This is a genomic window from Pedobacter sp. Leaf176, assembly GCF_001424305.1.
Taxonomy (GTDB): domain Bacteria; phylum Bacteroidota; class Bacteroidia; order Sphingobacteriales; family Sphingobacteriaceae; genus Pedobacter.
Genome location: NZ_LMPD01000007.1, coordinates 1 through 115,343 on the forward strand (window position 1 = coordinate 1; position 115,343 = coordinate 115,343).

The 115,343-nt window shown below is 39.1% G+C and carries 82 protein-coding genes (1 of these 82 running past the window's edge); 56 read left to right on the plus strand and 26 right to left on the minus strand.

Annotated elements, in window-relative coordinates; translation table 11 throughout:
- From ASF92_RS21300 to ASF92_RS18970, 3 genes are all read left to right on the plus strand, one after another.
- Nucleotides 1-424: NADPH-dependent F420 reductase (locus ASF92_RS21300; protein WP_369817119.1), on the plus strand; the 424-nt coding region annotated here is incomplete at its 5' end.
- Between the two features lie 119 nt (nt 425-543).
- A complete protein-coding gene (locus tag ASF92_RS18965) occupies nt 544-1,218 on the plus strand; it encodes an NADPH-dependent F420 reductase (protein ID WP_056097166.1) in 675 nt (224 codons plus the stop codon).
- 449 nt (nt 1,219-1,667) lie between these two features.
- Entirely contained in the window at nt 1,668-3,641 is a 1,974-nt protein-coding gene (locus ASF92_RS18970) for an ATP-binding protein (RefSeq protein ID WP_056097168.1), read from the plus strand.
- Between the two features lie 212 nt (nt 3,642-3,853).
- Here ASF92_RS18970 and ASF92_RS18975 read toward each other — a convergent pair whose 3' ends face one another.
- Entirely contained in the window at nt 3,854-4,879 is a 1,026-nt protein-coding gene (locus ASF92_RS18975) for a LacI family DNA-binding transcriptional regulator (protein ID WP_056097170.1), read from the minus strand.
- Between the two features lie 1,615 nt (nt 4,880-6,494).
- On the opposite strand from ASF92_RS18975, the gene ASF92_RS18980 reads away from it, so the two are divergent.
- Both ASF92_RS18980 and ASF92_RS18985 read left to right on the plus strand, forming a co-directional pair.
- Nucleotides 6,495-9,650 carry a SusC/RagA family TonB-linked outer membrane protein gene (locus ASF92_RS18980; protein WP_056097171.1) on the plus strand — a complete coding sequence of 1,052 codons (3,156 nt, stop codon included), beginning with the start codon at nt 6,495-6,497 and terminating at the stop codon, nt 9,648-9,650.
- A gap of 11 nt (nt 9,651-9,661) precedes the next feature.
- Nucleotides 9,662-11,239: a SusD/RagB family nutrient-binding outer membrane lipoprotein gene (locus ASF92_RS18985; protein WP_056097173.1), complete on the plus strand. Its 1,578-nt coding sequence runs from the start codon at nt 9,662-9,664 to the stop codon at nt 11,237-11,239.
- A 483-nt stretch (nt 11,240-11,722) separates the two neighbouring features.
- On the opposite strand, the gene ASF92_RS18990 is transcribed toward ASF92_RS18985, so the two are convergent.
- Genes ASF92_RS18990 through ASF92_RS19010 form a run of 5 tightly spaced genes read right to left on the minus strand, consistent with a single transcriptional unit; the run spans nt 11,723 to nt 19,978 of the window.
- Nucleotides 11,723-12,934 (minus strand): ROK family protein, encoded by a 1,212-nt coding sequence (locus ASF92_RS18990; protein WP_056097175.1) that lies wholly within the window; start codon nt 12,932-12,934, stop codon nt 11,723-11,725.
- A 36-nt stretch (nt 12,935-12,970) separates the two neighbouring features.
- Entirely contained in the window at nt 12,971-14,284 is a 1,314-nt protein-coding gene (locus tag ASF92_RS18995) for a calcium-binding protein (protein ID WP_056097177.1), read from the minus strand.
- Nucleotide 14,285: 1 nt separating this feature from the next.
- On the minus strand, nt 14,286-14,864 hold the full coding sequence (locus ASF92_RS19000; protein WP_056097179.1) for a redoxin domain-containing protein: 579 nt from the start codon (nt 14,862-14,864) through the stop codon (nt 14,286-14,288).
- Between the two features lie 56 nt (nt 14,865-14,920).
- Complete coding sequence (locus tag ASF92_RS19005) at nt 14,921-16,639, minus strand: SusD/RagB family nutrient-binding outer membrane lipoprotein (protein WP_056097181.1); 1,719 nt, start codon at nt 16,637-16,639, stop codon at nt 14,921-14,923.
- A gap of 24 nt (nt 16,640-16,663) precedes the next feature.
- Nucleotides 16,664-19,978, minus strand: a complete 3,315-nt coding sequence (locus ASF92_RS19010; protein ID WP_197413335.1) for a SusC/RagA family TonB-linked outer membrane protein — start codon at nt 19,976-19,978, stop codon at nt 16,664-16,666.
- Between the two features lie 1,187 nt (nt 19,979-21,165).
- Between ASF92_RS19010 and ASF92_RS19015 the strand changes: the two genes are divergently transcribed.
- From ASF92_RS19015 to ASF92_RS19025, 3 genes are all read left to right on the plus strand, one after another.
- Nucleotides 21,166-23,265, plus strand: a complete 2,100-nt coding sequence (locus ASF92_RS19015; protein WP_082489635.1) for an alpha-L-fucosidase — start codon at nt 21,166-21,168, stop codon at nt 23,263-23,265.
- Between the two features lie 406 nt (nt 23,266-23,671).
- Nucleotides 23,672-26,857 (plus strand): TonB-dependent receptor, encoded by a 3,186-nt coding sequence (locus ASF92_RS19020; RefSeq protein WP_056097184.1) that lies wholly within the window; start codon nt 23,672-23,674, stop codon nt 26,855-26,857.
- Between the two features lie 17 nt (nt 26,858-26,874).
- Entirely contained in the window at nt 26,875-28,530 is a 1,656-nt protein-coding gene (locus ASF92_RS19025) for a RagB/SusD family nutrient uptake outer membrane protein (RefSeq protein ID WP_056097187.1), read from the plus strand.
- 182 nt (nt 28,531-28,712) lie between these two features.
- Here ASF92_RS19025 and ASF92_RS19030 read toward each other — a convergent pair whose 3' ends face one another.
- The gene (locus ASF92_RS19030) at nt 28,713-29,591 is read right to left on the minus strand and encodes an AraC family transcriptional regulator (RefSeq protein ID WP_056097189.1); all 879 of its coding nucleotides are present in this window, start codon (nt 29,589-29,591) and stop codon (nt 28,713-28,715) included.
- A gap of 425 nt (nt 29,592-30,016) precedes the next feature.
- Between ASF92_RS19030 and ASF92_RS19035 the strand changes: the two genes are divergently transcribed.
- The 5 genes from ASF92_RS19035 (at nt 30,017) to ASF92_RS19060 (ending at nt 38,021) form a co-directional block, all read left to right on the plus strand.
- Entirely contained in the window at nt 30,017-30,880 is an 864-nt protein-coding gene (locus tag ASF92_RS19035) for an AraC family transcriptional regulator (RefSeq protein ID WP_056097191.1), read from the plus strand.
- Nucleotides 30,881-31,343: 463 nt separating this feature from the next.
- On the plus strand, nt 31,344-32,990 hold the full coding sequence (locus tag ASF92_RS19045) for a UxaA family hydrolase (protein WP_056097196.1): 1,647 nt from the start codon (nt 31,344-31,346) through the stop codon (nt 32,988-32,990).
- A gap of 11 nt (nt 32,991-33,001) precedes the next feature.
- Nucleotides 33,002-33,781, plus strand: a complete 780-nt coding sequence (locus tag ASF92_RS19050) for an SDR family oxidoreductase (RefSeq protein WP_056097199.1) — start codon at nt 33,002-33,004, stop codon at nt 33,779-33,781.
- A gap of 52 nt (nt 33,782-33,833) precedes the next feature.
- Nucleotides 33,834-35,711 carry a beta-galactosidase family protein gene (locus ASF92_RS19055; protein ID WP_056097201.1) on the plus strand — a complete coding sequence of 626 codons (1,878 nt, stop codon included), beginning with the start codon at nt 33,834-33,836 and terminating at the stop codon, nt 35,709-35,711.
- 27 nt (nt 35,712-35,738) lie between these two features.
- Entirely contained in the window at nt 35,739-38,021 is a 2,283-nt protein-coding gene (locus ASF92_RS19060) for a family 20 glycosylhydrolase (protein ID WP_056097203.1), read from the plus strand.
- Between the two features lie 345 nt (nt 38,022-38,366).
- Here the strand turns inward: ASF92_RS19060 and ASF92_RS19065 are convergent, their stop codons facing one another.
- Nucleotides 38,367-39,260, minus strand: a complete 894-nt coding sequence (locus ASF92_RS19065; RefSeq protein ID WP_056097205.1) for a helix-turn-helix domain-containing protein — start codon at nt 39,258-39,260, stop codon at nt 38,367-38,369.
- 513 nt (nt 39,261-39,773) lie between these two features.
- On the opposite strand from ASF92_RS19065, the gene ASF92_RS19070 reads away from it, so the two are divergent.
- The 15 genes from ASF92_RS19070 to ASF92_RS19140 all read left to right on the plus strand — a co-directional run bounded on the left by ASF92_RS19070 (nt 39,774) and on the right by ASF92_RS19140 (nt 54,298).
- A complete protein-coding gene (locus tag ASF92_RS19070; protein ID WP_056097208.1) occupies nt 39,774-40,979 on the plus strand; it encodes a pyridoxal phosphate-dependent aminotransferase family protein in 1,206 nt (401 codons plus the stop codon).
- Nucleotides 40,976-42,097, plus strand: a complete 1,122-nt coding sequence (locus tag ASF92_RS19075; protein ID WP_056097209.1) for a hypothetical protein — start codon at nt 40,976-40,978, stop codon at nt 42,095-42,097. Before ASF92_RS19070 ends, ASF92_RS19075 begins: the two co-directional genes overlap by 4 nt.
- Nucleotides 42,094-43,083, plus strand: a complete 990-nt coding sequence (locus ASF92_RS19080; protein ID WP_056097211.1) for an NAD(P)-dependent oxidoreductase — start codon at nt 42,094-42,096, stop codon at nt 43,081-43,083. Before ASF92_RS19075 ends, ASF92_RS19080 begins: the two co-directional genes overlap by 4 nt.
- Nucleotides 43,084-43,100: 17 nt before the next feature.
- Complete coding sequence (locus tag ASF92_RS19085; RefSeq protein WP_056097472.1) at nt 43,101-44,426, plus strand: inositol-3-phosphate synthase; 1,326 nt, start codon at nt 43,101-43,103, stop codon at nt 44,424-44,426.
- A complete protein-coding gene (locus tag ASF92_RS19090; protein ID WP_197413336.1) occupies nt 44,426-44,881 on the plus strand; it encodes a phosphatidylglycerophosphatase A in 456 nt (151 codons plus the stop codon). The genes ASF92_RS19085 and ASF92_RS19090 overlap by 1 nt, the downstream gene beginning before the upstream one ends.
- A gap of 1 nt (nt 44,882) precedes the next feature.
- Nucleotides 44,883-45,266, plus strand: coding sequence for a GtrA family protein (locus tag ASF92_RS19095; protein ID WP_056097215.1), 384 nt, complete (start codon nt 44,883-44,885; stop codon nt 45,264-45,266).
- On the plus strand, nt 45,256-47,796 hold the full coding sequence (locus tag ASF92_RS19100; protein WP_056097217.1) for a DUF5686 and carboxypeptidase-like regulatory domain-containing protein: 2,541 nt from the start codon (nt 45,256-45,258) through the stop codon (nt 47,794-47,796). The genes ASF92_RS19095 and ASF92_RS19100 overlap by 11 nt, the downstream gene beginning before the upstream one ends.
- 10 nt (nt 47,797-47,806) lie before the next feature.
- Nucleotides 47,807-49,099, plus strand: a complete 1,293-nt coding sequence (locus tag ASF92_RS19105) for a DUF4833 domain-containing protein (RefSeq protein ID WP_056097219.1) — start codon at nt 47,807-47,809, stop codon at nt 49,097-49,099.
- 5 nt (nt 49,100-49,104) lie between these two features.
- Nucleotides 49,105-49,725 (plus strand): sterol desaturase family protein, encoded by a 621-nt coding sequence (locus ASF92_RS19110; protein ID WP_056097221.1) that lies wholly within the window; start codon nt 49,105-49,107, stop codon nt 49,723-49,725.
- Nucleotides 49,712-50,674: a phosphatase PAP2 family protein gene (locus ASF92_RS19115; protein WP_231729869.1), complete on the plus strand. Its 963-nt coding sequence runs from the start codon at nt 49,712-49,714 to the stop codon at nt 50,672-50,674. Before ASF92_RS19110 ends, ASF92_RS19115 begins: the two co-directional genes overlap by 14 nt.
- Before the next feature lie 517 nt (nt 50,675-51,191).
- Entirely contained in the window at nt 51,192-51,881 is a 690-nt protein-coding gene (locus tag ASF92_RS19120) for an AraC family transcriptional regulator (protein ID WP_197413337.1), read from the plus strand.
- Between the two features lie 71 nt (nt 51,882-51,952).
- Nucleotides 51,953-52,822, plus strand: a complete 870-nt coding sequence (locus ASF92_RS19125; RefSeq protein ID WP_056097228.1) for an SDR family NAD(P)-dependent oxidoreductase — start codon at nt 51,953-51,955, stop codon at nt 52,820-52,822.
- 59 nt (nt 52,823-52,881) lie between these two features.
- Nucleotides 52,882-53,436, plus strand: a complete 555-nt coding sequence (locus tag ASF92_RS19130) for a DUF6268 family outer membrane beta-barrel protein (RefSeq protein ID WP_056097230.1) — start codon at nt 52,882-52,884, stop codon at nt 53,434-53,436.
- 126 nt (nt 53,437-53,562) lie between these two features.
- Complete coding sequence (locus ASF92_RS19135; RefSeq protein ID WP_056097233.1) at nt 53,563-53,817, plus strand: hypothetical protein; 255 nt, start codon at nt 53,563-53,565, stop codon at nt 53,815-53,817.
- Nucleotides 53,818-53,947: 130 nt separating this feature from the next.
- Entirely contained in the window at nt 53,948-54,298 is a 351-nt protein-coding gene (locus ASF92_RS19140; protein ID WP_056097235.1) for a DUF4288 domain-containing protein, read from the plus strand.
- A 168-nt stretch (nt 54,299-54,466) separates the two neighbouring features.
- Here the strand turns inward: ASF92_RS19140 and ASF92_RS19145 are convergent, their stop codons facing one another.
- From ASF92_RS19145 to ASF92_RS19155, 3 genes are all read right to left on the minus strand, one after another.
- The gene (locus ASF92_RS19145) at nt 54,467-55,366 is read right to left on the minus strand and encodes an NmrA family NAD(P)-binding protein (protein ID WP_056097237.1); all 900 of its coding nucleotides are present in this window, start codon (nt 55,364-55,366) and stop codon (nt 54,467-54,469) included.
- A gap of 18 nt (nt 55,367-55,384) precedes the next feature.
- Nucleotides 55,385-56,311, minus strand: a complete 927-nt coding sequence (locus ASF92_RS19150) for an alpha/beta fold hydrolase (RefSeq protein WP_056097239.1) — start codon at nt 56,309-56,311, stop codon at nt 55,385-55,387.
- Between the two features lie 82 nt (nt 56,312-56,393).
- A complete protein-coding gene (locus ASF92_RS19155) occupies nt 56,394-56,957 on the minus strand; it encodes a Crp/Fnr family transcriptional regulator (RefSeq protein WP_056097241.1) in 564 nt (187 codons plus the stop codon).
- A 624-nt stretch (nt 56,958-57,581) separates the two neighbouring features.
- Here ASF92_RS19155 and ASF92_RS19160 point away from each other — a divergent pair.
- Complete coding sequence (locus ASF92_RS19160) at nt 57,582-58,466, plus strand: polysaccharide lyase (RefSeq protein WP_082489646.1); 885 nt, start codon at nt 57,582-57,584, stop codon at nt 58,464-58,466.
- 369 nt (nt 58,467-58,835) lie between these two features.
- Nucleotides 58,836-60,011, plus strand: a complete 1,176-nt coding sequence (locus tag ASF92_RS19165; protein ID WP_056097245.1) for a chondroitinase-B domain-containing protein — start codon at nt 58,836-58,838, stop codon at nt 60,009-60,011.
- Nucleotides 60,012-60,337: 326 nt separating this feature from the next.
- On the opposite strand, the gene ASF92_RS19170 is transcribed toward ASF92_RS19165, so the two are convergent.
- On the minus strand, nt 60,338-63,007 hold the full coding sequence (locus ASF92_RS19170) for an alpha-L-rhamnosidase (RefSeq protein ID WP_056097247.1): 2,670 nt from the start codon (nt 63,005-63,007) through the stop codon (nt 60,338-60,340).
- A 522-nt stretch (nt 63,008-63,529) separates the two neighbouring features.
- Complete coding sequence (locus ASF92_RS19175; RefSeq protein ID WP_056097249.1) at nt 63,530-64,156, minus strand: carbonic anhydrase; 627 nt, start codon at nt 64,154-64,156, stop codon at nt 63,530-63,532.
- A 483-nt stretch (nt 64,157-64,639) separates the two neighbouring features.
- Here ASF92_RS19175 and ASF92_RS19180 point away from each other — a divergent pair, with 483 nt between their 5' ends.
- From ASF92_RS19180 to ASF92_RS19215, 8 genes are all read left to right on the plus strand, one after another.
- The gene (locus ASF92_RS19180; protein WP_056097251.1) at nt 64,640-64,873 is read left to right on the plus strand and encodes a hypothetical protein; all 234 of its coding nucleotides are present in this window, start codon (nt 64,640-64,642) and stop codon (nt 64,871-64,873) included.
- 111 nt (nt 64,874-64,984) lie between these two features.
- Nucleotides 64,985-65,539, plus strand: coding sequence for a hypothetical protein (locus tag ASF92_RS19185; protein ID WP_056097253.1), 555 nt, complete (start codon nt 64,985-64,987; stop codon nt 65,537-65,539).
- 72 nt (nt 65,540-65,611) lie between these two features.
- A complete protein-coding gene (locus ASF92_RS19190; RefSeq protein WP_056097255.1) occupies nt 65,612-66,109 on the plus strand; it encodes a phosphoheptose isomerase in 498 nt (165 codons plus the stop codon).
- 135 nt (nt 66,110-66,244) lie between these two features.
- Entirely contained in the window at nt 66,245-66,973 is a 729-nt protein-coding gene (locus tag ASF92_RS19195) for an acyl-CoA desaturase (RefSeq protein WP_056097257.1), read from the plus strand.
- Between the two features lie 392 nt (nt 66,974-67,365).
- Nucleotides 67,366-69,795, plus strand: a complete 2,430-nt coding sequence (locus ASF92_RS19200) for a TonB-dependent receptor domain-containing protein (RefSeq protein ID WP_056097259.1) — start codon at nt 67,366-67,368, stop codon at nt 69,793-69,795.
- A 301-nt stretch (nt 69,796-70,096) separates the two neighbouring features.
- Complete coding sequence (locus ASF92_RS19205) at nt 70,097-73,228, plus strand: SusC/RagA family TonB-linked outer membrane protein (RefSeq protein WP_056097261.1); 3,132 nt, start codon at nt 70,097-70,099, stop codon at nt 73,226-73,228.
- 10 nt (nt 73,229-73,238) lie between these two features.
- On the plus strand, nt 73,239-74,672 hold the full coding sequence (locus tag ASF92_RS19210) for a SusD/RagB family nutrient-binding outer membrane lipoprotein (RefSeq protein ID WP_056097263.1): 1,434 nt from the start codon (nt 73,239-73,241) through the stop codon (nt 74,670-74,672).
- Nucleotides 74,673-74,754: 82 nt separating this feature from the next.
- Complete coding sequence (locus ASF92_RS19215) at nt 74,755-76,836, plus strand: prolyl oligopeptidase family serine peptidase (RefSeq protein ID WP_056097266.1); 2,082 nt, start codon at nt 74,755-74,757, stop codon at nt 76,834-76,836.
- Nucleotides 76,837-76,844: 8 nt separating this feature from the next.
- Here the strand turns inward: ASF92_RS19215 and ASF92_RS19220 are convergent, their stop codons facing one another.
- Nucleotides 76,845-78,314, minus strand: a complete 1,470-nt coding sequence (locus ASF92_RS19220; protein ID WP_231729870.1) for an ABC transporter substrate-binding protein — start codon at nt 78,312-78,314, stop codon at nt 76,845-76,847.
- A gap of 211 nt (nt 78,315-78,525) precedes the next feature.
- Here ASF92_RS19220 and ASF92_RS19225 point away from each other — a divergent pair, with 211 nt between their 5' ends.
- Entirely contained in the window at nt 78,526-78,978 is a 453-nt protein-coding gene (locus tag ASF92_RS19225; protein ID WP_157263986.1) for a hypothetical protein, read from the plus strand.
- A gap of 489 nt (nt 78,979-79,467) precedes the next feature.
- Here ASF92_RS19225 and ASF92_RS19230 read toward each other — a convergent pair whose 3' ends face one another.
- A complete protein-coding gene (locus tag ASF92_RS19230) occupies nt 79,468-79,989 on the minus strand; it encodes an NADPH-dependent FMN reductase (protein WP_056097272.1) in 522 nt (173 codons plus the stop codon).
- Nucleotides 79,990-80,168: 179 nt separating this feature from the next.
- Here ASF92_RS19230 and ASF92_RS19235 point away from each other — a divergent pair, with 179 nt between their 5' ends.
- The 7 genes from ASF92_RS19235 (at nt 80,169) to ASF92_RS19265 (ending at nt 89,014) form a co-directional block, all read left to right on the plus strand.
- Nucleotides 80,169-80,972 carry a ParA family protein gene (locus ASF92_RS19235; protein ID WP_056097274.1) on the plus strand — a complete coding sequence of 268 codons (804 nt, stop codon included), beginning with the start codon at nt 80,169-80,171 and terminating at the stop codon, nt 80,970-80,972.
- 7 nt (nt 80,973-80,979) lie between these two features.
- On the plus strand, nt 80,980-81,888 hold the full coding sequence (locus tag ASF92_RS19240; protein ID WP_056097276.1) for a ParB/RepB/Spo0J family partition protein: 909 nt from the start codon (nt 80,980-80,982) through the stop codon (nt 81,886-81,888).
- Nucleotides 81,888-82,607 carry a DUF5683 domain-containing protein gene (locus ASF92_RS19245; RefSeq protein WP_056097279.1) on the plus strand — a complete coding sequence of 240 codons (720 nt, stop codon included), beginning with the start codon at nt 81,888-81,890 and terminating at the stop codon, nt 82,605-82,607. Before ASF92_RS19240 ends, ASF92_RS19245 begins: the two co-directional genes overlap by 1 nt.
- Before the next feature lie 25 nt (nt 82,608-82,632).
- Nucleotides 82,633-83,367, plus strand: coding sequence for a 4-hydroxy-tetrahydrodipicolinate reductase (dapB, locus tag ASF92_RS19250; protein ID WP_056097281.1), 735 nt, complete (start codon nt 82,633-82,635; stop codon nt 83,365-83,367).
- 162 nt (nt 83,368-83,529) lie between these two features.
- Complete coding sequence (lepB, locus tag ASF92_RS19255; RefSeq protein WP_056097283.1) at nt 83,530-84,726, plus strand: signal peptidase I; 1,197 nt, start codon at nt 83,530-83,532, stop codon at nt 84,724-84,726.
- 160 nt (nt 84,727-84,886) lie between these two features.
- Nucleotides 84,887-86,317 carry an alpha-L-fucosidase gene (locus tag ASF92_RS19260; RefSeq protein WP_056097286.1) on the plus strand — a complete coding sequence of 477 codons (1,431 nt, stop codon included), beginning with the start codon at nt 84,887-84,889 and terminating at the stop codon, nt 86,315-86,317.
- Nucleotides 86,318-86,332: 15 nt separating this feature from the next.
- Nucleotides 86,333-89,014 (plus strand): glycoside hydrolase family 3 N-terminal domain-containing protein, encoded by a 2,682-nt coding sequence (locus ASF92_RS19265; protein WP_056097288.1) that lies wholly within the window; start codon nt 86,333-86,335, stop codon nt 89,012-89,014.
- A 6-nt stretch (nt 89,015-89,020) separates the two neighbouring features.
- Here the strand turns inward: ASF92_RS19265 and ASF92_RS19270 are convergent, their stop codons facing one another.
- From ASF92_RS19270 to ASF92_RS19310, 9 genes are all read right to left on the minus strand, one after another.
- Nucleotides 89,021-90,106 (minus strand): Ldh family oxidoreductase, encoded by a 1,086-nt coding sequence (locus tag ASF92_RS19270; RefSeq protein ID WP_056097290.1) that lies wholly within the window; start codon nt 90,104-90,106, stop codon nt 89,021-89,023.
- An 86-nt stretch (nt 90,107-90,192) separates the two neighbouring features.
- Nucleotides 90,193-91,779 (minus strand): bacillithiol biosynthesis cysteine-adding enzyme BshC, encoded by a 1,587-nt coding sequence (bshC, locus tag ASF92_RS19275; protein ID WP_056097292.1) that lies wholly within the window; start codon nt 91,777-91,779, stop codon nt 90,193-90,195.
- A 69-nt stretch (nt 91,780-91,848) separates the two neighbouring features.
- A complete protein-coding gene (locus tag ASF92_RS19280; protein ID WP_056097294.1) occupies nt 91,849-93,690 on the minus strand; it encodes an alpha-L-fucosidase in 1,842 nt (613 codons plus the stop codon).
- A gap of 207 nt (nt 93,691-93,897) precedes the next feature.
- A complete protein-coding gene (locus ASF92_RS19285) occupies nt 93,898-95,817 on the minus strand; it encodes a DEAD/DEAH box helicase (RefSeq protein ID WP_056097297.1) in 1,920 nt (639 codons plus the stop codon).
- Nucleotides 95,818-96,096: 279 nt separating this feature from the next.
- A complete protein-coding gene (locus ASF92_RS19290; protein WP_056097300.1) occupies nt 96,097-96,462 on the minus strand; it encodes a DUF2200 domain-containing protein in 366 nt (121 codons plus the stop codon).
- Nucleotides 96,459-96,851: a DUF1801 domain-containing protein gene (locus tag ASF92_RS19295; protein ID WP_056097301.1), complete on the minus strand. Its 393-nt coding sequence runs from the start codon at nt 96,849-96,851 to the stop codon at nt 96,459-96,461. Before ASF92_RS19295 ends, ASF92_RS19290 begins: the two co-directional genes overlap by 4 nt.
- Before the next feature lie 30 nt (nt 96,852-96,881).
- Nucleotides 96,882-97,343, minus strand: coding sequence for a hypothetical protein (locus ASF92_RS19300; RefSeq protein WP_056097303.1), 462 nt, complete (start codon nt 97,341-97,343; stop codon nt 96,882-96,884).
- Between the two features lie 11 nt (nt 97,344-97,354).
- On the minus strand, nt 97,355-97,915 hold the full coding sequence (locus ASF92_RS19305) for a DUF4256 domain-containing protein (protein WP_056097305.1): 561 nt from the start codon (nt 97,913-97,915) through the stop codon (nt 97,355-97,357).
- Nucleotides 97,916-97,930: 15 nt separating this feature from the next.
- Complete coding sequence (locus ASF92_RS19310) at nt 97,931-98,398, minus strand: DUF4293 domain-containing protein (protein WP_056097307.1); 468 nt, start codon at nt 98,396-98,398, stop codon at nt 97,931-97,933.
- A 223-nt stretch (nt 98,399-98,621) separates the two neighbouring features.
- On the opposite strand from ASF92_RS19310, the gene ASF92_RS19315 reads away from it, so the two are divergent.
- The 10 genes from ASF92_RS19315 to ASF92_RS19360 all read left to right on the plus strand — a co-directional run bounded on the left by ASF92_RS19315 (nt 98,622) and on the right by ASF92_RS19360 (nt 113,690).
- The gene (locus ASF92_RS19315) at nt 98,622-101,111 is read left to right on the plus strand and encodes a prolyl oligopeptidase family serine peptidase (RefSeq protein WP_056097310.1); all 2,490 of its coding nucleotides are present in this window, start codon (nt 98,622-98,624) and stop codon (nt 101,109-101,111) included.
- Between the two features lie 67 nt (nt 101,112-101,178).
- Nucleotides 101,179-101,931, plus strand: a complete 753-nt coding sequence (gene truA / locus ASF92_RS19320; protein ID WP_157263988.1) for a tRNA pseudouridine(38-40) synthase TruA — start codon at nt 101,179-101,181, stop codon at nt 101,929-101,931.
- Between the two features lie 136 nt (nt 101,932-102,067).
- On the plus strand, nt 102,068-103,840 hold the full coding sequence (locus ASF92_RS19325; protein WP_056097315.1) for an ABC transporter ATP-binding protein: 1,773 nt from the start codon (nt 102,068-102,070) through the stop codon (nt 103,838-103,840).
- Nucleotides 103,841-103,873: 33 nt separating this feature from the next.
- Nucleotides 103,874-104,461, plus strand: a complete 588-nt coding sequence (locus ASF92_RS19330) for an RNA polymerase sigma factor (protein WP_056097319.1) — start codon at nt 103,874-103,876, stop codon at nt 104,459-104,461.
- Between the two features lie 83 nt (nt 104,462-104,544).
- Nucleotides 104,545-105,729: a FecR family protein gene (locus tag ASF92_RS19335; protein ID WP_056097321.1), complete on the plus strand. Its 1,185-nt coding sequence runs from the start codon at nt 104,545-104,547 to the stop codon at nt 105,727-105,729.
- A 52-nt stretch (nt 105,730-105,781) separates the two neighbouring features.
- Nucleotides 105,782-109,180 (plus strand): TonB-dependent receptor, encoded by a 3,399-nt coding sequence (locus ASF92_RS19340; RefSeq protein WP_082489636.1) that lies wholly within the window; start codon nt 105,782-105,784, stop codon nt 109,178-109,180.
- A 12-nt stretch (nt 109,181-109,192) separates the two neighbouring features.
- On the plus strand, nt 109,193-110,584 hold the full coding sequence (locus tag ASF92_RS19345; RefSeq protein ID WP_056097326.1) for a RagB/SusD family nutrient uptake outer membrane protein: 1,392 nt from the start codon (nt 109,193-109,195) through the stop codon (nt 110,582-110,584).
- A 66-nt stretch (nt 110,585-110,650) separates the two neighbouring features.
- Entirely contained in the window at nt 110,651-111,742 is a 1,092-nt protein-coding gene (locus ASF92_RS19350; RefSeq protein ID WP_056097327.1) for a cyanophycinase, read from the plus strand.
- Nucleotides 111,743-111,749: 7 nt separating this feature from the next.
- Nucleotides 111,750-112,775, plus strand: coding sequence for an isoaspartyl peptidase/L-asparaginase family protein (locus ASF92_RS19355; protein WP_056097329.1), 1,026 nt, complete (start codon nt 111,750-111,752; stop codon nt 112,773-112,775).
- An 81-nt stretch (nt 112,776-112,856) separates the two neighbouring features.
- Nucleotides 112,857-113,690, plus strand: a complete 834-nt coding sequence (locus ASF92_RS19360) for a cyanophycinase (RefSeq protein WP_082489637.1) — start codon at nt 112,857-112,859, stop codon at nt 113,688-113,690.
- A gap of 84 nt (nt 113,691-113,774) precedes the next feature.
- Here ASF92_RS19360 and ASF92_RS19365 read toward each other — a convergent pair whose 3' ends face one another.
- A complete protein-coding gene (locus ASF92_RS19365; protein WP_056097333.1) occupies nt 113,775-115,007 on the minus strand; it encodes a M14 family metallopeptidase in 1,233 nt (410 codons plus the stop codon).
- 72 nt (nt 115,008-115,079) lie between these two features.
- A protein-coding gene (locus ASF92_RS19370) for a RagB/SusD family nutrient uptake outer membrane protein (protein ID WP_056097335.1) crosses the window boundary here: on the minus strand, nt 115,080-115,343 show its 3' end. The gene runs 1,284 nt beyond the window's last position; only the last 264 of its 1,548 coding nucleotides appear in the window; its start codon lies off the right edge, out of view — the gene reads right to left on this strand; its stop codon occupies nt 115,080-115,082.

The following is a 115,343-nucleotide window of genomic DNA, read 5'->3' on the forward strand; positions in this document are numbered from 1 at the left end:
GGAAAGTGAATATATTTCCGAGTTATTGGGAAGGCCGGTTGTGAAAGTTTTTAATATGTTACTGGGATACACGCTCAAGCATAACGGTAAAGCTGCCGGGGAAAAAGGGAGGATAGCTGTATCTATAGCCGGCGATAATGATGAACATAAGAAAATAGCGGCTGAACTGGTTGATCAAATGGGCTTTGATACTGTAGATGGCGGAAGTCTGGCCTTATCGTGGAGGCAGGAACCGGGAACTCCAGCTTTTTGTACGGAACTAAATGCAGCAGAACTCGAACTGGCACTTCCCAAAGCTGAAAAAGGAAAAGCTCCCGCCAGAAGGGATTATATTATAGACAAATTAATGAAGTTTGAACGACCACCTGCTCACGAAGAAGTCGTAAGCCTGATGCGATCAGGATCAGCGGGAAATTTGATGTAGCTACTTCGAATAGATTCGGGAACCACTTATTGAGTTGCGGCAGATAAAGTGGCAATGGTTTATCCTTAGCATTGAGAACACAGTAAGAACAACTAACATTTAAACTAATATATATTGAAATGGAAATAGGAATAATCGGATCCGGCATGGTTGGAAGTACATTAGCCGGACATTTAACCGCCTTAGGGCATAAGGTGAAAATCGCGAACTCGCGCGGACCGGAATCTTTGGGAGAGCTCGCCGATAAAACTGGTGCGATGCCAGTTACAACTGCAGAGGCGGCAGGCGCGAAAGACATCATCATTGTGGCTGTGCCTCCTACGGCGATGGAAAAACTTCCGGTTGCTATCTTGTCTGCCTCACAGGCAATCATTATAGATACCGGTAACTACTATCCATGCCGCGATGGAGAGAATGTTAAAGATGGATTAACGGATAGTGAATGGGCGGCAAAAGTAATAGGCCACCCTGTTATTAAAGCTTTCAACAATATTTTTTCTACAAGTTTGGATTCAAAATCAAAACCTGAAGGAAATCCTGAGCGTATCGCTATATCTGTTGCAGGCGATCAAGAAGAACATAAACAGGCCGTTCAAGCGCTTATAAACGAAATGGGTTTTGATGCTATTGATGGTGGATTGCTTTCAGAATCCTGGAGACAGCAACCGGGTACTCCCGCCTATTGTCGGGATCTGGATAAGGAAACTTTAGCAGCCGCATTAAAAGAAGCTGATGAAAGCAAGCGTGCTCAATATCTTGAAACGGCTGATGAAGCGATTCGTCCTTTTCTATAGAATTTTGGTACAGAAGCATTAAGTACGATATAAATTTCTATTATTATACATACCTGGAATTCAAAATACGGGTATGTATAATTATTTGTTTAGCGCTGAGCTAAACAGAATATTTCTAAGGGCTTTTTTTATTTTTGGTGGTGCAATTAGTGGTACATACAATATTTAGCGAGTACCACTTACAAACTGTTTTCACCTGGCAAGTAGCATTACCCTTATGTCGGATCAAGAGATTATTGAGTACCAGAATTTTACTAAAGAAATAATAAATGGACTGCTGATAGCGCCTGATTACGCCCTTGGATTCGTCAAAACGAAAGCTGAGAGCAAATGCTCCAACAAATTCCTTAAATCGTCTATCGGAATGGAAAATTGAATCACAAAGTGTATATTTTACAACATCAGCGAGTCTTTCTGATAAAGGCAATTTTTATATCTTTGGTGTTTCCATGAATATCGAAGAACAATCATACCGGGAGGATTTTAGTGGAGAGCTGATTATCCAGGCACTTAAATGCTCGCCGGAGGCAACTGCCATATACACGAATGAAAATATGATCATTCGTTTTGCAAACCAAGGAATGCTGGAGGTTTGGGGCAAGAACCCCACCGTAATCGGGATGTCGCTGATGCAGGCCCTTCCTGAATTGGAAGGACAGCCGTTCCTGGGCCTCCTCCAGGAGGTATGGCGATCTGGCCAGACTTATTCTGTAAGCGATGCGCCGGTCCATGTAAATAAAAACGGGGTCATGATAACTGATTATTATGATTATGAATATAAGGCACTCCTGAACAAGGAAGGCAAAACATGGTGTATCCTGAATACCGCACGCAAGGTTAGCTCGCGACGTGAATATCTGGCTCGGATCCAGCGAAAGGAAGAAAAAGAACAATCTCTACTCGAGGAGATGGCCGCAACAATGGAAGAGCTGAGTTCTACCAACGAAGACCTGAACAGCTCGCTGAAGCTTCTTGAGGAAAGCCGTGAGTACATCAGGACAATCATCGAGCAGGCGCCGGTGGGGATTGCTATGCTACAGGGCCCAGAACATATCATTGAGATTGCCAATCCTGCGATTTTAAAGATTTGGGGACGTACACTTTCAGAGGTCGAAGGACTTCCACATGAATATGCCCGTCCTGAACTTATTGGACAACCCGTAAACAAATGGCTTAACGAGGTTTTTAGAACAGGGAAGCGGCGAACGAATAATGAGTTTTCCGTTAAGCTATTGGACAAGAACGGCTTGCGGGAAGCCATCGTCAATTCGGTTTATCAACCTGTTTTCTCTTCTACGGGATCAGTCAGCGGTGTATTGATTATCCTGGAAGAGATTACCAGACAGGTACTTGAAAGGCGCTCAAATGAGAAAGATCAGCATATGCTTTTGATGGCCGTAGAGGCAGGGGAGCTTGCAACATTTTTTTATGAGCCTAAGACAAACCTTTTCTCCGGCAATGCATTGCTTAAATCATGGTTTGGACTTTCCGATGACCATGAAATCGATTTAAATATTGCATTCTCCAGTATTCTTGAGCGGGACAGGGCTAGGGTAGAGGAGGCCATCACGCAGTCATTGAGCAATTCGTCAGACGGAAATTATTTCATTGAGTACCGCATCCATCATCCCGGGGATCCAAACGGAAGACTTGTACAAGCCCGTGGTAAGGTTTTTTATGACATGGAGGGAACTGCGACAAGTTTAAACGGAACGTTAAGGGACATCACTGAGCAAAAAAAGGATGAGCAAAGAAAAGATGACTTTATGGCCATGGTTAGCCATGAGCTCAAGACGCCACTTACCTCTCTCAATGCATATCTACAGGTTATGCAGAGAAACGCCATACTTTCCGGAGATCAGAAGCTACAGAACACACTTGAAAAATCTGTTAAGCAGGTACGCAATATGACTTCCATGATTAATGGTTTTCTAAATATCTCCCGCCTGGATTCCGGTAAGATGCTGTTAACACAAACCAATTTTGATCTTAAGGCACTGTTTTCTGAACTTGAGGATGAAGTCCTTTCAACGGTGCATACGCATGAAGTTGTTTTCGAGCAACCAGAAACCATTGAGCTCTATGCCGACAGGGAGAAGATATCTCAAGTCATTCATAACCTAATTGGCAACGCAGTTAAATACTCGCCAATGGGCAGCGCTATAATTGTCTCTTATTTGAAACTCGAAGAAGGAAAAATAGGGATCATGGTAAAGGACAATGGGATTGGTATTGAAAAGCAGGACCAGGAGCAAATTTTTGAACGCTATTACCGGATAAAAAACCCTAGCCTGGGATCGATTGCGGGTTTTGGGATCGGGCTTTACCTATGCAAGGAAATTGTTGAGCTTCACAAAGGACAAATAAGGGTTGAAAGTGTGGAGGGAGCAGGATCGACATTTCTATTTGAGCTTCCATTATAGGTGAAGATATCATGGGTGAATTGTCATCACAGATTTACCAGTTACACCTATAGATAAAAAGTCGACTATCAGGGTTTTAATGGAAATAGTCCCGTATATAAGGTTCCTGAGCAGGCCTCTTCTTTATTATAGTATAAATGGCTGTTAGTCTTCAGTTTAATGAAGTCAACTAACCTGGCAAGTGCGACAATTCCCGGACGTATTCTCCCAACCTAATTTTTAGCACCTCCGGCGGTAGATTGCCTGATATTTAATTTGGCTTTAATGTTAAACACTGTATTTGACTGCGCGGTAGTGCCGTTTTCCAGTTTTTTTAGTAGTTCTTGAATAATTTTGGTTCCAATCTCCTCAATTGATTGTTCAATTGCAGTAATCGAAGGTTTAATAAATTCAAGTAACTCAAAATCATCAAAAGAGATAACTGCTTTAGATGTGAGCAATTCCAGGTTGTTTTTTCTTGCTAGCTTTAACCCGTCCATCGTTAAGTAATTCGTGGCAAAAATAACAGCATCGACCTCTTCATGATGTGCCAAAAATTCTCTAATCATCTCTGTGGAATGGTTCGAGTCGAGGTAATCAATTTTTAAAACAAAATGCTCATACTTAGCCCTCCGTAAAGCATTTGTGTAACCATTAAGACGGTCGTGCATTTGGAATTGGGTGGTATTAACCGTTATGAATGCGATTTTTTTGTAACCCTGGTTAATTAAGTGTTCGGTGGCATTTGATGTTGCATCATAGTTATCCGTCAATACATAATCTACTTTTAGTTCTGGTAAATATCTATCAAATAACACAACTGGAATATGAAGGTTTATCAGTTCGCCAATTTCTTCTTCAATGCCCTCAGCAACAGCAATGATATAGCCGTCAACATTGCGTTCTTTATACATGTTTAATATTTCTCGAATCCTTTTATTATGATTTCCTGTGCTGCTGAAAATAATTTTATAACCATAGTCAGCTGCCTTTAGATCAATTACCCGAGCAATTGCGGAGAAGAAGGGTGTGGATATATCATCCACCAGAAAACCAATTGTTTTTGACTTACCAGTTCTTAAACTTCTCGCAAAGGAATTTGGATGGTAATCAAGCTCTTTAACGATATCCAATATTTTTTCTGATAATTTCGTACTAATGTGTTTTTCTTTAGTTTTTCCATTTAAAACAAAGGAGACTGTTGTAATTGACGTGCCACTCAGTTGGGCGATATCTTTGATCGATACTTTTTTTTTCATCTACTTCATTTAATTTTAGTTAATCATTGCTTTATTGTGAACAGACTGGCGCTGGCGATTTGTTGCTGATTGTCAGTTTTGGTTAAAATGCCATTCTCAATTGTGTGACTCATTTTTGATATGAGCATCTGTATTGTGCAGAAACCAGTTGTTTCGATAATCGCTGATAAACCATATAGTATCTAAGTTTTTTTATTTGAGACGTCGAATAACACATCAAATAAATTCAATTCATCAATACCCGAAGATCCATCAGCTTTGATCATATATCGAAATGTTCACATAAGCCATTTTGTGTTTTGTATATCATTTAACTGCATTATGTCGCACGTCTTCAAAATTCCAAAAAGCGTGTTTGATAGCATTCTAGGTGTCTTTTTTTGAAAGAGGTCTTATCTGCTGCATATAAATTAGAGGCAGCCTAATATATAAATTAAACTCAATTTGCCCTCAATTTTTGAAATGGTATATATCATCTGCACGATTAAATCGAAGCTTATTGTTTAAAGTTAACCGCCTTTTTCCTGCAATTTCAATGGTTCTTCACATCTTTAAGTATTGATTATTAATAACATATAAATGCCCTTTCATTTGCTTGTGGACATGAACAGAGAAATTTATTCTTATTGATATTGCTTATATAGTATACTATTTTGCCAATCAGGTTAAATTACGACACCTGTAATTCACAAGAGTTAATTAACAATTAAAACTTTCGAAATCAAATTGCCAATAATATGCTCAACACAGTTATGTTCATACGACTTGGAACTGTGCTGAGTTTTGGAGTGACAATGCGGATGCTTAAGTGGGTTGTTAAATGGTACCATGCGGATAAATCGTCTGGACTTATAAATTTTTTGAATTTAGCAGGCATAGTCTAAGCTTTATACAGAAATCAAGAGCTGTGGTCTATATAAGGATTCAGGAAAAAGCTCTAAGCGGATAGGGTGTTCCCGCAACACCATAAAGAAAACAGGACTATTTAACTGGTAACCATTGCTTGCGGTGAGTCGACAAAGGGTCTTTTAAATAGATTTAGGTTTAATAAAGCAATGTAAAATTTGTTATGAATACACACGTGGGCCTAACACCATCAATCTATGTTTTTAATCTGCCAAAAATGTTTAATGTTTTGCTAATATCAGACAATTATAGTAGTCCCATATCCTCTAAATTAGGTACAAGTAATAAAGGCGTATAAAGAATTGCAGTTAAGAAAAGTAAAATCACCCGGCATAATTTTAAATCATATTGAAAATTAGTGTTCTATTCAGGTTATTTTTTTCAAAACCAATCCATTTTTTCGGTAGCTAATCGCATTTAAGTTCGGTGGTTACCGCATTGAAATTAAGATATGAAGTATTGTCGTAGTAAAATATTAAAATAATTACATTGTATCATTTTTTTTACTAGATTAGGGCGACCAAACACTTAATAGCTGGACCAATATAAAATCTTGAACCAAAATCAGCGAAGGATATGCATCATCTATGAACAGATTGATTTGCGATTCATAAAACGTTTTAGTAAATTTTAACCGGTGGCTATTAAATTATTAACCCGAAAACCATATAACCAAACTAACATTAACAACTAAACCAAACTTATTAAAATGGAAAACATTTCTTCCTATTTTAGTGCCCTGCAGAGAAAAAAACTCGGCACTACCAGTAGCGCTCTCAAAATAGCGTTGTTGAGTATCTCGATCCTAAGCTTGCAGAATACGGCAAAAGCTATAGACGGTGGAAAAAAGAAAATAACCGCCACAGCCATTAAAACCGAAAATACCGGGATAATGGAACATCAACGTTTATTTAAACCCATAACAGGTGTTGTAACAGATGAAACAGGTACACCGCTTCCTGGAGCTACCGTAGTGGCCAAAGGTAGCATTGCCAAAACAGTAACCGATAAAGATGGTAAGTTTTCATTAAATGTTCCAGATAATGTCACCACACTAGTGGTTTCTTACATTGGTATGGAAGCACAGGAGGTTAATGTCCGAGACTTAACTAATGTTACAATAAAATTAATGCCTTCTGGTAGTGCGAACTTATTCGAGGTTGTAGTGACAGCTTTAGGTGTTAAAAGGGAAAAAAAGGCATTAACTTACGCTACGCAACAACTTAGTGCCGTGGAGCTTACTAAGGCTGGTGCTCCGAACTTTATGGAAGCGCTAAGCGGTAAAGCCGCTGGTGTTGATGTGGGTATAAGCAATTCAGGAGTTGGCGGCTCAACAAAAACAGTTTTAAGAGGTTCCAAGTCAATAGCGGGCAGTAGTGAAGCTCTTTTTGTAATTGATGGTGTTCCTGTAGTAAACAACAAAGGTGGCCAGCCCGGCTCTTACGGTGGAACAGATGGAGGTGATGGTTTATCAGCACTTAACCAGGACGATTTTGAATCTGTAACAGTTTTAAGAGGCGCAAATGGTTCCATTTTATATGGTAGCCAAGGCGCTAATGGTGTGATCTTAATAAATACCAAAAAAGGACAAGCCGGAAAAATTGCCATTGCATTAAGTTCTACGACCAACCTCAGTAGTGTAGCTACACTCCCAGAATTCCAGTTTAATTACGGAGCGGTGGGTGGTAATGACAGAAGCTGGTCGAAAACAAAGGGTAATTACCAGACGAATTATATCGATGATTTTTTCCAGACAGGTGTAAATACAATTAATACAGTATCCGTTTCCGGTGGTAATGAGCGTACAACAAATTACTTTTCATATGGAAATAATTATGCCACTGGTGTTGTACCCACAAGTACATATAACAAACACAACGTAACTTTAAGCCAGGAAACAAAATTATTTGATGATAAATTGATTCTTAGTGGAAATGTAAGATTCTCCCATGAAAAATCGAAAAATCGTCCTGGTGCAGGTTATTATAATAACCCATTAACCGGTTTATATTTATTTGCTCGCGAGAGGGATTTCGAAAATTACAAAACAAATTATCAGATATTCGATGCTACCAGGAATTTATTCAGACAAAACTGGTATTCTACAGAGGAAAAACAGAATAATCCATATTGGGAATTATATAATGACCCGAAACTTACCACAAGTAACCGTGTAATTGCGACGGCAAAAGCTTCTTATGCTTTTCTACCGCACTTCAAGTTTGATGTTCGTGGGAATATTGATTACAATGACAGGCTATTGGATTATCGTTACGCTGCAGGCGGTAACTCCGTAAGCGTAAGTACTAACGGAAGCTGGAATCACACGAAGTATAATGACAAAGCCCTTTATGGTGATGCAATATTGAGTTATGATAATAGCTTTGGTAAATTCAGTTTGAACAGTGTTTTAGGCGCTAGTATTCAAGATTATACCTTCAATGATGGCCTATCTTTTGGCAATGGAACGATTCCACTGCAATATCCTAATTTTTTTAGTTATGCAAATCTCCCATACAATCTGGTCATCAATCAGACTTACAGCAGGGTTCAAAAACAAGGTTTGTTTGCCAATGCTTCTCTTGGATTTAAAGATATGCTTTATTTGGACTTGGCTGGCCGTAACGACTATGCTTCTACATTAGCGACGACGGGTAATGATTCTTATTTTTATTATTCAGCGGGTTTATCAGCAATTGTTAGCCAGATGATCAAAATGCCCGAAGCAATTAGTTTCTTAAAGTTAAGAGCATCAACATCAAAAGTAGGTAACGAAGTGCCATACAATATCGTAAACCCTGGTAATACTATAGGCGGTGCGGGTGGTCCGGACGGCATTGGAGGTATTAACAGGAATACCCAGACACCATTTTCTACACTCGTTCCTGAGAAAGTAATAAGTAATGAGATTGGTTTGGAAGCCCGATTCCTGAACGATAGGCTTAATCTCGATTTCACATATTATAAAAATACAAGTACAAACCAGTTCCTATCTTTAACCGCTCCTTCAGGTTCAGGTTATACCTTTTATTATATTAATGCAGGTAAAGTAACCAATCAAGGTTTCGAGTTAACATTTGGCGGAGACCCTATAAAAAATGAGAATTTCAGGTGGAATTCTACACTCAATCTGTCTCAGAATAGAAATAAAATTGTACAATTGATTGCTGAAAATCCTGAATATCAGGTAGGTAGCAATGATGAAGGATTTAATTCAATTATTAAATCAGGGGGATCTTTTAACGATTTATATATTTATAAGCTTGCACGTAACGCAGCCGGACAAATCATATTAGATAATGATGGTAAGCCCACCAGAACAGCTAATCAGGAATATGTAGGGAATTTAAATCCAAATTTCATTACCGGATGGAATAACACATTTACCTACAAGGATTTCAGTCTGAGCGCTTTGGTGACAGCGAAGTTCGGCGGTGTTGCCTTTTCTAAAACGGAGGCCTTTCTGGATGCTTATGGAGTAAGCAAGAGAACAGGAGACCTACGTGATGCGGGAGCAACTATGCCGATAAATGCGATTCGTGGTAATACACCAGTGACATCAATTGATCCTGAAGTGTACTATAGCGTTATTGGTGACAGGAATGGAATTATGGAACCTTATGTGTTTTCCAGAACTAATATTCGTTTAGCGCAGGTTTCACTGGCTTACAATATTCCTATCAAAGGCTCTGCTATTAAATCTGCATCCGTTTCGTTAGTGGGCCGTAACCTATTCTTTTTCTATAAAAAGGCACCATTTGACCCAGAGCAGGCCATGAGTACAAGCAATAGTAATCAAGCAAATGATGTTTTTGCAGTTCCTGCAACCCGTTCGTACGGTTTTAACCTTAAGTTGAACTTTTAATATTTGAAGTAATGAAAAAAATATGTTTAGTGGTGCTTGCCTTGATTTTATTCAATTCCTGCACCAAAAATTTTGAAGAGATAAATACCAATCCAAACCAGATTACAGATAAACTATTAGAACAGGATTTCAATCTGGTAGGTTCTTCCTTCTCAGTGATGTTATTTAATTTAATGGGTCATCAGATTGAAGAAGATTTATGCTATGATAATTGGATGGGTTATATGGGGGCTCCGACACCTTATGTAGGCGGTGTAAATAATACAACATACTATTTGCGTTGGATTGACGCCTATTGGAATCGTGTATATAGCAGTGTGATGTCTCCTTCAAAACAAGTAATTCAGCTTGCACAGGAGAAAAACTTACCATTATTTGCTGATTGGGCGAAATTTGTTAGAATTCTGGCCATATCGAAATTAACAGCTCTGCACGGACCGGTTATTTACTCTAATTATGGCACAGCCGGTTTGGGCTCTATCAAGTATGACAAAGAATCAGATCTTTACAACAGCATGTTCACTCAATTGGACCAGATTGAAGCAAACTTCAAAACCAATCCAACCTACACCGGATTTACGAGGTTTGATCCAAGCTATAAGGGCAATATGGCGGCCTGGCTAAAACTAATTAACTCGGTACGTCTTCGTTTAGCGATGCGTTTGGTAAAAGTAAGCCCGGCTGTTGCAAAAACACAAGGTGAAAAAGCGCTGGCGGATCCTGCGGGCTTGATTAGCACCAATGCCGAAAATTTCTTGATTCCTTTAAACGGTAACGTGATGCCAGTTTCGATGATTAGCTTTGACTGGGGAGACACTCGAATGGGTGCAACTATGGAGTCGTTTATGGTTGGCTTAAAAGACGGACGTATTTCGAAATACTTTAACGAAGTGAGTGATGCAACCTTAGTTACTGACCATCCTGCTTACAAATATAAGGGCATACGAAGCGGCGCATTTATAAATGCCAAAGATGATAGGATTTCTTTCTCAACGGTGAGTAGCGATTTCAAATCGGTGCAAAATAGAAGAGGTTTTACGGCAGCAGAAATCGCCTTTTTAAAAGCGGAGGCTGCTTTAAGAGGTTGGGCTAATGCGGGTGATGCAAAAACGAACTATGAGAATGGCGTTCGCCTGTCTTTTGCCGATTGGGGAGCAGCTGGCGTTGATGCCTATCTTGCAGATGCAACAAGTAAACCAATTAATTATGTAGATCCGAAAGATGCCAGAAATAGTTTTACGGCACTTTCATCCATTACGGTCGCCTGGAATGCTGGTGATTCAAATGAGTTAAAATTGGAAAAAATTATCACCCAAAAATACTTATCTACCTTCACGAATACGTTAGAAGCCTGGGTAGACTTCAGAAGAACCGGGTATCCAAAAATTCCTCATGTCGCGAAAAATGATAGTAGTCCGGACTGGGGAGTAATCACTTCTGATCAGTGGATCAAGCGGCTGGTGTTTGTTCCGGGAGAGCGTACCGGAAATACCGCCGCGGTCGCAGAAGCCTCAACTTTCTTAACTTCCGGTAAAGACGATATCGCCTCAAGATTGTGGTGGGATACAAACACGACAAGTAATTTTTAAGTTATATCGATTTAATATTTTGAAGTGGCCGCCAAATTGGCGGCCACTTCTTTTTTGGCGCTGTGTACGTAATTCTTTGAACAAATTAATTTCAGGCCAACGGTAAAGAAAGTTTATTAAATTGAAAGGATTAGAAAGTGAATTTCCTGATGTTAATGATATAGTGGAACAATAAAATCAATTCAGCAGTTTAAGAACGTGAGCGTATTGAGTTCTGGAAAAAAAGGGGATATGTTATGACTGTGTGTTATTAATAGGCTTGAGGAGCTTATTCTGCAACGGATGATCTTTTATTCTTGTTATAGCTTCCGGACAATAGAACGTGTGGGTAGTAGATGCCAAGTGGTAAATTGAGTATTAACCTTATTTTTTGGTATTACTTACTCTTAATAGCAATGATTAGCTATAGCGACGTCAATAAAATGGGGTATTGATTGAATCGGAATGAAAAAAATCTGGAAAAATTTCATTCCAAGTTGTGATTTACTGCTGGCTAATATTATTTGTTTCAAATAAGCTATTTTCAATCACCAAACTACCGGCAGCAAGCAGTTCTGCTTCATAGCTTAGCGTAGATAATTCAATACTTGTTGAATCTGATATCCGGGGTATACAGAATTCATTGATTGCCTGTTGTATCGAAGGCAAAAGCATCTTTCCAGCCTTGGCACCTCTACCACTCAATACAATGCATTCAGGATTTAAGATATGGATTAACGTCGATAGCCCTTTACCTAATTGAAATGCTGCATGCGATAAAATAGAAATTGCTAGTGGGTCCTGTGCCACAACTGCTTCCAGGAAGTGATCAATTTGCGATGTGCTTTTATCTTTGAAGAGTTGGCTCATGCTCGACTCGGCACCTTCTTCGATTGCTTTTTCAGCTTTCCGGGCCATCACTTTCAGTGATGTATCCACTTCCAGGCATCCTCTTTTGCCACATGAGCATAAGTTATTGGTGTCCGATAAAGGCACATGGCTAAATTCCCCTGCATATCCCCGGCTTCCCCGGTACAAACTGCCATTTATTATGATTCCAAGTCCCGTTCCGGATCCAATATTTACAACCATAACATCACTTAGTTCCCTAGCCTTTCCAAAATTCAGCTCTGCAAGCGCAATAAGACTAGAATCATTTTCTATCATCACTGGAAGCCTAAGGTTTTTCCTGAGGTAGTCTTGAAGCGATGTGCCTTCTTTAACTGGAAGATAGGACGAATTTATTCCCTGTTCAGGATTCACAAAACCAGGCATGCCTATTCCAATACCTAGAATATCTGATCTGTTTAGCTTGGATTTGTCAATACTCTTTCTGATAAACTTAATCAGTATTTCTACATCTTCCGTAGATTTCGAAAGCTCCAAATCCAGGTATTGAACCGGGATCATTGTCTTTCTTGATAAGTTATAAATGGTTAACCTTGTGGTTAACTGTTCCATCGCAACTGCAACCAGATATTTCTGTTGTTTAGGATTTAATACATATATAGATGGCCTTCGTCCGCCCGTGGAAGGAGCAAGTCCTTTTTCCAGGATATATCCCTCCGAAACTAAATTTGATACAACAGTGCGTACCACGGGTAGGCTTTTTTGGGTAAGCGAACTTAAATCTGCAAGTGAAAGGGTTGTTTTATAATAAAAATGTTTGATTATATCGCTTCGTAACCGCTGAGCTTTTTCAAAAATAACTGACATTTAATGGTATTTAGATAAAGTTAGTAAAAAAATTGTCTAGGGATCAAAAACCTTAACCTCATCTCCTTCATTATAGGTTAGAAAAACCAGGAGCATGGTCATCATTTCATCAGTGGATTTCATGTCGTTTGCAGAAAAGACCATTTTTGGCGGGTTGTTGGGATTATTTGGGTTATTCTTTGTATTGTCATAAATTCCCTCAATTGTTAAGATGGAGCCTTTTGGTACTTTTACTAAATTCCTGAATTTATAAATCTCCTGCCATCTGAAGTCCCAGGATGGAATAGATATCAGTTTAATGGTGTCGCCGGCGGCAGTAACAGCATAGGCCTTAAAACTCTTACCCAGGAGATGCATGTGAGGCCATATGTACAGCAGTGACTGGTCCTGGGGCGTTAAGATTTTCAGGTTAAATTTTTTTATGGAATCAGCCTGGATCATAAAATAAGGGTCTATAGATTGCTCACCAACTCCGCCAGAGCCTAAACTAACTACGTTGACCACACGCTTGATGGGGGTTTCCTTAAAAAAGAAATTAATCCCTGAAATGATGTTTTCAGGTTTTGCGATCGGCGCATAATGCACGGTTAGGAGAATCACGCCTCGCTTAGGCATAATCCAGCCCAAATCAGCCGGATAAGATTCAAATGACGTCCCGGGGATCCAACCACCATAATAGGTCATCGTCTTTTTAAAAGGTAAGTATTGATCGTAATTGGTCCTGGATTCATCCGTCAGGTTCACGTAATCGGCACCCGTTTGAATGTCAATGCTATCGGGTACAGGGTGTATGGCAAAATTAGCATGATGTATGATTTTTTTGTTATCAGAAATGAATTCCATAGCCTCAACATTTCTTGAGGAGCCCATTTCGAACGGTATCTTGAATACAATAAACCTTTCCTCATTATCACCTTTAACCATAAAGGCATTTTTCATACTCAGCGTCAAATCCGGTTTCCGGGTATATTGTGTGCCAGATACAAATTGAGGGGATGATTGAATACTCTTTTTCGGTGATCCCTCAGGTGCTTTATTATCAATCCAGTTTAAGATGGTCGTCTTTTCTTTGCTCGTCAACGAACGGTCGTTGGCAAACAGCCTATAATGGTTGTCTGGTTTCCAGGGAGGCATATAGCCCGATTCCACAACTTCTCTTATAAACGAAACCCGCTTAGCTACATCCTGATAAGTTAGTAAAGAAAATGGTCCCGCTTCACCCGGACGATGACAAGGCGAACATTTATTTCGAATTATTGGTGCAACGTGCTCGTGATAAGTGATTTTTTGCCCATAGCCTAATTTTAAAAGTAAGGTAAATAGAAATATTAAAAACGTTTCCTTGCGCATATTATAAATCGTTGATTAGACAACCTACAGGTTTTGTGTCAATGTATTTAAAATTCTCCACGTTAATGTCCTTTAATGCGTCTTCGAGATAATGAAAAGTAATCACCTTTCGTTTTACACCCAAAGAAGCAGGCCAGTTGTCTATAAGGCCGCGATACCTGATTTTACCTTTAGCATCAATCAAAACAGCTTCTGGTGTTACACTTGCCTTCAAAAGCTTCGTTAGTGATTTCTTTTTATCTGAATATATTTCGAAGCCAACATTATTGCTTTGAGCAAAATCCTTAATTTCTTTATCGCTATAGCTTCTTCCCGGTACAACTCCAACGATGTTAACGTTGGGATATTTCTGGCTTAGCTCGTTCAATACCAAAACGTAATTTCTGCTAAGCGGACACTCTGGAGAAATAAATATAAATGCCGTATTTGCCTGTTTGGACAGCATCATTTCATTCTTGATATTGACGATAGCAGATGCCTTAATCTGCTGCCATAAAAAGCTTTTAGGCGCTGGACTTTGACCCAGAACTTTTGTTAAATAGAATAATAAACCTATAAAAATATTCACGTAAATTTTCATAATAAAAAAGAACTCCTAATAAAATTAGGAGTTCTGCTAATGTAAGTAGTATATCTCTATTTTTTATCCCACCAAACTCTTCCGGTGATATCACTTGGACCTTGCCCAAAATCTGGATCAGCCTGCATTATTTTGTAGGCAGCAACGATGTTCTGATAATTCAAGTTCGTTACAGAAGGGAAGGCTAAGCTTGCTCTTCTTGGAATAGCTTGCTCTGTTCCACTGGCTATAATTTTTTCAAGTTTGAGCACTGTAGTTGAGTTAGGCATTCCGGTTCTTTTATATAATGCCCATGCTTCATTTGGCTGCTTAAAGAAGTTCAAATAAGCTTGGCCGATAATTTGATCCAAAGCCCTGGTTGCATCAAATTTTATATCCGGTTTGGCCATGTAGCTGTTTACCTCTGCAGAAGTTGATGCAACATAGCTCAACGCGCCCGTTCTATCTATAATTTGTGCTTTATTGGCCAAATCATCATAAAAGGAGATGGAAGCTGTTACACCCTTGTTGTACCATTCTTCCGCTGATTCAGTTGTTACCGATCGTGCAGCAAGTTCAGAGCGCATAAAACAAACATCTGCGTAAGTTATGAGCGGAAATGCATTAATCCCCTTACCGCCATTTTCTCCTGCTGCAAATAAGCGCGGCTGAAGCATTGATAAAGAATCCATCGCCTGGTTAACTGTTTGTCCGTTAGCGTTTACAACTGATATTGTGATGTTGTTGAAGAAGTTTGCAAAGCCAGGCGCGGCAGAGGCATCCGGGCTCGTTGGAACTCCATAAAACCTTCTGGCATCATAAACAGATGAAGCCGGGATTTTACCCTGAGTTTTTGCGGCGTTAAAGTTAGCCTGCGAAAAAGTGTTCTCCTGATAGAAATACCTCATCCTCGGATCTCCGTTTGTATACATAAAGTCTACAACAGGTTTTGGTGCCCGCAAATTGGCTGCAGACCAGTCGCCGCCATCGGCATATGTAGCATTCGCTCTGAAGACCCAACTTTCCGTAGCAGCATTGATCAATCCCCCAGGTGCAGCCAGAATTTCTAAAACTTTCGTCCTCATCTTAGCAGGATCGCGTTTCATTAACCTCATAGCAATTCGAAGACGAGTTGAGTTAGCAACTTTAATCCAGTTCGCAACATTGCCCTGGTAAAACAAATCACTTGTTCCCAAAGATGTCTGTGCAACTGACGGTGTGCTACTCAAAATGCTAACAGCTGATTTCAATTGAGAATCTAATAATTCAAATAGTGCCTCTTGTGTATCGTATTTAGGGGTTTCCGTACCACCATATCTTACCCGGAAGGCTTCAGTGTAAGGTAAACTTCCACTTACATCTGAAACATAAAAAGCATAATAAGCCTTCACAATATGAGCAATTTCCACTTGAAAAGCCCTTTTAGCCTGTTCGTCGGCTGGTAACTTTTTAATAAGTTCTTCCATGTCCGTCAAGTTGCCTCCAACCTTTGGAAAGAAATTATTATACCTGATGTTTCTGAAACTAGCTGCATCAGAAATGAAAGTTACACTGTTTCCATTCAGTGTAGTTAACATTTGCATCCATGGCATGATCGCTCGGAAATTATCATAATAGGCTTCAAAACGGTCTGCCTGCATGTTAATTACCGAATTCATAAACTGCTGTTCTGGTGTTATTTTGTCTATGATCGATGGATCTGTATTGAGTTCTACGAACTTCTCCTTCTTGCAAGATGCTATAGATATCCCTATCAATGCGGTTAGCATCAGGGTAAGTTTTGTGTTTATTTTCATTTTTAATTCCTTTAACTGTTAAAATTATAGTGCTGCTCTTAAAGAAAGTGCGAAAGTCCGAACATAAGGCATCCCTCCATATTCAGCAAAGGCACCGGCACTATTGTTAAATAATCCCTCTGGATTTAAATGGTCTGGCAAGCTATTATAAATGTACATCAAATTCCGCGCTGTTATGCCTACATTAACCTGTTTGAAGTTAATTTTATCTGTCACTTTCTTTGGCAGCGTGTAGCCAACAGAAACCTCTCTTAAAGCAACCCAACTGTTTTCAAATGTCGAGTATTCTCTAATGCCTGTTGACCATTGCGTTAGCCTTGCATAGTGAATTCTTGCACTAACAGGCTGTATAATACCCCTCGCATTGGCTTCCTGGAATGTAAGTCCACCAACATTAACGTTGTTTATTATTGTTCCTTTCGCGAAGACTCCATCCGGAATTATACCATCGTTTGCTATCACATTGCCGGTGGCATCTTTTCTTGGTAAACCACCTAAATCTGCTGAACGTCCAAACAGAGTGCTTTCGAATGCACCGAAATTTGTTCCGTATTGATGAGTACCTGAAGCCATCAATCCGCCTATTTTAGCATCAACCTGGAAACCAAGATTAAAGTTTTTATATCTGATGTTGTTAATGGAACTGGCATTGAATTTCTCCATCATCGTTCCCAAAATTTTATTACCCTGACCAGCGTCACCACTTCTGAAATAGCTTCCATTGGCTTTCAATAATTTTTTTCCGTTGTTAGGGCTATCAACATTATTTCCTGCAGCATCAGTTGCCTGGTAAGTAGCATAACCATAACCTGTGTAAATACTGCCATACTCTTCTCCCGCAATCGCAACAGATGTCATATCTGCTCCGAAAGCATAGCCTAAGGTATAAGAATCAACACCTGGAGCTAGTTCTATAATCTTGTTTCTGTTTCTGGCAAAATTGATTGTACTGTTCCACTCCAGGTTACGCGTTTTTATCGGTGTTCCGGTAAGCAATATTTCTATACCTTGATTTTGAATGTTTCCAGCGTTAAACAGTTTTCTGGTTACACCCGATTCTGAAGGAAGGGCCAACGATAAGATCTGATTTTTTGTATTCTTTTTATAATAAGAGAAATCAATTCCCAGGCGGTCCTTGAAGAAACGCAACTCTGTTCCTAATTCCAATTCTTTTGTTAACTCATTTTTTAGAGCACTATTTCCTAAGGTATATTCAGGATAACCATATCTTGGTAATTGCCTTCCGGTCTCATCCGTGTATGTGCCTAGAAACTGGTATTTTCCGGCACTAGTCAGAAACGGACTGGTACCTAATCCAGTATAACCAAAATTGGCCCTCAATTTACCATATGAAAGGAAATCAAAAGCGGGTTTATTTTTAAGTGATTCCGAGAAAACATACGAGATACCAGCAGCAGGGTATATATAGCCATAGTCTCCCGTACCATCAGGATATGTCAGCGTGGATGACCAGTCATTTCTTACACTAAAATTCAGGGTAAGCATATTGTTGTAAGTTAAGTCTCCAAACGCATATAATGCGTCTGTTCTCTGGCTTCCATCCAACCTGGTATCGGTTACTGGTGCATTTACAGAATTACCCATAAAAAATTTCCCAGGGTCTTTTAAGCCACCATCTGTTCTTGTTCTGGTGTAATTATTCCCGAAATCTTTGGTTGTTTCAGCACCTAAACTCATGTTGAAATCAAAGCTTTCGCTCAATTTTTTACTTCCGTTTAGTAAGAATTGTAGTCTGCTACTTTTTTGATTAGACTGACTTAGTGCAAATTCCCCACCTGCAAAGCCTACCCCGGTTCCTATGTTTTTGGTCTCTCCGGTGATGTTGATTTGGTTGAGGGTACCACGAACTAATGCATTTAACCAAGGTGTAATATTGGCTTTTACATCGATATTACCTCTGAAGTTGGCCTCACGTTGTTTTACCTTTGATTCGTTGATGCCAAACCAAAGTCCCGAAAGTCCGTAAGCGTCGTCATTTCCAGTTAATACACCTCCTAATCCAGTATTTATATACCTGTCCTTCCAGTAATTGGTATCGTAACTTCTTGGATTAGCATAAACAAGCGCAAAAAGCGGATTATTATTATTGGATTGATTGATTGGATTGAAACTGTTGCTGATTGTATAGTTTACACCGGCATTAATCTCAAATACTTTTCCAATCTTTTGAGATCCCCTGAAATCAAGTGCATCACGATCAAATTTGTTATTTGGTAAAATACCTGTACTGAACAGTTTGGAATATGAAAGTCTGAAGGTTCCTGTTTCACTACCACCCTGGAATGCCAGGTTTGAATTGCTGTAATTACCAAGTTTATAAGCGTCAAGCAAGTTGTTTGGTTGCGCATTCCAACTGATCATTCTTCCGTCGATGTCTTTGACCATGCTTCCGTCAAAACGGGGACCAAAGCTCCAGAAATAGTTAGCTGCATCCACAACAGGTGTACCACTCGCGTCTTTTGTAAATGTAGGATTAATACCCGCACCAAATTCGTTCTGTAAATCCATTGTTCTGTAAGCTTCCTCAATGGTTTGGGTATGTGAAAACGAAATACCTAAGCCCTGACCACTCCGGCCCTTTTTCGAAGTAATTAACAAAACACCATTCTGCGCACGTGAGCCATATAATGAACTCGCTGCGGCACCTTTTAATACCGTAATGCTTTCGTAGTCATCTGCATTCAGGTTTTTCATGATATTTCCAAAATCCTGAGGACTATTACCATATGAATCCGCGCCACTTACGCCTGGCTGTATCAAAACCCCATCAATTACGACTAAAGGTTGTGTATTTGGACTTAACGAAGAGTTACCCCTGATTCTAATTCTTGAAGAGGACTGTGGACCGCCAGAGCCTTGATTTATCATCACCCCGGCAACTTTACCCTGTAAGGCGTTTACAATGTTTTGTTCATTTGCTCGGACTAAATCTTCTCCTTTAACTTCTTGAATTGAGTAACTAAGCTTTCTCGTTTGTTGTTTTACCCCAAAACCGGTTGTAACAGTAACCTCATCCAAAGATTTGGTGTCTTCTTTCAAAACAATATCGAAAGTCTTTCTGTTACCTACTGCAATTTCCTGGCGAACGTAGCCTACAGCAGAAAAAACTAAGGTTTCGCTGGAGGCGGCATTGATGGCAAACTTACCATTTGCATCGGCTTGTGTGCCTTTTTGAGTCCCTTTCACCAATACATTGGCGCCTGGCAAAGGACCGGATGAATCTTTTATCGATCCGGTGATGACGGTTTGAGCTTTTACCGCAATTGCAAAAAAGGAAAGCAATAGCATGGCCAAACATTTAAAGTACATTTTCTTCATTTTAATGTTTTTTGGTTTTAATGAAATGTTAGTTAGTTTATTAGTTACGCGCTGCCCCATTTTAACTGATAGATTAAACAGATTAGTCTATTTGTTAATTATTTGATGAATCTATTAAATACCCCGCAATAGGACAGCAGGATATCATGAAGATTCTCTCAAAGTAGAGGTTCGGTCAGCAATTTAGCTGCGATAAGTAGTTTGTTAGTTTCTAATTGGTTAAGACAAACTTATAAAAAAAAAATAAAAGATATTTACACTTTAGAAAAAAAATAAAAAGTTCACTACATATTAAGCGTTAAGCTTACAAGCTTTGGAAATTAGTCAATTGCAGGCCAATGGAACATATGTGAGTAGCAATAAATGCCCGCAGGCAGCTGATAATAATACTGAAACTGTGAAAATGTATGGGCATGGAAGCTAGAATGTAATTCGGAACTGGATATTACATCAATTTTAAGAGTAAGGCAGCTGACATCCCGAGACCTTATTACGGTTTGTACAGGTGATTGTTGTTATCATGAAGCTCAGAAGGGATGATGTATTTTTTATAGCCTAAGTATTTTAAACAAAGTTAATAAGCGACTAATTATCGTTTATTTATCCAAGTAGCAGTTCTGATGTAGCATGGTTAAGAGAGCCACGGTCACTTAGGTTATTTTTTCAAATTTTTGCGCACGAGTTTGATTATAAGAAAGAAAAATGCTCCAAGAGCAATAGCAGACAAAGCGGTCTGAATAATTAAGCCGGTTGATGGATCCATAAATGCCAGAATAAATTAATTGTTTGGTGAAAAATTTGACGAATAAATGTAGTGAATAAAACTGCCACTCAATGATAATTCTTACTGCTTTTTATTCTTGCCCAACATTCAATCTCCGGACAAGCATTACATGAGACTGTAAATGAACAAATTTTCCAGAAATAAAGTTGTTGTTTACTACTCCGCTACTTAAAGATTTCCCTTTCAATTGAGAATTAATGTTCATATCATACAACATTTTGCCAATAGAGGTTTTAAGTTCAATTGTTTAATTTCTTAAAATTGATTTCAGGAAAATTGGATGAACGGAGGTAGTTAATTGGTTGTTATCAAATGCTTTAAAATAAAGCGGACTATCGACAATAACCAAGCATTGTTTTATGATTCGTTGGCTCGCATTCAAGGTTAAAGGAAAGAAGATTTTATGAAAAAAATACTGTTACTTATTCAATTAGTATACGCTGCTACATGTTTATTTGCTCAGGCGCCAATACCTTACGGTCCGGTTCCCACAAAAGCTCAATTGAATTGGCACGAAATAGAGATGTATTGCATTATCCATTATGGGGTAGATACCTATACCGATAAAGAATGGGGTTTTGGTGATGAATCTCCAAAGCTCATTAACCCGTCAGATTTTAATGCAATGCAGATTGTAAATGCAGCAAAAACTGGAGGTTTTAAAGGGGTGGTGGTAGTTGCTAAACATCATGATGGTCTTTGTCTATGGCCTACAAAGACTACCTTACACAATATTAGTCAAAGCCCATGGAAGAATGGAAAGGGAGATATGGTAAGGGATTATCAAATGGCCTGTAGTAAATCAAATGTTCAGCTTGGGCTTTATTGCTCTCCATGGGATAGGAACAATTTACTGTATGGAAAACCGGGATATCTGGACATCTACCAAAAGCAGTTAAAAGAATTGAATGGTAATTACGGACCGGTATTTATTTCGTGGCATGATGGGGCCAACGGGGGGACAGGATATTATGGTGGCGAAAAAGGTGAGAGAAAAATAGATAGGTCGACTTATTATAACTGGTCAGAGACTTGGGGTATTGTGCGGGCTTTACAACCCGGTGCTGCTATATTTGGTGATGTTGGTCCTGATGTACGCTGGGTAGGAAACGAAGAGGGTGTTGCAGGTGAAACCTGTTGGGCGACATACACGCCGGAAGCACCGACGCCCGGCGCAATAGCCTCAAATGGTTTTAGTCAGTACTGGAAAGCGGTTGAGGGAACACAGAATGGCAAATTCTGGATGCCTGCTGAATGCGATGTTTCCTTGCGACCAGGGTGGTTTTATCATGCCAGCGAAAATAATCGGGTTAAGACGGCCTCCGAACTTGTCAGGTTGTATTACAACAGCGTAGGCAGAGGTGCAAATCTCAACTTGGGTTTGTCGCCTAATCCACAGGGGCAGCTCGACCTGCGCGATGTGCAGGAGCTCGAGCAGTTCGGGGTTTACATTAAGAAAACTTTCAAAAATAATTTACTTAAAAAGGCAATTCTTAATCCAAGTAATATAAGGAATGGACAGACCGCTTTATATGGTTCCCGTTTTCTAACAGACAGTTCCAGATACACTTATTGGGCAACGGACGATAAAATAACTACCCCGTTTATTACTGCAGAGTTTGCAGAACAACAGCAGTTTGATGTAATTCAGCTTCGGGAGAATATTAAGCTTGGCCAACGGATAAGGTCATTTAGTATTGACATACTTAAAGGTAACGACTGGATGGAAATTGCTAAAGGCACAAGCATTGGCGCTAACCGTTTGATTAGACTAAACTCAAAAATTTGGGCCAGCAAGATTCGTTTGCGAATCACTGAATCGGATGCTTGCGTGGCAGTAAGTCATTTCGGAATTTATAATCAGCCTCTGCAACCCAAAACGCCTACCATCAGAAGAGATAAGCAGGGATTTGCTACCATCTTGGCCGATAAGGGGCAAGCCATTTATTACACCCTGAATGGCGATACGCCAAACAAAAATTCAAAAAGATATCTTAATAAATTCGAATTTAAATCCGGTGGAAGCATCAGGGCTGTTGCCGTGGACCAAAAAGGAAGACAAAGCGATATAGTTAACCACGACTTTGGACATTCAAAGTTGGGATGGGCAGCATCGGTATCTGTTAAGAAAGCGCAAACAGATCCTGGTTTGATGATTGATGAGCAATCAAAGTCGATATGGAATTTGAGCTTCAGCGAAGCTGATTCAATTCTTCCTCTGGAAATTACCGTTGATATGAGGACAGCAGCAACAGTAAGGGCTTTTACTTTTTTGCCTAATTCCACTGGCAACGCTTTTGTTGATGGTTACCAAATTGAGGGAAGTATGGATGGAAAGAAATGGGAAAAACTAGCTGCTGGTGAATTTGGTAACATCAGGTCAAATCCTGTTGAACAAATAGTTAGCATGCGCAAACCAAGAGAAATCAGATTTTTTAAATTCATCATCACTCACTTAACCGGTACAACCAGCTTTGGTATTTGCGAGTTAGGTATAAAGTAGCGAGAGGGCTAATCCTGACTTTAATTTTCATTTTCAAACGGTATAAAAATTCGGTAGGATCACCCGACGCACGCGAACCTCAGCAAATTGTGAAAGAAGTTTTTGAAAGGCAGTTTAGTATCATCCTCAATGCAGGGTCTTGATATTGGTTTATTAACATTCTAAACCTTCAGGTATGTGTAGCAGCATACCTGTACCAATTTCTAACAATTAGTTTGGAGTAAGATTATCTAAAAGTCCTTGCGCTATGTACTGACAATATTGTTTAATCAATCGCCAAAAGGTAACATTTTTTATACAATTTCTCACTGTAACTTGCCTCACTAATAATAACATAATAAGTATGTACGGCTTGACTCGCTGTACACATTAGCTAACAAAATTATAAACATTTAACCAAATCAACATGAAAGAAACAATACCTTTTTACAGGCGACTTAGAAAAGTTGTCAGCCTTTTAATCATTTCATTTTTTATTGCCTTCCTTGGCAATGTCGAAATGTCTTACGCTCAATCAACAGTTAATGGAACAGTAACCAGTAGCAATGGTACGGAAGTTCTGCCTGGCGTTACCGTAAGGGTTAAGGGATCAAATGTTGCAACAACAACAAATAATGAAGGAAAGTATTCGATAATTGTTCCTCAATCAGCTGTTTTGCAGTTCAGCCTTATAGGCTATACAACATTCGAAGTGTCGGTACAGTCCAGAACTGTGGTTAATGCCCAGCTGACCAGTTCAGAAAATTCTCTAAAAGATGTGGTAATTGTGGGTTACGGAACTCAAAAGAAAATCAATCTAACCGGAGCGGTGTCTACAATCAGCAGTGAAAAGCTCGAGAACAGGCCAATGGTAAATCTTGCAGATGGTTTGCAAGGTCTTATTCCCGGTCTTAATCTGAACTTAAACAATGGACAACCAGGCCAGGCAGCATCTTTTAATGTTCGCGGAAATGTGACCATTGGTGCGGGTTCAAATTCTGCGCCACTTATATTAGTTGATGGAGTAGTGAGAGATCCGAACCTCATCGACCCGAATGATGTAGAAAGCGTAACCGTATTAAAAGACGCGGCCTCATCTGCCATTTATGGAAGCCGGGCGGCAAACGGGGTTGTAATTATCACAACCAAAACAGGTAAACGCGGTCGTACTCAATTGAGCTATTCTGGCGCATATACAATATCGAGGCCTACCTTGCTTCCAGACTACGTAAACTCAGGCGATTATATTACCATGTTTAATAGTGCCCAGCGTACAGGCCAGGCATCAGGAGGATACACTTCAGGAGACCCGTTTACTGCTCAAGATTCGACAAGGGCGGCAGCTTTTCGTGCTGATCCGATAAACAACCCCTCTGCATACGTCGACCCTGGCAATCCCAGAAGATACCGGTATGTCGGTAATACGGATTGGATTGATGTCTTATACCCTGGATGGGCGCCGCAACAGCAACATAACGTATCGCTTTCGGGCGGGGAAGGCAAAACAACTTTTGTAGCGAGTTTGGGTTATTTTCGTCAGGAAGGTTTGCAAAAACCCGCTGATCAGGTTTTTCAGCGTTTTACACCAAATTTAAAAATTACCACAGATGTGACCAGCTGGCTAACCATCAGCTTAAACACATCGCTCACTCATACGGACAATGATCAGGGTGCTTTTACCAGAATAAACCAGGGTGGATCGTGGATTAGCGGCGATTTAAGACCTTTGATGCCCGTGTATCATCCAGATGGAAATTTTTCTGGGCAGGGCAACTACACCAACCCTATTGCAGTACTAACGAATTCAGGACGTGACATAGATGCCAAAAATGATTTCTTTGCTACCGGCAGGGTAATCATTAGGCCTGCAAAGAATATCACCATTAATTCAGATTACACCTGGAATAGTTTTACCTCTTTCAGAAGAGCGAACCTGATTCCTTACAATGAGTTTGGTGTTAATGGCGCGTTTTTAAATATTTTCCCCTGGACTAATCCATCTCAGGTGTCTGAAAACCGTCAGAATAATAATTATAATGCGCTAAACGCTTATGCAACTTATGAGAATACATTTGCATCCAAGCATTATTTCAAGGCTACCGCTGGATTTAATCAGGAATATCAGCATTATCAGTTAAGCAATTCTTTGGCCAGAAACTTAATTGACCCAACACTTCCCGCGATTGGTTTAAACAACGATACCAGGCCCGTTGTAGGCGGCACTGAAACACAATTTGCCCTGATTGGAACTTTCTTCAGGTTGAATTACATATTCAATGACCGTTATTTGTTCGAAGTAAATGGGCGATATGATGGAACTTCACGTTTTCAGCCAACCAGCCGCTATACTTTCTCTCCTTCGGTTTCCGCCGGTTGGAATATCTCGCAAGAGGGTTTTATGTCTGAAATTAAAAAAACAGTCAATTTATTGAAGTTGAGGGTGTCTTACGGGCAATTACCTAACCAGTTGACTTCAGGCGGGATTTCATCCGCAGCTCAATATCCATACATCGCTACCCAAACTACAGGAACTGTAGGTTATCTTTTTGGTGGACAACCTGGTATTGTTGTCAATACGCCGGGACTGATTAGTCCAAATTTCACATGGGAAAAAGTACGAAGCCAGAATATCGGATTGGATTTTGGTTTGTTGAACAACAGGCTGACCGGCAGTTTTGATTATTTTATCAATAATACAAAAGACATGCTTGTCCCAGGACTACAACTTCCAGCGGTATTAGGAACTTCTGCGCCCGCTTCAAACTCAGCGGATTTAAGAACAAAAGGCTGGGAGGCTGCAATCACCTGGGCAGATAAAGCCATCAATAAAGAACTGTCATATAGTGTAGGCTTCAATATTTCTGATAGCTATAGCAGAATCACTAAATTTAAAAACAATCCAACAAATAACTTAGGGAACTTCATTGAAGGAGAGTTAATTAACGACATTTATGGTTTCGAAACCCTTGGTTTTTACCAGACAGATGCAGAAGCAGCTTCAGTGGATAACTCTCAGCTTGCAGGTTACCGCTGGTTAGCAGGTGATGTGAAATATGCAGATTTAAATGGTGATGGAAAAATCGATTACGGAAACCAGACCATTTCAAATTCTGGCGATTATAAAAAAATAGGGAATTCTACCCCAAGATACCGTTTTGGTCTAAATTTAAACCTGGCTTATAAAAACTTTGATCTAACCACTTTTGTACAAGGGGTTATGAAACGTGACTTTATGCCAAATGATTATGTTTTCCATGCATTCAGGGACGATGAATATAGTATTCCATTCCAATATGCGACGGACTATTGGACACCGCAGAATAGAGATGCTTATTTTGCAAGACCTAGATTCGCAGGAGGAGGTAATACCCAAAGCCAGACGAAATATATGCAAAGTGCAGCATATGCGAGGTTAAAACAATTAACAATAGGTTATACTTTCCCAAAACTGATGACTGATAAGATTAAATTGCAACGCTTGAGAGTGTATGCTACAGGTGCGAATTTATTTACAATCACTTCACTTTATAAAGGATATGATCCAGAAGCTTTAAGTTTCACCACCTATCCCTTAAACAGGTCACTATCTTTTGGGCTTCAAGTTACTTTGTAAACGATAAGAATATTAACATGAAAACGTATAAATATATTTATTTGATGATGGCAGTGCTGTTTATCCTGTCATCTTGTAAGAAAGAGGAATTCTTAAATCGTATCCCACTGAGCGACATCAGTCCGGAAAACTTTTTTAAGAATGAAAATGACCTGCAGTTGTATTGCAATCAATACTATTCTTCACTGCCCATTCAGAATTTTATCCGTGCAGACAATAATTCGGATGACAAAGCAAACAGTTCAATAAACGCCCTGCTCAATGGAACATTCAATGTTAACGGAGCAGCTTCATTATGGGACTTTTCACTTAACAGAAGGTGCAACTTCTTTTTGGCCAACTATGGAAAGGCTACTTTACCCGAGGCTACCAAAAACATCTACGTTGGTGAAACACTCTTTTTCAGGTCTAACGATTTTTTTAATAAAATAAAAGATTTCGGTGATGTACCCTATATCAGCAAATACATTACTGATACGACCACCTCGTTATTATTTGGTAATCGCATGCCGCATAAGCAAATCATGGATTCGGTATTAAGAGATATCAATTTTGCAGTGGCCAGCTTACCTGTTGCCCCATCCAATGGACGTATTGGGAAATATGCTGCTCTCGCGCTTAAGGCTAGAATTTGCCTCTGGGAAGGAACATATCGTAAATATGCTGGAGCAGGCGATCACGAAATCTATTTGCGTCAGGCCGTTAGTGCTGCCGAAGAAATAATGAACTCAGGTCTTTTCAGGTTATATAGTACCGGAAATCCGAGGAGTGATTATTACAATCTTTTTATTCAGGAAGAACTGCAAGGTAACCCTGAGGCAATATTGCCAATGCGTTACCTTCCTGCCATTTTAATGAACGATGTGAGTAGACAAGTTGGTCAGGTTAGTGACGGTTATTCAAAAGCCTTTGTCAGATCGTTTTTATGTACAGATGGTCTGCCTTATTCGCTTAGTCCACTTTACAGGGGTGATAATACCCCGGATGATGAGGTCCAAAATCGTGATCCAAGGTATGCTCAACAAATTGCAACCCGGGGATTTGATTTTCTTGCAGGGGATATCATTACTTTGCCGCGGATCGGGACATCTGTTACCTCAACAGGATATCAGCCAATAAAAGGCCGGTCTTCAAGTCTGGCGGCATGGAATTCAAATCAGTCATCTTTAGATTTATTTGTTTTCCGCTATGCAGAAATACTATTAATAGAAGCTGAAGCGAAGGCTGAATTAGGTGAGGCCACTCAGTCTGTAATCGATAACACCATCAACAGATTGCGCACCCGCGTAGGTATGCCAAATATGGTTATCACAGCATTGATTAAAGATCCTCAGTCTATATTTCCAAATCTTCCGGTACTATTAGATGAAATTCGCAGGGAAAGAAGAATTGAGTTGGGTTCTTCAGGACTTCGACTTGATGATATCCGTCGCTGGAGGGCAGGTACCCTAGTGAATAATCCTGAAACTATTCTAGGCATGAAATTGCTTCCAGCACTTCGGGCGCAGTATCCCGCTAACCAGGTGAACGGTATCGTTGTAGATGCAAATTCGTATATCCGCGTCTATCCCAATGTTACAGCAAGGACCTGGAATGATAAAAATTATTTGTATCCGTTGCCACAGGTGCAACTTAATTTGAATCCGAATTTGAAACAAAATCCGGGATGGTAGTTATTGGAATATTAAAAATTTAATAGCCTCCGGGAAATACGAAAATCTCATAGCACACACCCGGAGGTTAGTAGTGGATTAGTTTGACGCCATTCCCGTAAGGGGTGGCGTTTTTTTGTTAAAAATCTGTCTGTCAATCTAGATTTTCTTAACTCCAGCAAGAATGCAGATTCAACTAACTCTTAACCCGAAACATAGATCTGTTTTTTGTACGCACCAGGCGATAATCCAGTCATTTTTTTAAAGTTTTTGGAAAAATAAGACAAATTATCATATCCTAGCACTGCTGCGATTTCCGAATAATTTAATGCGCTGGTCGCAAGTAAATACTGAGCCCTTTCAATTCTTTTTTGGTTGATGAAATGATTAGGACGCATTCCCGTATGACTTTTAAATCGCCGGGAGAAATAGTCTACATTTTGGCTTACTTTGTTGGCGAGTTTAGCAACAGACAAATCGCTTTCCAAATTACTTAAAATGTAATGAACCACATCAGTCATTTTTTTTGCATGAAGATTCTGTTTAACGAAAGCCCTACCCTTATTATTCAAAAATCTCGAACAAAGTTGTTGTAAAATTCCTTGCGTTTCGTGAAACGAGGCGGTGCTCTGTTCAGCATTTGCATGTAGACAGTTGTTGTAGAAAGTTTCATTCTCATACCGTTTGGGATCGTAAGATTTTTTTATGCCCCGGTATGGATGAATCTTAAGCAGGCGTATGAAAAGCTGGATATCTAATTCACTTGCGGGAATCTTTTGAATGGTTCTGATATCGTCAAAGATTGATAATCCAGTGCCAGAGTCGTCAAAAAATTGAACATAGTACTGTGTTAGCTTGCCTCCACACGACATATCACACATGGTAAAACCCGGAATCAAATATAAAAATCCACTTTCAAGTGTCGTATTTCCTGTGGAATCAGTCAACTGTCCATCGCCTTCACTAATATAGTAAATCCTGGAATAGGGGCTTATAATTCCCGAATATCGCCACTTTGCTGTTAACTCTACCCGGTCAATATTTAACAACGAATAAGTATGCGAATTAAATCGTCCAGCCATTGCAAATCATTTAAACTTAAAAATAGTGCAAATAGTCGGATTTTTACAATTAAAAGTCTTTAAAATACAAAATGAGCTACGTTTTTCAATTTATGTTTGATTCACCAATATAAACCTAGTTATCGTTGCATTTCAATCATTAGAAGCTGCCCAATTATTCCAATATTAAGACAAACAGGCATAACCCTTACGTCTAGATTTCGGTTTAAGATATGCAGTGATCGTTGTCAATATCCCGTTTAGAATAAAAATTGGTGTATAAGAGAGATTTGATATGTGTTCCAGCTTAGAACAGTAAAAATTCTCTGAAAATTATATTGTTTCAGCAAGGCTAACATTGTTCAGTAGAGGATGTAATTCATATTCTGCTCGCTATAGAAGCTAAAGTTGAAACAAAGGCATGAAAAATACTAACCAAATTGTTTATGAAACCACAAGTGTTAAATGTATCGGGAGATTCTTTTCATTCCTTTGGAGCCAGGATAGATACTATGCCGGATATTAATAGTCGTTGGCATTGTCATTCTGCCCTTGAGTTAATTTATTTCAAGAAAGGCAGTGGAACTCAATTTATCGGAGACAGTGTAAAACCGTTCGTGAACGGTGATATTGTGCTGGTCGGAAAAAATCTTCCCCACTACTGGCGGTTTTCACAAATTTCCCATGTCAACCCCTCTGATAGTCCGGTGGAAATTTATGTAATACATTTCAATGAAGATTTCTGGGGGAAAGACTTGCTAGGCCTTCCGGAATTTGCAGAAGTACGTAAAATGTTTGAATTATCTAAACAAGGACTTCAGATTCAAGGTAAAGATAGTGAGAAAATCAGTTCATTTATTAAGCAGATTGTGAACTCAACCGGTCCAAAAAAGATTTCACTTTTAATAGATTGTCTCGCCGAAATATCCCGGTGTAAAGAAGCTAAGAATTTAGCCACGCTGGGCTTTCTTTTCGAACTTCCTGAAACAGAAAAAGAAAGACTGCAATCCATACATAACTATACCGTAAAAAATTTTAGAAAGAAAATCGATTTGAAAGAAATCGCAAATGTGGCCAGGGTGAGCCCCAATTCTTTTTGTCGTTTCTTTAAATCAACAAGCAGGAAAACCTTTACCCAGTTTTTGAGTGAAATTAGAGTTGGTCAGGCTTGTAAGATGCTGATAGAAAATAAACTTAGCGTAAAAGAGATTTGCTTTGAGAGTGGGTTTTGTAATTTTACCAGCTTCCACAGGACGTTCAGGAAAATAACCGGCAAATCTCCGCTGGCTTATCAAAAATCATTTGAATAACAGAAATGGTGTGCTTGTATCATATCGGCAGATTGACAGCGCCAATTTTGATTAATATTCTGACAGTAAAGTTTAATAATACCTCTAAAAAGAATTCTAATTTGCAACTCATGCTGCTTGATGGAAATTATCATTTTACATTTATGGATGAGACAATTTTAACGCAACATCGGCAGAGGATAGCCATCAAAAGTAATAGATTGTCGTTTTTTCCGTCCGCAAAGTTTCCGACTATTTTTTCATTGGTTACTTCGGGGTCGGCAAACGAATCGAAAATAGCTTTACCATTGATTGTTATGCCTGTTGTCGGCGGTGCCTTGCTTATATTATCGTTCCCGTACCTATCCGATTTAACACAAAGCATGCATTGTGCGCTGGCAGTTCCGGCTTTCTGCTTTTTATTGTATTGCTTTTTGGGCCGAAGTTCATGTACTAAAGTTTTGAACTAATCAACAAATAAATTATGGTCACGGATAAATCGGTTTTACAGATAAATAAAGAAGATAATGTACTCATTGCACTAAGAAACTTATCAATGGGAACCCACATCTATCATCATTCTTGCAGGTATATTCTTCTGGAAGATATCCCTGCAAAACATAAGTTTTTTACCGCTGATCTGAAAGCTGGCGAACCAGTTTACATGTATGGTACGGTGGTGGGAAAGGTAAATAAAAATGTTAAAACAGGCGCGTTGATGAGTGTTGATAATACGTTCCACGCCACAGACGAGTTCAGGATTGGATCATTTGCTTTTAATTGGCAGAAACCCGATGTCGGGAGATTCAAACAAAAGTGCTTCAAAGGCTTTCACCGTAGTGATGGCAAGGTTGGAACAGCAAATTACTGGCTTTTTATACCCACGGTTTTTTGCGAAAACAGAAACCTGGATGTGATCAAAGATGCCTTACACCAAAGTCTTGGTTATAGTAACGATAATAAATATCGGAATTTTACGCGCCATCTCATCGAAGCCTTCCAAGCTGGTACCGATCCGGAGAATGTGGTTTTGGATCCTCAGCCTTTTAGTCCAGTAAAGAAGACCTTCGCCAATCTTGATGGCATTAAATTTCTTAATCATACCGGTGGCTGCGGGGGAACCAGGCAGGACGCACAAACCCTTAGCAGATTACTCGCCGCTTATGCCGATCATCCAAATGTGGCCGGAATTACTTTGCTTAGTTTAGGTTGTCAGCACCTGCAGGTAGCCGATTTTAAAAACGATTTGTATCAATTGAACCAAAAATTTGATAAACCTCTGCTTATATTCGAACAGCAATTGGCTTTAAGTGAGGAAGCTCTAATCAAAGAGGCCATATTTGAGACTTTTAAGCAACTCATTGAAACGAATAAACAGCAGCGTGAAGATGCACCCCTTGATAAATTATGTATTGGCGTAAAATGTGGCGGCAGTGATGGTTTTAGTGGCATATCAGCTAACCCTGCTGTTGGGCATTGCGCTGATCTTTTGGTTGCCCTGGGGGGGCGTGTTCTATTGGCGGAGTTTCCTGAACTCTTCGGTGCGGAGCAGCAAATTATCGACAGGTCAGCTAATGAATTTGTTGCAGAAAAATTTATCCGTTTGATGACTGAGTACAATGACCTGGCCCATAACGCCGGTTCTGGTTTTCACATAAATCCATCTCCCGGAAACATTAAAGACGGCCTGATTACTGATGCAATGAAATCAACAGGGGCAGTCAAAAAAGCGGGCACCTCACCGGTTGTAGACGTTCTTGATTATGGAGAAGTCGCCACAAAAACGGGACTAAATTTAGTTTGCACCCCGGAGAATGATGTGGAAGCGACCACCGGGCAAGTTGCCGCTGGGGCTACGATAATTCTCTTTACAACAGGACTAGGAACTCCAACTGGTAATCCTATTTGTCCTACCGTAAAAATATCCTCTAATTCTGCTTTGGCGTCAAAAATGAATGACGTTATAGATATCGACACTGGAGGAATTATTTCAGGTGAGCACTCTATTGAAGAGATGGGGGAGGAGATTTTAGAGTATTGCATCCGTGTTGCAAGCGGCGAAGAGGTTCCAAAAGCCGTATCCCTAAATCAGGATGATTTTATCCCTTGGAAAAGAGGTGTTTCGCTATAGCAATATAACTTATGGATTTAAATTTAAGAGATAAGATAATTTTAGTAAGCGGTGGCGCAAAAGGTATTGGAAAGGCAATTGTTGAAGGTCTTGCCACTGAAAACGCTTTTCCAATCATAATAGGCAGAAACCAGGAGGAAAACCTCAAGTGTCAAAGTGCTATCCGGCAGACCGGATTAAATTGCGACTTCATAACGGCAGAACTTTCTCATCCCGACGGTTGTGAACAAGCTATCGCATCGGTACTTCAACGATATGACAGAATTGATGGACTTGTAAATAATGCAGGCGTCAATGATGGAGTAGGTCTGGAGACGGGCGACTACCTTCGTTTTATCGAATCTATACATAAAAATGTTATGCATTATTATATGTTGGCTCACTTGTGTTTGCCTGCCTTAAAGCAAAGTGCAGGCGTTATAGTGAATATTGGTAGTAAAACGGCTCAAACCGGCCAGGGCGGAACATCAGGCTATGCTGCCTCTAATGGAGCAAGAAATGCATTAACCAGAGAATGGGCCGTCGAGTTATTGCCTTTTGGTATCCGGGTAAATTCAGTTATTGTAGCAGAAGCTTATACGCCATTATATGAATCATGGCTTGCCACTTTTGCAAATCCTGCAGAGAAATTACGTAATATCACAAGCAAAATCCCCCTTCAAAACAGGATGACCCGTGTTGAGGAGATTGCCAATATGGTTTTGTTCCTCCTCTCCGAGAAATCCAGCCATACCACCGGGCAATTGATAAATGTAGATGGGGGATATGTTCATTTGGATAGGGCGCTATAAGCTCATTCTGATATTAAACTGAATAATAATACGAATTCATAAATAATAATTTATGCCAGCAATTAAAAACCGAATCCAGCTGATGTTAATCTTAACATTCTGCTTGTCTTTTAGTCTTTCCGCTCAGCAGGTAGCAACTAAAATCAACCATAAATTCGCTATTTTGGACGGGCAATTCTTGCTCGATGGAAAATCAATTCAGATCCATAGCGGTGAAATGCATTATTCCCGTATTCCAAAACCATACTGGCGTCACCGCCTGCGCATGATGAAAGCCATGGGGCTCAATGCAGTTGCCACTTATGTTTTCTGGAATTATCACGAAACCTCGCCCGGTAAGTGGGATTTTAAAAGCGGAAACCGTGATGTTGCTGAATACATCAGGATTGCACAGCAAGAAGGGCTGTTTGTAATACTTCGTCCAGGTCCATATGTATGTGCAGAGTGGGAATTTGGTGGTTATCCATGGTTTTTGCAAAAGATTCCGGGAATGGTAATTCGTGGGTATAATGAATCGTATTTGTCGGCAACAAAAGCCTATTTTAACCAGCTTTATAGTCAGTTAAAGGATTTGCAGGTTACCCGGGGCGGGCCAATCATAATGGTTCAGGGGGAAAATGAATTCGGTTCCTATGTAGAACAGCGTAAAGATATTCCTTTAGCGGAGCATAAAAAATACAGTGCTGCAGTTTTTAAACAATTAAAGGAAGTGGGCTTCAATGTTCCTTTCTTTACTTCTGATGGCAGCTGGTTATTTGAGGGAGGCGCATTACCCGGGGCGCTGCCAACAGCCAATGGTGAAGACGATATTTCAAGGCTTAAAGACCAGGTTAATAAATATAATGGCGGAAAGGGGCCATATATGGTTGCTGAGTTTTATCCCGGATGGTTGAGCCATTGGGCAGAACCCTTCCCTAAGGTTTCCACTGAAAGTATTGTTAAACAAACGCAGAAATATCTGGATGCAGGCGTGTCTTTCAACTTTTATATGGTGCATGGCGGAACAAATTTTGGATTTACCTCAGGGGCAAACTATGATGTGAAACACGATATTCAGCCTGATTTGACCAGCTATGATTATGATGCACCGATAAGCGAGCCGGGATGGGCGACAGAAAAATACAAAGCGCTGAGAACATTGCTTAAAAATAATGAGACCCCTCCTATACCAGCTCAAATTCCCGTGATCAGAATACCTGATATCAAACTAAGTAAAGCTGTGGATCTGGAGGATTTCAAAAACAAAATAGAGCCGGTTAGCGCTGATAAGCTTTTTTCATTTGAAGAACTAAACCAGGGAGATGGCTATGTGTGGTATAGTAAGCGGTTCAGACAACCCATTAGCGGTAAATTAAGGATTGATGGTTTGAGGGATTATGCATTAGTATATGTTAATGGTGTCAAGGTCGCTGAACTCAACAGCTATTATAAAAAATATGATTGTGAAATTGAGATACCTTTTAACGCTGTTCTTGACATAATGGTTGAGAATATGGGTAGGATTAACTATGGGGCAAAGATTACAAACAGTACAAAAGGGATAATATCTCCCATAACTATTAACGGAGAGGTTATAACAGGTAGTTGGGATATGTACAAGCTGCCAATGGATAAAGTTCCTGAGCTTAATAACATGAAAAATTCTGCAATTGCCGGAAAGCCTGCAATTTATCAAGGGAGTTTTTCTTTATCTAAAACAGGCGATACTTTTCTCAACATGAGCAGTTGGGGTAAAGGAATTGTTTTTGTGAATGGAATTAACATCGGGCGATATTGGAACGTGGGACCCCAGCAAACGCTTTATTTACCCGGATGTTGGTTAAAGATTGGGAAAAATGATATTGTAATTTTTGAACAAAAAAATGATAAACTCCAGAGTAAGATTAATAGCGTTGCCCAACCTGTTCTTTCAAGTTTGACCACACAATAATTTGAAATTTAAAATATACATCACGCAATGAAAAAGCTACACATACTGTTATTTTTTATTTTTTTCCTGAATACGATGGTATGGTGCCGGCAGAAACCCGCTATTGATGTTATTCCTTATCCAAGTTCTGTAACCTTAATGAACGGAACTTTTATAATCTCTTCTGGTACTGCGCTCAATGTACCCCAGGATTTAGTTGGAGAGGCCGATTTCTTGAATGAATTAATAAAAAACGCAATAGGATCTAAACTTCAATTATCCAGGCGAAATAACAATGTGATTAAGTTAATTAAAAATAAATCTTTAAAGTCTGAAGAATATCGGCTGAACGTATCCAAAAACTTAATTATTCTTTCCGGAGGATCTTCTGCCGGTGTGTTCCGGGGGATCCAAACCTTAAGGCAATTGTTCAGCGAAAAAGCAGAAATTCCGGGCCACTTGCTCCCATCGTTATCCCTTCGCTGTTTAAATATTGAAGATTTACCTTCATTTGAGTATAGAGGATTGCATCTGGATGTTTCCAGACATTTTTTTTCTGTTGACTTTCTTAAAAAGTATGTCGATATGCTTGCACTTTATAAGTTTAATAAGTTGCACCTGCATCTTACTGATGATCAGGGCTGGCGGATTGAAATAAAAAAATACCCCAAACTGACTGAAAACGGAGCCTGGAGAACTTTAAATAATCAGGATTCCGCGTGCATAGCTAAGGCAGCGGATAACCCGGATATGGCATTGGACTCAAGATTTTTAAGAAAAAAGGATGGTCAGCAGCAGTATGGGGGGTATTATACGCAAAAGCAAATGATTGATTTTGTAAAATATGCCACTACAAGGCACATCGAAATTATTCCTGAAATTGACATGCCAGGGCACATGATGGCGGCCATAAAAAGCTATCCGTTTTTATCCTGTACAGGAGACTCGCATTGGGGCAAGCTTTTCACCACACCGATTTGCCCTTGTAAGGAATCGACCTATGAATTTGCTCAAAATGTCTTCAAAGAAATTTTTGCGATTTTTCCAAGCAAATACATTCACATTGGTGGCGATGAAGTAGACAGAACAAGTTGGGAGACTTCCGGTGTGTGTAATGAACTAATGCGAAAGGAGGGAATTAAAACGTCTGCAGGTCTTCAGAGTTATTTTATCAACAGGATGGAGAAGTTTTTCAATGCAAATGGAAAGAAGCTAATCGGCTGGGATGAAATCCTGGAAGAAGGCATCAGCTCTACTGCAATGGTGATGTATTGGAGGACCTGGGTACCCGAAGCGCCCCTAAAAGCGCTAAAAAATGGGAATCGTGTTATCATGACTCCCGGAGAGCCATTATATTTCGATTATCCACCGAATAAAAATTCTTTATATAATGTGTATAATTTCAGCGTAATCCCAAAAGGGTATCCCGATAAAGACCGCGGAAATATCGTTGGTGCTCAGGCAAATCTGTGGAGTGAAATGATACCAAGTGAGAAAAGGGCAGAATATATGGCCTTTCCTAGGGCCATTGCGTTGGCAGAAAACTTGTGGAGCCATGAGCACAGGAATTTTAAATCATTTAGCAAAAGGCTGCTCACTCAATATGCCAGGCTCGATGTGCTTGGCGTAAATTACCGCCTGCCTGATCTGGAGAATGTAATTACTGATCGGGTTTTCATAAATCAGGATACATTATTTTATAAAAATCCCATAAACAATATGGTGCTCAGATATACTGATAATGAATCAAGGCCCTCTGCCAAAAGTCTGTCATTGGATAAGCCTTTAATTATCAAGGAAAATAAGCTCATCAAACTTGGCGTGTTTTCCAAGACCGACACTAATTTAAGAGAACTATATGTGTTGAATTTTAAAAAGCAGACCATAATGAATAGTGTATCTAAACCCAATGTGAGTTCCGGGCTGCTGGGGAGTTACTACAAGAAATTACCGCTACGCTCTGATGGGGCAGACCTAACGAAGCCTGATAGTTTGTTCTATACTGATATGATTTCTGTACCACCATCTATTAATTCACCTGCATTCAGGATCGATTATACAGGAATCATCGACGTTCCCGAAGCTGGAATTTACACATTTTACTTAGACTGCGACGACAGTGGCATCCTTTCCATTGGTGATAATGTAGTGGTTGATAATGGGGGTATGCATTCCGCTATTGAAAAAAACGGCCAAGTGGCGCTGGAGAAAGGTATGCACCCTTTTAAGCTGGTTTTTTTGGAAGGAGGTGGCGGTTATAAACTAAAGCTTCTTTACAGTTTCAAGAATTCCGAGCCTGCAGAGCTACCCCAATTGTGGCTTAAACATTAAAGGTACAGGAGGCAGGAATAGGCTTTAAACCCAGGTTTACCCAAAACGAAGAACATTGGATAATAGTTTTATACGGTTTTTGTGCTTCGAAGGGTAAATAAATGCATAAACTGAACGCAATAATTGTATATTATATTAAAGGCTGTAAAGATAAATAAAGAAAGTTCTGAGTTTGGGGTAAGCGATGCGGGAGTTGGAAAAAATGGCGAACAATCTAATCAATGTTTACCGAACCCGATTCAGTAGATTATACTAAGACTTTCTGCAATTAAAGTGCTTACAGGTGTCATGAGCTCTGAATTTAACAATGCATAGAACGTAATTTATTTACAATCCTCGGCGCAGTTACACGGTCACGGTATTATGTTTTTTAAAATTGCCTGGTGTGAGGTTGGTTTGTTTTTTAAAAAACTTGCCAAAAAATGAGCCATTACTAAAACCCAGTTCAATTGCTATCTCCGATATGTTCATGATATGAGAGGTTAGCAATAATTTCGCTTCCCGAATCACAAAATCATCGATGTGTTGCCCTGCGGATCTCCCCGTAACTTGCTTTACAACCTTTGAAAGATGTCTGGGTGTTACCCGAATCCGTGATGCATAGTAGGTAACTTTTTTCTGCTCTTTGAAATTCTCCGATAGTATCGACAAAAACCTGTTCGTTAACTCGATTTTACTGTCTATTATTCCAGAGGGTATTTTCTTTTGCTTTTCGTTTAAAAGGAAAATGTCGTATACAACCGACAAAAAACTGGCGTGGACCATTTCATCTACGTAGCGGGTATCTCTGGGAATGGTGAGCCGGCTTTGCAAGGATAACATGTGGGCGATCACTAGCTCATATTCTACTTTCGATAAGGAAAAGCTCATGGACTCCCCATTGTTAAATATTTTGAAACTTTCTGAAATATCAAAAAAGAGTCCTTTTTTTACAAGGTACTCTTTGTCAAAGTAGGTAAAAAGTAATGTCGCGGCAGGATCCTGAGGAATTTCATAGATATGGTCTGGGAGAATGCATATGATGTCACGAAATTTAAAAGTATGCGATTCAAAGTTAATTTTAATCTGTAAAGTTCCTTTAGTAACCAATAAAATTCCAAAGCCAGGCGCTCTGAAAGGAAGGGTAGGACAATTCTCCGGACTGTTGCGATCGAGATTAGATACCATGAGTGAGGTACTATTCTTTATTTCAGGATGATCTTGCTGAAAGTTACTCTTAATATGCTGTGGTTGTTGCATTGTGCCTTATTGAAATCTCAAATAAAATAGTTTTGTCTTCGGTTTTGCTAAAGCATCGTGACCGGTGTGGTTTATCTGTATCCAAATGTATGTTTTCGTTAAAATGAAAAGCATAAATTTTTTAAAATTGACGAAAATCTGATTAAAAGTTAATCTTTCGATTAATTTATCGACGCCTGTTTTTAATTTGTATCTATCAGTAAATCGATTACATAGGTGAAATAAATAAAAATAATTTATTCAATATTCTATTAATCAACTGTTTTACTATTGTATTAAAAAAGTCAGACAGTCGAATAGTCAACTCATCTAATTGTCATATTCAGTCCATGCTCATTTTTGACCAAGATATACCACTTTTGAACCTTTTTTTAGCCTGCATTCTGTGTTAAAATTGTGTTAACAAATCAACACTTCAATTAAGTCAAAATACCGCTTTAATAGGTTAAACCTGGTGGTTGGAAAATCAAGCTTGATGATGTTTTAGAATAAAACTGAATAATTGCCTTCAACATGCGTAAAAAATTACAAGACAGAATTGCTTCTTTTCAGGACGCAAAATTTATTAAGGAAAAAGGCTTATATCCTTATTTCAGGTCGATAGAATCCGCACAGGATACGGAAGTAATTATAAATGGCAAAAAAGTTTTGATGTTTGGCTCCAACTCGTATTTGGGGCTAACCAATCATCCTGAAATAAAATTAGCCTCTAAAAATGCAATCGATAAATATGGAACAGGTTGTGCCGGATCACGCTTTTTAAATGGATCTCTGGATATACATCTTCAACTGGAGCAACGGCTGGCCGACTATGTTGGCAAAGAATCTGCGGTGCTTTTCAGCACCGGTTTTCAGGTTAACCTGGGGGTAATTTCCTGTTTACTTGATAGAAATGACTACCTCATTCTGGATGAATATGATCATGCTTCTATCATTGATGGAAGCCGGCTATCATTTTCAAGAACCATTAAGTATGCGCACAATGACATGAACGATTTGCGCAGCAAGCTTAGTCGTTTGCCTGTAGATGCTGCAAAACTTATTGTATCGGATGGGATTTTTAGCATGGAAGGGGATTTAGTTAATCTGCCAGAAATGGTAGAGATTGCGAACGAATTCGGGGCAAACATCATGATGGATGACGCACACAGCCTGGGTGTAATTGGTTTTAATGGCGCCGGTACTGCATCGCATTTCAATCTAACCAATGAGGTAGACCTGATTATGGGAACATTCAGCAAATCGCTGGCCTCGCTTGGTGGTTTTATAGCAGGAGATACCGATACCATTGAGTTTATTAAACACCGGGCAAGGTCGCTGATGTTCAGTGCGAGTATGCCGCCATCGGCTGTAGCCAGCGTAATTGCAGCACTTGATATTATTGAAAGAGAGCCGGAACGTATAGATAAGCTTTGGGCGAACACTAATTACGCTAAAAAACTACTCATAGAAGCAGGATTTGATATCGGCCACAGCAATAGTCCAATTATTCCGGTTTATATCAGGGACAATAACGCAACTTTTATGATCACGAATATTCTTCAGGAAAATGGCGTATTCGTTAATCCGGTGGTATCTCCGGCGGTACCTTCTGATTCCTCCCTGATTCGGTTTTCACTTATGGCAACCCATAGTTTTGAGCAAATTAAAAGTGCGGTTGAAAAATTAAAAGCTGCATTTGTGGAGGTTAATGTCAATCTGCTAAATATTCGGTTATGAGGGTAATCAAAGAAGTTTCGGGTAAGAAAGACCTTCAGGCCTTCATCGATTTTCCTCATTCACTACATGCGGGAGATCCAAATTATGTACCTGAACTTTTTATTGCCCAAAGGGATTTATTGACGCCGAAAAAGCATCCGTTTTTTAAACATTCTACCATTGCATTGTTTCTATTATTGGATGATGATCAGGTTATCGGCCGTATCGCCGCCATAGAAAATACCCATCATAATAAGGTATATGGCGCTAATGATGGTTTCTTTGGTTTTTTTGATTGTATCAATGAAGTTTCGGCGGCGAAAGCCTTAACCGATAGGGTATACCAGTGGCTTCGTACAAGACAAATGACAAAAGTACTTGGTCCTGTAAATTTTTCTACTAACGAGGTTTGTGGCCTGCTTATCGATGGGTTTGATGGGCCTCCGGTAGCCATGATGCCCTACAATCCCCCGTACTATTTAATTCTTTTAGAAGCGCTGGGCTTTACCAAGAATGTCGACTTAAGGGCATACCGTTACACAGCAGGTGACTACAGCGATCGCTCGCTTCAGCTGGTCGACCGCATTAAAGAAAGACTTTTAAGAAACGACATTACCATTCGGACCATTAATATGAAAAACTTTGCCCAGGAGCGTGACGCCCTGCGTGAGGTTTACAATAAAGCTTGGGACAAAAACCTGGGCTTCGTACCCATGACCGATGCCGAATTTGAATATACGGCGAACGACTTAAAGCTGATCCTGGACCCAAAGTTTTGCATTATGGCCGAGCAACATGGAAAAATTGTCGGTTTTGCTTTAGCGATTCCGGATATCAATCAAATACTAATCAAAATCAAACGGGGTAGGTTATTTCCAACGGGGTTAATTAAGTTGTTGACCGGAAAAGGAAAGATTGATGGCATTAGGATCATGCTGTTGGGTGTAGTAGACGGTTACCGGAAAATGGGCATTGAAGCCTGCCTGTATGGCGGAATTATTAAACGCTTTCAGGAAAAGAAGATGAAATATGCAGAGGCAAGCTGGACGCTGGATCACAATGATATGGTGAACAGGCCTATTGAAGATATTGGTGGAAAACTGTACCGAAAATATAGGATTCTGGAAAGGGAGCTATGAAAAAGCGAATTTTAATTACCGGCGCGACAGGCTTTGTTGGTTTTCACTTAATTGAAGCTGCACTTTCCAGCGGTTTGCATGTGTTTGCAAATGTACGCAGTTCGAGTAAGGTGGAACATCTGCAAAGTTTGAATATCAATTTTGTAGAGCTTGATTTCGAATCAATTTATGCATTGAGTAAAAATATCGACGAAAATAAATACGATTATGTGGTTCATGCGGCGGCGGTAACCAAAGCAAAGAATCTCGACGAATATAATAAATACAATGCATCTTATGCAAGAAATCTGGCTATTGCCGTCTCAAATGCAACGCACAAGGTCGAAAAATTTGTGTTTGTAAGCAGCCTAGCAGCACTCGGGCCATTAAAGAAAACAAATGAGCTGTTGAATGAAAATGGGGTATTAAACCCGGTAACCTACTATGGGAAGAGTAAAGCGTTGGCAGAAACCTATTTAAGTAATATTCAAAATCTGCCGCTATTGATTTTTCGCCCCACAGCGGTTTACGGGCCCCGTGAGCGTGATATATTGATGGTACTTAAGGCAATTAGCCGCGGTTTTGAGGTGTACATGGGTGATGCTAACCAGAAACTTAGCTTTATTTATGTGAAAGATCTGGCAGAAATCATGATTAGTTCGTTGAAGTCGAGTCTGGTCAACAAAACCTACAATGTATCAGACGGACATATTTATGGCAGATCTTCCTTCTCGGAAAGCGCAAGGCGCATTATGCGAAAAAGAACTTTGAGAGTAACAGTGCCATTGCCACTTATTAAAGGAATTGCCTGGTCGATGGAAAAGGCATACAAATTTACAAACAAGATGCCCACACTAAATATAGATAAGGTAAACGAGCTGACCGGAATTAACTGGAGTTGCGATATTAAGCTCATTAAAAAAGACCTTGGTTTTAGTCCGCGATACCAACTACAGCAAGGATTAGAAGAGACAATAAAATGGTATAAGAGTAATAAATGGTTATAAGAATTAAAAAAAATAAGATGACAGAACAAGTAAAATCAGCTAATGGAAAGCTTGGTATTTTAATGCCAGGATTAGGCGCTGTGGCTACCACCATGATTTCGGGCGTAGCAGCAGTAAAAAAAGGATTATCGAAGCCAATCGGTTCACTAACACAAATGGGAACAATCCGCATCGGGAAACGCACTGAAAAAAAGGAGCCAAAGATTAAGGATTTTGTGCCTTTGGCTGCATTGGAAGATTTAGTTTTTGGTGGATGGGACGTTTATGAGGATAATGTTTACGAAGCGGCAATGAATGCACGTGTGCTGGATGCCAATCTTCTTCGCGATGTAAAAGAAGAACTGCAGGCCATTAAGCCAATGAGAGCAGCTTTCGACCGTAATTACGTTAAAAACCTGGATGGTAAATTTGTAAAGGATATTGATAACCGCTACGAGCTCGCATTAGCCGTAATGGATGATATTAAAAATTTTAAGGCCGATAACAATTGTGATCGTATCGTTCTGGTTTGGTGCGGCTCTACGGAGATTTATTTCGAGCCATCAGCAGTACACCAATCGTTGGCTGCTTTTGAGCAAGGTTTGAAAGACAATGATCCGCTTATTGCTCCAAGTATGATTTACGCTTACGCTGCTTTAAAATTGGGTATTCCTTTCGCTAATGGTGCACCAAATTTAACAGTTGATATTCCGGCACTCATTGAACTGGCCAAAGAAACCAATACACCAATTGCGGGTAAAGATTTTAAAACTGGTCAAACTTTGATGAAAACGATTTTAGCGCCAGGATTAGCTGCCCGCTCACTAGGTGTCAATGGTTGGTTTTCTGATAACATTTTAGGTAACCGTGACGGTTTAGTATTAGATGATCCGGATAATTTTAAAACTAAAGAGGTTTCTAAATTAGGGGTATTGGAAGACATTTTCAAGCCAGAACTTAACCCGGATTTATATGGAGATATGTACCATAAAATAAGAATCAATTACTATCCGCCACACGGTGATAACAAAGAAAGCTGGGATAACATCGATATTTTTGGTTGGTTGGGTTATAAAATGCAGATTAAAATAAACTTCCTTTGCCGCGATTCAATTCTGGCTGCGCCAATCGTATTGGATCTTGCTTTGTTTATGGATTTGGCTAAAAGAGCCAATATGTCGGGCATTCAGGAATGGCTTTCATTCTATTTAAAGTCGCCACAAACCATACCTGGAGTACCTGCTGAAAATGATATTTTCAAGCAGTTAATCAAGCTTCAAAATACTTTGCGTTATATTATGGGTGAAGAATTAATCACGCATTTAGGGCAGGATTACGAAGAAGAAGTTGTAGAAACGGCATAGTGTTTTTTCACAAAATTATATCAACTTTCTTTGGCATTGGCTACATCGGCAAAGGTGCAGGTACAGTCGCCGCGGCGGTTACCTGCGCCATTTGGTGGTCCTTGCAAACGCAATATTCCAATCCCTATCTATGGCCATTTTTATCAACCATATTGATATTCATAGTCGGAGTAATTTCCGGCGATGTAGTGGAATCGGTTTGGGGAAAAGATCATCAGCGTGTAGTGATAGATGAAGTAGCAGGGATGGGCATCGCCTTGCTGCTTATTCCGCTAAAGTGGGAATATTACATCTTGGCATTTATCCTTTTCAGGTTTTTTGATATTGTGAAACCATTATATATCCGGCGTTTTGAAGCATTGCCGGGAGGCTGGGGGGTGATGGCTGATGATGTGCTCGCTGGAATTTATGCCAATCTGGGATTACAAATCGTTGTTTTGATCGGATTGTTTTAATATGATCACGTTTATAAAAGCGCAGGCCTCGTCGCTAACCGCTTCTGCTGCCGATTTTTTAATTACCGCTTTATCTGTAAGCATTTTTGGATGGTGGTTTCTGGCCGGAAGTATCGTTGGCACTGTTTCAGGTGGCGTTGTTAATTTCTACATCAACCGCAATTGGGTATTTAATGCCGGCTTTAAACACATTTACCCGCAGATAATCAAATATATTATGGTTTGGCTGGGTAATTTATTGCTGGTCACCTTATTTGTTTACCTGCTTACGCATTTTTTCAACTTCAATTATTTGCTCTCCAAAGTAGCAGTTTCCATAGTAATGGGGCTGAGCTACAATTACTACATGCAGAAGCAGTTTATTTTCCCGCAAAATGAAAATTAAGTATTCATTTTTTATATTTATATTCCTCTTAATAAATAGTTTATGTGCTGATGCGCAGCAAACTATTGTTACGGGAACCGTTCGAGATGCCGTTACAAAAGAAACGCTGCCTTATGTTTCTGTTTTTTTCAAAGGAACTACCATCGGAACTCAAACCGATCTTAACGGACAATTCAGGCTCAGTTCAACGGGCACCCCTACAGCACTGAATTTTAATTACGTCGGCTATGTTACGATTTCAAAGAACCTGCTTCCCAAGGTATCGCAGCAAATAGATGTGGCAATGGTGCCGGACTCGAAATCGTTGGGTGAGGTGGTTATTGTGGGTGGTAAAAAAATAAGATACCGCAATAAAGATAATCCGGCGGTGGAACTTATTCGTCAGGTAATTGCTCATAAGGATGAAAACCGGATTTCTACTTTTAATACTGCGGCTTTTCGTCAGTACGATAAAATGCTTTTCTCAATGAGCAATGTATCTGAAAAGTTTAAGAATAAAAAGATATTCAGGAATTATCAGTTTCTTTTCCAGGAACAGGATTCTACGTTAATCGGCGGGAAAAATTTGCTGCCTATTTACATCCAGGAGAAACTTACAGATAAATATTTTGCCAGTGACCCTACCCGGAATAAATTTGTAATCATTGGCGAAAAACAGGTTAATTTCGACCAGCAGCTCATCGATAATAATGGAATGAAACTTTATTTTGAGCGAATGTATCAGGATATTGACATATACAAAAATAATATTTCGGTCATTAGTAACGAGTTTTTGAGCCCGATAGCAAATGCTGCACCAACCTTTTACAAGTTTTTTATTACAGATACCATAAAAACTGGAAATCATCAGGTGATTGAGCTTTCTTTTACGCCAAGAAACACCACCGATATGCTTTTCGAAGGAAAATTGTATGTCAGCAATGATGCGCATTATGCCGTTACCGGGGTAAGTATGGGCGTGAATAAAAACATCAACCTGAATTTTGTAAGGGCATTAAAAATAGATCTGGATTTTGAACGTGCGGTATCAGGTAAATACAGTTTAAGCAAGAGTAAACTCATTGCCGATTTTGGCCTGGGGAAAACCAAAGGTATTGGTTTTACAGGTGAGCGTTCTTCAACTTATAAAAATTACCAGTATGATGTTAAACTGGCGGATACTATTTTTCAAGGCAAAAGTATCGTCTCCGTTGCAGGGGCTTCGACGAGGGACGAACAATATTGGGAAACGAATCGTTTAGATCCTTTATCAAAAGAACAGGCAAAAATCTACCACAACATTGATACGCTTCAAAAAATACCATCTTTTCAAAGAACGATAAAGATTGCGACCCTGCTATTTGCGGGATACGGCAACCTCGGTCCATACGAAATCGGTCCCATTAATACGTTTTACAGTTTTAACAATGTAGAAGGTTTCCGCTTACGTTTTGGAGGTAGAACAACGCCTGAGCTGAGCAAACGTTTCTATTTTGAAAACTATGCGGCTTATGGTTTTAAGGATGAAAAGTGGAAATTCTTTCTCTCAGGAACGTATTCACTGAATAATAAATCCATCTATCAGTTTCCGCAAAATTATGTACGGGCAAGTTTTCAACGGGATACCAAAATTCCGGGACAGGAGCTTCAGTTTGTTCAGGAAGATAATTTTTTGTTGTCTTTCAAACGCGGTGTAAATGATATGTTGCTTTATAATGATTTCTACAGGCTGGACTATGTACATGAATATGAAAATCATTTTTCCTATGCGCTAGGCTTTAAGAAATGGAGCCAGACCCCGGCCGGGGGATTGACTTATCAAACTAATGGTGCACAATTTATTAACCGCTTAACGACCAGCGAACTTTCTCTGGCCTTGCGTTATGCGCCAAATGAAAAATTTATCCAGGGCAAGATTTACAGATCACCCATTCCTGATCGTTATCCCATTTTTAATTTGCGTTATACCGCCGGAATTAAAGGATTAGTAGGTGGCGAGTACAATTACCACAACCTTACGGGAACGGTTGATAAGCGTTTTTATCTTTCCCAGCTTGGCTATAGTGATGTTACTTTTGAGGGTAGCTATATCGCGGGCAAAGTTCCGTTTCCGCTATTAGCCATTCACAGGGCGAACCAGACGTTTGCTTACCAGCTCAATTCCTACAATCTGATGAATTTTTTGGAGTTTGTGAGCGATCATTATGTAAGCATCAATATCGATCATAATTTTAATGGTTTTTTCTTTAACAAGTTGCCATTAATTAAGAAATTAAAGCTTCGTGAAGTGTTTTCTGTTAAAGCACTTTATGGCGGTTTGAGAGCTGAAAATGATCCAGCTACCGGGGTGGGGATTTACCAGCTTCCCAAATTTGATAATGGTTTACAAAGAACGTATTCTTTGGCTAACGATCCGTATATTGAAGGAAGTGTTGGCATTGGAAATATCTTCAAATTATTGCGGGTGGATCTGGTTCGGCGCTTTACCTATCTCGATCATCCCGAAGTTTCTAAATGGGGGATAAGGGCCAGGGTTAAATTTGATTTTTAAATAAAAGGTTATGCAGAGCGTAAAATTAAGAGATCGCCTACAATTGGGCATATACAAGGTTATCAACCCTTTTGTTAAGGGGTTGATTAGGATAGGCTTAACACCCAATGCGGTAACCAGCATCGGCCTCGTTTTAAATATTGGTGTGGCCGTGATTTTTGTACTTGGGGCTGAAAAGACCAACCGTGGAGACATGTCTTATATCGGATGGGGAGGTGCGCTGGTACTTTTTGCGGGATTATTCGATATGCTTGATGGTCAGGTAGCAAGATTGGGAAACATGAGCTCGAAGTTTGGCGCTTTGTACGATTCTGTTCTGGATCGTTACAGCGAAATGATTATGTTTCTCGGCATTTGCTATTACCTGGTTGCACACCATTATTTTTTGAGTTCACTTTTTGCATTTGTCGCTTTAATTGGTTCTATGATGGTGAGTTACACCCGTGCCCGTGCAGAGGGTTTGGGGGTAGAATGCAAGGGCGGATTAATGCAACGCCCGGAAAGGGTGGTAACCATCGGTGTTTTTGCTATTGCTTGTGGTATTGCCGGGCATTTTATTGGGGGTGACTATAAAGTCTATCTGCCTGGCATTTCTTTCCATATATTCGAAACGATGTCGATTTTTACACTGCCAATTACTTTAATGGCTGTGCTAACCAATATTACTGCAATAAAAAGGTTGCAAGAGGCTAAGAAAGGATTAGAGGCTCAGGAAAGAAGGCAAAAAAGCGATAAGGACCAGGCCGCTCTGCTTACAGGAGTTTTAGTTTTATTAGGTTTGGGTTTTGCATCACCTTCAATCGTTATGGCTCAAGGTGCCGACCCATCACCAATCGTTTTTCCCTCCCCTCAGGGAATTTCCAATCAGCTTTTCTACCTGCAGCGTGATCCAAATGCCAACACCATCATTTGCCAGTTAAATATAGATAAACATGGAGCGGTCGTTAAAGATAAGCCTGTAAATGTTTTCTGGATGCGTTATGGAGACAAGGGCGAAAAGAAGGAACTCAGTTACATTCAGCGGAAATTTGCTTATGGGATAGTCAGTAAGGATTTAGGTAACGGTCAGTTCGAACTCCGGTTCACGTCGCACAAGAACCTGCCGATGTACCTCAGCAAATCTGCGCTTGATAAAAAATACCATGTTTACGCCACCATCAACAATAAAAAAATGGAACTGGAAAGAATATTTTTAAGAATTGATGGAGGTTCTTTTTGGTTCCCAAATGTGAAATATGTCGAAATCAAAGGCCGAGATGCCGCAGTTCCATCAAAGCAAATCACAGAAAGAATTAAAGTTTAAATAGCATGAAAAAGAATTTCGTTTCAAATTCCACTGAATCCATCAGGATGTTTAAAAGCGATTTTATGGAAAGCCTGTCGAAGGTGCGCTATTATGTTCCCTTAATCGTTTATATCCCGGTCATTGCAATTCTGATTTACAAGGCCCTTTGGCTGGAGCAAATGCCATTCTTCCATTTTATCGCTTGGTTTTTATTAGGACTAGGCATCTGGACAATCACTGAATATGTTTTGCATAGATATGTTTTTCATTTTGAACCTAAAGCGGCATGGGGACAAAAAATTCACTTCATTTTTCACGGTGTTCATCATGATTATCCAAATGATTCAAAACGTTTAGTAATGCCGCCTTCCGCCAGTATTCCCATGGCATTGGGCTTTTATTTTCTATTTCAATGGTTACTTCCTGAAAATTGCAATTATTCTTTTTTTACAGGATTTATGATCGGTTATTTATTTTATGATATGGTTCATTACGCCCTTCATCATGCTAATTTTAAAAGCGGCTTTTGGAAAAAGTTAAAACACCACCACATGTTGCACCATTATTCCGATGCCACAAAGGGTTATGGCGTAAGCTGGACTTTCTGGGATCATATTTTCAGATCAAATTTTGAGAAGAAATAGGATGGGAGATCAGTTTTTTAACAGAAATCTTTACCGTTTGAACGATATTTATACCACCTCATTCCTTTCGGCTGCTTATTTATTGCTCTCGTATTTTCTAGTCGGTTTTAAAAGCGATCAACTCCTATTGGTTTTGATCTTCAACCTGATGTTTTACCTTTCAGATGGCACGAGGAGGTTTATTGTCGGTTTTTCCATTTTCATCATTTATTGGATTTTATTCGATTACATGAAGGCTTTTCCAAATTACCTTTACAATCGAGTGCATATTGAGGATTTGTACGATGCGGAAAAAAAGATTTTTGGAATAAATTTCCATGGCCTGGTAATTACGCCTAATGAGTTTTGGAGCGGAAATCATAACAGTTTTCTGGACGTTCTTACCGGAGCATTTTATCTGATGTGGGTTCCTGTTCCGCTGGCATTCGCCATCTATCTTTTTTTTAAGAATAAGCACGAGTTTTTGTTGTTCTCTTTGGTATTTGTCTGGGTCAATTTACTTGGATTTGTACTTTATTATCTTTATCCGGCTGCGCCACCATGGTATGTACAAGAACATGGTTTCAAATTTATAGCCCATACCCCGGGTAATACTGGTGGACTAGCCAGGTTTGATACTTATTTTGATATTGCGCTCTTTAAAGGAATTTACAGTAAAGGCTCAAATGTTTTTGCAGCAATGCCGTCATTGCATTCTGCATATCCGGTAATCGTACTCTATTTCGGTTTGAAAAACAAACTTGGAATGATTAACCTGTTCTTTCTGATTGTAATGCTCGGTATATGGTTTTCTGCCATTTACTCTTCTCACCATTACGCATTGGATGTACTGGCAGGAATAGGTTGCGCAGGAGTAGGAATAGTCACTTTTACTATCGCTTCCCGTAAAACGCGATTAGGCGCTATGGTTAGACGATTTGAAAATCGAATTGCAGAAAAAGCGGTTTAAATGTACAGGAGCATCTCTATCCTAAATTCGGTGTAAAAATCGAGTTTGAGGCAATGTTATGTTTTGCCATCATTCGAATTTAGATTCTGTCAGAAAATTAGTTGTTTTCGTAGAGCAAATCTGCGGGAATTCGACGTTGTTTTGCATCGGAAGATATAATAAATTTCAAAAAATCTTTGGGAATAAGTTAAAGAACAATAAGTCTATAATGTATGATATCATTCAATCATTTGAAATAATCAGACATGGTTATTCCTGTGTTTATCCGGGTCTTTATAAGCGAAGGATAATCACAATTGGAAAATATTATTCTTATAATTGGCAAATAAATCGGAAATGTTCCCATGATAACAGGTAGTATACCCACCCATCTTTAAAGGATATCACCGACCGGATCATAAGCGTCAATAGGTTTATCGGGAGTAATCCAGATATGGTGCCTTATACAAAACCCGCACATCGTCGAGACGATCATTATCTTTTCATCTTTCAAAAGAAGGGAAACAGTAAAATTGTTGTGGATTTTAGCGAAATTGGGTTAAGCGAATGTTCGATCTTATCAATATTACCCGGCCAGATTCATTACGGTGTAGCTGCCTGTGGTGATACAGAAGCCTGGCTAATTACCATAGATGTTAATTTTGTTGATGAACATTACAGAAAGATTTTCGATTACCATTATTTTCAGTCTAAGGCTATAGTTTTGCAGGATTTAGAAAGCAATTCACTAAATCAATGTCTTGAATTAATTGCCAATGTGGATCAAAACCATGATGAACTGAGGTTTATGCCACAGGTTATGCATGCATTGATCGGGGCATGTGTTGGGATATTCGCGTCTGCTTATCAGCAAATAGAAATGGAAGAAGAGACAACACTGCGCACCCAGGTTTTAACCCGGGAGTTCAAACGTTTGCTGCTATTAAATTTTAAAACCTTTAAAGGGCCCTCAGATTACGCCGGGTCCTTGAATATAAGTCCCGCTTACTTAAATGAGGCCGTAAAATTAACGACCGGATTTACTGTTGGCTTCTGGATTCAGCAGGTGATAATAATGGAAGCGAAGCGCCTGCTTTATGCTACCGACAATACCGTTAAACAAATAGCTTATTTGCTAGGCTTTAACGATCATGCTTACTTTACCCGGTATTTCTCCAATGCCCAGGGCCAGTCTCCCTCTAGTTTTAGGGCGGAGTACCGTAAATAATCCAATAGTTACCTTGTTTATTCCATTTCCTTCTATATCCGTCCACTCTAACTTTGTTCAAAAAATTAGAAATGGGATATCATATTGTTTTTATTATTGGATTCACGTCTTGCATTTATCTGCTGTTAATTTTAATTTATGCCCTTTACCCTTATCTACGCCATTCGGATTTAAAAAAATACATTAACGACGACTCTTTCGCTATGGTAACTGGTTCAACCGATGACATTGGTAAAGCCGTAGCCCTTGAGCTTGCGAAACGTGGGGCTAATATTATTTTACATGGACGGAACGAAGATAAACTGCACTCGGTTGCATTAGAAATAAAGGAACAGTTTCCGGCTTGTAGAGTAGTTTGTATAAACCATGACGGCACTGCAGTTAGCGATATTGACACGGCAATGGTAAGCCATTTAAATATTAGTATTCTGGTAAACAGTGTAGGCGTTGGCCCAATAAGTCCGCTCGCTGAATTTACGGATGATAAGGTATTTAAAACGATAAGGCTAAATGCGATGTTTCCCTCGCAACTCACAAGAAAACTTTTGCCTCAGCTAAATCGTCAACCTTCAGTTATATTAAACGTTTCTTCCTATGCTGCAATTTATCCGCCGCCTTATTTAGCGGTTTATGCAGGTACTAAAGCTTATAACAATGCATTTTCAATCTCACTTTCACGTGAACTCGAAAACATTGAGGTGATTTCGCTAATTACCGGAAGTGTAAATACGGGTTCTAATACCAAACAAATAACATTTATGCGCCCAAGTGCCGCTGTGTATGCCAAGTATATGCTGTCAGTTGTCGGATGCGGTAGAAAAAGCATAATGCCTTACTGGCCACATGCCATACAGCAGTTTCTTATATCCCTTTTCCCCGAAAAAATAGTCGATTTTCTTACCAAAAAAGCTTTAAAAAAAGAATTAAAACCATCCGCATAAATTCCATAAATCTCCTGGCCAATCGGGCCTCAAACAAAATAGGTTTAACAATAAACACGATGAAAATAAAAATAGCTTTACTAATAGCAGTAATTTGGATTCTGCTCAGATTAACTTCACATGCCCAGGAAAGGCCATCAACTCAAAATTTTGTTAAGCCTTCGCTCCAGCTCGGTTCCTTCAAAGCAGACTACACATATTCTCCTTTTGAGATTGGTGGAGCAGAAATGTCTATACAGCAATCGAATGCGAGCTTGATACTTCCGGTTTTTAGTAGACTAAAAGAGGGAAAACCGGACTTCCTGCTTTCCGGAATTGCTTACACAGGATTGTTTCTTCATGGAAACAATGTTGCTGATGATAGGTCTGCATTTCATTCCATTTCAGTTCCGCTCACCTATCAGAAAACGTTTTCAAAAAAACACGCCATATCATTCTCCTTTATTCCGACACTCTCCTCCGATTTGAAAGATATTTCTCATGAAGACTTTATCTATACCGGTGCCGTATCGTTAAAGGTAAAACACTCAGAAAGCTTTGTCTATTCGCTGGGTGTGGTTTATTCAAGGCAGTTTTTTGGGAGTCTTTTCCTTCCTTTAATCGGAATCGATTAGCAAATCAACGACAAAGTTAACCTCTCTGGTTCACTGCCAGTTAATCAGAAATTAAAATATAACCTGTCGGTAAAAAATAGCCTGGCGCTAATTAACAATCTGGGAATCGGTGGTGGCAAATACAGATTGTCTGAAGAACTGAATTCCGGTTATTTTCAGGCTCAGCAATCCAAGATGGCGTTGCTTTATATCTATACGCCATCCAAACAATTTTCAATAGACATAAATGCAGGTTATAATTATGTTCAAAAGCTGGGCTTCTATGATAAGAACAAAAAGATTGCTTTAGCCCCTTTCGATAGCCTGGATGACCGGATTCCGCAAACAGAATATAATAAGAATGGAATTTCTGTTGGTATTGGCATCAATTATCGATTTTAATGTCGTTCAAGTCATTTCTCATTTAAACATAAATCAATTAATTTATGGATGATTACACATCATAAATTTGAGCGTGCTGCTGCATCTTTAAAATCAGTGGCGTTGGTGGCCTATTAAATTTATTCATGTTATGAAATGGTTTTTAGTAAGGTATGTCTATCGCATAGTTTTTGAGCAAGAGACATATCAATGTCAGTTTGATGAGCAACAAAGGATAATCCGCTCTGATAGCCTCACAAATGCATTCGAAAAAGCTAAATATCTTGCTGACAGTTTCAATCCCTGTTTTAAAAACTACTTGGGTGAAAACATCAGCTGGAAATTTGTCTGCATCGCTGGCCTGGTTGAAATCTTTCCCCCTTCCGATGGATCTGAAATCAGCAGTGTTGTGGTCGAAACAGCAGATGCTGTGCGCTATATTAAAGAAATGGAAATGCACAAAAGGTTTCTTGAAGAGAAAATCCGGCGCAACAGCACTTAGCAACGAAGACTGATAGCATACGATCTCGCCTCAATTTTTGAAACATAAAATAAACGCAAAAAGCAAAACATATCTGATAAGGGTTTCCCTTTTAAGCGCCTTTAAATATTATTTTCCATTCCAACAATGAGCCACAAACCAAAGCTTTAGGTTAGAAGATAGAATTATTTAGCGTTTAATGAAGGATTTCAAGTATTCAGGTGCTGTTGTCCAATTCAGGTTAGCAAACAGATTATTGTCGAGCATTTGAGGCTGTGTTGAATACATGGAGTATATATATTGCGCCTGTTGCCATTTTGCATACAACTCATTTTCGCCAGAGGGGTTTTCTGATCGCTGTTTTTTAATTGATGCTGCAAATTCGTCCATTTCAGAAAGTTTATGAACAAAAAAATCCTGGTTTGTTAATCCTAATATTTCCTGATGGAGCATATTTGGGCTTATCTGGAAACTTGCAATATGCAAATCGCGGTGGCTGTGCCCGTTCATTACTGACGCGGCAGTAAATTCAGCGGTATTTTCCATAGTGGTAAAATCAAGTTTCCAATCTGCTTTGTCGCCCCAGTAGGCGATGGTTTTGCTTTTTAAGTTAAGAATTGGCGTGTTGTATTTCAGGATGTCGGCAAAAGCCCCGTTAAAAATAGAAGTTACTTTTATGTTGCTGCTATCGATATGGGCTCTGAACGCTCTTCTCAAATCAAAGTTTCTGTTCTCTCCGGGAATCAACCCGGTATAATCCGTGCAAAAATCAGAAGGAATAAAATGCCCGACACCCGAATGTAATGCTGCATCTAAAAGGATTTTTTGGGTGTCTAAAATAACATCGCCGAGCCCGGCCAGTGCAGAAACGAGGCAGCCCACATCTTGGCAGGCTTCTCTAATACTTTCGGGATTGCCATAATTTACCTGCATTATTTCTACGCCAGCTTCGGTAAGTATTTTTACTTTGTCCGAATCACTTTGCTCTCTTACCAGTGCCTTCACCTTTGCACCACGATTTATCAATGCCGTGCAAATTTTAAGTCCTAAATTTCCGGTTGCACCTGCAACTAATATATTTTTTTCCATTTTATCTTTTTTTAATATTTAATGTTGCAGAAAATTATTAATGATTTCAATTACACGCTCTGGTTTTTCTTCAAACATATAATGACCGCTTTCCAGAATCCCGACCATTTTGCCATGCCCGCAAACATAAGGCAAGGCCATTTTCATATAATTGTAGCTCACATTACTGCCGATGCCCAATACCGGCATTAAAAGGGGTTGATATGACTTGGCATCTTCTATATCCTGAGAAAATGTTTGATACCAGGCATTAGATGCTCTGATGCTTTCGCGGTAGTTGTATGCATTGGCATAAACTTCCCGCTCAAATTCGCTTATGTTCAAATCCTCGATCATTACATAGCTGAAGAGCCAGTCAATTAAGTAGCGGAAACGACCTTCAAGTATTTTCTCCGGCAGCTCTTTAACCTGGTTAAAGCCCATCCACCAGGCGTAGGGTATATTTGGATCCATCTTTTCATTAAAACTGCCCGGAGGGGGCAGGAGTGGCATTTGCATCATCCCTTCACTTGGATGCATGCCGTCGGCAACAATGAGTTTTTCAACATATTGCGGGTAGTTAAATGCAAGGCTCATGGCAACCATGCCACCAATGTCGTGACCGATAATGTTCACTTTTTCTAAGTTGAGTGCTTTAATCAGTTCAAGGATATCTTTAGCCATGTTTTTTTTATCGTAGCCGGAAATGGGTTTCTCTGAGCTTCCCATACCTCTGATATCGACGATTATAACATGGTTTGCTTTCGAAAGTTCATTGGCAATGTTGCGGTACGAATACCAGGTTTGCGGCCAACCGGGCAGGCAGATTAGTGGTTTTCCAACGCCGCCCTGTACATAATGTAGCTTGACCCCGTTCACGCTAATGTAGTGGTTTGTAAAGCCCGGAAGGTTTTTGATTAACTGTTCGTCCGAATATGGGCTCAAGTTATTTTCGTTTTCGATCATATTATTTTGTTCCTGATATTATTATTATTCAAAGTTAACATGACCGTGGAGCCGCAAAACTACCAGATGGTAGAAATTGCATTTAGCGGATTTTTTTTCTGATCCGGCTCAACGCGTTTGGGGTGATGCCTAAAATTGCGGCCAGCTCTTTTACAGGTATTTTCTGGAGTAGTTCTGGCGTCCGGAGGAACTCAATATACCGTTCTTCTGCAGAGAGCGTTTGAAAATTTAAGAGTTGATCGACCATTCTGGCCGTGGTGGCTTCCCAGATTTTCCTTCCGAATTCCTCCCAGCAACTCAGGTGTGCATACAGGAAATCCATGTTTTTTTTGTCAATAACAATCAGCTCGGTTTCTTCTATTGCCTGAATATTAAATCTTGTCGGTTTCTGAGGATGAAGGCTGGAAATTTCCGTAAAAAATTCATTCTGAAAACATACCCAAGTGGTGTGTTGCTGATCATTGAACTCATAAAAAAAACGTAAACCACCTGAAACGATAAAATAATATTGATTTGCAATTTGCCCGGCCTTTAACAACAGCCGCCCTTTTGGGATTATTTTTGTCCTGCAATGAGCGCGAACCATTTCCAGATCTTGCTCATCGATAACGATAATACTTCTTATAAATGCAACAAATTGATCCATTATTTACTGTTCACTAGTAATTTAGCCAGGCGAAATCCATATACGTCCTGTTGAAGTCTTCAGGAACTAAGCTATGAAAATTTGTGTTTGATTATTGTGTTCGATCGTTTTCATCTCATTCCAGATTTATTTTAATCAAATGTACAAAGGAAGATGGCAATTAATCACAGGGGCTTCGTAATGTCCGGTTTTGTCCGGAGATGTCCGGATTTGTGCGGTAAAATTGAGATTTGTTCGGGAGTTGTTCGAGGTTTGTTGCATAAACTATGCTTTGAAGGCTGTTTTTCCGAAGGAGACTCGAAGCAGAGTAGAACAAGTTATGAAGTTTTCGACCGGATTAGCGAATTATTAGTTAATCTATTTCCGGACGGATTCAATCCAGAACATCGTTGTACAATAATCACTTGATTAAGTTCTGCCAATCTTAATTGTATGATATTATTTTCAATCGTTTGAAATTTAATGAGACAATGTTTTTCAGCTTTCCTGAATTATCCGAGCTGTTTTTCAGCCAGATGGCACTACATTTAAGTAAGAAAGGAAACCAAAAATTAATTAAAATAAGCGATGTGCAAAAATGCAACGCTTAGTATGCTAACCAAATTTTTAACTAAACTGATTACAATGAGTCAAAAAATTAATTTCCCCAAATTAACGGGAACTGCTATGCTTTTATTTTCTGCCTGCCTGGGCGCCTGCGATAAGGATACCGCAAAGCCTGAGTTGGTAAGTGACGATGGTGGCAAACTGTCCGTTCAAAAAACAATGGCTACAGCAGCTGCCCAAGCCTACCCCAGTAACATAAATACCCAGTTCAGCCGTTCGGATGGCGCCTATACTTACGCAGCGGCAAGCAGCGATTTTGGGATGGCAAGCTTAACGGGTTGGAATGAAAGCAGGGCGTACATTTCCGGTGGCTGGGCCCGGGCAACACTTGCCCCCAATTCGGTATCGAACGGGTTGATTGCCGGCGCCGACATCTCCGATGGATCAGCCTATGAAGCGACCTTTAAAGTACGTTTTCACAGCCAGTTCGACTGGAGCAGAGGCGGAAAAGTAGGCTTTGGTTTTTTAATCGGTGTGGGCAATACAGGCTGCGACATCGCAACCGATGGAAATGGTGGCAGCCTTAGGCTGATGTGGTACAACAATGGCAGCAGGGTTTACTTTCAGCCTTATGTGTACCATCGGGATATGTCGGGCCCATGTGGGGATACCTTTGGTAAATCTTACCCATCAAGCGGCAGCCTGCAAAAAGGTGCAACCTATTCCGTTCACCTGTATGTGAAGAGCAATACCGGATCCAGTAAAAATGGATGGGTTCAGGTGCTCATTAATGGAACTACTGTACTTGATCAGTCCATCCGGTGGACGACCAATGATGCCCAAAGACTAATAAACCGTTTATCTTTTCATAATTTCCGTGGAGGAAAAGATGTTGCCGTCTGGGGATCGAGCCAAACGAGCTATATTTATTTTGACGATCTGGTCGTCAACAAAGTGCAGTAAATTTTTATCGGGATTCCTTTCTGTTCTTATTCAGTGGCTATGGTGAGCTACTGCATCTGGTAAATTACCAAGGCCATTTTATGGCCCTGGTAATTTATAAAGGGTGAGTATCGGTAATACTGATGTGGAGTACTTGAAATTCATACTTTAAAACCGGGAAGTTTGACCATTTTTCTAAGCATGTGGCCATCGGCACTTATCTGAGGAATATAACCGGATTTCAGCTCAGTGGCCGTCTCTCCCAAAAAATAATTTAAATCGTTTGAAATCAAAATTGGTAAACATTGCAACGGATGCGCTTTGTTTTTTTTAGCATTGGAATAAAGAAAAAGTAAATTTATACCATCCTTATCATGCGAAACTAAAAATATGAAGGTATTTATTTTAGTGATTTTATTTTTTTGTGCTCATCTTGCAGACTTACAAGCTAAAACCTATAACGTACATTCTGATGCCGAAATAAACGGTATTATCAACAAGCTTGCCCCCGGTGATGAAGTTATCATAACAAAAGGCAATTATTCCGATTGGTCGGTTTCCATTGATGCACGGGGAACTGCCGCAAAACCGATAATTATCAGAGGCGAAAACAGGTTCGCCACTATTTTCTCTGGCCCGGTAAATCGTTGTCTGTTTAAAATAACGGGTCAATATATCATTGTCAAAGACTTGACTTTTAAAACAAATATCCTTTCCAGATTGGCTAACAAAGCAGGCACGCTTATAGAACTTTCAAATAGCTATAACTGTGCAGTAAAGGATTGTTCTTTTGTTGGCAATGAAGCAAAGAGCCAGTTTCTACCCCTTTTAGTCGTATCAGGAGAAGGGAAATATAATGGTATTAAAAACTGTCTTTTCGCCGGTAACCTTAACACGATAGATTTGCAGGTTAAGGTTTCGGCCGCCGAAACCCCTTTGTTTACTAATATTAACCGGAACATATTCCGTGACAAACCAAAAGTAAGCTGGCCAAACGGAAATGGGGGAGAATGTGTTCAAATTGGACAAGACCCAATTCTTTTGGGAAAAAAAAGTGCTTTTAGTTTAGTGCAAAACAATCGGTTTATTAAATGTAATGCTGAAAATGAGGTGATTAGTAATAAAAGCAGTGGAAACAAATATATCGGTAACTATTTTGAAAATAACGATGGTGAACTTGTTATGCGTGGCGGACACGATTGTGTGATTTCAAGAAATAAATTTAACGGCGGTACGGGCGGGATCAGGATTAATGGTACAGGACACCTTATAGCTAATAACCGGATAACCGGAATAAAGACGGCGATCAGGCTAATGTATGGAATGGCAAAAGGAAAAATCGATACAGGATTTTACATTGCAGCCAGCGATTGCATTATAAAAGACAACTTTATAAAAAAAGCCACAATAGGCATATTGATCGGAGATAGCAAAAATATAGACTGGACCGGGAAATTTGACACGGTCAGGTATCCCTCCAGGGTAATCCAGGATGTAGCTCCATTTGATATTAAATTATTAAAGAATAGATTTTTTTCCGTCGAGCATGCGGAGGTACAACGTTAACTTAAGGTCAAGTTCCACGTCGCCTGTCTATAATCATATTTGACATTGCTATATGTAATCCTAACCAATAGTGCCAGGCCTTCAAATCATTCATTTTTATGCTTGGGGAAGTGCATTTGAATCGTTTTATGTGATTCCAAATTGATTTAAGTAATCCTTTCCTTAGGTTTCTTTCTTCTTTTAGTTAACCATCGATTGCATAGCTCCATTTTTATGGATGGCTTATACTACATCAGCTATTCACATTCAATCAACCGGATGTATCTATGGGAAATCTCATCTCCGGTAAAATTGTGACCCATATTAGGAGATTTCGTTGAATCTCATTATTTGATGTCGAATAAATATTTGCCCGAACTGAGCTCGACTTTATGACCAGTTTGCTTTCCATTTAAAAAAACTCTTTTTCCTTCAATTTCCGGAATTTCGACAGTTGCTGTTGAATTTGCCGGAACTGTAAGGTTGTATTTTACGCCCTTTCCAACTCTTTTCCATGAAGATGAAATAAGGCCATAAGGACCTTTATGTGAGGCTTCGAAATGATTTAATCCTTCAACAAAATGAGGCTTCAATAAGATGTTTTTAAAACCTGGCTGTTTTTCATCAATTTTAATTCCACCAATGCCTTTGAAGAACCAGGCGCCAATTTCTCCAAACATCATGTGATTATCAGAAATGTCCCTGGTTGCCTGCAGGTCCCAGTTTTCGTGTAAGGTAGTGGCGCCATTTACAATCCACCAGCCCCAACCCGGGTAGGTGTCCTGAGAAGCAAGTTTGTAAGCAATGTCGCTATGTCCGTTATCACTTAATGCGTTTAACACAGCCTTAGCGCCTAAAACACCAACGTCGATATGCATCCCGTCGGCTTTAACACGAGCCGCAAGATTGTCGGCAACTAATTGCCTTGATGCATCGGGAACAATATTCCATTGTAAAGCCATTGATAATTCAGTTTGAACACCTTTTCCATATATACCTGTAACCGCATTGAAAAATTTAGCATTAATTGCTTTTTTGATGCGCTCAGCCAATGCGCTATAGTGCAGAAAATCATTTTTATTACCGAAAAGTTTGGCCGCTTTTGCCATTATATCAGCATCAACATAATAGTAAATTGAAGAAGTGTATTCTAAATCAGATGTTGATTTTACCGGTACCCAGTCACCTCTCCCAAATGTGGTTAAGTAGCCTTTGCTCGTTCCTTCAACATAGTTTAAATAATTTTTAATGCTTTGATAATTATCGCTAAGCAGTTTGCTATCACCGTAAAACATATAAATATTCCATGGAATAATTGCTATAGTACTTGTCCAGTCTGTTCCATTAGCAGTTCCGTATCCCCAGCCACCTGTTGGAATAATATCTGGCAAAACACCGTTTGGTTGCTGCTCATCACGATGGTCGCCCATCCATTTCTCATAAACAGTTATACCTTCGAAGTTATACAAACCCGTTTCCACAGCAAAGTGCCCATCACCGGTCCATCCATTTTTTTCCCTTTGAGGACAGTCAGTAGGAAAACCATACAGATTTGATAGATAGGAATTATTGGTGGCCCACCATAACTTGTTAACTAAAGCATTTGAGGATGCTATTTTACCCACAGCCGGGACGTCGCTATGCATGAAGTAGGCCACCAAACTGCTCTCATATAAAAGAATTGGTTTAGAACTGATTACCTCAATGTATTGAAAACCTTTGTAATTGAAAAGAGGCATAAATTCCTCTTCGCCTACTCCATTCAGGATAAAGATATCCGTCTGAAATGGATCTGATTTGTCTTTTGGCCTGTGGTATACATCAATGTTCGACAAATCTGTATGTCCGTTAGCATACAAACGTTCTGCATGTCTCAAACGGATTATGGTGCCTTTTTCGCCCCTTACTTTTATTTTACTTACACCGGCAATGTTTCTGCCAAGGTCGAATACATATGTGGTATCATCAAATTTGCGCATGCTTTTAACTGCAATTTCTTCCACGTTCCTGATTGGATGCATGTTCTGCGATACAATGTTTTTGGATGGGGCTGCCCTTAAAGTAATACCGCGCCATTTCGAATCATCAAAGGTGGCTGTATTCCAGCCTTTCTGCTCTAAACGGGCATCGTAATGTTCAGCTGTGTAGATGCTGTTTGATATAATCGGACTTAAACTGGTTTTCCAATCATCACCAGATTTAATAACATCTATCGAACCGTCCGTATAGGTGATTCTCAAATCGAGGCAAAATGTAGGTCTTGCACGCCAAGGTGCTTTATCGAAATTCCAGACTGCTAAGGATTGATGGTTATACCAGCCATTACCCAGCACCACACCAACCGCATTTTTGCCTTGTTTAAGGTTTGAAGTTACATCGTAGGTTGCATACAGATTCCTCCTGTCGAAACGGGTGTACATGGGATCCAATCTGTGGTTACCAACTTTTTTTCCATTTAGATAAAGTTCGTACAAACCAGCAGCGGCGATATAGGCCCGTGCTGATTTTATACTCTTTGCCGGCTGAAAAACTTTTCTAAAGTATGGCGCAGGAAGAATATTAACGTCGTTTCTATCGCTAATCCAGGTACCTTTCCAGTTTTCCATTCCCATCATTCCCATTTCAAAACTCGAAGTTGCGGAGGGTAGTGGCTTCCCGTCTTTATCCCAAAGTTCAAGACGCCAGAAATATTTTATGAATGACCGGAGTGAAGCGCCTCTGTAGGTTATCAGGCTGTTTGATGATAAAACCTTTCCTGAATCCCAGACAATACCTGTTTTATGTTTGAGTCCGACAGAATCTGTACCTACATAAATCCTGTAGGCCTGTTGAAGAGCGCCTTTTCTTTCATCAACCATTAACCATGAAAGCCTCGGCGATGGACTATCGATACCAATCGGTCTGACTAAATGCTCGCATTTTAATTCTGCCGGCCCGGCCGCTATAGTGGGAAAACTGATAAAAATAAGTAGAAAGAATGTTGAGAATCGAAAAAAGCTAAGGATGATAGAGTTCATAATGGTTTATTTTCTTTTATGAGTCGCATTACCGCTGTTGGAAAACGGGATGAATTTATCAAATTGCTTTTGATTTTTAAAAACCATTTATTGAAAGTGAAAATGCACTTTATAGTTTTAAATACCTTGTCACATCATTTTTTTCCTTTTGAAGATTCCGGCCTGTGTCGCTTTTTCTAATGTTACTGATTGCTCAGCTTGGTTTAGCCGTAATTCTTAATATAGGGTTTTCGGGAACGATGATAGACGTGATTTTCTATCTTATCAAAGGGAAAGTTATCAAGGCTAATTGCTACTGGGCAATAAGCAGATATCAAAAAAAATATTTGGATATAAATGAGTAGTTAATAAGGAGTGTTGAAAAACACATTTGTTTTAATTAAGAAAAACGCGGCAGTTGGTTTACTATTTTCTTATTAGTATACGGAGCGGGTTAAATAGCCGCTCCGTACTTATTTATCAGTTTATCAAATCAGCGTTTTAATCACTAGCTAATTTGAAATTCTTTACAAAGATGTGGATTTAATCAAGATGGTAAATCGCCATGATTTTATCGAGCAATTTGACAAAATCGATTTTTAAATCGATTAATTCCCCGGTATGTACATCAAAAACCCAACCATGAACCATTAGGTTTCTTTCTTTACGTGCTTTCTGAACTTCTGCCGTTTTAATTACATTAATACATTGCTCCTCTACGTTAAGTTCCACCAATCTTTTGTAGCGGAGTTCCTCATCTGCAATCCCATTCAGTTCGTCTTGATGCGTTCTGTACACATCACGTATATTTCTTAGCCAGGGATTTAATATCCCGAGATCTGCTGATTTCATTGCCGCTTGTACGCCTCCGCAATAATAATGGCCACACACAACGATGTGGTTAACTTTTAAATGCATTACCGCATAGTTAATTACTGACATTGCGCTTAAATCCGTATTAGGAACCATGTTTGCAATATTTCTTAATACAAAAACTTCGCCAGGTGCTGCGCCCATAAGTTCTTCAGCTGTTACGCGGCTGTCGGAGCATCCAATATAAAGGATATCAGGGGTCTGCCCCTTCGCAAGATTACTAAAATATTCCGGTTCCAGATTCAATCTTTTTTGAACCCATTCTTGATTATTTTTAAAAATTTTGGTAATGTCCATACTGTCAATTTTATTTTAAGCTTGTCAATTATAAGCAAATAATGATTTAAAATGTTTGAAAGAAATTAAAATTACATCAATCTCTGTCGGTTGCGGTATTCCGTATTTATTTTAACGAATGCGAACCGTGTAAAGTAGTTTGTTTTAAATGTAAGCGCTAATTTAAAAAACTTCAAAATGTATGGCAATATCTGTAGGTAAAACTGCCTCAGAAGCAATGTGGGCCTGATGGCCGGGAAAAATTGAAAGCATTTTATAATGCCAGCTTACAACCTACTTGTTCATGGTTCCATATCTTACAGACAGCATAATCCAAATGCAGGATGTTAAGTCCTTTTTTTGGCGTAATCATAACTTTATACAGGACTACACCTTTAAATCACCAATGGTGAATTGTTCTGTTATTGATTAAAATCACAAAAATAATTACAAAAAGGGTAATTTTACTGTATTATTAATCAGTATATTTATTATTTTTGCTTCATGGAAACTCCAAACAAAAAATCGGATTTAAGCATTTTTCTTCAAAAAGTTATGCTTTTAAGAGGATTTGGTGATATGAATTCTTACAGTCTGGTCACTGAATTCAAAAATCTTGGAAAAATTCCTGATTATAAAATGAAGAACATAATACAAGATATGTCTTCACCACAAACATGGAATAACGGAAAATCAATTTTTATAGAAACGGTTTTAGAGAACATCTCAGAGAATTAGTCCTTTTTCAAACATATACAAAAGCTTTCATACTAAAAAGATGAAGGCTTTTTTTACGGGCTATTTTTAATCTCCCTAAAAACCGTTATCTTCAAAAAAACTTTCTTAATTATGAAAAAGATTATTGCTATTTGTTTTTGCTTAGCCACATTTATAGGTGCGAGAGCACAAAAAACTGTTCCTGAAATTAAGGCCGGTACGGCTATGTACGCAAGTGCATTTGTTCAGGGCCAGGAATTTCCTTTGTTGCTAACTGTCAAAAGTATTACTGCGCCGGTAAGCATTGGTTGGTCTGTTGAAGGCTATGGTGAGGGTGCCTTCGAAATGAGTGTACAGTCTGTAGAAAGTGGAACTCAATTTTTGGCTGTAACACAACCTGCATTAGGTGTAACTAAATTAAGTGATACCGAAACATTCGGTATAATTTCTAAAGCAGCTTTTAAAACACTAAGTGATACCAAAGCTTTCACTTATGGCGGGGCAAAGTTTAAAGTGAAATCGCCTGAAACCGGAGTTGTTAAAATAAGTGGAAAAGAAGTAGACGTTTTCCATGTAATTAGTGAGGATGGTAAACAAGAGTTGTGGATTTTAAATAACGCTGCATTTCCCATTATTGTTCAATCTATCGGTCAGGCCACCGATATCGTTATATCAGAGATTAAGTAGAATTGATTCTGGAAAAAAATAAAAAGCCCGAAAGGGCTTTTTTAATTTCAAAGCATTATTTTTACGCCAATTATGGAAAACGACAAAAAAGAAATATTCGATAACGTTGCACAACGTTTGAAAGTTGAAGGTTTTAATGTAGTAAACCGCGATGAAACTCGCCCTTGGGGAGGTTTTTTTGTGATAGACGAAGCACAGGCACAACAATTTGCCGATACTTATTTTGACGGTTTAGATGTAGAAAGTTTAAAAATTGGCGGAAAATTAAGTCCAAAAATATTAATAGTAGCACCCAATACACGCCTTTCCTGGCAATATCATCACCGCAGAGCTGAAATTTGGCAGGTGGTTACCGGTACAGTTGGCATTAAAACCAGCGAAACGGATGAAGAAGGTGAAGTAAAAAAATACGCACCTAAAGACCAAATCAAATTACAACAAGGTGAACGTCATCGTTTAATCGGTTTAGACGATTGGGGTGTTGTTGCAGAAATCTGGCAGCATACCGATGCCTCGAACCCTTCAGATGAAAGCGATATTGTAAGAGTTCAGGACGATTTCGGAAGATAAAAATATACCTTTAAATCCTGTTTCGATTGCTGAGACAGGATTTTTTCCATCTAAATATTCCCGATAAAGTTGGTTTTCTTTTATATCTAAAACTAAACGTAGCAGATTTACGTTTAATAAGCATACACCCCATACATGATTATCCTTTTTTTCTTTCTTTGCCACTGGTTTTTGTCCCTATTCAGTCAAACCTTTTTTCTTCACCGTTATTCATCACATAAGATGTTCAAAATGGAGCCTTTTTGGGAGAAATTTTTTTATTTAATTTTACTTGTTTCTCAAGGTTCATCGTTTTTAAATCCAAGGGCTTATGCCATCTTGCATCGTATGCACCATGCTTACAGTGATACGGAGAAAGACCCACACTCCCCACATTTTTTTAAAGATGTGTTTGGGATGATGATAGCAACCAAAAACATGTACATGAACTATCTGCATTTTAAAATACAACCTGAGCCTGCTTTTCAGGGTAATTATCCAGAGTGGCCTTTAGTTGATAAAATAGGAAATTCATGGTTGTGGCGAATTGGTTGTGGTTTATTTTACATTGGCTTTTATGTGATGTTCGCTAATCACTGGTGGTTGTTCATTTTATTGCCGGTGCACTTTTTGATGGGGCCGTTGCACGGCGCGATCGTTAACTGGTGCGGACATAAATATGGTTACTCAAACCATGATAATGATGATCATAGCAAGAACTCCTTACCCTGGGATTTTCTTTTAATGGGCGAGTTATTTCAAAACAACCATCATAAGAAACCTAATAGCCCCAATTTTGCTACAAAATGGTGGGAATTTGACCCAACTTATCCCGTTATGAAAATGCTGCACTGGATGAAGATTATTAAGATTAGAAAGGTTTAGTTTCGTTTAAAATTAATTTTTCTGCAATGCATTCCCCCATTTTAGAGGAGTGCCCAGAGGGCAAGGCGTGTATTTGTTCACTTATATCCATGGGTGGAAATCGACAGTAATTACAGTCGAAGCATATAATTATCGGATTAACAGTAATTTCTTTGCAGGTTGGAGATGATGGGGAGTGCTTATTGGCTCTTTTTCATATTTAATTGTTTTATTATCTATTATCGCCTATCTGTTTCCAGTTTCACCTCTTCTATCTAATCTATTTTCCATCCCCCATCTTTTTCTACTGGTATTTTTGCACCTTTGCCGACCAAATTAACCCAATTGCGTAAAACCACTGTACTGTTTGTAACAAAACGCGATTTACGCAGACTAATTACAAAATTATTAATATGAAAAGAATTCTACTATTAACTTTTATTCTCGGTATATATCTAAACGTTCATGCACAATTCGGAATGGGCGGTGCTTCAAAAGCATCCGTTTCGGGTCGCATCAGCATTACCGTTTTGGATTCGGTGAGTAAAAAACCGATAGATTATGCAACAATATCCTTACTAAAAGTTAAAGATAACAAGTCTGTAAATGGTGGCGTTACGGATGAAAAAGGAAAGTTGATTTTGCAGAATGTTGCGCCCGACGCCTATAAACTGATGATTGGTTTTATGGGCTACAAAACGAAAACTATTTTAGTTACTACAACACCAGCCAAACCCGATTTTAACTTAGGTACTGTGGTTATATCTTCTACAGAAAATAACCTGACTGATGTACAAATTACAGGTACTAAAGCCATTATTGAGAATAAAATTGACAGAATGGTTTACAATGCTGAGGCTGATGGCACAAATGCCGGGGGTGATGCAACGGATGTAATGCGTAAAGTGCCAATGCTTTCAGTTGATCCTACCGGAAATATTCAACTCCGCGGCGGTGCTGTTCGGGTGTTAATTAACGGTAAACCTTCGGGCACAATGGCAAGCAGTGTGGCTGATGCATTAAAAATGATTCCTGCAGAACAAATCAAAACTGTCGAAGTAATCACCAGCCCATCTGCAAAATATGACGCTGAAGGTTCCGGCGGTATCATTAATATTATTACAAAGAAATCAAATGCCCAGGGTGTGAGTGGTTCAGTTAATGCAGCTGCAGGAACCCGTCAGAATAATGGCTCATTTAACTTAACCGCAAAAACGGGTCGATTGAGCGTTAATACAAGCTTGGGAACAAATTTAGCCTATGCTCAAAAATCACAAACTGAATTTATAACCAACACAACCTACCTAAATGGTACAACAAATAATATTTCACAAAGTGGATTTTCAAAATGGAGCCGAAATGGATATAATGGAAGTGTAGGTTTAGATTACGACTTTAACGCTTATAACAACCTTAGTACGACTGCAAAATTTAATAGTTTCTCAAATGGCGGACCAAGCGAAACCAGTTATCTGATTAATAACGTGGGTGCGTCCAACATCGGCGATATGGATATGGCCTTCAGAAATTTAGACTGGAATGTAGATTACCGTAAAACCAGTAAAAAAGAAGGTGAGGAGTTTTCCATTTCTGCGCAGTTATCTTCTGGCCGTACGCCAACGAGTTTCAGCAATTTGCTAACTTCAGCAGCCTTCCCATCGGGTTTGCAAACAAACAGTAACAACACAGCAAAAAACAATGAGTATACCTTTCAAACAGATTATATTTATCCGTTTAATAAAAAAACAACGTTAGAGGTCGGTGCAAAAGCAATTTTACGCGACATACAAAGTGAGTTTGATAATACTGCTCAAGACTTCGAATACAACCAGAATGTGGGCGCTGCTTACGGTGTTATCAGCTTCGATTTAACCAAAAAATTAAAGTTTAAGGGTGGTATCAGGGCAGAGTACACTCAAATCGATTTTAACACACAAACTAGCGGCGTACAGAAAAACGATTATTTAAACTTATTTCCAAGTGCTATCATATCGCAAAACCTAAAAGGTGGCGCAACTCTGAAGTTAAGTTATAACCGCCGCGTGCAAAGGCCTTCACAAACTTATCTGAATCCCTTTCGTAATGAAAGCGACCAGTTTAATGTTATGCAGGGTAATCCCCAGTTAAGTCCTGAGTTAAGCGACAACTTGGAATTGGGCTATAATACCTTTATTAAAGGATCAATAATAAATGCATCGGTATTTTATCGCCGCACCAGTGATGTGATAGAAAACTCAATCTCTCCTATAACTGAGAACGGTGTAAATAAAACATTAACTTCCTACATAAATGTTGGTACAGCGCCAGTTTATGGGTTTAACGTATTTGCATCTTATAATCCTAAGCCAAAATGGACTTTAATGACCAACTTTTCAGGTAATACATATTCGGTAACCAATAACACGACTAATGTTAACACAGGCACCTTTTTTAATTTTAACTGGTTTGTACGTTCGGCATATGGTTTTGGTAAAGGTTACAACTTTGAGTTATTTAATGTGATTACTTCTAAAAGACGCACTTATCAAGGTGTTACCGATCCTTTTTATATTTATGGCGCATCCATCAAAAAGGAAATTTTTAAGAAAAAAGGCAGCATTGGTTTAGGTACATTAAATCCATTTACAAAGAACTTGCATATAAAAACGATAAATAATGCTGTTAATCAAACCGGTACCATTTATCAAAGTCAAAACATTTACTATCCATTGCGTAATTATACGTTAAACTTCAGCTACACTTTTGGTAAGCTTAAATTCACTGAGAAAAAGAAAATTAAAAACGATGACATTAAACAGGATCAGCAACAGCAAGGCGGGGGAATGGGTGGTGTTCAACAATAGTTAAAGCCTGCGACATTAAATACAAAAAGCCTTTCTAAAATCTAGAAAGGCTTTTTGTATTTAATGGATTATTGATTAAGCCGGTTGCCAAATAGCATTTAAAAATTTAATTGTCAAGTGTTGTTTTTGTAAGGTTATGCATCCTTTTAGCAATCTTTTTGCGTTGAGTTGCAGGTTTAGCTGTTTTTTTAAAGCAAAGATTGCGAGAAATTGCTGTATTTATTGGTTTTAGTGCTATATTTTGCTTTTAAAAAACTTATATTGCATTTAACTAAAAAAAATCAACCTAAACAACAGAGATATGAGAAAAATCTTTACTTCGCTGCTTTTTCTGTGTGTACTTTTCGCTGGCCTGCCGACTATAGCTCAGGTGAGAACCATTAGCGGAAAAGTTACTTCATCAGATGATGGCCAGGCCCTGCCCGGTGCAAGTGTAAAAGTTAAAGGAACTTCAACTGGTACATCTACGGATGGAAATGGAAGTTTTACTTTACAGGTTCCGCAAACAAACGCAACTATCGTAATTAATGCAATTGGTTATACAACCCGTGAAATTAGCGTGGGCGACAGGACAACAGTTAACGTTTCGCTGGTTGCTGATGCGCAAGAATTGCAGGAAGTAACTGTTTCTACAGGGTTAGGAATTACCCGGCAGGCTAAATCGCTGGGTTATGCTGCTCAGCAGGTTAACAGTGACGATTTGAATTTTAACCGACAGCCAAACTTAATTAACGCTTTGCAAGGCAAGGTAGCGGGCGCAACCATTTCAAGTATGGGTGGTGGTCCTGGCCAGGGTGCAAACATCCGGATCAGAGGGGTTAACTCTATCGACCCAAATACGCCCAGTGATCCATTATATGTAATTGACGGTGTTCAGATTGATAACACAACATCGACTTTAGGTGCAAATCCAAGTGGTAATTCGTATGGCGCAAGGGGTGTAAGTAACCGAGCGTCGGATATTAATCCCGATGATATTGAAACCATTAACATTTTAAAAGGTGGTGCAGCTACAGCATTATACGGTTTAAGAGGCGCTAATGGTGTGGTGGTGATCACGACAAAGAAAGGCAAGGCAGGGGGTATAAGCGTCAACTTAAGCAGTAGCTATGGTTTTGATGAAGTTTTAAAAAAACCGGCTGTTCAAAAAGAATATACGCAGGGTGTTTTAGGGGTTTATGCTAATCCACCAAGTGGTATTGGACCAGCATGGGGACCAACAATTGCTGAGGCGAAGGCCATTGACCCGACACACCCCGATCAACTTTATGATAATTATGACCGGGCATTTGGGACGGGACAGCAAGTTAAGAACTCCGTGTCCGTTGCAGGCGGTTCTGAAGCGGTCAGATTCTTCTCTTCCGTATCTCAATTGTACCAAAAAGGCATGATGCCTAATACTGATTATAAAAACTTATCAGCAAGGTTGAATACCGACATCACAATCAGCCCTAAGTTCAAGGCTGCCGTCAATATGAATTTTAGTAATGCTGGTGGCTATACTTACAGTGCTGATAGGTTTGGAGAAGGTTTGGCTTACTGGTCTCCGCGTTATGATGTAGCCGATTATATCAATGAAAATGGTACACAAAAATACATTGGCACCAATAATCCTATATGGGGTACTGAAACAAACCAACTCAAAGGTGATGTGAATCGTTTCATTAGTGGGGCGTCACTAAGTTATGAACCGGTGAAATGGTTGAACTTATCGTATCGTTTTGGTTTAGATACTTACAATGATAATAGAGTGAGAACCGCACCCGGGCCTATGGGGATAGCTGGCGAGCAGGTTTATGACAATGACCAGGGTTTTTATGGTGAATACAATGCTAAATCCAGAACTCTAAACGGAACTTTTATAGCAACTTTAACTTCAAAATTAACGAATGATATAAACGGTACTTTGAGGTTGGGGCAGGAGATGTATGACTCTAAAATTAAAAACATTGGTACTCTGGGCAGCCAATTAAGCATTTATAATTTTTTTAATCTTGCAAATGCAAAAATAATCGGTGTTTCTCAGGGTTTTGAGCAGAAAAGATTAATTGGTTATTTTGGTGAAGCCACGTTTGATTACAAAAACTTCCTATTCTTAACCGTTACAGGAAGAAACGACATTACCTCGACATTATCTAAAGAGAACAGGTCATTTTTCTATCCATCAGCCAGTTTAAGTTATGTGTTTTCAGACCATTTTAAACTACCGGCCTCTATTAGTCAGGCTAAGCTGCGGTTATCTTATGCTAAACTGGGTAAAGATGCGCCTATTTATGCCGGTGCTTCATCCGGTTTCGGTACATACACTGGTTTGCCAACAGGATCAACAGGTTTAACCCTGGCATCAAACCTTGGAAATCCAAACCTTCGCCCCGAGTTTACGAATACTTATGAGGCGGGTCTGGAGATGTCTTTCTTTAAAGGCCGCTTAGGTTTCGACCTTACCTATTACTATTCATTAAGTAAAGATCAAATTGTTAGGGCACAAATTACCTCAGCAACTGGTTATGTAACCACTTCAATTAATGCAGGTAATATTCGCAACCGTGGTGTCGAATTGGTGATTAATGGAAAGCCAATCGATGGGAAAGATTTTAAATGGGGTGTTAACTTAAACTTATCTGCAAATAGAAATAAAATCCTTTATTTACCAACGGATATTATATATGGCGCTGCAAGAGGTTACGGTAATGCCGGGGTAACCATGAAACTGGTTCAGGGTGAATCTTTTGGTAATATTTATGGCTCTTATTTTAACAGGTATTCTGGTGGTCAGCCACAAGATGGTAATTTCCTGGATAAAGATCTGCCACTACTTATCGGTGCTGATGGCTTTCCAATCATTTCAGGGGGTACGCAACGAATACTAGGAAATTCTCAACCTGATTATGTAATCGGTATGGGTAATAATTTCAGCTACAAAAGATTCAGCTTAAATGTTTTGTTTGATGCCCGCTTAGGCTTTGAAAAATACAACTGGCTGGAAGATTTTTATTCGGCTTTCGGTTTACCGGATTATACTGTCGACAGAAGATCGTTCAGAACATTTGAAGGTGTTCTGGCAAACGGGACACCGAATACTAAACAGGTATGGCTGGGTCAGCGCTTTGGACCCGATGGTGTAGATTACGGGGAAGGTTATTACCGCAGACTTTACAGAAACGTATCTGAGCCGTTTGTAACAGATGCATCCTGGGTCCGTCTTCGTTCTGCCAGTTTGAGTTATGCATTGCCAACAAACTGGTTGCCTAAAAAAGCAATCCGATCTGCTTCAATTGCTGTAACAGGTAACAACTTATGGTTATGGACTAAATACTATGGTGTTGACCCGGAATCAAGTTCTTACGATGCAAGTAGCAATAATGATGGTTCTGCCGGGTTTACATACCCAACAGCACGTACAATTATGTTCTCTCTAAACGTTGGTTTTTAATTTGATAACGATGAAAAAGATTTTAAAATATACAGTGTTATCAGCTTTGGCGGTTAGTGTTACCCTTCAAGGCTGCAAAGACAGCTATTTTGATGATGTTGCTAAAAACCCAAATCAGGTGACAGCGCCAACTCTGGCATCATTACTCGCTACATCAACAAGTAAAGCAGGTGTTAATAATTATAATGTTGCAAGTGCTATTGTACCCTATGTTCAATACACTGCAAATCCGGCTGCTTCGGGTGCGGGCGATACCTATCAATCTATAGATTTCAGCGGAACCTGGGATGCGCTTTATTTTGCTATGGCTGATGCCAATGAAATGAAGAAAATGGCAATTGCTCAGGGTTCTAGTGAATACAGGGGTGTTGCCGATGTGCTCATCGCCTATAACCTGATTATGGTAAACGACATGTGGGGCGCTGCGCCATTTTCTCAGGCTTTCGATATTACAAACTTTACACCGAAGTATGATACAGCACAAGAGATTTATAGCCAGACAATGGCTTTAGTTGATGAAGCTATTGTAGAATTGGCGAAAACCAATTCCACTATAAAACTGGCACCAACCAGCGATCTGATTTATGGTACAACGGGTGTGAACGAAAGAGCTAACTGGTTAAAATTTGCCTATGCTTTAAAAGCCAGATTGTTAAATAAGGTAAGTAAAACATCAGCTTACAATCCAACTGCGGTGTTAGCAGCCGTAACTAATTCTTTTGCATCGAATGCTGAAGACGCTCAAATGTCGACATTCAGTATCAGGAATTTTTGGGCAAGTGTGGCTATCAGTAATGCTTCACAATCTCTTGGCGGCTGGTTATCTGAGCAGTTGATAGATCATTTAAACGGAACTACCTATGGATTGCTTGATCCGAGAATTGCTAAAATTACCGACAGAACAGTTAATAACATATATATCGGAACAGTTAATGGTGCGGGTAACAGGTTGCCTGGAGCAAATACAGTTAAAGATGAATCTTATATTTCCGTAAACTCAACATGGACGAGCCCAACCGCTCCAATTTTTATCGCAACATATGCTGAAATGAAATTTATTGAAGCGGAGGCGGCTTTTTCAACCGATAAAACCAAATCATATAATGCTTACTTAGCAGCTATTTCTGCTAATATGGATAAATTTCAGGTTGCTGCAACCGACAAGGCTGCTTATTTAGCAGATGCGAGAGTTGCCGTTGGTGTTGCTGCTTTTACTAAAGATTTAATTTTTAAGGAAAAATACGTTGCAACCTACTTAAATCCCGAGGCATGGAATGATGCAAGAAGATATGATTATAAGTATAAAGATTTTACACTCCCGGTTAATGTTACGTTGCCAGATTTTATTCGTAGAAATGATTATCCACAGGGAGAGAAAAGTAAAAATGGTGCTAATGTTCCAGCAGAAGTTCCAAGAACAACTAAGTTATGGTGGGATCAGTAACAATCTTATAAAAATTACGTTCTAAGCCCTTTCCGTTTATCGGTTAGGGCTTTTTTTTATAATTTATTCGAAATTTTAGATAATGAAAAAAATAACACTGGTTTTTGTTTTGATGGTCTTATACGTTCAGATATATGCTCAAAAATTTAATCTAAAATCTGTTTTAAGCTATCCCTTTCCAAGTCAACTGGTTACAGCTCCAGCAGGTTCTAAAATAGCCTGGGCCGCGAACGAGCAAGGAAAAAGAAATATTTATGTTGCAGAGGCGCCAAATTATGAGGCAATGAAAATTACCTCATTTGATGAGGATGATGGACAAGAATTATCTGGTCTGGCCATTTCTTCAGATGGCAAATGGGTTGTATTTGTTCGTGGTGGCGACCATGGTGGAAGAGATGGAGGTCCTGTTAATGCTTCAAGTTTCCCTATAATGCCAAAGGTTGAGATTTATTCTGTTCCATTTACGGGTGGTAAAATCAATTTGATTAGTGAAGGCGATAACCCGGTAATTTCGCCATCAGAAAATCAAATTGTGTTCTCGAAAGCCAGTCAATTATTATTGGCTCCAATAGACGCTTCTGCACCAGCCAAAGTTATCATCAATATGAAAGGCATTCAATCAGGATACAAATGGTCGCCTGATGGAAAGATGATAGCCTTTGTTTCCAATAGAACTGACCACTCGTTTATTGGTATTTATAGTGATGTCAAAACACCAATACGATGGATTCAGCCATCGTTTTCTAAAGATGCAACTCCGGTTTGGTCTCCTGACGGTACTAAACTGGTTTTTGTGCGCACACCTGGTAACGGCAATGCTGTTGATTCCATTTTAACAAAAAAACACCAGCCCTGGGCAATTTGTGTGGTCGATTTGAATACAGGCCAGGGTAAACAAATATGGAAAGCACCAGAAACAGTAATGGGTTCATATCCATCAATTGATGGCGGTGCAAATTTATTTTGGGCAAATGATAAAATTATTACTGCATCGTATGAAGATGGTTGGCCTCATCTATATTCAATGAACATTGATGGTACAAATAGAATATTGTTAACGCCAGGTAATTTTGTAGTCGAAAATGTGAAGTTAAGCAATGATAGAAAAACTATAGTCTTTGCATCAAATACTGGCAACAGTAAAGATGATTTGGACCGCAGGCACATATACAAAGTTTCTGTCGATAAGCCCGACATGAAAGCGCTGAGTACAGGTTCTGGAATAGAGTCTTATCCTGTGGTTTCCGGAGATGGTAATACTATTTTTTGTTTGAGCTCAACCGCAGAAAGACCATTGTTGCCTGCCGTTTTAAACAATACGAAAATCAGTTTAATTGGTGAAAAATTAATTCCGAAAGATTTTCCAATCAGGAACATGGTTATACCAAAACACGTAAGCTTTAAAGCTGCAGATGGAAAAACGGTATATGGACAATTATTTTTACCAAAAAATAATGCTGAAAAACGCCCAGCGATAGTTTACGTTCACGGCGGGCCGCAAAGGCAAATGTTTTTAGGCTGGAATCCTATGGATTATTATTCTATCGATTATGCCTTAAATCAATATTTGGCGGAATTAGGCTTTACTGTACTATCTGTAAATTACCGTTTAGGATTGGGTTATGGCTTTGATTTTCATAAACCAATAAATGCCGGAGCACAGGGTGCCTCAGAATATCAGGATATTAAAGCCGCCGGTGAATGGCTTGCTGCCCAACCTGATATAGACAATAAAAGAATAGGCATATATGGTGGATCTTATGGTGGGTATTTGGTTGCTTTAGCTTTAGGTAAAGATTCTAAGCTCTTTGCTGCCGGAGTAGACATCCATGGTGTTAATAATCGATTTAGCAATAATAACCCCGACGCAAAGGAGCCTGCTCCGGATGCAGTGTTAGCCGCTAAAAAAGCAATTGAGTCTTCGCCGGTCACCTATATCAAAACCTGGACATCACCAACCCTCCTAATTCATGCTGATGATGATAGAAATGTCGCTTTTAACCAAAGTGTCGATTTAGCGAAGCGATTCGAAGACAAAAAATTTGAATTTGAATTTCTCGCCATTCCTGATGATACACACCATTGGATGAAATTCTCTAACGGATTAAAAGTAAGTGAAGCAACGGCAGACTTTCTAAAAAGAAAGCTTATAGAAAAAAAATAATAACCCGGTTAAATTTTCTTTACCCTTTTCAAAATCATTAAACTCAACGGATTCATTGGATAACCGCTAATGTTGTTCTGAAGCATAACCACCGATTGATCGTAAAAGACAGGAACAACCGGAGCATAATCCATTACCATTTGATCCATCTGCTGATACAGTTTGAAACGCTTTTTATTGTCAGGTTCATAGTAACTCTCTTCGAATAATTTATCAAATGCTTTGTTATAAAAAGCAGTATAATTAGGTCCGTATGGAACTTTATTCCGGGAGTAGAACATAGATAAATAGTTTTCTCCATCAGCGTAGTCGGCTATCCAGCTCCCGCGGAAGAAGTTTACATTGTTTTTCGACATCAGATCCCTTAAACTGGCACTCGGACTAACGTCGATTTTTGTCTTTATACCAATTGCACTTAACTCTCCCTGAATAAACTCAATCAAATCTTTGTAGGTTGTCGTCGTATTCAAAGTTATCTCCGTTAAACCCTTGCCTTCAGGAAAACCCGCTTCGGCCAATAATTTCGCAGCCAGTTTTGGATTATAGTGATAACCATGAACAGTCGTGCTATCGAAACCTGGCATCCCTTTAGGTATAAAGCCGGAGGTTGCGGGAATGCCAATGCCATTTCTTAAATATTTAATTAGCTTTTCCCTGTCTATTGAATAATTTATGGCCTGACGAACTTTTTTAAACCTAAGCGGAGAGCTTTTGACAATGTCCAATGTAGAATCGACCAGAATTCCTACATACTCTGTACACAAATAAGGACCCTTTCTCAAGGTGAATTTCCCTTTGTATTTGGAAGTCATTTTGCCGCTTTTAGTAAGAATATCGTCGCGGTAACTACCATCAACACTATAATAAAAATCTAAATCCTTTTTTAAGAAACTCATAAAACCACTTTGCTTATCAGTGATAAATGAAGCTTTTAAAGCATCCAGGTATGGAAGTTGGAGCCCCTTAGAGTCTTTTTCCCAATAATGCTCATTTTTCAGGAGCACCAAAATCTCACCTTCTTTCCAATATTTAAATTTGAAGGGACCTGTGCCAACCGGATGACTTCGAAAATCTTTTCCATAATGCTCAACAATTTCGCGTGGTACAACAGAGCAGTATTGTGAAGTTAACAAACTCATAAATGGCGGAAAGGGGCGAACGAGTTTTATTTGGAAAGTTGAATCATTAAGAGCAATAAAATTCTTCTCATCTTTTACCTTATCACTAAAAATCCATCCGCCTGATGATGCAACTTTTGGGTCTATTAAACGGTAAAAACTGTAAGCAAAATCGCTGGCTACAACTTTTCTACCCTTTCCATTTTTAAAAATGGGGTCATCCTGAAAGTAAACATCGTTTCGAAGATTAAAGGTGTAAGTTAAGGCGTCTGCTGAAATTTGCCAGGTTTTGGCAATACAAGGTACGGTTTGCAGAGTAGAATCGATTTGTACCAATCCGTTGAAAATTTGGTTGGTCATCCATATTGCATTTTGATTGCGGGCAAAAGCGGGATCTAAAGATGTTAAACCTTGATCGAGGTTTATGTTAAATACCTTTTTGTTTTTATTTTCTGCTGTTTCTTTGCATGAAATGAAAATAATGCTGCAAAAAATCCAAAATATATAATGAAATGAGCCTCGCATGCGGTAAGGAATGTTATTTTTGCACAAATTAATAAATTTAATGCAGATGTCTTTTTTAAACGATTTATTTATTGGCCTTGACGCTGCCGCAAAAGAAAATTTTCAGGAACGTTTAGATATTGTAACACATAAAATTAAATTTATGGATAAAATGCCGGCTGCTTTGCTCGATGTTAATAGTAACCCCACCTACTATTTATCAGAAGAACTCTCAATTGCCGGCGGGATGTTGGAAACGGATATTTTCAACGCGGTATTTATTGTTTATTATCAGCCCGGAAAAAATTTAACTGATTTAATGCGTGAGGTTCCTGCCGCATTAAATCCGGAATGGCAAGCCGTTAAAAACAATCGGGTTATCCTTTTAAGTGATGATACCGACCAGAAACGTTCTGCAGAAAATGCAGTTTCTTTAATTGAGGATATGGCGGAAATGCTTCATCCTGGCTCATTTATTTTTGGCCATGAAGGCGATAAATGGATTAGATTCGGCGTTTAAAAGCTTAAAGATAAAAGCTTAAAGAATATGTCAACGCCAATTTTCCACAACGGAAGTAAAATGGTCTGTGAGAAAAAACCATTGAATCAGATAGAGGCTATTGGGTTATCCTGAAAATCATTAAATCTTGAAAATCCTGGTCTAGAAATGAATAAACTTATAAACTCCAGGCTTGTGTTTTCGAAGGCCAAAATAATATAAATATTGTTTTTTCAGGATCTTTATCCTGAAAATCATTAAATCTTGAAAATCCTGGTCTGGAAATGAATAAACTTATAAACTCCAGACTTGTGTTTTCGAAGACCGAATAATATAATATATTGTTTTTTCAGAATCTTTATCCTGAAAATCATTAAATCTTGAAAATCCTGGTCTGGAAATGAATAAACTTATAAACTCCAGGCTTGTGTTTTCGAAGACCAGAATAATATAATATATTGTTTTTCAGGATCTTTATCCTGAAAATCATTAAATCTTGAAAATCCTGGTCTAGAAATGAATAAACTTACCGATCTGTTCATTAACAAACCTAACCGTATCTTCTCTTATCAGATTCCCATCAGCGTCAAGTTCCGTTTTAATGTTAGGGATGTGCAGGCGCAAAGGCAAAACATTTAAGTGAACATAATGGCAAACTCCAGTGAAATGATCCACCCCTCTGATGTTGCCATATTTACCTGATGATATACCTGTTAAAGCCGCTTTTTTATCATAGAAGCTATCGGGAAAGGAGCAGGCATCAATAAGCACTTTTAAAACGCCCGGGTAACTGCCATTATATTCCGGCATGATGAAAAGAAATTTATCCGTAGCGTTTATTAAATCCTGTATTTTTTGAAAAGCTTGCGACCGTTTACCATACATATCTGTATTCAATACGTCGGTAGGTAAATGCTCAAGGCTGAGTAAGTTAGAAACCACACCCTTGATTTTAAGTTGTTGCTGGTAGTATTTAGCAACTTTTAACGTATTGCTATTTGGTCTGTTCGTGGCAGCTATAATCGTAATCATGGGCAAATTGTTAATAACATGTTCAAAACCCAAATGCCCTAATTGCTAAAATTGCCATATAGTTTGTATCTTAGCTGATTGAGAAAAAGGGCGTAAACAGCGCAAAAATAGAACTTTTTGTCGATTAAAAGGTATAAGTATGTTGCCTTAATAGCGTTAAGTAAATTTCTGATACATAGATGAGCAAAATTATTGCATTAGCAAATCAAAAAGGTGGTGTTGGTAAAACAACTTCATCAATAAATCTGGCTGCTAGTTTAGCCGTGCTGGAATACAAAACTTTACTGGTTGATGCTGACCCTCAGGCGAATTCGACTTCGGGTATTGGTTTCGATCCGAGAAATATAAAAGATAGTATTTACGAATGTATCATTAACGACATCGATCCATTACAGGCGATTCAAAAAACCGATACTCCAAACTTAGATTTGCTGCCTGCTCACATTGATTTGGTGGGCGCGGAAATTGAGATGATTAATCTGAATAACCGCGAATATAAAATGAAGGCTGTTCTGGAGAAAATTAAAGACCAATATGATTTCATTATTATCGACTGCTCGCCGTCTTTAGGTTTAATTACGATCAACGCTTTAACCGCTGCTGATTCAGTTATCATTCCGGTTCAGTGCGAATATTTCGCATTGGAGGGATTAGGCAAATTGCTAAATACAATTAAAATTGTGCAAAACCGTTTAAATCCTGAATTAGAAATTGAAGGTATTTTACTAACCATGTACGATGTTCGTTTACGTCTATCTAATCAGGTGGTGGAAGAGGTCAGAACGCATTTTCATGAGTTGGTTTTTGATACCATTATACAACGTAACACCAGGTTGAGTGAGGCGCCAAGCTATGGCGTTTCTGTAATTATGCACGATGCCAATTGCAAAGGCGCAATTAATTACTTAAATCTTGCCCGCGAAATCGTTAAGAAAAACGGCTTGTTAAAAGAAGAAGAAAATATTGGTACAGCAACTTTATAAATTATAGATGACGTCTTTTCAGCGAAAAACAGGTTTAGGAAGAGGTTTAAGTGCGCTTTTAGATGATAGCGAATCTACTCATCCGCCGAAACAACAGGTAAATGCGGTGAGTGAAACGGAACAGATTGGCAACATTAGTCATGTGAGCTTAACTGAAGTTGAAACCAATCCTTACCAACCCCGTACGGAGTTTGATCAGGTTGCGTTAAACGAACTTGCCGATTCAATAAAGGTGCAGGGTTTAATTCAGCCGATAACCGTTAGAAAAGTCGGTGCCAACAAATACCAGTTAATTTCTGGTGAGCGAAGGTTTAGGGCATCAAAATTAGCGGGCTTAACACAGGTCCCTGCCTATATTCGCAGCGCCAACGACCAGCAAATGCTGGAAATGGCATTAATCGAAAACATTCAACGGGAAAACTTAAACGCCATTGAGGTGGCGTTGAGCTTTCAGAGAATGATTGACGAAGTTGGCTTAAAACAAGAACAGTTAAGCGAGCGTGTGGGCAAAAACCGTACAACCGTTACCAACTATTTACGTTTGCTAAAACTTCCACCAGCAATTCAGGCGTCAATACGCGATCAAAGAATTTCTATGGGCCATGCAAGGGCTTTAATCAATGTTGATGGCGTTGATAAACAATTGTTTATTCATCAGGAAATTTTAGAAAAAGGGTTATCTGTTCGTAAAGTAGAAGAACTGGTGCGTAACCTGCAACACACGCAGCTTAAAGTAGCAGATAAACCAAAAGCGAAAGGAGTTTCCTTTCAGTATCAGAAACTGCAAGATGACTTAGCTTCAAAATTTGCCACCCGTGTAAAATTAAAAGTTAGTCAGAATGGTAAAGGTGCAATCGAAATTCCTTTTGTTAGCGACGAAGATCTGAACAGGATTTTAGAATTATTAGATTGGTAATGTTAAAAGGAAAATATTTAGTATTTCTTTCATTACTCGCCATTTTCTTTGTAAATCTGGCTTCAGCCCAGGTGAAGGATACGGTTTTAAAACCGCTGGATACAACGAGGGCGGTCCCGCAAAAAAATATCAGAATAGATTCATCATCGAAAAGACAAGATACCACAAAGGTAAAATACATTAACCCCGGTAAAATTGCTGGCAGGAAAGCCATTTTTAAATCACTGATTGTTCCTGGTTGGGGTCAATTGTATAACAACCAATTATTACGTGATAAACTTAATGCCAAAGGCGAAAAAACCGGTCATTTCTGGCAAAAAACATATACTTTAAGTAAAGTTGGGATAATCTATGGCGGGTTTACACTGCTTACAATATCCTATATCGATAATCGAAACAATTATAAGATTTTCTTAAAAGAAGCTACATACCGACAGTTGAATCCCGGAAAAAAAGAAAATCCGGATCTGATCAGGTATGGTGATACTAATGTTACTGATGCTCAGGCGATTTATAAAAGGAATACTCAGATTATCATTTTTTCCTATGTTGCCGTTTATGGCGTACAGGTAATCGACGCTTATGTTGCAGCCCGTCTCAATTTTTTCAATATAGATGATTCCGTTGCGATGAAAATTATGCCATCATTAATAAACAGCCAAAATTCAATGTACGGTTTTAATGTCATGCCAGCTTTAAAAGTATCTTTACGGTTTTAACCAGTTATTTATAAAATATAAACAAATGAAAATTGCGCTTTTAGGATATGGTAAAATGGGGCAGATAATAGAAAAATTTGCACTGGAACGTGGCCATGAAATCGTGTTAAAAATTTCAATCGATAATCAGGAAGCTTTAACCAGACAGAACCTGAAGGTGGCGGATGTAGCCATTGATTTTAGTACACCCGACTCGGTTATAAAGAATATCTATACCTGTTTTGATGCGAATGTACCTGTGGTTGTTGGTACCACCGGTTGGTATGGTAAACTCCAGGAAGTTAAAAATGAATGTAACAGCAGTAACAATACTTTACTTTATGGGTCTAATTTTAGTATCGGCGTTAACTTATTCTTTAAACTAAATCAAACATTAGCTAAATTGATGAATAGCTACCCGGCTTATGAAGTTCAGGTTGAAGAGATTCATCATGTGCAAAAGCTTGATGCACCAAGTGGGACCGCAATAACCATTGCCGAAGGCATTGTAGACAATCTGGATAGAAAAACGGAGTGGTTAAACGAAGTTGTTGGAACAAATGTGGAAGTATTTCCGACGGGCGAACAACTGCTTATCGAATCACACCGGATTGAAAACATTCCGGGAACGCATACCGTAATTTACAGTAGTGAGGTTGATGAAATTGAAATTAAGCATACTGCCCACAATCGCGCGGGTTTTGCTTTGGGTGCAGTTGTGGCGGCAGAATGGCTTGAAAATAAAAAAGGATTTTTCAGTATCACTGATATATTTGAATAAGCTAAAAAGACTAGGCGGAATGACCAAAACAGGCGGTTTGAACGGGTAGAAAATAAATTAAATCGGTGAAATCACATAATCCGTGGAATCATACCGGAAGAAGAATCAGATAACAGTTAGCCGGGTTAAGCAATTAATCTTTTAACCAACTAAACAAAAAATATGAATTACAAATTCTGGCAAAGGAAAAAGGATGCCAATAAGAAGAAAAAAACCAAAACCCGCGAGTGGGTGGATGCCATTGTTTTTGCCGTGGTTGCAGCAACCATTATCAGGGTATTTTTTATTGAAGCGTACACCATCCCTTCGGGTTCGATGGAACGTTCTTTGCTTATAGGCGATTTCCTTTTCGTGAGCAAAGTGAATTACGGTGCCCGCGTTCCGATGACACCTGTTGCTTTTCCTTTTGCACACCATACCATGCCTTTAACTACATCTACAAAAGCTTATTGGGATGGCGTTCAATGGAAATACCGTCGTTTACCAGGTTTATCAGACGTTAAAAGAAATGATGTGGTTGTATTTAACTTTCCTGAAGGCGATACGGTAGCAGTAGAAAACCAGGTGCCGAGTTATTATGATTTGGTAAGGCAATATGGCAGAGCATCTGTTCATAGTCAGTTTACAATAATCAGCAGGCCGGTTGATAAACGTGAAAACTTTATTAAACGTTGTATAGGTATCGCTGGAGATGTTATCAGCATGAAGAACGGTATTGCTAATGTAAATGGCAAAGATGAGCCGCTGAAAAGTACAGGTATGATGCCTTACCGTCTTGAATTTAAAACAATGGATTTCAATTATTCTGCATTGGATGAATTTAAACTGGATCTTGGAAATACACCGGCAATTGCTGCAAACACATATGTAGTAAATATATCTCCTGAAATGGCAGATGAGCTCCGGGCGCTTGACTTTGTTAAAAGTGTAGCCATGGACGCAGCGCCAGCCAGCGAAGTTGAAGCTGGCGGTCTATTTCCGCATGATCCAAACCGGGTCTGGAACCGGGATAATTTTGGTCCGATCAAGATCCCTGCAAAGGGTTGGACTGTGAAAATTGACAGCAATACAATGCCTTTATATTATAGGGCCATAAGAACATACGAAGGAAATAAGGTAGAGCAAAAGGGTCAGGATTGGTATATTAACGATAAAATCGCAACCTCATATACCTTTAAGATGAACTACTATTGGATGATGGGCGACAACCGTCATAATTCTGCAGATTCACGTTACTGGGGATTTGTGCCAGAAGATCATATTGTTGGTAAGGCACTTTTTATATGGATGAGCTGGGATAGTGAGGCGTCTTTCCTGCATAAAATTCGTTGGAATAGATTATTAAGCGGAATTCATTAATATATAAATTACTCAAAGCGGAAGAATAAAAGTCTTTCGCTTTTTTTATGCCGGTTTTACATGTTGCCGGCTAGATAACAGTGCAGGGGTTGTTTATAAAAATTAAATGCCCCCCAATTGATAAATTTTTCCGATATAGCAGGCATATTTGACAATTATTATGAAGCTCAAGATTTCCATATTGTTTTTCCTTATATTTTTTAGTGTTGATTTGATGGCGCAGCAAAATGATATCATGCCTCAATCTACACACTATGAGGCACCAACCGATCCTTTGGTGAAAAAAAAGTTAGACACCTGGCAGGATAAAAAATTTGGAATGATAATTCATTGGGGCTTGTATGCTGTTCCTGGAATTATAGAATCGTGGTCTATTTGTTCTGAAGACTGGATAGAAAGGGATTCAACTATTTCGTATGATGATTATAAAAAATGGTACTGGCATTTTAGCAAACAGTTTAATCCTACGAAATTTAACCCTGAACAATGGGCTAGGGCAGGGAAAATTGCAGGTATGAAATACCTCGTTTTTACGACCAAACACCATGATGGCTTTGCTATGTTCGATACAAAACAATCTGATTTTAGTATTGCCAAAGGCCCTTTTGCAAATAATCCAAAGGCAGATGTAGCTAAATATGTCTTCGATGCGTTTAGAAAAGAAGGTTTTATGATCGGTGCCTATTTTTCTAAGCCCGACTGGCATTCTCAATATTATTGGTGGCAAAAATATGCAACAGCCGATAGAAATAACAATTACGACATTAGAAAATATCCATGGAGATGGAATAAATTTAAAGATTTTACCTACAACCAAATTGGAGAGCTTATGCACAATTATGGTAGTGTAGATATTTTATGGCTTGATGGTGGCTGGGTTCGCCCGCTCGAATCTGTTAATGCCGAAGTACTGTCCTGGGGCGCAAACATTCCTAAATGGAGCCAGAACATTGATATGCCTAAAATTGCCGATATGGCCAGAAAAGCACAGCCTGGTTTAATTATGGTCGACAGAACCGTTCATGGCGCTTATGAAAATTATCAGACACCGGAACAGAAAATACCCGAAAAGCAATTAGACTATCCTTGGGAAAGTTGTATGACCTTAGGCGGCGCCTGGGGATTCGTACCTAATGATAATTATAAACCGGCCTCAGAGGTAATCAATAAACTTGTTGAAATTGTGGCCAAAGGCGGAAGCTTGCTTTTGGGTGTAGGACCAAAACCTGACGGAACTTTTCCTGAAGAAGTAACTAAAAAGCTGGAAGATATTGGTAAGTGGACCTCTGTCAACGGTAAAGCAATCTATAATACGAGAACAACCAAAAACTACAATAGCGGGCAAACCTGGTTTACACAAGCGAAAGACGGCCAGAAACTTTTTGCTATTTATTGTTTAGGTTCGAATGAAAAATCTCCGCTTAAGATTAGCTGGGATGGAAATATACCAAAGAAAGGAACTGACATTGTATTGGTTTCAACAGGGAAAAAGATAAAATGGGATGAAACCAAGGGCAAAGTGAGCTTAGAAATCCCTAAAGAACTTAATACGCAATCTGCTTTGGCTTTTGAGTTTATCCCTCAAAACTAATCCTAAAATGATAAAATGAATTTTCGAAATGTCATCATCCTGTTAAGTACTTTCGTACTAAATAATAATTTATTTGCTCAGAACATTGGCGATAAACCTACATCGCAGGCGAAGTATAAAAACTCAAAAATCAGTGTAGATGATAGAATAAAAGATCTCTTATCAAGGATGACGCCTGAAGAGAAATTCTGGCAGTTATTTATGGTTCCGGGTGATGTTAATGGGATTAACAATGGTCAGTATAAGAACGGAGTTTTTGGGCTGCAAATTAGTGCACAATCTGGTGGTGCTGGTGAAGCCCAACAAATGTTGAGTTACAATACAACAGAAAATGCTTTTACACTGGCCAAAAAAGTAAATCAGCTTCAGCGTTATTTTGTAAAAGAAACCAGGCTTGGCATCCCCATGCTCGTTTTCGATGAGGCCTTACACGGTTTGGTGAGACAAGGTGCAACAGCTTTTCCTCAGTCAATTGGCTTGGCGGCCAGCTTTGACACTTTAATGATGGCCGAAATAGGCAAGTCGATTGCAAAAGAAGCAAAAATAAGAGGAATCCGAGATGTTTTGGCGCCTGTTATTAATATAGCCGATGATGTACGTTGGGGAAGAACCGAGGAAACTTACGGTGAAGATTCCTATCTAACGACCGTAATGGGGCATGCATTTATGAATGCTATCGAGCGGGAAAATGTGGTGGTTACACCAAAGCATTTTATCGCTAACGTGGGAGATGGCGGCCGGGATAGTTATCCGATTGAAAAAAATGAAAGATTTCTAGAAGAAATTCATTTCCCTGCGTTTAAAGATGCCGTTGAAAGGGCAAAAATACGCTCGGTTATGACTTCTTACAATAGCGTAGATGGTACGCCTGCAACATCAAATTACTGGCTCTTGACGGATGTTTTAAAAAAGAAATGGGGCTTCAAAGGATTTGTAATTTCAGACGCCGGTGCGGTTGGCGGCGCCAATGTGCTCCATAATACGGCAAATAATTATAAGGAATCTACGGTGCAAGCTTTAAACGGAGGCTTAGATGTTATTTTTCAGGTTGAATACGAACATTACAAGCTTTTTATACCGCCATTTTTAGATGGCAGTATCCCTCAGGAAAGAATTGACGATGCTGTTTCCAGAGTTTTACGGGCAAAATTTGAATTGGGCCTATTCGAAAATCCTTATGTTTCTGAAGCCGATGCGAAGGCTTCCCTAACCGATTTTTCTAATAAAAAACTTGTAAAGAAAGCGGCTTTAGAGTCATTCGTGTTGCTCAAAAACAACAAACAGATTTTGCCATTAAAGCGTCCATCGAATATTTTAGTATTAGGTGAAGATGCAACTGAAGCACGTTTAGGTGGTTACAGCGGAACTGGAAAAGGTAATATCAGTATTCTGGATGGCATAAAAACAAGCGCGAAAAATTCAATTGTAAATTATACACAGGGCAGCTTTCGTAACACAAAAAATTATGTTGTAATAGATTCTTCTTTTCTTTCATCGAATAATAAGAAAGGCTTATCCGGGGCATATTTTAATTCAATTGATTTATCAGGAAAACCAGTTCTGAATAGAATTGATAAACAATTAGATTTCATGTGGACGCTTTATTCCCCAAATGAAAAATTAACAACCGACAACTATTCTGTGAGGTGGGAGGGGGATGTTAAAATTCCGAAATCTGGGACCTATAAAATTGGGTTGGAAGGAAATGATGGTTACCGATTGTTTATAAACGATAAATTGCTTGTCGACCAATGGGATAAGAGTTCTTATCATGCCAGGCTGGTGGACTTTGACTTCGAAGCCAATAAATCTTACCCAATCAAAATAGAGTTTAGGGAGCCTAAAGGGAATGCCCATATTAAATTGATCTGGAATTATGCTGTAGAAGATAAAACGGTTTTAGAAATTGAAAAAGCAAAAGAATTAGCCAAGAAAGCAGATGTTATCGTAATTGCAGCTGGTATAAAAGAAGGTGAGTTTTTAGACAGGGCAATGCTTAATTTGCCTGGAAACCAGGAATACCTGATTAAGGAAATGGCAAAAACAGGTAAGCCTGTAGTCGTTTTATTGGTTGGTGGAAGTGCAATAAATATGCAGAACTGGATTGAGGATGTGCCGGCAATTTTGAATGTTTGGTATCCTGGTGAAGCAGGTGGAACTGCAGTTGCGGAAACTTTGTTCGGCGATTCTAATCCATCTGGTAAACTACCAATAACATATCCTGTAAATGAGGCGCAATTGCCTTTGGTATACAATCACAAACCAACCGGAAGAGGTGATGATTATAATAATTTAAGTGGCGAAGCGCTATTTCCATTTGGTTATGGTTTAAGTTATACTAGCTATAGGTACAGTGATTTGCGATTGGAAAAGAATAAGATTAAAGTGGGCGAGAAACTTGTGCTACGATTTAAACTTAAAAATGATGGCAAATATGATGGAACAGAAGCAGTACAGCTGTATGTTCGCGACATTTTAGCCAGCGTTTCGCAACCCGTTTTAGCATTAAAAAACTTTAAGCGTATTTATCTTAAAGCGGGTGAAGAAAAGGAGGTTCTTTTTGAACTAACACCAGAAGCTTTTATGATGCTTAACAAGGACCTGGTATGGGTGATTGAACCTGGAGATTTCAGAATTATGATTGGTTCATCCAGTAAGGATTTGCAACTGAAAGCAAACCTGACAATCGAAAAATAATCGGTATTATTTTAAACCTTCAATCCCTAATTTATCAGCCAGTTCATTTAAGTCGTTTACCACCACATCTATTAATGGAATTCCGCTGACTTTTCTTTCTTGCTCAAATTTATGTTCCGGTTCGCCCGGTATAATTACCTTTTTATCGGCATCTACGGTTTTCGCACTTTTGAAGCGCTCTATCCAATTATCTAAATGATTTTTAAAGTCTGCCGCAGGCCGAAAGCCGTCAATACGCATGGCGCCTAGAAAATGGCCCAATCCTTCGCCAACAGGATTTGCGGAAGGTTCCAAAAAGGCCACAAACGGTGGTACCCAAGGCCCGTAATTTGCGCCGGAAAGTACTGCTGATAAAATATCAACTGTAGCACTTAAACCATATCCCTTATGGCTTCCATGATCTTTATCGCTGCCCAAAGGTAAGAGTGATCCACCATTTTTTAATTCATTTGGATCAGTAGAAACTTCTCCGTTATTATCCTGAACCCAGCCATCAGGAATGCTTTTATTTGCCCGTTGTGCAATCTCTAACTTACCGTTTGCAGCAGCAGCGGTAGCCATATCTACGATAACCGGCGGATATTTTCCCGCAGGAAATGCATAGCACATTGGGTTAGTTCCTAACAAGCGCTCGTTGGCATAAGTTGGCGCAACAAGCGGACTTGCATTCGTCATGCTGATACCAATCATATCTTTTTCTACAGCCATTAAAGCATGGTATCCAGCAATGCCAAAGTGATTCGAATTTTTAACTGAGACCCAGCCGCTGCCATATTTTTCGGCTTTCTCTATAGCCACTTTCATCGCAAATGGAGCTACAACTAAACCTAAGCCCGCATCCCCATCAACTGTTGCTGTTGTAGGTGTTTCATGAACAACTCTAATATCTGGCGTTGCATTAATTCTTTTCTTTTCCCATAACCGGACATAGCCACTTAAGCGGGCCACGCCATGGGAATCAATTCCACGTAAATCTGAGCGAATTAAAACGTCGGTTGCAAGTTCGGCATGTTCATCAGAACAACCCATTTTTTTAAAAACGTTGTAAGTAAAAGTTCTGAGCTTGGATTCGGTGAAAGTTATGAAGTTCATTTTTAGTATCAAGTATTAAGTAGCAAGTATCAAGACAGTTTGTCGTCTATTCCGCTTTGGTCTTTTATCTTTCTGCTTTAGTCTTTTTACGGTAAAAGTAGAGTAAAATCCCCGCCCAGAGGTTCGAAATTTTCTATACATGAAGAAAGAAAATCCTCACCATAATTTACATACATTGGCGCGATGTTTAAAACCCGTTCCTGTAAAGTGCCGTTTGGGAAAAGCCTTTTCTTAACATTTTCAATCTGAATTAACGCAGTTTTATGCTTTCGTTTTTCGGCCCTGAATAATTTTTTTTCCAGGTTGGCTAGAAGATGGTTCGTTTTTTGTTTTGCCGTGTCTGTCGAAATGGAAAGAGTCTTGTCAATCTTATAAGCATTAAGCTTTATTTGGTCGAAGATACTGTTGATAGCTCTTGTTTCATCTGCCAGAAGCAATTGTGCCGTAGAGTTTCTTCTAACCCATATGTTTTTCAATTCCTCAACTGGTAAAAAGATATCTTCTAAAGCGAAACCTAAATTGTACAGGTTTTCAGCACTTCGTTTATCAATCAATAAGGCCGAATTACGAAGTAGCAGGACCGGGAAATCGACTTTATAATAGTCGAAATTTGCCTTTAACTGCATCCAGTAAGCAACTTCGGCGCCCCCGCCAATGTAAGCGATGTTTGGAAGAATAACCTCCTGGTACATTGGACGCATCACCACATTCGGACTAAACCGTTCGGGATTCGATGCGATTTCTGCTAAAAGCTCATCTTCAGTAAAACTGATGTCAGTATGATTGACAAGATATTTCCCGTCTTCAAAAATTAATCGTTCCCGTAAATCAACTTTGAGATAAAAAAAATTGATGTCCCTGCCGTTCACTTGTGTTTTGTAGCCCTTTTCCTCAAGCTGATTGGAGGTTGAGCCGATGTTTTTAGCGCTATTATGCTGCCTCACGTCATCCGCTATCACGCTGGCAAAGATGTTTTTTAAGGCCGGTTCATCCGCATTCACGATTACCAAACCGTATTTCTCGAATAAATTGTTCACCAGATAACGTGTGGCATCTGCCAGGTTATCATGTTCCAGGTAAGCTTTTTCTACCACCTTAGCTATATGTTTTCCATTTTTAGAGATGCCCAAATAGCCCTTGTAAGCGGTTACTGCTGCAGCAACAGTTTTAGTACTCAATCTGCCTGTAGCGCCATTGGTTGTTTGTATCCAGCTGATATTTTTTTCATCTACGCTAACGTGATTGATTTCGTCAAAATCATGATCTTCTGTGGCCATCCAATAAATAGGCACAAAGTTTTTATCAGGATGGGCCATCTTTAACTCGATGGCCAGATTTATTGCAGTAACTATCTTGTAAATGAAATATAAAGGACCGGTAAAAAGATTAAGCTGATGGCCCGTAGTTACCGTATAAGTATTTTCAGAAGCTAGAAGTTCGATGTTTTTCGATACCGATTTATTGGTTTGAATGTGCCGATATTGATTTTTCAGAACCTCGGCCAGAATGTTTCGATCTCCTAAAAAATTCCTGTTTTCTATTGCCTGGGCTAAACCATCCATATCAGGACGATAACTGTAGAAAGGCCTAAGCTCTTCTTCATCGTTGATGTAATCCAAAACCAGTTTTGAAAAAGAGCCAGTTTCCTGATAGGAAATATATTTTGCCTGCATAATTAGCGAAAGTAATGCAATTTAAGAACATTTGTAAAGTCGAACTACTATTTTACAATAGTTAAATAATTACAAGTTACTTTCAATTGCGCTAATGTTTTCCCTATATAACTTTATCGGGCCATCTAACAGCACAGCAATTACAGTCAGCCTATCGTCAAGCTTATCCTTTGGAATATCGATATAAACAATGCCAGGCACTTTACTCCAATATAATTTATTGTATACCTCGTGATTCAACATAGTGCCTTCGCCCACAATTCTAATGCGGCTGATGTTATTTTCTAAACCTTTAATAGCAATCGGGCCGGTTGGTTGCCCTTCTACGAATAAATATAATGTTTGCTTATCTGCGGATAAAACTGTTTTGCCTGGATAATGTCCTTCGGGTATTCCTGCAATGGTTTTGTGTAAAGCCTCTGCATGTTTGCTAACCCAGTTGTTCACTTTTTGATCCAGTGGCTTTACCTGCGCATTAAAATTCATCCCATCAGCAGTAAGATTGGTTGTATTAAAAATATTATTTCCTTTATCTAAAACACTGGAAAGTTTTTGAAGCTTGTATGTGGATAAATCCAGTTTGGTGTGTACGCTAAATAAATCTTCTATGGAAATATTTTCATTACCAGCTTCAGCGAGGATGATGGGTGCTTCAAAATTTACCTTGACCACGGTCACGTCCTGGTCAGAATCATTAGGAGAAACGTTCAATAGGTATTCTAAATCGTCAATTTTTGTATATTTTACCGCTTTACCTCCTATTAATTGCATACTTTTTACATTCGATTTTATGCCTTTGAGTCTTATTCCCTGATTTGTTTTATAATCTATGTAGAGAAACAAAGTTTTTCTGTCCTTTGATAATGAAGTTTTTCCGGCAAAATGTCTCTCAGGGATGCCGGCTTGTGTTTCATAAATTGCTTCTGCATATTTGTTAGTCCAGCGCCCCAAATCTTTAAGAATTTGAACCTGTTCGGGTGCAATTGTACCATCGGCTTTCGGACCGATATCCAACAATAAATTTCCACCCATGCTGATGCAATCGACCAGTGTTCTAATAATAATGTTAGACGATTTGTAATGCTGATCATACGGTTGGAAACCCCAGGAATCGTTCATGGTATAGCACAGTTCCCAATATTTTGAAGCCGGTCTAACAACAGGCACACCTTGCTCGGGTGTTTCATAATCTCCACGTTTATCCAGCCTGGAGTTGATGATGATATGTGGGTTTTCGGATTTAAGCAATGTGCTAACCTTCTCGGTTTGCCACTCATCGGCGGTATGTTCCCAATCGCCATCAAACCATAATAAATCTGGTTTAAACTGGTTAGAAAGCTCTTTAAGCTGGGTTTGATAATAGTTTAAAAAAGTATTCCAGCGTTTTGGATTTTTTTTAAAATCATAGCGTTTCTTTTCCCGGGTAAAAATATCGTAATCAGGGTAACTCCAATCGGGTAGCGAAAAATACAGACCTGTCTTTAATCCAGCCATCTTTAAGTTATTTACAAAAGGAGTGATCAGATCTTTTTTTGATGCACTATTTTTTACGGTTGTAGTTGCACCAGCAGCTTTGCTATCCCAAAGTGCAACGCCATCATGATGTTTTGTGGTGATTACCGCGTATTTGGCTCCACTTTCTTTAATCAATTTTACCCATTCCTGAGGATTATATTTTAATGCACTGAAGCCATTGAGCTGCTGCATATAAGCATCGTGGTTTAAGTAATTGTTGTAGAATGACCATGATTCTGAAACTCCGTTTACAGCATAAATGCCCCAGTGGATAAAAATTCCCAGTTTTGCATCAGCAAACCAACCCATTTTTTCATCTGGTTTATTTTGTTGTGCTTTAAGGTTAGTGTAGGTGAGGGATAAGAGGAGGAAAATTAGCGTTTTTCGGGTTAACATTTTTTAATGATTTATAGGTAAATATAAACCATAATTCGAATTAAGAATAATGTGAATTGGATAACTTGGATCTGTGGTCGACTGGTGTCGACAGTAATGAAGATGAGTATATTTCTTGTCTAACGGCTTCTACTGGAAATTACATAAACAAAAAAGCCGCTCCCGATTTGATCGGGAACGGCTTCTAAAATATTTGGTTTTAGTGATTTACCATTTTTTGCGACGTTCGCCGCTTCCGCCTTCTCTGCGTCCGCTTCCACCTTCTCTGCTTCCACCTTTTTCATCACGGCTACGACCAGAGAAATCTCTGAAGCCGCCACCAGCATTTCCGCCTTCACGACTTCCACCTTCTCTACGACCGCTACCGCCAGAACTTCTTCTGTCACCACCGCCGCTTCCGCCACGATAACCACCGCCACCACTGCTTCTGCGTTCGCCGCCAAAACCACCGCTACGTCTTTCACCGCCGCCGCGTCTTTCACCTGCGCCTTCACCACGACCACCATCTCCGCTTTTTTCAATGCGAACCTGGCGACCATTAAATTCTACCGATTTGAATCCTTCGAAAACTTTATCCGCAACATCATCTTCTACTTCAAAGAAAGAGAAAACACCTTTTAAATCAATCTTACCAACGCTTTTGCCAGCAATTTTACCATTGTTGCAAATAAAAGATAACATATCACCACGGGTAAATTCATCTACCGAACCCAGGTTTATGAACAAACGTGTATAGCCTTCGCTACCGCGTCCGCGTCTTTCGCCGCGTTCACCTCTTTCGCCACGATCATCGCCAACCGCTGCATTTAAATCAGGTGCTTTAGAATAATAATCTAAGAAACGGTTAAACTCTAATGAAGCGAAACGTTTGATTACATCTTCTTTAGATAAATCTTTAAATTCATCCATGATGCGAGGAATGTATTGATCAATTTGCTCTACATTAACTTCTACATTATGTACTTTATGTACCAATGAGAATAATTGTTTTTCGCAAACATCAAATCCTGTAGGTAATTCCGCTTTGGTAAATTGTTTACCAATAATGCGTTCCAGTTGACGGATTTTACCTAATTCTTTAGAATTGATGATACAGATAGAAATACCTGTTTTACCAGCACGACCAGTACGGCCTGAACGGTGGGTATAACTTTCAATTTCATCAGGTAAAGAGTAATTGATTACGTGTGTTACGTTGTTTACATCAATACCACGCGCAGCAACATCAGTAGCGATTAACAACTGCATGTTACGCTCGCGGAAACGTTGCATCACTTTATCGCGTTGTTGTTGCGATAAATCGCCGTGTAGGGCATCCGCGTTGTAACCATCTTTAATTAAATGCTCAGCAACATCTTGTGTATCCAATTTGGTTTTACAAAATACAACAGCAAAAATTTCAGGGTTGAAATCTACTATACGTTTTAAGGCAGCGTATTTATCACGGGCACGAACGATGTAGTATTCGTGTTCAATGTTAACGTTACCAGTGTTTTTTGTGCCCATAGTTAATTCAACAGGGTTATCCATATAGTTTTTAGCTATACGGCGAACTTCTGCAGGCATTGTTGCCGAGAATAACCAGGTTTTTTTGTCATCAGGTGTGGTTGATAGAATATCGTTAATGTCATCCTGGAAACCCATGTTTAACATTTCGTCAGCTTCATCAAGCACAACATATTTAACATTTGAAAAATCGATGGCTTTACGGCCAATGATATCCAACATTCGGCCGGGCGTGGCCACTACGATTTGCACGCCTTGGCGTATTTCGCGTAGTTGTTGCATAATGTTCGCGCCACCGTAAACGGCAACAACGTGGGCATTAGCAACGTTTTTAGAAAAGTTTTTAAGGTCGTTAGCAATTTGCAAGCACAATTCTCGCGTAGGGCATAAAATCAATGCCTGCGGTTTTGTTACTTTAAAATCGATTAGTTCTAACAGCGGCAAACCAAATGCGGCTGTTTTTCCTGTTCCTGTTTGGGCCAAACCAACAAAATCATTAGTGCCTTCTAACAGTACAGGAATACTTTGCTCCTGAATAGGCGTTGGAGTTTCAAATCCAAGGTCCTTTACGGCATTAACGACGTCATCACTTATCCCCAATAATTGAAATGGGTTTGTCATTCGTCTTTTATTTATTTAAGCCGCAAAGGTACGGTTAATTTTCCGTATTTTACTGATGGTTAAGTAAATAGTTTTTAAAGCTAAATATTTGAAAATAAGGAAGAAAGAGAAGGTGTAAATGGGAAGCGGGAAATAGATGATAGATATAATGCAAATTGCCGATTAATTAAATAAAGGTAACCTATGAGATTTAAAAAATCTTATTGGTTTAGTAGTCGGTCGAATTCAGCAAGTCTGCCGCAACCCTGTACCTCAAATTATGAAACTCATTTTTAAGCCTTATCCAACCCTTAAAATTTTATCTATCTTTTTGCCTTTGGCGAGTTCATCAACCAGTTTATCTAAATACCGTACTTGTTTGGTTAGCGGATACTCAATTTCCTCAATTCTATAACCACAAATTACGCCTGTAATCAGGTGCGCGTTCGGGTTTATTGTGGCTTGCTCAAAAAAATCTTTGAACGTAGTTTTCTGGTTGATGAGTTTTTGGAGTTGTTCCTCATTATAGCCGGTTAACCAGGTAATCACCTGGTGCAACTCTTCAACAGTCCTTCCTTTTTTCTCCACTTTTGTTACGTAATGCGGGTAAACCGATGAAAAAGTCATTCTGGCTATTTTTTCGTTGTGTTCTGGTGTTACGTTCATCGTATGCGTTCTAATTTCCCCTTTCTTTTAACAATATTTTTATAATCCCATTGTATGGTTTTTGATTTTTGCAGCCAGCGTTTTAATGTTGTTAAATCAATTGCGGCCATTTCGTTATAAAATATTGAAGCATCTTTAAATTTTGCTCCTTTAACATCTAAGCTTTCCTCGTCAAAATCTGCACCGCTCCAAAACATTAATCTTATGCCATTTTTTTCTTTACTATAACCTGCAACCGGGTTCCCATCTAAAAACCAAACCGGATGAGCATGCCAGATTTTACTTTCGGCTTCATTTAGTTCAGTGTCAATTGTATCCGCCAGTAAATCACAAACAGCTTTATCAGAAGGGGCCTGGCCGTTGTTATAAGATTTGATTTCGTCATTCATATTGATACCAGAGTTTTCAACATAAAAATGCTAAAATTTATTTATGAATTTATCTATTCGTCTTTTGTTCTCCTGCTGCAGTAAAGATGGATATAGGTTCATGAAAACGTTTATAAGCATCATTATGCCAGCAGATTTAAATTTGAAATTATAAAATGCGCCCAGTGCAAAACAAGTTACGAAAATAAATGCTATTAAATGATCAATTTCAGATGTTGTCATTTCAGCACGTAATTTAACCAGATCAGATTTTTCAACCTTATTTTTAACTTTAAGCTTTTGATTGAAAAACTTGAAAAACGTGTTTTTTACGACCCATTTAAAAAAGTGCATTCCGATCACTTTATTCAGGGTTTCACTTTTAATAAAATTAAGGTGGTTTAAGTATTTAGCATAAAAATCAGTTTTTCTTAGAAAAGCATTGATTAACATCCCAACAATCCATGATATAAATGCAATTGAAATGCTGAAGGATAGGTATTTGGCAATCATTGTTTAAAAAATCAAACGCTTAAACAAGCTCTGAAAGCCCTTGCCGAATAATAAGACTCTGCACCGTTATGGTAGGTGAAGACTTTTCCATAGCGATAATCGCAAAACAATGCGCCACCCAATTTTCTAATGTCGTCGGGTGTTTTAATCCAGCTCGAAGTCTTATTATCGAATTTGCCAAATTGTTGCAGATAATGGTATTGTTTTTCAGTCAAAAGCTCAACGCCCCATTCGTTGGCTAAATTAATTGCACTATCTTTTGGCTTGTTTTCTTTTCTTGAAGCGAGTGCCAGGGCGTCATAACACAAACTTCTGCGTCCTTTGGGACTTTCGGCGGCACAATCGAAAAAGAGATATGCTCCGTTTTTTTCATCAAAATCAACAACATCCGGTTCACCACCGGTTTCTTCCATTTCATTGAGAATCCAGAGTTTGTTGGGATTGGCTTCTAACTTAGATTGTACATTCAGCCAATCCAATCCTTCATGGCGGTTCAGGTTATTTTCGAAACGGGCTTTTAGCACAGCAAGTAATTCCTGACTTTGAGTTGCAGATAGCGTAAAATTCTTCATAATAAAATTAATCAGTTACCTCAACCTTTCGGCAGATCGTATCAATCTTTCATCTTTGTTAATACCGAAAATTGCCAGCACGCAGAACAAGATGGCTAATGCAGGCATATAAGCGCCAATCCCAAAACTTGCACCTTCAACACCACCGGGAAGTTGTTTAGCGTAAACACTACACCAAAAGGCAAAACCGCCAATTGCCGCAATTGTAAATAGGATAACTCGCTTTTGTAAACTTCTTTTTTTGAAGTTAAAGATGTTTGCAAGGCACATAATTGCCACGGCAATGTTTGTAATTAAAAGAGGCAAAAATGTGTTCATTGTTAAAACCGTTCCTGATTTACCGGTAACTGTTTTCAGTAAACCATTGGTATATAATTCTGATGTTTCAGCCCCAGCATTTTTGGTAGCAACAGGTAAAAACAGCATTAAAATTAAGACAATTGCTGCCAGTAAAAGCCAGATAGATTGTACGCGTTGTATCATGTTAATTATTAAATAATAAACAATTATAGGAATTCTATTTCGACCTTGAAAAAACAATTTTTCAATTTTGTCATAAACTAATAAGTTTTAATATATTTGGTTTTCCACTCACACTATAAAAATAATAGGAAATTTTTACTGCCATATTTAATTCACTATAACAGTTCTGCTGCTAGGTCATTTGAATTACAAAAAGGCTACTTTATTTCTAATAAATCGATTTATGTCAAAGTATTTACCTTTCCTTGTCGCATTGCTTGTTGCAACAGGAGCAATTGCTCAGGATACACTTAAATTTGAAAAAGCTTTAACCGTTGCCAGCGGTAGCCGATATGGGCGAGAAGCGATATATACCGATTTGCTTGCCTGGCAAATGGCTGGCGGACAGCTCCACAACCCCAAAGAAAATGGAGTGTTTACAACAGGCGAGGATGGGAAGCAAGTACTTTGGAAAGCTATTGCAGCTGATGAAAAAGGTCGTTTCAGGGCATTTTCAAGAAGGGGCACACAAACAACGAATAATCCATTTTTAAATCCTGGGAGCGTAGATAGGGGCTCGGATTATATTTATCTTAGTTATACATCTCCAAAAGAACAAACCGCAATTTTGAATGTGGTTGGAGGCAACAGTTTGTTTTTTAATGGTGTTCCACACATGGGCGATCCGTATGCCTCTGGTTATATGAATATTCCGGTACAGTTGAAAAAAGGTGAAAATCAGCTTTTCATAAGAGGGGCTACCATCTTGCCGATGCTTATTTTAAATGATAAAAAGCTGCTCATCCATACCGACGACGTCACATCTCCAAGTATTATTATCAATCAATCTGAAAAAATATTGAAAGGTGCTTTAACGGTAAGCAATTCCTCGTTATCTGATCTTGGGAATTTGTATTTCAATACCATTCTGAATGGCGTGGAACGTCGTATAGCCGTTGCACGTATTGGAAAATTGAGTATGCGTAAGGTAATCTTTGAGTTTGACGCAAATGCTGTAACAAAGCCCGGCAGTTACAATCTGGAAGTTCAGCTGATGAATGGAAAAACCGTAGCAGATCGAAAAACTATCATTATTGAAGCATTGGAAGCATCATCAAGTTACAAACAAACGTTTGTAAGTAACATCGATGGCAGTTTACAATATTTTGCTGTTACGCCCCAACTTGGCGGCTGGAAAGCGAATTCTGCATTATTCCTTTCTGTTCACGGCGCCGGAGTGGAAGCAATCGGGCAGGCTAGGGCCTATCGATCGAAAGACTGGGGCACCGTGGTTGCTGCAACAAACCGCAGGCCAAGAGGTTTTAACTGGGAAGATTGGGGCAGACAAGATGCACTTGAAGTTTTGGGCTTAGCAAAAAAGCAATTTAAACCAGCTGAACAGCAAGTTTACCTCACGGGGCATTCTATGGGTGGACACGGAACCTGGTTCTTAGGCGCAACTTATCCCGATAAATGGGCTGCAATTGCTCCTGCAGCAGGTTATGCATCACTTAAAGACTACGGTTCTGCTGATGGAAAGATTCCGGACAGCAGTAAAAATATATTAGAGCAAATGCTGCTTCGGGCAGGTAACCAGAGTGATGTTCCGAAGCTCGTTGAAAATTACAAATCTTTGGGTGTATACATATTGCATGGCGATGCCGATAGGGTAGTTCCTGTTAGTTATGCCAGGCAAATGAAAAAAATGCTTTCTGATTTTCACAGTGATTTCAGCTACTATGAGTACCCTGGCGGAGAACATTGGTTTGGAGATCAAAGCGTGGATTGGCCGCCATTATTTAATTTTTTTAAATGGCATTCCATTGCTGCCGACACCGCTGTAAACCACATCGATTTTATAACTTCCAGTCCGGGGATTTCTGCAAGCTACCGCTGGGCCACTATTTATCAGCAAGCAGAGCCATTAAAATACAGTCGTATCGTATTGGATAGGGATAAAAAGCAACCCGCTATAACCGGTAAAACTGAAAATGTTACGGTCTTAAAATTGTCTTTAGCTGATTTTAATGCCAATCAAAAAATAAGCATTAAATTGGATGGTTTATCAACGCTGGATTACATTACGAAAACAGATCATGACTCCTTGTTTCTTAAAAAAACCGATCAGTTATGGAAAATAATTCCAGGCGTTAACCAGCGGGAGAAAAAACCTGGCCGATCAGGTACTTTTAAGGAAGCTTTTAATCACAATATGGTATTTGTAGTGGGCACAAATGGTGGTGTAGAAGCCAGTTCGGTGAATATGAATAAAGCTAAGTATGACGCAGAAAGCTGGTATTATAGAGGCAACGGAGCAGTTGATGTGATTACAGATAAAGAGTTTTCGTCATCAAAATATAACGGACGTAATATTATTCTTTATGGTAACGCCGACAACAATGCAGCATGGGCAAATTTGTTAAAAGATTGTCCTATAAGAGTAACAAACGTTCAAATTACAGTAGGCGGCAATACCTGGAAAGGAGATAACCTGGGCGCATACTATATCTGGCCGCAAAAAGATAACAAACACTTAATTGGCGTTGTAGCAAGTACTGGTGTTACTGGAATGAAATCAGCCTATGCAAATCAATATTTTGCAGGCGGGAGCGGCTTTCCGGATTATATGATTTTTTCTTCTGATTTATCAAAGCAGGGTGTAAAAGGGATTAAATTAGCCGGTTTCTATGATAATGATTGGAATTTTGTTGAGCGCAATGCTGCGAAGCCTTAATTTTATTACCAAGAAATGTGAGGTGCTTTTGCTTTAAATTAAAAGGAAAAAGTATTTTTGCATCACTTTGAGTAAAAAAAGGTATTTCATACAAATAGCTTATGATGGCAGCTTATATCATGGCTGGCAAGTCCAACCTAATGCGGTAACTGTTCAGGAGCTGCTGGATAAAGCCATGTCTACTTTTTTCAGGCAGCCCATCGAAACTTTAGGCTGTGGCAGGACCGATGCGGGGGTGCATGCAACTGATTTTTACGCGCATTTCGACATAGATGAATTGGAAGAATCCAAAGTTCTTCATGCTGTTGCAGGTATAAACGCGATGCTGCCTTACCAGATTGCCGCGAAAAAAATTATCGCTGTTGCTGATGATGCTCATGCCAGGTTCGATGCGACCGCAAGAGCTTATAAATACTATATTCATTTCCAAAAAGATCCTTTTAAACTCAATCGTTCCTGGCTCTTAAAGGATAAATTGGATGTAAACTTAATGAACCAGGCGGCGCAGGCTTTGTTAAATTTTACTGATTTTTCTTGTTTTAGTAAATCGAACACGCAAACATTTACCAATAACTGTAAAATCACTAAAGCGGTATTTGAGGAATTAAACGATGGGTTGGTTTTCACAATCGAGGCCGATCGCTTCCTCAGAAATATGGTTCGGGCAATTGTGGGTACGATGGTTCTCGTGGGTAAAAAAGAAATTGATATTGAAGGTTTTATAGATATAATTGATAGTAAGAACAGAAGCAAAGCCGGGCAATCGGTACCTGCCTGTGGTTTGTATTTAGTGAAAGTAGAATACCCTTATATAAGGTAGAAGGCGGAAGGGATTAAGGTGGAGGGTGCGGCGACCGCTAAAGAAAAAGTGAATTACAAAAAAAAGCTAGTATAATTTAAAATTTTTAAGACGGTGCAAGGCCTTATACCTAAACCTTACACCTTAAACCATAAGCATGGCAGTAACAGGCGAAGTATATAACACAGGATTGCTGAAACGTATTTTTCAATACGTAAAGCCTTACCGTGCTGTTTTTGTATGGTCGGTTATTTTAACAATTTTACTGGCTGCAATTTCGCCGGTCCGTCCGTTTTTGATTAAATACACTTTAGATAACTATATTCTTACCGGGAAATATTCGGGTTTGGTAAACATGACGATTTTAATGATTTTCATGTTGTTGCTTCAAACCTTAATTCAGTATAATCATACTTTGCTGACCAATACTTTGGGGCAATCGGTCATCCGTGATTTGCGAATCAACGTTTTCAACCACATCACAAAACTTAGATTGAAATTTTTCGATAAAACACCTATTGGCCAATTAATTACCAGAACCGTATCTGATTTGGAAACCATTGCCGACATCTTCTCTGAGGGTTTAATTTCGATGATTGGCGATACCCTGCAGGTCATTGTAATCATTGTGGTAATGCTTTATACCGATTGGAAATTGAGTCTTGTGGTGCTTTTGCCGGTTCCATTGTTAATTCTGGCGACTCGTAAGTTTCAAAAAGCCATTAAAGTCGCTTTCCAGGAGATCAGGAATGAGGTTTCCAACCTGAATACCTTTTTGCAGGAACACATTACGGGTGTTTCTATTGTACAATACTTTGCCAGGGAACGCCAAGAATACAAAAAATTTTACGCGATTAATAAACGCTACCGTGATGCCAACATTCGTTCAAACTGGTATTATTCTATCTTTTTTCCGGTTGTAGAGTTGATTTCTGCAATGTCTCTGGGTTTATTAATATGGTTTGGTGCGAACAGCATTCTTTCAAACCCGGTTGGTGTTACACCCGGAACCATAACACAATTTATCATTTATCTTGGTATGGTTTATACGCCTATCCGCCAGTTGGCAGATAAGTTTAATACGCTTCAAATGGGGATGGTTGGTGCCGAACGTGTATTTAAAGTTTTAGATACCGATGAACGGACGCCCGATTCAGGAATTTTAAAACCTGTAAAGTTAAAGGGTGATATCGAATTCAAGAATGTTTGGTTCGCATACAACGAAGAGAATTATGTGCTCAAAGACTTAACTTTTGAAGTTAGAGCAGGCGAAACCGTAGCCCTGGTTGGTGCCACAGGTGCAGGAAAATCATCGACGATAAACATTTTAAACCGTTTCTACGAGGTGAAAAAAGGTGAAATAACAATCGATGGAATTGATATCCACGACTTTCAACTCGATTATTTGCGAAGCCATATCGCTACAGTCCTCCAAGACGTTTTTCTTTTTTCAGATACGATTTTGAATAACATCACCCTGAATAATGCCGACATAAAGATTGAAGAAGTTGTGGATGCTGCTAAAAAAGTGGGTGCCCACGATTTCATAGAACGTTTGCCTGGCGGTTATCAGTACAATGTTATGGAACGTGGTGCTACCCTTTCTGCCGGGCAGGCACAATTGATTTCATTTATCCGGGCCCTGGTACACAATCCGGCGATTTTGGTTTTGGATGAAGCGACGTCATCGGTTGATACTGAAACAGAATTACTGATTCAGAAAGCCATCGATAATTTAATGGAAGGCAGGACCTCAATCGTTATTGCCCATAGGTTATCAACCATACAAAAAGCAAATCGGATTATTGTGCTTGATAAAGGTGAAATTAAAGAGGAAGGGACACATCAGCAGTTGCTGAGGTTAAATGGCTATTACAAAAAACTATACGATCTTCAGTTCTCATCAGAAGGTATTGCTAAAAGTACTTAAAATGATTATGTTTGGTTTCCTAATAGCCTGAATTTGGATGCCAACAGAAATAGTGAAAACGATGTTTACCTCTTCAACTTATTAAGGGAGGGAGATGAGGGCGCATTTAGCAAAATCTACAAGCTTCATTGGGCCGAACTTTACAATGCAGCGTATAAACGCTTACCCGAAAAAGAAAAATGTCAGGATGTTATTCAAAATGTTTTTGCTGATTTGTGGAATAGAAAAGGCGAACTCGATTTACAGAAACCCTTAGCCTATTTGCATACTGCGGTACGATTTCAGGTTTTAAAGCATCTCTATAAAAACAGTCGTAACAACTCTTTTAATAAAGTATTTGAGGATAAGTTAATTTCGCCTTTACAGACGGATGGCGCCTTATTAGAAAAAGAGGCGCGTGTTTTAATTGAACTTTTTATCAAAGCCTTGCCGAAAAAAAGACGAAAAATATTTTTACTCCATTATTTTGAAGGTTTATCTACGGCAAAAATTTCAATTCAGTTGAATATTTCTCAAAAGACGGTACAAAATCAGATAACTACGGCGACACATGCTTTGAAATTTAGACTGACACATTTATTTTTGTGGCTATTTTCACTATATTCCGCGTTTCTCAGGTAATTTTTTCTTTAAATTGCACATTTAACATATTTTTTTTGGGACATTTTCTGACTTCCGGTACATAGTATATAAAAACCGGAAAAATGAGTTCGTTTCAAAGTCGAAAAGATTTAGAAAAAATTGTTGAGCGTTACTTATCTGGCAAAGCAAATGCCGATGAGATAACATTTATTGAAGAATACTATAAATTTCTTGGCGAGAAGGCTGGGGATTCAAATCCCGCAAAGGAAATAAAAGCTTTTGAAGAATCGAACTTCAAAGCCATCCAAGCGAAAATAGAATCAGCTGGAAAGTCAAGAATAGCACCTTTATTTAAATACATATCGGCAGCGGCGGTATTGGCTATTGTATTTGGAGTTTTCTATTTCCAGGTTCACAATTCTAATCGTTTTCCCGGTCTGTCTCAAATTGAAAAAAAGAACCTGGATATTTTGCCTGGCACAAACAAGGCAATATTAACATTGGCTGATGGATCTAAGGTGGTATTGGATGATAACACATCTTCTGACATAAGCGATCAAGACGGCATCAGAATTTCGAAAGAGAAAAATGGTCAGCTGGTTTACACAATTTTAAACAATAAGGTTTTAAAAGAGAATGGAAATATTGCATATAATTCCATTTCCACTCCAAATGGTGGTCAATACCAGGTTGTTCTACCAGACAGGACGAAAGTTTGGTTAAATGCAGCGTCCTCATTGAGGTATCCGGAAGTATTTACAGGCAACCAACGCTTGGTTGAACTTACCGGCGAAGCATACTTTGAAGTTGCCAAAAATAAATCAATGCCTTTTCGTGTTCAAAGTCAGAATCAGACAGTAGAAGTGCTCGGAACCCATTTCAATATAAACAGCTATTTAGACGACAGCACAATTAAAACAACCTTGCTTGAAGGCAGTGTACTGGTAAGCAATGCAAAGTTTTCAAAGATGTTGAGACCCGGGGAACAGGCGATAACCGGTACCGGAAAGCACGCAGCAATTAAGATTGCCACAGGTGTTGATACTGCCGATGAAACGGCCTGGAAAAATGGTCTCTTTCAATTCAACGATTCAGAGTTAAAAATTATTCTTAATCAGTTGGAAAGGTGGTATGACATCAAAATAGACTATGCTAATGTTCCGGATAAGCGGTATAATGGCATGGTTCCTAGGAAATCAAGGTTATCTGAAGTATTAAAGATGCTCGAAAAAACAGGAAACATCAAGTTTGAACTGAAAGAAGGACGGAGACTTACCGTTTTACCTCAAAATAATCTAACTAAATAGTGGCTGAAGCCTATAAAAACTAATCAATTTAACCTTAAACCAAACTGAATGTATGAATTTTTACACTCGAAGTAATAAATCCACGGCAGATAAGCCAAAGGATTTTACTCAAAACTATTTTAATCATCAATTTCTTAGGGCTATGAAACTTTTTATTTTCATAATGACTGTCTTTTGCCTTCAGGTAAGTGCAAATGCATTTTCTCAACGCATCAATATAAGTCAGAAAAACACTCCCCTGGTAAAAATTTTAAAAGAAATTAAACGCCAGACGGGGTATTTCTTTTTGTATGATACAGATTTGATTCAGCAAAAATCTAAACCGGTAACCATCGATTTAAAGAATGCCGAACTCTCAGATGTATTAACACATGCTTTGAAATCGCAACCTTTTGGTTGGGAAATTAAGGAAAATACCATCCTGATTTTCTCAAAATCAATTGGCAATGAAGGTTCAAAAGCAATCGATGTTTCCGGGAAAGTTGTTGATGAAAACGGGAATCCAATGCCTGGAGCATCTGTTCACGTGAAAGGGCAATCAGCAATTTATGCAACGGATAACAATGGAAATTTCTCTATTAGAAATGTTGATGAAGGTGCTGTTTTGGTAATTTCCTATATCGGCTATGCGGATAGGGAAGTTGCAGCTAAACCACAACTGGGTTCATTGAAATTGACACCGTCTTCAGGAACATTGAGCGATGTTGTGGTAACAGGCTATACCAATTATACCAAAACTCAATCTGCAGCAGCCAGCTCATTAGTTACAGCAGATAAGATTAATAACGTGCCCGGCTTAACCGTCGATCAAATTTTACAGGGCAGGGTTCCGGGCATGAGCGTAATTTCGACATCAGGCCAGCCAGGCCAAAGTGCAGCGGTTGTCATTCGTGGTATCGGTAGCGTAAATGGTTCGTCTACTCCTTTATACGTTTTGGATGGTGTACCAATCGAAGCCGGTTATTTCCAAACCATCAACCCTGAAGATATTGAGTCGGCAACGGTTTTAAAGGATGCATCAGCGAAAGCGCTTTATGGATCCAGAGGTTCTAATGGAGTAATCGTATTAACGACCAAAAAAGGAAAAGCCGGTAGATTGGCTGTCAACTATACTTCGCAATACGGTTTTTCGAATTTAAGCAGACCAAACTTTACCATGATGAATACGGAACAACGCTTACAATTTGAAGAAGAAATTGGTGCAAGCTTTGGCCGTAATATCGGGCCGGGCTGGACATATTCTTCTAAGAATCCATCATACGCTGCCGGCACTGCGACAACAAGGGCAAGAGCAGATTTTATCATCGATAGTTTGAAAAAAATTGATACGGATTGGAGGGATATTTTCTTCCAGAGAGGAAAATTTCAGGAGCAACAGGTAAGCATTAGCGGAGGAAATGAAAATCTACGTTTCTACAATTCATTAAATTATTACAGTCAGGAAGGTGTTGCAAAACGCACCGGTTTAGACAGGTATTCGTTAAGAAGTAACCTAGATTTTAAAGATGACAAGTTCAGCGGTAGCGTAAACCTCTCGCTGGGTTATTCTCAATCAAGTTTTACCGAAGGAGAAGGCGGAACAGGTGCAGGCACAGCGATGGCTTCGGTTTATTATGCTTTACCATATGAAAATCCTTATGCTTCCGATGGTACGCTGGTTCATCCCGGAAACCGATCTCAATATTTCATTTTAGATCAAAGGGAAGGTAGCCAGGCATTAGAACGTTTGTTAAATTCATCCGATAAAACGGACCAGTTTAAATCCATCATCAGTACCGCATTTGCTTATCAGATTTTACCGGAACTAAAAATAACAACACGGGCTGGTATCGATTATCGGCAATCTACTGATCAACAGTTTGTAAACCCGGATTCGTATTACGGATCAAGGAGTGTGGCCAATACGTTAGGCGGAAGAGGCAGGTTAACAGATGCTAGCCGGAGAAATTTTAACATTATATCTACCACGGGTTTAACCTATGCCAAAAAGTTCAATGATGTGCATGATTTTGAAGCATCAGCATTCTATGAATATGTTTACAATAATTATAATTCTTTTGGTTTCAGTGCTTACGGTATCGATGGTCGTTTACCTGAAACGCCAGCGGGTGTAACCAATAGCGCAGTATTTTTACCATCAACAACAGGTGGTAAAACTAAAAGTGCCTTAGCATCGTTTATGGGTGTTGCCCGATACACCTTTAATGATAAATATACCGCAACCGCAAGTTATCGTTACGATGGCTCAACAAGAGTTGCACCTGAAAATAAATGGCATGGCTTTTATTCTTTTGGCGCAAACTGGAATGTTAAGGGAGAAGAATTTTTAAAGAACAACAACTGGATTAATGATTTAAGAATCAGGGCAAGTTATGGTATTACTGCAAGCCCATTTGGTGGCGACTTTACCTATTTGCCAACTTATACTGTAGGTACATCTTATGGAGGGGTTGCCGCAATCAGACCATCAGCTGCAGGTAATGCAGATTATGACTGGGAATACGTTAAGGAATCAAACGTAGGTTTTGATTTAGCGATATTAAAAAACCGACTGCGTATTTCAGCCGACTACTATTACAGATTAACAACGAATATGTTTATCGATCAACCGCCTTCGGCCACTTCCGGGTTTTCTTTGCTGAGCTTAAGTTCTGGCAAGATGAGAAACAGGGGTATTGAATTCGAAGTAAACGGCGATGTGATCAAAACCGGAAATTTTTTATGGTCTGTTGGGGTTAACGCCGGTTATAACAAAAACAAGATTCTTCATGTAACTGATGTTACAGATTCCTATCCTGATGGTGACACCCGGATTTTGCAAGTAGGGTTGCCTTATGGGACATATTTTGCGCCAGACTGGGCAGGTGTCAACCCTCAAACCGGCGACGCGCAGTATTATAATCTTGATGGCAGTATTACAACAACTTATAATGTAAATACGCAAAGTACAACCAATTCTGGTGGTTTGTACCCAACATTTACGGGCGGTTTTAACACTTCATTAAGTTATAAAGGAATTACGGCCTCCGCTTTATTTTCATTCGTATCAAATGTTATGCGTTGGAATAATGAAGATTTTTATAATGAAAATCAGCGCTATTCTACTAGCAATCAAAGTGTAAGGATGTTGGAGAACAGGTGGCAGGTGCCGGGAGATTCTGGCAATGACGCCATCCTTCAAAGATTTGACGTGCCTAGAAACTTTACTTCGAAAGATATTCAGGATGCATCATTCTTAAGGTTGAGAAATGTAACCATCGGATACGCTATTCCTAAAACAATTTTGGAAAAAACTAAAATTATTAAAGGTATAAGAGTATTTATTCAAGGTCAGAACTTGCTTACCTGGACAAAATGGAGAGGTTTAGATCCAGAAAATAATGCTGTTTATGGTCGTTTTCAATACCCGAATACCCGAACATATACTGCAGGTTTAAATGTTAACTTTTAATTAATTATAGCAATGATTAATAAAATATATCAAAAATACGTACTTATATTTTCGTTGTTAGTTCTTACATCGTCATGTACAAAATTGGATTTGGCTCCAACGGATACCATATCGCCTGATAAGGCTTTTAGAAACATTAACGACATCAATTTAGGCCTGTTAGGTGCGTATGCGTTAGTAGATTATACTCCGATAAGTTTGGTTTCGACAGTTTCGGATGAAGCCACATTTCCCACAGAAAACACCGTTGGAAATAGTGATGCTTTCAGATGGCTGTATACCGCAGGAAGCGGTTCGGTAACTTCGCTTTATGCAAGTTATTATACGGCAATCGACAGGGTTAACAGAACACTTGCTGGCCTTGATGCATTAACTTTAGCGGGTGCGGATTTAGCAACAGGTAGCCGTTACCGTGGTGAACTGCTTGCTTTGAGGGCTTATTTTCACTTTGAGCTTTTACGTAATTATGCTTCGGCGTATCAAACCGGGGCATTGGGCGTGCCTTATATGAAAATATCAACCATTTCTTATCCAGCAAGAGATAATTTTGAGGTTGTTGTCGCAAATGCAAAGGCTGATTTGGGCTTGGCGAAAGATTTAATCCCGACGTCATTTACAGACAGAACCCGCATCACAAAAACAGCGGTTTCTGCAATTCGGGCAAGATTAGCTTTGTACGAGAAAAACTGGACTGAGGCAATTGCATACGCTAATGAAGTTATTGCAGCTTATCCGCTTGCAACCAAGGCCCAGTTTCCAGGTATTTGGACAGATGCAAATGAAAGTGAAGTAATTTGGAAAGCGAAGCGTGTGGGAACAACTGATTCAAGAGTGGGTGATTTCTATTATCGCCAAACTGGTGGTATTGTTTTATATGCGCCGGCTTTCAAGCTAGTAAATGCTTTTGATAAGGTTAACGACATACGTTATGCTGCTTATATTAAATTCGATGCAACGAGGACAGGTACAAAATCGCAATATCTTGTTAACAAATACATTGGTGGTACTACCACAGCACCGGGTTTGGCAGATATTAAATTATTCCGTACAGGAGAGATGTATTTAATTAAGTCAGAGGCAGAAGCAGAGTCAACCGGAGATGCAGCAGGCGACTTGAATATGTTGCGTGCTGCCAGGATAAACGCCTATGTTAATCAGACGTTCAGTGATAAAGCATCATTAATAGCTGCAATTATTGAGGAGCGTTACAAAGAACTTGCTTTTGAAGGCCATCGTTTCTATGATTTAAAAAGGCGGAACTTACCGGTTGTCAGATTAGCTGCCGACGCTGTAAATGCTTCTGGAGCGGTGACTTTACCGGTGACACAGGCTCAATATGCCTTACCACTTCCTGCGTTGGAAATTTCTGTAAATAAAAATACCGTTCAAAATCCGGGCTATTGATAAATACGGGCTTTATCACCATCTTTTAACGTACATGGTTTTGATAAAGCCCTAATCACTTCAAATATGAAGCAAATACTTTTTTTTCTGTTAATGGCTTGCTGTATTTCGGTTATAGGCTGTAGTAAAACTGCGGTTTCTCCAGGGCCACCTTTAAGCGGTGGCGGGGTAACGGTTCCAGTTACAAAACGGAGGCCTGCATCAATCGGTGTTATTGGCGATAGCAGCAATGTAGTTAAACCAACAAACGGGGGTATGGTATTGATGGGCGGTGGAACCGATGTGGATGCTGCTTTCAGATGGATGATTGATAGAAGTGGCGGAGGTGACGTTGTTATTTTACGTGCTTCCGGCACTGATGCTTATAATCCCTATGTTAATGGCCTTGGGGCTGTAAACTCTGTAGAAACCTTATTAATTAATTCAAAAGAACTCGCGAATAACGATACCGTTGCTTATATAATTCGCAATGCCGAAATGGTGTTCATTGCAGGCGGTGATCAATCTGATTATATGCGGTATTGGAAAGGTACCAAGACAGCACAAGCATTAAATTATCTTTTGAACTATAAAAAAGCACCTGTAGGCGGCACAAGTGCCGGTTGCGCCATTTTAGGTGGCTTTTATTATAGCGGTGAAACGGGTGGTTTAACCTCCGCGCAAGCTTTGGCAGATCCTTACGACACGAATGTAACCCTTTATAACAACGACTTTCTGAAAGCACCTTATTTACAAAATGTGATTACCGATCAGCATTATTTAACAAGAAGCAGAGAGGGCAGATCTTTAATTTTTTTGGGTCGGATAAACAAAGACTGGAAAATTGCCGCCAGGGGGATTGCTGCTGATGAACGAACGGCAGTTTGTATTGATAAAGATGGAAAAGCGCAGGTTTTTGGAGATTACTCCGCAAACCGTCCCTACAGTTATGCTTACTTCATGATCTCGGATGAAGGAAAGCAACCCGAACAAATGGAAGCAAATAAAAAGGCCGTTTGGAGCCGTGGTGAAAAGGCAGTGTCCGTTTATGAAATTGCAGCATCTGTAAATGGCGGTGGTAATTTTAATGTTGCTAACTTTATGGCTGCCGACGCCAGGGGTGGTAAATGGTATTGGTGGTGGATTGATAACGGAGTTTTAAATAAAAAAGATCAATAGAAATAAGATGAAAGCATTAAGATTATTTTTTGTACTAACATTTCTTGTGTTGGCAATTAAAGTTTCTGCACAGCAGAAAAAATACGTTATGGTTATTCACGGCGGTGCAGGAACAATTCTGAAAAAGAACATGACACCAGAAAAAGAAGCCATTTATATTAAGGTTTTAACCGAAGCTTTACAAGCTGGTTATGCTAAAATTCAGGCAGGAAAGACAAGCTTGGATGCTGTTGAGGCTACCATTCATGTTTTAGAAAACGATCCGCATTTTAATGCTGGTAAAGGAGCTGTTTTTACCCATGATGGCAGAAACGAATTGGATGCTGCAATTATGGATGGTAAAACTTTAATGGCAGGTGCCGTAGCAGGTGTTACAACCGTAAAAAATCCAATCTCTGCAGCAAGAGCAGTAATGGAAAAATCCGAACATGTAATGATGGTTGGCGCAGGAGCAGATCAATTTGCAAAGGATGCGGGATTAGAAATTGTAAATCCGAAATATTTCTGGACTAAAGAACGCTGGGATGGCTTACAGCAAGCAATTAAGGAAGATTCTACAAAGGCCGTATTGGATCATGGAAGTAAAAAATCAGAACTTTTAGGTAGTAAGAACCATGATTACAAATTTGGTACAGTAGGTTGCGTTGCTTTAGATAAAAGTGGTAACCTGGCCGCAGGAACATCAACCGGCGGTATGACGAATAAAAAATATGGACGTGTTGGCGATGCACCAATTATTGGAGCCGGAACATATTGCAATAACGAAACGGCCGGGATTTCATGCACGGGCTGGGGCGAATTTTACATTCGTAATGTTGTTGCTAAAAACATATCAGATTTAATGGAATATAAAGGTTTATCTGTTTCGGCAGCATCAAAAATCGCCATCGACAAGGTTGGTAAAATGGGTGGAGACGGTGGCTTAATCGCCCTGGATAAAAAGGGAAACATCGCAATGCCTTTTAATACAGAGGGCATGTATCGTGGTGCAATAACTGCTGATGGTAAAATAGAAGTAAGCATTTATAAATAAGGAGACCATGATGATTTTCCAAGCCACACAGTGGAATGAAAATCTGATAGCTTCATCACCATTAAAAACACTTATATACAGATGAAAAAGCTATTTTTGCCACTGATTTTTATAATGAGCTTTTTTCATTTAAAAGCTCAGAATAAAGGCAGTTTATTTATTATCGGCGGTGGAAACCGATCGGATGAGTTGATGCAAAAAATGCTTCAAACGGCTAATTTGAAATCAACTGATTATATTATTGTACTGCCAATGGCTAGCGAAGTTCCTGATGCTGGTTTCGAAACGCTTTCCAAACAACTGAAAAAACTGGATAACAGGACCATCAGGAATTTTAACTTTGCAAAACATGATGTTAACGATAAAAAATGGACGGACTCTTTAACGCAGGCAAAGTTAATTTATATATTAGGCGGGGATCAGAGCCGTTTTATGAAAGTAGTTTTGAATACGCCTGTTTATGATGCAATTCATAAGGCATACCAAAGCGGATCTACAATAGCCGGAACAAGTGCAGGTGCAGCGGTAATGAGTAAATACATGATTACCGGAAAACAACTATTAGATACAGTTTATAAGGAAACTTTTAATAAACTTTGGGATAAAAACATTGAGTTTTCTTACGGAATGGGTTTGCTGGAAAATACGATTATTGACCAGCATTTTCTTAAACGTAACCGCTATAATCGTTTAATATCTGCTTTGGCAGCTCATCCAAATATGGTTGGTATTGGCATTGATGAGAGCACAGCAATTATTGTTAATGGCAATAAAGCTACTGTTGCAGGCGAAAGTCAGGTCATACGTATTGCTAATCCCAGAGAATTAAAAAATACAGCTAACGGTTTGTTAAAATTTTCAAAGGCTGAATTCGGTATTTTTACAGATGGCGATGTAATTGATATTAAGCCTTAGTATAATTAAGCTATCTAATATTAAGAGAGCCCCGAGAAATGCTAAATCAAGCTAGCTATTCAACTGGGCTCTTTTATCGATATCTTAATTATTGTCCGGAGTTGCCAGCAGTAGCTCCATCATCTTTTCTGCGGCTATCTTCCCTTTTAGTTTCAGTAATCTCCTTGGCGTGTCGTCGCCTACTTCATAAGTTAAAGCTTCAGCATGTAAAACTCTACCCATCCAGCTTTTGGATACATTTCCACCATTGGGAGATGGTTTAACGTTTGGCCTAAAATCTGGAATACGCTCGCTAAAAGCACTGAGCCATTTCGCTGTAAACCCAGGTATATTTGTCTTGTTGGCCGGCTGGTCTTCATTCGTATAAAAAACGTCATAGTAAGTGGAATGAAAGTCAATTCCAAAATAAACTTTTGCATTTTGCAGATCTATTTTCTTAAGTAAATAATCTCTTACCGATCTGGTTTCCGGCTGTAGGAAATTTTCCCAATCGCGGTTTAAGTCTACACCGGCAACATTATGACGCCAATTCCCTTCATCTACACCATCAGGATTTATGACAGGGATAAGCAACAGTTGGTAGTTTTTTCTAAAGTTTTTTGCCAATTCCGTATCAGAAGTTACCGCTCGTATAAATTCCTGCATAGCCATATAACCGGTTACCTCAGGCGGATGCTGGCGACTTAAAACAACAATCAATCGTTTTTCATTATTTCCGATACTCAAGGCATTAATTGTTTTTCCTAATATGCTTTGACCAATTTTTTGCTTTTTGACAAATGGCAGCGTGGCTAAACTATCTTCCCATTTATAATTATCGGCTGCGCTTATCAGTTCCTGCGCTGCAACCAGCGTTGTGTCTGCAGAAACTTTAATGCTAAAAGATGCTTCTTTTTTACTATCGCTTATTCTAACATTTGCAACATCCTCCCAAATTTGATTTCGGTGTTGGATTTTAGGATTATACCGGTGTGAAGTGCCTTCGTAATTAAGTTTTATATGGATTTTTTTTTCTATGGCAGACCAAACTTTAAAAGCGAACCAGGGGCTTGGGTTAATCGGTTCATTTTCGGGCTTAATAATAATATTAAATGTACTGTCATTTTGCTGTGTTATGGAGTTCGCTCTCGCAGCTGCGAAATTATTGGTAAAAAGAATTTGATTGTTATTAAACTTATAAACCTTTTTTTTTTGAAAATTGCTGACTGCTGTCGCCGAATCAATGTGATTTAATTTTGCAACTAACTGTTGGGTTTTACAGGAAGAAAATAAGACAGTAGAGAATGCACTAAGTAGAATGTATTTTAGTTTAATCATATGGAAAAAAAATTGTGATGACAAAAAAACAGGCTGCCCGGGCAGCCTGTTACTTAATATTATCGAAGAGCGTTACGGGTTCTGATCTTCAGGTCCGATTGCTTTATTAACATCGATTTCATCCTGCGGGATTTTATATTCCCAAAGATTGTTTTGAGATGCCCTTGCTTTAAATAAGGTAAAAGCAATATCGGTGTAAGTTACAGATGTACTTACCCTCGGATTATCCATTCCATTTCTATCCATATCTGAATCGGTACGCTTCAAATCATAAAAACGGAAACCTTCCCCCCACAGTTCAATACGTCTCTGTACCATAATTTCATCAATTAAAGC

Coding starts and splice junctions, on each gene's coding strand:
- ASF92_RS19335 (WP_056097321.1), top strand. CDS start 104,545: ATGAGTTCGTTTCAAAGTCGAAAAGATTTAGAAAAAATTGTTGAGCGT.
- ASF92_RS19265 (WP_056097288.1), top strand. CDS start 86,333: ATGAATTTTCGAAATGTCATCATCCTGTTAAGTACTTTCGTACTAAAT.
- ASF92_RS19125 (WP_056097228.1), top strand. CDS start 51,953: ATGGGATATCATATTGTTTTTATTATTGGATTCACGTCTTGCATTTAT.
- ASF92_RS19080 (WP_056097211.1), top strand. CDS start 42,094: ATGAAAAAGCGAATTTTAATTACCGGCGCGACAGGCTTTGTTGGTTTT.
- ASF92_RS19105 (WP_056097219.1), top strand. CDS start 47,807: ATGCAGAGCGTAAAATTAAGAGATCGCCTACAATTGGGCATATACAAG.
- lepB (WP_056097283.1), top strand. CDS start 83,530: ATGAATTACAAATTCTGGCAAAGGAAAAAGGATGCCAATAAGAAGAAA.
- ASF92_RS19045 (WP_056097196.1), top strand. CDS start 31,344: ATGGTCACGGATAAATCGGTTTTACAGATAAATAAAGAAGATAATGTA.
- ASF92_RS19145 (WP_056097237.1), bottom strand. CDS start 55,366: ATGGAAAAAAATATATTAGTTGCAGGTGCAACCGGAAATTTAGGACTT.
- ASF92_RS19155 (WP_056097241.1), bottom strand. CDS start 56,957: ATGGATCAATTTGTTGCATTTATAAGAAGTATTATCGTTATCGATGAG.
- ASF92_RS19190 (WP_056097255.1), top strand. CDS start 65,612: ATGGAAAACGACAAAAAAGAAATATTCGATAACGTTGCACAACGTTTG.
- ASF92_RS19285 (WP_056097297.1), bottom strand. CDS start 95,817: ATGACAAACCCATTTCAATTATTGGGGATAAGTGATGACGTCGTTAAT.
- ASF92_RS19060 (WP_056097203.1), top strand. CDS start 35,739: ATGAAAAAGCTACACATACTGTTATTTTTTATTTTTTTCCTGAATACG.
- ASF92_RS19160 (WP_082489646.1), top strand. CDS start 57,582: ATGAGTCAAAAAATTAATTTCCCCAAATTAACGGGAACTGCTATGCTT.
- ASF92_RS19310 (WP_056097307.1), bottom strand. CDS start 98,398: ATGATACAACGCGTACAATCTATCTGGCTTTTACTGGCAGCAATTGTC.
- ASF92_RS19270 (WP_056097290.1), bottom strand. CDS start 90,106: ATGAACTTCATAACTTTCACCGAATCCAAGCTCAGAACTTTTACTTAC.
- ASF92_RS19355 (WP_056097329.1), top strand. CDS start 111,750: ATGAAAGCATTAAGATTATTTTTTGTACTAACATTTCTTGTGTTGGCA.
- ASF92_RS18965 (WP_056097166.1), top strand. CDS start 544: ATGGAAATAGGAATAATCGGATCCGGCATGGTTGGAAGTACATTAGCC.
- ASF92_RS19245 (WP_056097279.1), top strand. CDS start 81,888: ATGTTAAAAGGAAAATATTTAGTATTTCTTTCATTACTCGCCATTTTC.
- ASF92_RS18985 (WP_056097173.1), top strand. CDS start 9,662: ATGAAAAAAATATGTTTAGTGGTGCTTGCCTTGATTTTATTCAATTCC.
- ASF92_RS19305 (WP_056097305.1), bottom strand. CDS start 97,915: ATGAAGAATTTTACGCTATCTGCAACTCAAAGTCAGGAATTACTTGCT.
- ASF92_RS19035 (WP_056097191.1), top strand. CDS start 30,017: ATGAAACCACAAGTGTTAAATGTATCGGGAGATTCTTTTCATTCCTTT.
- ASF92_RS19350 (WP_056097327.1), top strand. CDS start 110,651: ATGAAGCAAATACTTTTTTTTCTGTTAATGGCTTGCTGTATTTCGGTT.
- ASF92_RS19130 (WP_056097230.1), top strand. CDS start 52,882: ATGAAAATAAAAATAGCTTTACTAATAGCAGTAATTTGGATTCTGCTC.
- ASF92_RS19235 (WP_056097274.1), top strand. CDS start 80,169: ATGAGCAAAATTATTGCATTAGCAAATCAAAAAGGTGGTGTTGGTAAA.
- ASF92_RS19175 (WP_056097249.1), bottom strand. CDS start 64,156: ATGGACATTACCAAAATTTTTAAAAATAATCAAGAATGGGTTCAAAAA.
- ASF92_RS19220 (WP_231729870.1), bottom strand. CDS start 78,314: ATGACCAACCAAATTTTCAACGGATTGGTACAAATCGATTCTACTCTG.
- ASF92_RS19345 (WP_056097326.1), top strand. CDS start 109,193: ATGATTAATAAAATATATCAAAAATACGTACTTATATTTTCGTTGTTA.
- ASF92_RS19010 (WP_197413335.1), bottom strand. CDS start 19,978: ATGAAGAAAATGTACTTTAAATGTTTGGCCATGCTATTGCTTTCCTTT.
- ASF92_RS19225 (WP_157263986.1), top strand. CDS start 78,526: ATGTCTTTTTTAAACGATTTATTTATTGGCCTTGACGCTGCCGCAAAA.
- ASF92_RS18975 (WP_056097170.1), bottom strand. CDS start 4,879: ATGAAAAAAAAAGTATCGATCAAAGATATCGCCCAACTGAGTGGCACG.
- ASF92_RS19165 (WP_056097245.1), top strand. CDS start 58,836: ATGAAGGTATTTATTTTAGTGATTTTATTTTTTTGTGCTCATCTTGCA.
- ASF92_RS19020 (WP_056097184.1), top strand. CDS start 23,672: ATGAAAGAAACAATACCTTTTTACAGGCGACTTAGAAAAGTTGTCAGC.
- ASF92_RS19185 (WP_056097253.1), top strand. CDS start 64,985: ATGAAAAAGATTATTGCTATTTGTTTTTGCTTAGCCACATTTATAGGT.
- ASF92_RS18990 (WP_056097175.1), bottom strand. CDS start 12,934: ATGTCAGTTATTTTTGAAAAAGCTCAGCGGTTACGAAGCGATATAATC.
- ASF92_RS19030 (WP_056097189.1), bottom strand. CDS start 29,591: ATGGCTGGACGATTTAATTCGCATACTTATTCGTTGTTAAATATTGAC.
- ASF92_RS19050 (WP_056097199.1), top strand. CDS start 33,002: ATGGATTTAAATTTAAGAGATAAGATAATTTTAGTAAGCGGTGGCGCA.
- ASF92_RS18970 (WP_056097168.1), top strand. CDS start 1,668: ATGAATATCGAAGAACAATCATACCGGGAGGATTTTAGTGGAGAGCTG.
- ASF92_RS19095 (WP_056097215.1), top strand. CDS start 44,883: ATGATCACGTTTATAAAAGCGCAGGCCTCGTCGCTAACCGCTTCTGCT.
- ASF92_RS19025 (WP_056097187.1), top strand. CDS start 26,875: ATGAAAACGTATAAATATATTTATTTGATGATGGCAGTGCTGTTTATC.
- ASF92_RS19070 (WP_056097208.1), top strand. CDS start 39,774: ATGCGTAAAAAATTACAAGACAGAATTGCTTCTTTTCAGGACGCAAAA.
- ASF92_RS19085 (WP_056097472.1), top strand. CDS start 43,101: ATGACAGAACAAGTAAAATCAGCTAATGGAAAGCTTGGTATTTTAATG.
- ASF92_RS19295 (WP_056097301.1), bottom strand. CDS start 96,851: ATGAATGACGAAATCAAATCTTATAACAACGGCCAGGCCCCTTCTGAT.
- ASF92_RS19360 (WP_082489637.1), top strand. CDS start 112,857: ATGAAAAAGCTATTTTTGCCACTGATTTTTATAATGAGCTTTTTTCAT.
- ASF92_RS19240 (WP_056097276.1), top strand. CDS start 80,980: ATGACGTCTTTTCAGCGAAAAACAGGTTTAGGAAGAGGTTTAAGTGCG.
- ASF92_RS19200 (WP_056097259.1), top strand. CDS start 67,366: ATGAAAAGAATTCTACTATTAACTTTTATTCTCGGTATATATCTAAAC.
- ASF92_RS19065 (WP_056097205.1), bottom strand. CDS start 39,260: ATGCAACAACCACAGCATATTAAGAGTAACTTTCAGCAAGATCATCCT.
- ASF92_RS19150 (WP_056097239.1), bottom strand. CDS start 56,311: ATGATCGAAAACGAAAATAACTTGAGCCCATATTCGGACGAACAGTTA.
- ASF92_RS19000 (WP_056097179.1), bottom strand. CDS start 14,864: ATGAAAATTTACGTGAATATTTTTATAGGTTTATTATTCTATTTAACA.
- ASF92_RS19210 (WP_056097263.1), top strand. CDS start 73,239: ATGAAAAAGATTTTAAAATATACAGTGTTATCAGCTTTGGCGGTTAGT.
- ASF92_RS19005 (WP_056097181.1), bottom strand. CDS start 16,639: ATGAAAATAAACACAAAACTTACCCTGATGCTAACCGCATTGATAGGG.
- ASF92_RS18980 (WP_056097171.1), top strand. CDS start 6,495: ATGGAAAACATTTCTTCCTATTTTAGTGCCCTGCAGAGAAAAAAACTC.
- dapB (WP_056097281.1), top strand. CDS start 82,633: ATGAAAATTGCGCTTTTAGGATATGGTAAAATGGGGCAGATAATAGAA.
- ASF92_RS19215 (WP_056097266.1), top strand. CDS start 74,755: ATGAAAAAAATAACACTGGTTTTTGTTTTGATGGTCTTATACGTTCAG.
- ASF92_RS19170 (WP_056097247.1), bottom strand. CDS start 63,007: ATGAACTCTATCATCCTTAGCTTTTTTCGATTCTCAACATTCTTTCTA.
- ASF92_RS19365 (WP_056097333.1), bottom strand. CDS start 115,007: ATGATTAAACTAAAATACATTCTACTTAGTGCATTCTCTACTGTCTTA.
- ASF92_RS19300 (WP_056097303.1), bottom strand. CDS start 97,343: ATGATTGCCAAATACCTATCCTTCAGCATTTCAATTGCATTTATATCA.
- ASF92_RS19140 (WP_056097235.1), top strand. CDS start 53,948: ATGAAATGGTTTTTAGTAAGGTATGTCTATCGCATAGTTTTTGAGCAA.
- ASF92_RS19015 (WP_082489635.1), top strand. CDS start 21,166: ATGAAAAAAATACTGTTACTTATTCAATTAGTATACGCTGCTACATGT.
- ASF92_RS19110 (WP_056097221.1), top strand. CDS start 49,105: ATGAAAAAGAATTTCGTTTCAAATTCCACTGAATCCATCAGGATGTTT.
- ASF92_RS19055 (WP_056097201.1), top strand. CDS start 33,834: ATGCCAGCAATTAAAAACCGAATCCAGCTGATGTTAATCTTAACATTC.
- ASF92_RS19260 (WP_056097286.1), top strand. CDS start 84,887: ATGAAGCTCAAGATTTCCATATTGTTTTTCCTTATATTTTTTAGTGTT.
- ASF92_RS19340 (WP_082489636.1), top strand. CDS start 105,782: ATGAATTTTTACACTCGAAGTAATAAATCCACGGCAGATAAGCCAAAG.
- ASF92_RS19180 (WP_056097251.1), top strand. CDS start 64,640: ATGGAAACTCCAAACAAAAAATCGGATTTAAGCATTTTTCTTCAAAAA.
- ASF92_RS19205 (WP_056097261.1), top strand. CDS start 70,097: ATGAGAAAAATCTTTACTTCGCTGCTTTTTCTGTGTGTACTTTTCGCT.
- ASF92_RS19075 (WP_056097209.1), top strand. CDS start 40,976: ATGAGGGTAATCAAAGAAGTTTCGGGTAAGAAAGACCTTCAGGCCTTC.
- ASF92_RS19230 (WP_056097272.1), bottom strand. CDS start 79,989: ATGATTACGATTATAGCTGCCACGAACAGACCAAATAGCAATACGTTA.
- ASF92_RS19100 (WP_056097217.1), top strand. CDS start 45,256: ATGAAAATTAAGTATTCATTTTTTATATTTATATTCCTCTTAATAAAT.
- ASF92_RS19280 (WP_056097294.1), bottom strand. CDS start 93,690: ATGTTAACCCGAAAAACGCTAATTTTCCTCCTCTTATCCCTCACCTAC.
- ASF92_RS19325 (WP_056097315.1), top strand. CDS start 102,068: ATGGCAGTAACAGGCGAAGTATATAACACAGGATTGCTGAAACGTATT.
- ASF92_RS19290 (WP_056097300.1), bottom strand. CDS start 96,462: ATGAACGTAACACCAGAACACAACGAAAAAATAGCCAGAATGACTTTT.
- bshC (WP_056097292.1), bottom strand. CDS start 91,779: ATGCAGGCAAAATATATTTCCTATCAGGAAACTGGCTCTTTTTCAAAA.
- ASF92_RS19315 (WP_056097310.1), top strand. CDS start 98,622: ATGTCAAAGTATTTACCTTTCCTTGTCGCATTGCTTGTTGCAACAGGA.
- ASF92_RS18995 (WP_056097177.1), bottom strand. CDS start 14,284: ATGCGCAAGGAAACGTTTTTAATATTTCTATTTACCTTACTTTTAAAA.
- ASF92_RS19195 (WP_056097257.1), top strand. CDS start 66,245: ATGATTATCCTTTTTTTCTTTCTTTGCCACTGGTTTTTGTCCCTATTC.